The organism is Leekyejoonella antrihumi (assembly GCF_007845645.1).
Lineage (GTDB): Bacteria > Actinomycetota > Actinomycetes > Actinomycetales > Dermatophilaceae > Leekyejoonella > Leekyejoonella antrihumi.
Genome location: NZ_VCQV01000009.1, coordinates 1 through 113,244 on the forward strand (window position 1 = coordinate 1; position 113,244 = coordinate 113,244).

Annotated in this window: 110 protein-coding genes, 1 pseudogene and 1 riboswitch (1 of these 112 only partly in view); of the genes and pseudogenes, 59 read left to right on the forward strand and 52 right to left on the reverse strand. The window is 67.1% G+C overall.

What is annotated here, in order from left to right; genetic code table 11:
• Positions 1-476: 476 nt before the first annotated feature.
• Genes FGL98_RS08365 through FGL98_RS08375 form a run of 3 tightly spaced genes read right to left on the reverse strand, consistent with a single transcriptional unit; the run spans position 477 to position 4,248 of the window.
• Positions 477-1,634: a M20 metallopeptidase family protein gene (locus FGL98_RS08365; protein ID WP_146316311.1), complete on the reverse strand. Its 1,158-nt coding sequence runs from the start codon at positions 1,632-1,634 to the stop codon at positions 477-479.
• Positions 1,631-2,755 carry an amidohydrolase family protein gene (locus FGL98_RS08370; RefSeq protein ID WP_146316312.1) on the reverse strand — a complete coding sequence of 375 codons (1,125 nt, stop codon included), beginning with the start codon at positions 2,753-2,755 and terminating at the stop codon, positions 1,631-1,633. Before FGL98_RS08370 ends, FGL98_RS08365 begins: the two co-directional genes overlap by 4 nt.
• Positions 2,752-4,248 carry an APC family permease gene (locus tag FGL98_RS08375; RefSeq protein ID WP_146316313.1) on the reverse strand — a complete coding sequence of 499 codons (1,497 nt, stop codon included), beginning with the start codon at positions 4,246-4,248 and terminating at the stop codon, positions 2,752-2,754. The genes FGL98_RS08370 and FGL98_RS08375 overlap by 4 nt, the downstream gene beginning before the upstream one ends.
• A gap of 129 nt (positions 4,249-4,377) precedes the next feature.
• Here FGL98_RS08375 and FGL98_RS08380 point away from each other — a divergent pair, with 129 nt between their 5' ends.
• A complete protein-coding gene (locus FGL98_RS08380) occupies positions 4,378-5,760 on the forward strand; it encodes a type I glutamate--ammonia ligase (protein WP_222432069.1) in 1,383 nt (460 codons plus the stop codon).
• Between the two features lie 34 nt (positions 5,761-5,794).
• A complete protein-coding gene (locus tag FGL98_RS08385; RefSeq protein WP_186526055.1) occupies positions 5,795-6,619 on the forward strand; it encodes a MurR/RpiR family transcriptional regulator in 825 nt (274 codons plus the stop codon).
• 225 nt (positions 6,620-6,844) lie between these two features.
• Here FGL98_RS08385 and FGL98_RS08390 read toward each other — a convergent pair whose 3' ends face one another.
• From FGL98_RS08390 to FGL98_RS08400, 3 genes are read right to left on the reverse strand one after another with little or no spacing between them, the layout of a single operon-like run.
• On the reverse strand, positions 6,845-7,459 hold the full coding sequence (locus FGL98_RS08390; protein ID WP_146316315.1) for an NUDIX hydrolase: 615 nt from the start codon (positions 7,457-7,459) through the stop codon (positions 6,845-6,847).
• Between the two features lie 36 nt (positions 7,460-7,495).
• Positions 7,496-8,938, reverse strand: coding sequence for an amidohydrolase family protein (locus tag FGL98_RS08395; RefSeq protein ID WP_146316316.1), 1,443 nt, complete (start codon positions 8,936-8,938; stop codon positions 7,496-7,498).
• A gap of 43 nt (positions 8,939-8,981) precedes the next feature.
• A complete protein-coding gene (locus FGL98_RS08400) occupies positions 8,982-10,757 on the reverse strand; it encodes a DUF429 domain-containing protein (protein ID WP_281289161.1) in 1,776 nt (591 codons plus the stop codon).
• 114 nt (positions 10,758-10,871) lie between these two features.
• Between FGL98_RS08400 and FGL98_RS08405 the strand changes: the two genes are divergently transcribed.
• Complete coding sequence (locus tag FGL98_RS08405; RefSeq protein ID WP_222432070.1) at positions 10,872-12,434, forward strand: class I adenylate-forming enzyme family protein; 1,563 nt, start codon at positions 10,872-10,874, stop codon at positions 12,432-12,434.
• Here the strand turns inward: FGL98_RS08405 and FGL98_RS08410 are convergent.
• Positions 12,423-13,076, reverse strand: a complete 654-nt coding sequence (locus FGL98_RS08410; RefSeq protein WP_246136441.1) for a DUF2231 domain-containing protein — start codon at positions 13,074-13,076, stop codon at positions 12,423-12,425. The genes FGL98_RS08405 and FGL98_RS08410 overlap by 12 nt on opposite strands.
• Before the next feature lie 80 nt (positions 13,077-13,156).
• On the opposite strand from FGL98_RS08410, the gene FGL98_RS08415 reads away from it, so the two are divergent.
• The 8 genes from FGL98_RS08415 (at position 13,157) to FGL98_RS08450 (ending at position 21,516) form a co-directional block, all read left to right on the forward strand.
• Positions 13,157-13,756 (forward strand): nucleotidyltransferase family protein, encoded by a 600-nt coding sequence (locus tag FGL98_RS08415; RefSeq protein ID WP_146316318.1) that lies wholly within the window; start codon positions 13,157-13,159, stop codon positions 13,754-13,756.
• Positions 13,757-13,765: 9 nt separating this feature from the next.
• Positions 13,766-14,677 carry an AAA family ATPase gene (locus tag FGL98_RS08420; RefSeq protein WP_246136442.1) on the forward strand — a complete coding sequence of 304 codons (912 nt, stop codon included), beginning with the start codon at positions 13,766-13,768 and terminating at the stop codon, positions 14,675-14,677.
• 1 nt (position 14,678) lies between these two features.
• A complete protein-coding gene (locus FGL98_RS08425) occupies positions 14,679-15,782 on the forward strand; it encodes a vWA domain-containing protein (protein ID WP_146316319.1) in 1,104 nt (367 codons plus the stop codon).
• Entirely contained in the window at positions 15,775-16,926 is a 1,152-nt protein-coding gene (locus tag FGL98_RS08430) for an XdhC family protein (protein WP_186526056.1), read from the forward strand. Before FGL98_RS08425 ends, FGL98_RS08430 begins: the two co-directional genes overlap by 8 nt.
• A gap of 103 nt (positions 16,927-17,029) precedes the next feature.
• Positions 17,030-17,497, forward strand: coding sequence for a (2Fe-2S)-binding protein (locus tag FGL98_RS08435; RefSeq protein WP_146316320.1), 468 nt, complete (start codon positions 17,030-17,032; stop codon positions 17,495-17,497).
• Positions 17,494-19,947, forward strand: coding sequence for a xanthine dehydrogenase family protein molybdopterin-binding subunit (locus FGL98_RS08440; protein WP_146316321.1), 2,454 nt, complete (start codon positions 17,494-17,496; stop codon positions 19,945-19,947). Before FGL98_RS08435 ends, FGL98_RS08440 begins: the two co-directional genes overlap by 4 nt.
• Positions 19,944-20,801, forward strand: a complete 858-nt coding sequence (locus FGL98_RS08445; protein WP_146316322.1) for an FAD binding domain-containing protein — start codon at positions 19,944-19,946, stop codon at positions 20,799-20,801. Before FGL98_RS08440 ends, FGL98_RS08445 begins: the two co-directional genes overlap by 4 nt.
• A 4-nt stretch (positions 20,802-20,805) precedes the next feature.
• Positions 20,806-21,516: an SRPBCC family protein gene (locus tag FGL98_RS08450; RefSeq protein ID WP_146316323.1), complete on the forward strand. Its 711-nt coding sequence runs from the start codon at positions 20,806-20,808 to the stop codon at positions 21,514-21,516.
• A gap of 1 nt (position 21,517) precedes the next feature.
• Here FGL98_RS08450 and FGL98_RS08455 read toward each other — a convergent pair whose 3' ends face one another.
• Together FGL98_RS08455 and FGL98_RS08460 are read right to left on the reverse strand one after the other, a co-directional pair.
• Positions 21,518-22,675, reverse strand: coding sequence for a L,D-transpeptidase (locus FGL98_RS08455; RefSeq protein WP_146316324.1), 1,158 nt, complete (start codon positions 22,673-22,675; stop codon positions 21,518-21,520).
• A 273-nt stretch (positions 22,676-22,948) separates the two neighbouring features.
• On the reverse strand, positions 22,949-24,766 hold the full coding sequence (locus tag FGL98_RS08460; protein WP_146316325.1) for a flavin-containing monooxygenase: 1,818 nt from the start codon (positions 24,764-24,766) through the stop codon (positions 22,949-22,951).
• Between the two features lie 219 nt (positions 24,767-24,985).
• Between FGL98_RS08460 and FGL98_RS08465 the strand changes: the two genes are divergently transcribed.
• The 7 genes from FGL98_RS08465 to FGL98_RS08490 all read left to right on the forward strand — a co-directional run bounded on the left by FGL98_RS08465 (position 24,986) and on the right by FGL98_RS08490 (position 31,433).
• Positions 24,986-25,903, forward strand: coding sequence for a hypothetical protein (locus tag FGL98_RS08465; RefSeq protein WP_146316326.1), 918 nt, complete (start codon positions 24,986-24,988; stop codon positions 25,901-25,903).
• Positions 25,904-26,131: 228 nt separating this feature from the next.
• A complete protein-coding gene (locus tag FGL98_RS25350; protein WP_186526057.1) occupies positions 26,132-26,284 on the forward strand; it encodes a hypothetical protein in 153 nt (50 codons plus the stop codon).
• A 43-nt stretch (positions 26,285-26,327) separates the two neighbouring features.
• On the forward strand, positions 26,328-26,990 hold the full coding sequence (locus FGL98_RS08470; protein WP_186526058.1) for a TerD family protein: 663 nt from the start codon (positions 26,328-26,330) through the stop codon (positions 26,988-26,990).
• A gap of 125 nt (positions 26,991-27,115) precedes the next feature.
• Complete coding sequence (locus tag FGL98_RS08475; protein ID WP_146316328.1) at positions 27,116-27,418, forward strand: WhiB family transcriptional regulator; 303 nt, start codon at positions 27,116-27,118, stop codon at positions 27,416-27,418.
• Positions 27,419-27,792: 374 nt separating this feature from the next.
• Entirely contained in the window at positions 27,793-28,983 is a 1,191-nt protein-coding gene (xylA, locus tag FGL98_RS08480) for a xylose isomerase (RefSeq protein WP_146316329.1), read from the forward strand.
• A 130-nt stretch (positions 28,984-29,113) separates the two neighbouring features.
• A complete protein-coding gene (locus FGL98_RS08485) occupies positions 29,114-30,982 on the forward strand; it encodes an MFS transporter (RefSeq protein WP_222432071.1) in 1,869 nt (622 codons plus the stop codon).
• Positions 30,957-31,433: a MarR family winged helix-turn-helix transcriptional regulator gene (locus tag FGL98_RS08490; RefSeq protein WP_146316330.1), complete on the forward strand. Its 477-nt coding sequence runs from the start codon at positions 30,957-30,959 to the stop codon at positions 31,431-31,433. The genes FGL98_RS08485 and FGL98_RS08490 overlap by 26 nt, the downstream gene beginning before the upstream one ends.
• A gap of 43 nt (positions 31,434-31,476) precedes the next feature.
• Here FGL98_RS08490 and FGL98_RS08495 read toward each other — a convergent pair whose 3' ends face one another.
• Positions 31,477-32,601 (reverse strand): carbohydrate kinase family protein, encoded by a 1,125-nt coding sequence (locus tag FGL98_RS08495; RefSeq protein ID WP_146316331.1) that lies wholly within the window; start codon positions 32,599-32,601, stop codon positions 31,477-31,479.
• A gap of 132 nt (positions 32,602-32,733) precedes the next feature.
• Here FGL98_RS08495 and FGL98_RS08500 point away from each other — a divergent pair, with 132 nt between their 5' ends.
• The 4 genes from FGL98_RS08500 (at position 32,734) to FGL98_RS08515 (ending at position 37,642) form a co-directional block, all read left to right on the forward strand.
• The gene (locus FGL98_RS08500) at positions 32,734-34,077 is read left to right on the forward strand and encodes a 6-phospho-beta-glucosidase (protein ID WP_146316332.1); all 1,344 of its coding nucleotides are present in this window, start codon (positions 32,734-32,736) and stop codon (positions 34,075-34,077) included.
• A 143-nt stretch (positions 34,078-34,220) separates the two neighbouring features.
• The gene (locus FGL98_RS08505; protein ID WP_146316333.1) at positions 34,221-36,947 is read left to right on the forward strand and encodes a LuxR C-terminal-related transcriptional regulator; all 2,727 of its coding nucleotides are present in this window, start codon (positions 34,221-34,223) and stop codon (positions 36,945-36,947) included.
• 69 nt (positions 36,948-37,016) lie between these two features.
• Positions 37,017-37,217, forward strand: a complete 201-nt coding sequence (locus FGL98_RS08510) for a hypothetical protein (RefSeq protein ID WP_146316334.1) — start codon at positions 37,017-37,019, stop codon at positions 37,215-37,217.
• A gap of 119 nt (positions 37,218-37,336) precedes the next feature.
• Positions 37,337-37,642, forward strand: coding sequence for a hypothetical protein (locus FGL98_RS08515; protein WP_146316335.1), 306 nt, complete (start codon positions 37,337-37,339; stop codon positions 37,640-37,642).
• 13 nt (positions 37,643-37,655) lie between these two features.
• Here the strand turns inward: FGL98_RS08515 and FGL98_RS08520 are convergent, their stop codons facing one another.
• A complete protein-coding gene (locus tag FGL98_RS08520) occupies positions 37,656-39,554 on the reverse strand; it encodes a glycoside hydrolase family 15 protein (RefSeq protein ID WP_146316336.1) in 1,899 nt (632 codons plus the stop codon).
• A gap of 241 nt (positions 39,555-39,795) precedes the next feature.
• Here FGL98_RS08520 and FGL98_RS08525 point away from each other — a divergent pair, with 241 nt between their 5' ends.
• Positions 39,796-41,409 (forward strand): hypothetical protein, encoded by a 1,614-nt coding sequence (locus FGL98_RS08525; protein WP_146316337.1) that lies wholly within the window; start codon positions 39,796-39,798, stop codon positions 41,407-41,409.
• A 16-nt stretch (positions 41,410-41,425) separates the two neighbouring features.
• Here the strand turns inward: FGL98_RS08525 and FGL98_RS08530 are convergent, their stop codons facing one another.
• Positions 41,426-43,018: an ABC transporter permease gene (locus tag FGL98_RS08530; RefSeq protein WP_146316338.1), complete on the reverse strand. Its 1,593-nt coding sequence runs from the start codon at positions 43,016-43,018 to the stop codon at positions 41,426-41,428.
• Positions 43,018-43,923 carry an ABC transporter ATP-binding protein gene (locus FGL98_RS08535; protein WP_146316339.1) on the reverse strand — a complete coding sequence of 302 codons (906 nt, stop codon included), beginning with the start codon at positions 43,921-43,923 and terminating at the stop codon, positions 43,018-43,020. The genes FGL98_RS08530 and FGL98_RS08535 overlap by 1 nt, the downstream gene beginning before the upstream one ends.
• Before the next feature lie 74 nt (positions 43,924-43,997).
• Between FGL98_RS08535 and FGL98_RS08540 the strand changes: the two genes are divergently transcribed.
• The 12 genes from FGL98_RS08540 (at position 43,998) to gcvP (ending at position 54,082) form a co-directional block, all read left to right on the forward strand.
• Positions 43,998-44,510 (forward strand): GbsR/MarR family transcriptional regulator, encoded by a 513-nt coding sequence (locus tag FGL98_RS08540; protein WP_222432072.1) that lies wholly within the window; start codon positions 43,998-44,000, stop codon positions 44,508-44,510.
• 50 nt (positions 44,511-44,560) lie between these two features.
• Complete coding sequence (gene fdhD / locus FGL98_RS08545) at positions 44,561-45,445, forward strand: formate dehydrogenase accessory sulfurtransferase FdhD (RefSeq protein ID WP_342779959.1); 885 nt, start codon at positions 44,561-44,563, stop codon at positions 45,443-45,445.
• A 1-nt stretch (position 45,446) separates the two neighbouring features.
• Positions 45,447-46,046, forward strand: coding sequence for a cardiolipin synthase ClsA (clsA, locus tag FGL98_RS08550; protein WP_146316340.1), 600 nt, complete (start codon positions 45,447-45,449; stop codon positions 46,044-46,046).
• On the forward strand, positions 46,043-46,909 hold the full coding sequence (locus FGL98_RS08555) for a DUF881 domain-containing protein (RefSeq protein ID WP_146316341.1): 867 nt from the start codon (positions 46,043-46,045) through the stop codon (positions 46,907-46,909). The genes clsA and FGL98_RS08555 overlap by 4 nt, the downstream gene beginning before the upstream one ends.
• Positions 46,906-47,238, forward strand: a complete 333-nt coding sequence (locus tag FGL98_RS08560) for a small basic family protein (protein WP_146316342.1) — start codon at positions 46,906-46,908, stop codon at positions 47,236-47,238. Before FGL98_RS08555 ends, FGL98_RS08560 begins: the two co-directional genes overlap by 4 nt.
• A gap of 55 nt (positions 47,239-47,293) precedes the next feature.
• The gene (locus tag FGL98_RS08565) at positions 47,294-48,091 is read left to right on the forward strand and encodes a DUF881 domain-containing protein (protein WP_146316343.1); all 798 of its coding nucleotides are present in this window, start codon (positions 47,294-47,296) and stop codon (positions 48,089-48,091) included.
• Positions 48,092-48,136: 45 nt separating this feature from the next.
• Positions 48,137-48,526, forward strand: coding sequence for a glycine cleavage system protein GcvH (gene gcvH / locus FGL98_RS08570; RefSeq protein ID WP_146316344.1), 390 nt, complete (start codon positions 48,137-48,139; stop codon positions 48,524-48,526).
• 46 nt (positions 48,527-48,572) lie between these two features.
• Positions 48,573-49,040 carry an FHA domain-containing protein gene (locus tag FGL98_RS08575; protein ID WP_146316345.1) on the forward strand — a complete coding sequence of 156 codons (468 nt, stop codon included), beginning with the start codon at positions 48,573-48,575 and terminating at the stop codon, positions 49,038-49,040.
• Between the two features lie 32 nt (positions 49,041-49,072).
• Positions 49,073-49,723: a transcriptional regulator FtsR gene (gene ftsR, locus FGL98_RS08580; protein WP_146316346.1), complete on the forward strand. Its 651-nt coding sequence runs from the start codon at positions 49,073-49,075 to the stop codon at positions 49,721-49,723.
• 9 nt (positions 49,724-49,732) lie between these two features.
• Complete coding sequence (locus FGL98_RS08585; RefSeq protein ID WP_146316347.1) at positions 49,733-50,254, forward strand: bifunctional nuclease family protein; 522 nt, start codon at positions 49,733-49,735, stop codon at positions 50,252-50,254.
• 163 nt (positions 50,255-50,417) lie between these two features.
• The gene (locus tag FGL98_RS08590; protein ID WP_425460991.1) at positions 50,418-51,005 is read left to right on the forward strand and encodes a MerR family transcriptional regulator; all 588 of its coding nucleotides are present in this window, start codon (positions 50,418-50,420) and stop codon (positions 51,003-51,005) included.
• Positions 51,006-51,051: 46 nt separating this feature from the next.
• Positions 51,052-51,139: riboswitch (glycine riboswitch) on the forward strand.
• 72 nt (positions 51,140-51,211) lie between these two features.
• The gene (gcvP, locus tag FGL98_RS08595; protein WP_146316348.1) at positions 51,212-54,082 is read left to right on the forward strand and encodes an aminomethyl-transferring glycine dehydrogenase; all 2,871 of its coding nucleotides are present in this window, start codon (positions 51,212-51,214) and stop codon (positions 54,080-54,082) included.
• A 104-nt stretch (positions 54,083-54,186) separates the two neighbouring features.
• On the opposite strand, the gene FGL98_RS08600 is transcribed toward gcvP, so the two are convergent.
• The 3 genes from FGL98_RS08600 to FGL98_RS08610 form a co-directional block, all read right to left on the reverse strand.
• A complete protein-coding gene (locus FGL98_RS08600; protein ID WP_146316349.1) occupies positions 54,187-55,404 on the reverse strand; it encodes a pyridoxal phosphate-dependent aminotransferase in 1,218 nt (405 codons plus the stop codon).
• An 81-nt stretch (positions 55,405-55,485) separates the two neighbouring features.
• Entirely contained in the window at positions 55,486-58,659 is a 3,174-nt protein-coding gene (locus FGL98_RS08605; RefSeq protein WP_146316350.1) for an AAA family ATPase, read from the reverse strand.
• A complete protein-coding gene (locus FGL98_RS08610; RefSeq protein WP_146316351.1) occupies positions 58,656-59,834 on the reverse strand; it encodes an exonuclease SbcCD subunit D in 1,179 nt (392 codons plus the stop codon). Before FGL98_RS08610 ends, FGL98_RS08605 begins: the two co-directional genes overlap by 4 nt.
• 103 nt (positions 59,835-59,937) lie before the next feature.
• On the opposite strand from FGL98_RS08610, the gene FGL98_RS08615 reads away from it, so the two are divergent.
• Complete coding sequence (locus tag FGL98_RS08615; protein ID WP_146316352.1) at positions 59,938-61,422, forward strand: glutamate-cysteine ligase family protein; 1,485 nt, start codon at positions 59,938-59,940, stop codon at positions 61,420-61,422.
• Positions 61,423-61,427: 5 nt separating this feature from the next.
• On the opposite strand, the gene FGL98_RS08620 is transcribed toward FGL98_RS08615, so the two are convergent.
• Entirely contained in the window at positions 61,428-62,039 is a 612-nt protein-coding gene (locus FGL98_RS08620; RefSeq protein WP_146316353.1) for a histidine phosphatase family protein, read from the reverse strand.
• A 29-nt stretch (positions 62,040-62,068) separates the two neighbouring features.
• Between FGL98_RS08620 and FGL98_RS08625 the strand changes: the two genes are divergently transcribed.
• The 5 genes from FGL98_RS08625 to FGL98_RS08645 all read left to right on the forward strand — a co-directional run bounded on the left by FGL98_RS08625 (position 62,069) and on the right by FGL98_RS08645 (position 65,457).
• Positions 62,069-62,497, forward strand: coding sequence for an OsmC family protein (locus FGL98_RS08625; protein WP_146316354.1), 429 nt, complete (start codon positions 62,069-62,071; stop codon positions 62,495-62,497).
• 13 nt (positions 62,498-62,510) lie between these two features.
• Entirely contained in the window at positions 62,511-63,050 is a 540-nt protein-coding gene (locus FGL98_RS08630; RefSeq protein WP_186526060.1) for a DUF1697 domain-containing protein, read from the forward strand.
• 135 nt (positions 63,051-63,185) lie between these two features.
• Complete coding sequence (locus FGL98_RS08635) at positions 63,186-63,806, forward strand: L-threonylcarbamoyladenylate synthase (protein ID WP_146316356.1); 621 nt, start codon at positions 63,186-63,188, stop codon at positions 63,804-63,806.
• 52 nt (positions 63,807-63,858) lie between these two features.
• Positions 63,859-64,299, forward strand: coding sequence for a YbjQ family protein (locus FGL98_RS08640; RefSeq protein ID WP_146316357.1), 441 nt, complete (start codon positions 63,859-63,861; stop codon positions 64,297-64,299).
• 174 nt (positions 64,300-64,473) lie between these two features.
• Positions 64,474-65,457, forward strand: a complete 984-nt coding sequence (locus FGL98_RS08645) for a quinone oxidoreductase family protein (RefSeq protein WP_146316358.1) — start codon at positions 64,474-64,476, stop codon at positions 65,455-65,457.
• Between the two features lie 39 nt (positions 65,458-65,496).
• Here FGL98_RS08645 and FGL98_RS08650 read toward each other — a convergent pair whose 3' ends face one another.
• The 3 genes from FGL98_RS08650 to FGL98_RS08660 form a co-directional block, all read right to left on the reverse strand.
• Positions 65,497-66,120 carry a phosphatase PAP2 family protein gene (locus FGL98_RS08650; RefSeq protein WP_146316359.1) on the reverse strand — a complete coding sequence of 208 codons (624 nt, stop codon included), beginning with the start codon at positions 66,118-66,120 and terminating at the stop codon, positions 65,497-65,499.
• Between the two features lie 81 nt (positions 66,121-66,201).
• Positions 66,202-67,734 (reverse strand): AMP-binding protein, encoded by a 1,533-nt coding sequence (locus FGL98_RS08655; protein WP_246136444.1) that lies wholly within the window; start codon positions 67,732-67,734, stop codon positions 66,202-66,204.
• A gap of 83 nt (positions 67,735-67,817) precedes the next feature.
• Positions 67,818-68,564 (reverse strand): MBL fold metallo-hydrolase, encoded by a 747-nt coding sequence (locus FGL98_RS08660; protein WP_146316360.1) that lies wholly within the window; start codon positions 68,562-68,564, stop codon positions 67,818-67,820.
• 121 nt (positions 68,565-68,685) lie between these two features.
• Between FGL98_RS08660 and FGL98_RS25790 the strand changes: the two genes are divergently transcribed.
• Together FGL98_RS25790 and FGL98_RS08665 are read left to right on the forward strand one after the other, a co-directional pair.
• Positions 68,686-68,871, forward strand: a complete 186-nt coding sequence (locus FGL98_RS25790) for a hypothetical protein (RefSeq protein WP_222432074.1) — start codon at positions 68,686-68,688, stop codon at positions 68,869-68,871.
• A gap of 65 nt (positions 68,872-68,936) precedes the next feature.
• Positions 68,937-70,100, forward strand: a complete 1,164-nt coding sequence (locus FGL98_RS08665; RefSeq protein ID WP_222432075.1) for a DUF2252 domain-containing protein — start codon at positions 68,937-68,939, stop codon at positions 70,098-70,100.
• A gap of 65 nt (positions 70,101-70,165) precedes the next feature.
• Here FGL98_RS08665 and FGL98_RS08670 read toward each other — a convergent pair whose 3' ends face one another.
• A complete protein-coding gene (locus FGL98_RS08670) occupies positions 70,166-70,903 on the reverse strand; it encodes a transglycosylase family protein (RefSeq protein ID WP_246136445.1) in 738 nt (245 codons plus the stop codon).
• 313 nt (positions 70,904-71,216) lie between these two features.
• On the reverse strand, positions 71,217-72,053 hold the full coding sequence (locus FGL98_RS08675) for an aldo/keto reductase (RefSeq protein WP_146316362.1): 837 nt from the start codon (positions 72,051-72,053) through the stop codon (positions 71,217-71,219).
• Positions 72,054-72,145: 92 nt separating this feature from the next.
• On the opposite strand from FGL98_RS08675, the gene FGL98_RS08680 reads away from it, so the two are divergent.
• Entirely contained in the window at positions 72,146-72,532 is a 387-nt protein-coding gene (locus FGL98_RS08680; RefSeq protein WP_146316363.1) for a VOC family protein, read from the forward strand.
• Positions 72,533-72,632: 100 nt separating this feature from the next.
• On the opposite strand, the gene FGL98_RS08685 is transcribed toward FGL98_RS08680, so the two are convergent.
• From FGL98_RS08685 to FGL98_RS08695, 3 genes are all read right to left on the reverse strand, one after another.
• A complete protein-coding gene (locus tag FGL98_RS08685; RefSeq protein WP_246136446.1) occupies positions 72,633-72,950 on the reverse strand; it encodes a thioredoxin domain-containing protein in 318 nt (105 codons plus the stop codon).
• On the reverse strand, positions 72,947-73,261 hold the full coding sequence (locus FGL98_RS08690; protein WP_146316364.1) for a hypothetical protein: 315 nt from the start codon (positions 73,259-73,261) through the stop codon (positions 72,947-72,949). Before FGL98_RS08690 ends, FGL98_RS08685 begins: the two co-directional genes overlap by 4 nt.
• An 84-nt stretch (positions 73,262-73,345) precedes the next feature.
• Complete coding sequence (locus tag FGL98_RS08695) at positions 73,346-74,221, reverse strand: PIG-L deacetylase family protein (RefSeq protein ID WP_146316365.1); 876 nt, start codon at positions 74,219-74,221, stop codon at positions 73,346-73,348.
• Between the two features lie 70 nt (positions 74,222-74,291).
• On the opposite strand from FGL98_RS08695, the gene FGL98_RS08700 reads away from it, so the two are divergent.
• Positions 74,292-74,909 (forward strand): PadR family transcriptional regulator, encoded by a 618-nt coding sequence (locus tag FGL98_RS08700; RefSeq protein ID WP_186526061.1) that lies wholly within the window; start codon positions 74,292-74,294, stop codon positions 74,907-74,909.
• 27 nt (positions 74,910-74,936) lie between these two features.
• Here FGL98_RS08700 and FGL98_RS08705 read toward each other — a convergent pair whose 3' ends face one another.
• The 5 genes from FGL98_RS08705 to FGL98_RS08725 all read right to left on the reverse strand — a co-directional run bounded on the left by FGL98_RS08705 (position 74,937) and on the right by FGL98_RS08725 (position 80,614).
• A complete protein-coding gene (locus FGL98_RS08705; protein ID WP_146316367.1) occupies positions 74,937-75,425 on the reverse strand; it encodes a hypothetical protein in 489 nt (162 codons plus the stop codon).
• Positions 75,426-76,467: 1,042 nt separating this feature from the next.
• Positions 76,468-77,577 (reverse strand): recombinase XerD, encoded by a 1,110-nt coding sequence (locus tag FGL98_RS08710; protein WP_246136447.1) that lies wholly within the window; start codon positions 77,575-77,577, stop codon positions 76,468-76,470.
• A gap of 385 nt (positions 77,578-77,962) precedes the next feature.
• Positions 77,963-78,298 carry a helix-turn-helix domain-containing protein gene (locus FGL98_RS08715; RefSeq protein ID WP_146316368.1) on the reverse strand — a complete coding sequence of 112 codons (336 nt, stop codon included), beginning with the start codon at positions 78,296-78,298 and terminating at the stop codon, positions 77,963-77,965.
• The gene (locus tag FGL98_RS08720) at positions 78,298-79,392 is read right to left on the reverse strand and encodes a tyrosine-type recombinase/integrase (protein ID WP_146316369.1); all 1,095 of its coding nucleotides are present in this window, start codon (positions 79,390-79,392) and stop codon (positions 78,298-78,300) included. The genes FGL98_RS08715 and FGL98_RS08720 overlap by 1 nt, the downstream gene beginning before the upstream one ends.
• Before the next feature lie 286 nt (positions 79,393-79,678).
• On the reverse strand, positions 79,679-80,614 hold the full coding sequence (locus FGL98_RS08725) for a GNAT family N-acetyltransferase (protein WP_146316370.1): 936 nt from the start codon (positions 80,612-80,614) through the stop codon (positions 79,679-79,681).
• 191 nt (positions 80,615-80,805) lie between these two features.
• On the opposite strand from FGL98_RS08725, the gene FGL98_RS08730 reads away from it, so the two are divergent.
• Positions 80,806-81,147, forward strand: a complete 342-nt coding sequence (locus tag FGL98_RS08730) for a DUF3817 domain-containing protein (RefSeq protein ID WP_246136448.1) — start codon at positions 80,806-80,808, stop codon at positions 81,145-81,147.
• On the opposite strand, the gene FGL98_RS08735 is transcribed toward FGL98_RS08730, so the two are convergent.
• The 7 genes from FGL98_RS08735 to FGL98_RS08765 all read right to left on the reverse strand — a co-directional run bounded on the left by FGL98_RS08735 (position 81,144) and on the right by FGL98_RS08765 (position 86,844).
• A complete protein-coding gene (locus FGL98_RS08735) occupies positions 81,144-81,620 on the reverse strand; it encodes an FBP domain-containing protein (RefSeq protein WP_246136449.1) in 477 nt (158 codons plus the stop codon). The two genes, FGL98_RS08730 and FGL98_RS08735, sit on opposite strands and share 4 nt — an antisense overlap.
• A gap of 186 nt (positions 81,621-81,806) precedes the next feature.
• On the reverse strand, positions 81,807-82,595 hold the full coding sequence (locus FGL98_RS08740) for a 2-phosphosulfolactate phosphatase (RefSeq protein ID WP_146316373.1): 789 nt from the start codon (positions 82,593-82,595) through the stop codon (positions 81,807-81,809).
• Positions 82,592-85,000, reverse strand: a complete 2,409-nt coding sequence (locus FGL98_RS08745) for an ATP-binding cassette domain-containing protein (protein ID WP_146316374.1) — start codon at positions 84,998-85,000, stop codon at positions 82,592-82,594. Before FGL98_RS08745 ends, FGL98_RS08740 begins: the two co-directional genes overlap by 4 nt.
• Before the next feature lie 60 nt (positions 85,001-85,060).
• On the reverse strand, positions 85,061-85,297 hold the full coding sequence (locus FGL98_RS08750; protein ID WP_146316375.1) for a hypothetical protein: 237 nt from the start codon (positions 85,295-85,297) through the stop codon (positions 85,061-85,063).
• 35 nt (positions 85,298-85,332) lie between these two features.
• The gene (locus FGL98_RS08755; RefSeq protein WP_146316376.1) at positions 85,333-85,743 is read right to left on the reverse strand and encodes a VOC family protein; all 411 of its coding nucleotides are present in this window, start codon (positions 85,741-85,743) and stop codon (positions 85,333-85,335) included.
• Between the two features lie 10 nt (positions 85,744-85,753).
• Positions 85,754-86,191: a helix-turn-helix transcriptional regulator gene (locus FGL98_RS08760; RefSeq protein WP_222432076.1), complete on the reverse strand. Its 438-nt coding sequence runs from the start codon at positions 86,189-86,191 to the stop codon at positions 85,754-85,756.
• A 2-nt stretch (positions 86,192-86,193) separates the two neighbouring features.
• Positions 86,194-86,844 (reverse strand): cyclase family protein, encoded by a 651-nt coding sequence (locus tag FGL98_RS08765; RefSeq protein WP_146316378.1) that lies wholly within the window; start codon positions 86,842-86,844, stop codon positions 86,194-86,196.
• A gap of 407 nt (positions 86,845-87,251) precedes the next feature.
• Here FGL98_RS08765 and FGL98_RS08770 point away from each other — a divergent pair, with 407 nt between their 5' ends.
• On the forward strand, positions 87,252-87,887 hold the full coding sequence (locus FGL98_RS08770) for a Type 1 glutamine amidotransferase-like domain-containing protein (RefSeq protein ID WP_186526063.1): 636 nt from the start codon (positions 87,252-87,254) through the stop codon (positions 87,885-87,887).
• 185 nt (positions 87,888-88,072) lie between these two features.
• Positions 88,073-88,222, forward strand: a pseudogene (locus FGL98_RS26260) (GTP-binding protein); the annotation flags it as partial.
• A gap of 13 nt (positions 88,223-88,235) precedes the next feature.
• On the opposite strand, the gene FGL98_RS25355 reads toward FGL98_RS26260, so the two are convergent.
• A complete protein-coding gene (locus tag FGL98_RS25355) occupies positions 88,236-88,439 on the reverse strand; it encodes a hypothetical protein (protein ID WP_222432082.1) in 204 nt (67 codons plus the stop codon).
• A gap of 372 nt (positions 88,440-88,811) precedes the next feature.
• Positions 88,812-89,120: a hypothetical protein gene (locus FGL98_RS08780; protein ID WP_146316381.1), complete on the reverse strand. Its 309-nt coding sequence runs from the start codon at positions 89,118-89,120 to the stop codon at positions 88,812-88,814.
• Positions 89,121-89,289: 169 nt separating this feature from the next.
• Here FGL98_RS08780 and FGL98_RS08785 point away from each other — a divergent pair, with 169 nt between their 5' ends.
• Entirely contained in the window at positions 89,290-89,625 is a 336-nt protein-coding gene (locus FGL98_RS08785; RefSeq protein WP_146316382.1) for a hypothetical protein, read from the forward strand.
• A 166-nt stretch (positions 89,626-89,791) separates the two neighbouring features.
• Here FGL98_RS08785 and FGL98_RS08790 read toward each other — a convergent pair whose 3' ends face one another.
• Positions 89,792-90,202 carry a hypothetical protein gene (locus FGL98_RS08790; protein WP_146316383.1) on the reverse strand — a complete coding sequence of 137 codons (411 nt, stop codon included), beginning with the start codon at positions 90,200-90,202 and terminating at the stop codon, positions 89,792-89,794.
• A gap of 132 nt (positions 90,203-90,334) precedes the next feature.
• On the opposite strand from FGL98_RS08790, the gene FGL98_RS08795 reads away from it, so the two are divergent.
• Positions 90,335-91,354 carry a bile acid:sodium symporter family protein gene (locus FGL98_RS08795; RefSeq protein WP_246136450.1) on the forward strand — a complete coding sequence of 340 codons (1,020 nt, stop codon included), beginning with the start codon at positions 90,335-90,337 and terminating at the stop codon, positions 91,352-91,354.
• Here the strand turns inward: FGL98_RS08795 and FGL98_RS08800 are convergent.
• The gene (locus FGL98_RS08800) at positions 91,325-92,119 is read right to left on the reverse strand and encodes an alpha/beta fold hydrolase (RefSeq protein ID WP_246136451.1); all 795 of its coding nucleotides are present in this window, start codon (positions 92,117-92,119) and stop codon (positions 91,325-91,327) included. The genes FGL98_RS08795 and FGL98_RS08800 overlap by 30 nt on opposite strands.
• A gap of 55 nt (positions 92,120-92,174) precedes the next feature.
• Positions 92,175-92,861 carry a G1 family glutamic endopeptidase gene (locus FGL98_RS08805; RefSeq protein ID WP_222432077.1) on the reverse strand — a complete coding sequence of 229 codons (687 nt, stop codon included), beginning with the start codon at positions 92,859-92,861 and terminating at the stop codon, positions 92,175-92,177.
• A 196-nt stretch (positions 92,862-93,057) separates the two neighbouring features.
• Here FGL98_RS08805 and FGL98_RS08810 point away from each other — a divergent pair, with 196 nt between their 5' ends.
• The 3 genes from FGL98_RS08810 (at position 93,058) to FGL98_RS08820 (ending at position 96,231) form a co-directional block, all read left to right on the forward strand.
• Positions 93,058-94,011, forward strand: a complete 954-nt coding sequence (locus FGL98_RS08810) for a threonine ammonia-lyase (protein ID WP_146316386.1) — start codon at positions 93,058-93,060, stop codon at positions 94,009-94,011.
• 243 nt (positions 94,012-94,254) lie between these two features.
• On the forward strand, positions 94,255-95,358 hold the full coding sequence (locus FGL98_RS08815) for a ScyD/ScyE family protein (protein ID WP_146316387.1): 1,104 nt from the start codon (positions 94,255-94,257) through the stop codon (positions 95,356-95,358).
• A gap of 60 nt (positions 95,359-95,418) precedes the next feature.
• Positions 95,419-96,231: an MBL fold metallo-hydrolase gene (locus tag FGL98_RS08820; RefSeq protein ID WP_146316388.1), complete on the forward strand. Its 813-nt coding sequence runs from the start codon at positions 95,419-95,421 to the stop codon at positions 96,229-96,231.
• Positions 96,232-96,236: 5 nt separating this feature from the next.
• Here the strand turns inward: FGL98_RS08820 and FGL98_RS08825 are convergent, their stop codons facing one another.
• From FGL98_RS08825 to FGL98_RS08835, 3 genes are read right to left on the reverse strand one after another with little or no spacing between them, the layout of a single operon-like run.
• Positions 96,237-97,142: an LLM class F420-dependent oxidoreductase gene (locus tag FGL98_RS08825; protein ID WP_146316389.1), complete on the reverse strand. Its 906-nt coding sequence runs from the start codon at positions 97,140-97,142 to the stop codon at positions 96,237-96,239.
• A gap of 38 nt (positions 97,143-97,180) precedes the next feature.
• Positions 97,181-97,942, reverse strand: coding sequence for an MgtC/SapB family protein (locus tag FGL98_RS08830; protein WP_146316390.1), 762 nt, complete (start codon positions 97,940-97,942; stop codon positions 97,181-97,183).
• A gap of 9 nt (positions 97,943-97,951) precedes the next feature.
• Positions 97,952-99,427, reverse strand: coding sequence for a serine/threonine-protein kinase (locus FGL98_RS08835; protein WP_146316391.1), 1,476 nt, complete (start codon positions 99,425-99,427; stop codon positions 97,952-97,954).
• A gap of 137 nt (positions 99,428-99,564) precedes the next feature.
• Between FGL98_RS08835 and FGL98_RS08840 the strand changes: the two genes are divergently transcribed.
• From FGL98_RS08840 to FGL98_RS08855, 4 genes are all read left to right on the forward strand, one after another.
• Positions 99,565-101,028, forward strand: coding sequence for a M20/M25/M40 family metallo-hydrolase (locus FGL98_RS08840; protein ID WP_146316392.1), 1,464 nt, complete (start codon positions 99,565-99,567; stop codon positions 101,026-101,028).
• Positions 101,025-102,488, forward strand: coding sequence for an MFS transporter (locus FGL98_RS08845; protein WP_246136452.1), 1,464 nt, complete (start codon positions 101,025-101,027; stop codon positions 102,486-102,488). Before FGL98_RS08840 ends, FGL98_RS08845 begins: the two co-directional genes overlap by 4 nt.
• 64 nt (positions 102,489-102,552) lie before the next feature.
• Positions 102,553-103,932 (forward strand): MFS transporter, encoded by a 1,380-nt coding sequence (locus FGL98_RS08850; RefSeq protein ID WP_146316393.1) that lies wholly within the window; start codon positions 102,553-102,555, stop codon positions 103,930-103,932.
• Positions 103,933-104,139: 207 nt separating this feature from the next.
• The gene (locus tag FGL98_RS08855; protein ID WP_146316394.1) at positions 104,140-104,499 is read left to right on the forward strand and encodes an RNA polymerase-binding protein RbpA; all 360 of its coding nucleotides are present in this window, start codon (positions 104,140-104,142) and stop codon (positions 104,497-104,499) included.
• 312 nt (positions 104,500-104,811) lie between these two features.
• On the opposite strand, the gene FGL98_RS08860 is transcribed toward FGL98_RS08855, so the two are convergent.
• The 4 genes from FGL98_RS08860 to lnt all read right to left on the reverse strand — a co-directional run bounded on the left by FGL98_RS08860 (position 104,812) and on the right by lnt (position 107,983).
• Positions 104,812-104,997 carry a hypothetical protein gene (locus FGL98_RS08860; protein WP_146316395.1) on the reverse strand — a complete coding sequence of 62 codons (186 nt, stop codon included), beginning with the start codon at positions 104,995-104,997 and terminating at the stop codon, positions 104,812-104,814.
• 88 nt (positions 104,998-105,085) lie between these two features.
• Entirely contained in the window at positions 105,086-105,601 is a 516-nt protein-coding gene (locus FGL98_RS08865) for an FxsA family protein (protein ID WP_222432078.1), read from the reverse strand.
• Positions 105,602-105,603: 2 nt separating this feature from the next.
• The gene (locus FGL98_RS08870) at positions 105,604-106,404 is read right to left on the reverse strand and encodes a polyprenol monophosphomannose synthase (RefSeq protein ID WP_146316396.1); all 801 of its coding nucleotides are present in this window, start codon (positions 106,402-106,404) and stop codon (positions 105,604-105,606) included.
• Positions 106,391-107,983 carry an apolipoprotein N-acyltransferase gene (gene lnt / locus FGL98_RS08875; protein ID WP_146316433.1) on the reverse strand — a complete coding sequence of 531 codons (1,593 nt, stop codon included), beginning with the start codon at positions 107,981-107,983 and terminating at the stop codon, positions 106,391-106,393. The genes FGL98_RS08870 and lnt overlap by 14 nt, the downstream gene beginning before the upstream one ends.
• Before the next feature lie 357 nt (positions 107,984-108,340).
• On the opposite strand from lnt, the gene FGL98_RS08880 reads away from it, so the two are divergent.
• The gene (locus tag FGL98_RS08880; RefSeq protein ID WP_146316397.1) at positions 108,341-108,859 is read left to right on the forward strand and encodes an aminoacyl-tRNA deacylase; all 519 of its coding nucleotides are present in this window, start codon (positions 108,341-108,343) and stop codon (positions 108,857-108,859) included.
• A gap of 19 nt (positions 108,860-108,878) precedes the next feature.
• On the opposite strand, the gene FGL98_RS08885 is transcribed toward FGL98_RS08880, so the two are convergent.
• The gene (locus FGL98_RS08885) at positions 108,879-109,346 is read right to left on the reverse strand and encodes an Lrp/AsnC family transcriptional regulator (protein ID WP_146316398.1); all 468 of its coding nucleotides are present in this window, start codon (positions 109,344-109,346) and stop codon (positions 108,879-108,881) included.
• A gap of 47 nt (positions 109,347-109,393) precedes the next feature.
• On the opposite strand from FGL98_RS08885, the gene FGL98_RS08890 reads away from it, so the two are divergent.
• Entirely contained in the window at positions 109,394-110,332 is a 939-nt protein-coding gene (locus FGL98_RS08890) for a 5'-3' exonuclease (protein ID WP_146316399.1), read from the forward strand.
• A 13-nt stretch (positions 110,333-110,345) separates the two neighbouring features.
• Here FGL98_RS08890 and FGL98_RS08895 read toward each other — a convergent pair whose 3' ends face one another.
• Positions 110,346-110,915 carry a PH domain-containing protein gene (locus FGL98_RS08895; RefSeq protein ID WP_146316400.1) on the reverse strand — a complete coding sequence of 190 codons (570 nt, stop codon included), beginning with the start codon at positions 110,913-110,915 and terminating at the stop codon, positions 110,346-110,348.
• A 52-nt stretch (positions 110,916-110,967) separates the two neighbouring features.
• Positions 110,968-113,244 carry the 3' portion of a DEAD/DEAH box helicase gene (locus FGL98_RS08900; RefSeq protein ID WP_146316401.1) on the reverse strand. 519 nt of this gene lie beyond the right edge of the window, so the window shows 2,277 of its 2,796 coding nt (coding positions 520-2,796); the start codon falls outside the window, past its right edge — the gene reads right to left on this strand; its stop codon occupies positions 110,968-110,970.

Below are 113,244 nucleotides of genomic sequence, written 5' to 3' on the forward strand. Positions count from 1 at the left end.
GGTCGCCTCGAGCACTTACGCGGGTCCGCCCTCGGGTTCCGAAACCTGACCCACTATGTCGCGCGATCCCTCCTGGAGTCCGGAGGATTCAGACCCCGACTACACCCTCGTTTCTGAAGAGCCGACATAGTGGGTCAAGTTGCGGAGCTCGCGACCCGTCAACCATTGGCGCGCATAGGCATCGAAGTCGGACGCGGTGCGGCGGATCGGGGACAGGGCGCTGTCGCACTGTGACGCACTTCCGTGCAAGATACGTGCAAGAACGAGTGGGAATTCCTGGCCAGTACTGTCCATCGACCAGTCGACGTAACTGATTGTCAGCCTATTACTTTGGGACAAACGTGCTGGTCAGCCAGGTTGCCAAATTTGCCTGGTGCACAGGTTCAAACCCGGTCAGCCCTCCCGCCGTGGGGCCAGGGAGGCATCGAGCACGCGGGGCCACGTCGAGCGGCCCAACGGCTGACTACCCAGATGACCTATTGCGCCCCAACGGGGTTCGTGGCGGCCAAATATCCGGCGAGCAGTGCTTCAGCGACGGTGGCGATGGTGCGGTCGTCGGGGAGGAATCGGGTGTCGTGCAGGCCGTGGTCGCCGCCGGTTCCGACGAACATCATCAGGGCGGGGTGCTGGTGTCCGTAGTAGGAGAAGTCGTCCGCGCCGAATGAGCGGAAGTTGTCGGTGGTGGTGTGGCCCATCGTGGTGAGCCAGCTGGTGGTCGCACTTGCGAGGGTCGGGTCGTTGGCCAGGACGGGTTCGCCTTCGGTGACGGTGAGCTGTCCGGTGCATTCGTGGGCGGTGGCGGTGTGTTGCACGATCTGACGCATGCGCTCGAGGGTGGGTTCCCGGTCGTCGGGTCGCATGAGTCGTAGGGATCCGGCAGCGCTGGCCCGGTCGGGGATGACGTTGTTGGCAGTGCCGGCGTGGATGCATCCGATCATGCAGACGGCGCCGTGTATGGGGTCGACGCTGCGGGGGACGAGTGCCTGTAGGTTGAGCGCGGTCTGGCACAACGCCGCGATGGGATCGTGCACGGTGTGCGGGTATCCGACGTGCCCACCGGACCCAGTGATGGTGACCTGAAACTCGTCGGTGGAGGCGTTGACCACCCCTGGGGTGACGGTGATCGTGCCGGCAGCGACCTGGGGTTGCACGTGCGCAGCTACGACCGCTCGGGTCCCGATCCGGTGCAGGATGCCGGAGGCGACGACGTCCTGTGCGCCGGATGGCGCCCGCTCCTCGCGCGGTTGAAGCAGCACGGCGACGTTGGCGGTCGGCCCCGAAACGGCGTGGATGGCCCTGGCTACGGCGGTCACTGCTGCCAGGTGCACGTCGTGCCCGCAGGCGTGCATGGCGATGCCTGTCGCCGCCCAGGCCACGCCGGTCTGTTCGGTGAGCGGCAGGGCGTCGAGCTCGGCGCGCAGCACCACGCAAGGCCCCTCTCCGAGCCGGGTGAGGCGCCCGGTGTCGGCCACGGTGACCCAGTCTCCTACGCCGATCGCGTCCGCGACCAACTCCGCGGTGGGGTTCTCCTGGCCGGAGATGTGCGGGTCGGCGTGGATAGCGTGCCGCAGCCTGGTCGCCGCGGGCAGTTCCTCGGCGAGGGCGGCGCGCAGCCGTCGCAGGTCGACGCTCATGGCGGGCCGAGCTGGTAGGCACGGCGGGCGTTCCCTCCACAGATGCCGGTGGCGATCCGGGAGGCGTCGTCGCTGGTCCAGTCCCCGGCGGCCACGCCGGAGTCCAGGTACCCGGTCAGGCAGCGGCGAAACACCTCGGTCGCGATCACGTACAACTCAGGCAGGCCGAACGCGTCCGAGGAGAACAGCACTGCGCCGAACGGTGCGAGCTCGAGCAACTCGGCGAGCACCTGGGGCGCGCGTGGCCCGACGTTGTGCAGGGCCAGGCCGACGTCGACAAACACGTGGTCGAAGACCTGCGCGAGGTAACCGGCGTGGCGATGGAACGGGTAGTTGTGCAGCAGCATCACCGGAACACCGGTCGGCCCGAGCGCGCGCAGCAGTGGAGTCAGCAGGAGAGGGTCACACTCGGCGAGGTCCACATCGGCGTCGCCGTACCCGACGTGGAACTGGATCGGCAGGTGCAGGTCCGCGCCGCTCCAGATCAGGAACCGGGTCAGCACAGGATCGGCCACACGGGCGGTCAAGCCATGGTCGACGTCGCGGAGCATCCCAGCGGCGGCATCCCGGACCTGAGCCTCCGTCGGTCGGGCCGGGTCCAGGCGCAGCCCGACCCGGTAGGCGGCGACTGACTTCACTCCGACCGCGTGGGTGCATCGTCGGGTCAGCTCGGCGCGGACCTGGTCGGCGAAATGTGCAGCATCAGTGCCCTGGGCGACCTGTTCGGCGACCTGCTCAAGCCGCACGATCTCCCGTCCGGAACCCCCCGTCAGGTCTGCAAGCTCCACGGGCGACGTCAGTATGTCGGGTTGGAACCCGGTGTCCACCAGGAACTGTCGGGTCGGCAGGGAGCCGATGAGCCGCCTGTTGACCTCCGCCGCGCCCAGGTCCCGGCGCCGGCGGAGGTAGTCATCGGCCGGTGCATGCGAGGGCAGATCGAGCAGTGGCGCACACCACCGCCGCACCGACAGACCCACGTGGGTGTCGAACAAGGTGCCATGCCAGCGGCCGGGTCCGTCCGCCTCGCACAGCAGAGACTCGAATCCGGCCCGGTCGACGTCGGTGCCGATGATCCCGTGACAGTGATGGTCGACCAGTTCGACGCCGTCCAGCAGGCTCATACGTCGGTCGATCGCGGGGCGACGTTCAGTTCGTCGAGATCGGTCATGAAGCCTTCCTCTGCGGCGAGCCGATCGCCGAGCCGAGCGGCGGTGCCTGGCGCAGCGATCACGGCAATGGCGCAGGCGAGCAGCCAGGCGCCGGCGACGATGGGGAACCAGAACGGGGCCGTGTTCGAGGGCGGGTAGGGCAAGACGTTGCGGTAGAGGGTGTAGACCAGCACGACGATCCCGGCGAGCGGGATGACGATCTCCCAGGTGTGCACAGGCATCTTGCGCTGGATGAACAGCAGTCGGATCGCACCGATGGTGGTCAGGATGTACACGACCAGGATGATGAGCGTGCCGATGGTTCCGGACCAGGCGAACGCGTCCTCGGCCTTTGCTCCGAACGCGAATGCGTCGATGATGATGATCAGGCCCATCAGACATACCACGGTCAGGGCTGCCACGCCTGGTGTCCCGACGCGGGTGACGGTCGCCAGTCCCCGCTCGCCGGCGACATCGCGGGAGATAGCGAACATCAGCCGTGACGCGCCGACGACGCAGGCCAGGCAGCAACCGAAAGCGCTGATTGCCGCGCCAAGGGTGATCACGTCGCCGACCCACCCGGCGACGAACGACCGTCCGAGGTCGCCCACCAGCGATGACGAGGCTGCATACGATTTGACGCCCTTGGCGCCGGCGCCGAAGCCCATCACTTCGATCGCGGTGACGATGGTGAAGTACAAGGTGCCAAAGATTGCGGTGCCGAGGATTGCGCGGGGAATGTTCTTGCGGGGCGCGGCCGTCTCCTCGCCGAGGGTGGAAGATGCCTCGAAGCCGGCGAAGGACAAGAAGCCGAACACGATGCCGAGGAACAGCGTGGACGCGTTCGTATCCGGTTCGATGGCGAACACCTTCAGCGTGAACGTCTGCCCGCCTCCAGCCGGGGCATCACCGGTGATCAACCGAACGAGCACGACGGCGCAGACGATCAGGATCAGCACGATGGTGGCGCCCTCGATCGATAGCAGAGTCGTGGTGCCGCGCTTGGCGGGAATGACAGTCAGCACGAGCGAGCCGGCCAAGGCGACCGCAGCCAGCAGGTATGACGCCCAGCCGGGTGGGTGCGGCCAGATCCCGACCGCGCTGAGGAAGTTGGTGCCAAGGATCCCGAAGGCACAGGAGGTGACCACGCCGAAGAATGTGTACGTGCCAAACAGCGCGGTGCCACTAACGGCCCCGGTGCGCGGGCCGAGCGTTGACCCGACGAACGCATACACCGAACCGGCGTGCTGGTAGTACTGGCACAGCCGCACAAACCCGTAGGCGACCAGCAGGATCGCCACGCCCGCGAACAAGAAGGCCAGGGGTACCGCCCGGCCGACGGTGCTGGCCGTGACCTGCGGGTTGATGTTCGCGGCCATGCTCGGCGCCATCAACGCGACGGACAGTCCGACGGCCTGCCAGATGGACAGATTCCGGCGCAGCCGGGGAGGCTTGGATTCGGCCATGGCGCCCTCCTTCGGGCAGATACTCGCAGTATGCCGCGATGGAACCGAAAACAACAGTCCCCACTGCCATGTAACAAGTCATTCAGTCGGGCTATGATGAACCCCGACACACCGCCAGGAGGCCGTCAGGTGGACCCGGAAGATCGTGCTGGGCACGAGGTGGAGGCCAAGCGCGCGGCCGCGATGTTGGCGGACCGCGACATTGTGGGCGTTGCCACCACGTTCGTCGACAACAGCGGGATCACCCGGACGAAGGCGGTCCCGGTCGAGCGGTTGGTTCATGCCGCAGTGTGGGGTATCGGTATGTCACCGGTGTTCGACGCCTTCTTGTCCGATGACTCGATCGTCGCGGGGCGCTTCGCGGGCAGTCCGATAGGTGACCTGCGCTTGTACCCTGATCTATCTCGTCTGACAGTGCTCGCCGGGCAGCCCGGCTGGGCATGGGCGCCGGCCGACCGGTGCCGGCAGGATGGCACTCCGCACCCGCAGGACCAGCGGACCCTGGCTCGCCGCGTCGTGACCCGACTCGCCGAGGCCGGTTACACCGCCCGCATGGCGTTCGAGATCGAGTGGGCGGCCGGAATCAACGAGGCCGGCAGCGACGACTTCATCCCAGCTGTGCATGGACCTGCGTACGGGTTTACCCGGATGGTCGAGGCGTCCGACTACCTGCGGGATCTGGCTCGCGCACTGGCCGAACAGGGGATTCAGGCGGAGCAGATTCACCCGGAATACGCCGCCGGCCAGTTCGAAGTGTCGGTTGCTGCCGAGGACCCCATCGCCGCTGCGGACACCTTCGTGCTGGCCCGGGAGACGATCCGTGCAGTGAGTCTCCGGCACGGAATGCGAGCCTCGTTCTCCCCGAAGACCGTCGCCGGTGGGGTCGGTAATGGCGGGCACGTGCACCTGTCTTTGTGGGCGAGTGGTCGCAACATCTTCGCGGGCGGTGACGCACGGTACGGCATGACTGAGCCCGCAGAGATGTTCAGCGCCGGGATCCTGCACCACCTGCCCGCGCTCCTCGCGGTGGGCACCTCGTCGGCGGCCAGCTACCTGCGGCTGATTCCTCAGCACTGGGCGGGCGCATTCCAGGCGTGGGGCCTGGAGAACCGGGAGACGGCGCTGCGGTTCGTCACCGGCTCCCCGGGCGACCAGTACCGTGCCGCGAACCTGGAGGTCAAGGCATTCGACGAGTCCGCGAACCCGTACCTTGTCGTGGCCGGCCTGCTGAGTGCGGGACTGGACGGGCTTGCCACCGGTCGGGAACTGCCCGACCCGGTCGAGGTCGACCCTGCGCTGCTGCTGCCTGCGGAACGTGTCGCACATGGCATCACCCAGATGCCGGCATCCTTGGGGGCCGTGGCGGACGCGTTCGAGGCCGATGACGTGCTGAACACGGCATTCGGTGACGAGTTGGCCGCGACCATCGTCGAACTGCGGCGTGCCGAGCACGCGATGTTCGTCGATGCCTCCGAGCAGGACATTGCCGCCGCCGTACGCTGGAAGTACTGACACGATCACGCACACCAAAACCGTCGCCGAGCTCATGCGCAGTCGCCGCCACGAGCTGACCACGGCAGAGCTGCGGATCATGCAGGCGATCCTGCGTGACTACCCCGCCGCGGGCCTCCAGTCGGTCGCCGCGTTCGCGGGAGACGCCGGAGTCAGCCCGCCCACGGTCGTCCGGTTCACCGCCAAGCTCGGCTTCCCCACCCATGCCCAATTCCAGGCCCAGCTGCGCGCAGAGGTGTCTGCGCGGTCTGCCGGCCCCGCACAGCTGTATGCGACCACCGACCACACCAAACCCGGGACAACGGTGCTACACCGGTGCGAACAGCAGATCGGCTGCGCTGTGATCGACACGCTGCACACCGCCGACGACGTGGACTTCGCTCGGGCGGTCAACCTCACTGCGGACCCGTCCCGGCCCGTGCTGATCACCGGCGGGCGTGTTTCGGCCGCACTCGCGTTGTATCTGGCCACGTCCCTGCAGATGCTGCGCCCTGGCGTGCGGTACCTCGAGCCTCAGCAGGGTGCGCGGACAGCTGCACTGCTGGACCTCACGCACAAGTACACCGTGGTCACCTTCGACTACCGGCGCTACGAACGCGACACCGTCCGTTTCGGCACGAAGGCCGCGGGGCAAGGTGGCAAGATCGTCCTGTTCACCGACACCTACCTCAGCCCCCTTGCACGTGATGCGAGCGCCGTCGTCGCCACATCCGTCGACGGCCCGGGGCCTTTGGCGTGCCTGACGCCCGCATTCGCCATGATTGACGCACTTCTCGTTGCTGCCTCGGAGCGCGATACGGGCAAGGGGCAGCGCCGACTGACGCAATACGACGACCTGAGCCACGACACCGTGAACTGAGACGAGGCGGCCACTTGTGTTGCTCTCGCGGCGCGGCCACCCACCGCCAATCCGCTTGACGTCCAACCTGCCCCATTCCGTCTGGCGTGATCGCCGCTCCGCGTCGCGCGCAGTTCTGGTGGCGCCCGGTGGGAAACGGTCCTACTCGGCCTGGCGGCCAGAAGGCGTGCCCGACCGGGTGGGGACAGGTCGAGGCGCTGACCGACACCGGCCGGCCGAGGCCGCCTACTTCCAGGCGAATGCCGGCTGTTCGAAGTGCGCCACGCGGGTGTGACGTCCATGCAGGACGACCTCGCGGAACTGGTGCAGGATCGCAGCCGTTGGCGCGTGGATGGACTGGCCGTGGAAGGGCCACTGGAAGACCGGCGTGTCGGACTCGGGGATCGTGATGAAGCGCGGCTCGACGTCGAGCTCCTCCATGGTGACCTCGTGCAGGATTGCAACCTCGGCGGGATTGCACCGCGGTGGCTGCGCGAGAACACCGACCCACACCACGAACGGTGTGATGACGTATCCGGAGCGGCTGGCGAAGTCGTCGAGCCGCCCCACGATCTGGTCGGGGGAGGCCTCGATACCGATCTCTTCGTGCAGCTCACGAAGGGCAGCATGTTCGGCCGTCTCGCCGGAATCGATCCGGCCACCGGGAAGCGCGTACTGGCCGGCATGGGCACGTAATGTGAGGGAGCGTTCCTCGAGCCACACCACCGGGTCGCCTTCCACGACGGCGACGGGCACGCAGACCGCGGCTGCCCGTAGTCCACCCGCCGGCAGCTCGATGTGATCGAACGCCGCGAGCTTCGAGAAGATCTGCGCCTGGAGGCGCTTCGGGTCAATGGTCATGAGTTGTGCTCCTTTCGCCGCTCTTGCTGGTCGCCCTCAGCCGACTGTCTGCACGAACTCCGGGTAGGTGATCGGTGCGATCTGCTCGAGGGAGCGACCGGCCCAGTCTCCCTCGTGCCAATGCCGCCAGACGCGCTCGCCGGCACACTGGACGCCCCGCGCGGCAGCCTGCAGGTCCGCGCCGAGCACCACTCCATCGGTGACGACCGGTCTGCCGTCCACCAGCACGTCGGACAGATCGGCGGGCTGGGCGTAGTAGACGATATTGCGGATCGGGTCGCGCAGCGGCGCCATGCCGAAGGAGTCTGTGCGCCAAAAGAGCAGGTCTGCCTTCGCGCCGGGTGCGATGCGTCCCAGATCGTCACGACCGAGCAACCGCGCGGCATTGATGGTGGCCGCGTCAAAAACCCGCCGTGCCGTGGACGTGTCGGCCCTGCGGGAGGTGATCTTTCCCGCGATGGCGGTCCAGCGCAGTGACTCGATCATCGACTGTGGTGCCGTGTCCGTGCCGATGCACACGTTGACCCCGGCTGCCACATAGTCCGGGAATGACTCCATCAGAATCCCCCTGCGCGCGAAGCACCAGGCGTTGTAGGACACGGAGGTGTTCGAGGAGGCGAGCAGCTGCAGGTCGTCACCGGCGAAGTTGACCCAGCTGTTGCCTGTGATGAAGATCGCATGTCCCAGCAGCGTGTCCGGGCCGAGGAAGTCGATGTCTCCGAGCCACTCGATGGGCGTGCGCCCATGTCGGCGCGTCATCTCGTTGAACTCCCACACCCCCTGGGCCGCGTGCAGCGAGACCGGCACTGCCAGCTCCCGGGCAGCGACCTTGCTCTCTCGCAGCAGGTCCGCGGTGCAGGTGTCAACCTGCGCAGGTCCGAGAAAGCCCTGCACTCGCCCGTCCGAGCGCGACCGCTGCGTCTGGACGAAGCCCACTGCGGACTCGAGGCCCTTGCGTCCGGCGTTCTCGTCCCACTCGTAGTCCACTCGCTTGCCGTCCGGGGTGAACCATCGGCCCGAGCGGTATGACGGTGCGACATAGCCCCGCAGGCCCATGGCGTCGATGGCGTCGGCCGCATACTCCGCCGCATCGCCCAGGTGCATTACCGTGGTGGTGCCGGACCGGGCGAGCTCAATCAGGGAGTAGTCGACGCACGCGCGCATACCGGTCACATCGAGGCCCGCATCCTCGGCCGGCAGGATCTCGATGAGCCCAGTCAGCCAGAACTGCCGTGGGCCGTAGTCCTCCTGAACCGACTTGTCGACGGGGGAGGAGTGCAGATGTGAGTGAGTGTCGATGAAGCCAGGGGTGATGACCCGGTCGGGAAGGTCCCGACGAAGGTCGACGGGTCCGTCATACGACGTGCCCACATGGATGATCCGGTCGTCTGCAACGACCACGCACCCGTCACGCAGGATGCGATGCTCCCCGTCTTGAAACCCGACGATGTAGGGGGCGCTGAACAATGTCGTTGTCATGGCAATCGATTCCCTTCGGCAGCGGATCGTACAGACACCAATTTCAGCCTTGCGCAGTCATCTTCGCGAGACGTGCGCGTAGCCGGTCGGTGCGGTGTGCATTGCCGTGCAGTCCGATGTAGTGGTCGCGGTTCACGATCAGCAGAGCGTCGTCCAGCCGTCGGACCGCACCGGTCGGACTGCGGTAGGCCATGCGTCGAGCGATGTCCGCGGTGTCGACGGGCCGGATCACCTCCGCCAGCTCGGACAGCGAGGCGATGCCCAGCTCAAGCACAAGCCCCGCCATCCAGGCGTAGTGGTCCGGCCGTGACCAGCTCGCGTCGGCATACTGCCCGGCGAGAAACGCGGCGAGCTCCCGCGGACTGATCCGCGGGTCGTTGTCGCCGCCACTGACCTCAATGTCGGGGGCACCGCCCTGCAGCCGCTCGCGGATGGTCGAGAACTCCCGGTCGGCGAGTTCGAGCAGCCCGGCGGCAAGCGTGAATCGGCGATCGAGATCGGAGCGGTGCTCCTCGGGGACGGTTCCCTTGTAACGGATGTCGTGCTCGAACTCCGCCCACGCGTGCTGCAGCACGGTCCGCACCTGCACCTGGACCTGTCGCGCGCCGACCGCCGGGTGCGTCGCCCGGTCCTCCTTGGCCAACCGGATCTGCAGGTGCCGGCTGACATAGCCGAAGTGGCCTTCCCGGGCGGTCTCCTGACCCATGTCGCGGTCGCTGATCACGACCGCATCCGCATCCAAGAGCTCGACCACGGCTGCCACGTCGCTGTGCACGTAGGTGATGACCCGCAACCCGATGACGTCGCCGATCTCGGCCAGGGGATCGGCATAGAGCGCGTTGCCCTCCGCGGTCCGTCCCGCCTTCTCTGCGAACGAGGCGACGCTCTTGGCGCGCCCCGTCACACTCAGGTAGTTGAGGCCGGCATCGTCCAGCACCCGGGTCACGAACTCGACCGCCTCCTCGGCGGCGAGCACGATCTGAGGATGCTGCTCGGCATACTCCTGGGTCGCCTGACGGACCACGTCGACGTGCCGCGTGATCCGCGGGCGACGCGGCGATGGCTCCAGGTCCCCGGGAAGCGTCGGCGTGACGATGTAGCCGGTCGTGAAGTCGCCATACATCGTCATAGCGTCGGGGAGACGCTCCCGGAGCAGGGCGACATACGCGCACACGACGGCATCGACCTGATCCTCCGCCTGCCGCAGCTCGGATTTGCGAGTCGCACGCTCGACGGCCCCGACCAGTGCTCGCCACCCGTCGTGGGAGACGAGCTGGAGCGCGGGAGCCGCGGACGCGAGTGAGTCGAGCAGCCGCATCAGCGCGAGCAGCTCACCGCGCAGCTGGTCGACCGTCCGGCCCTGCTTGTTCTTGTACTTCAGGGTCCTACCGAGCCGGAAGAGTGCGATCGTGGCGGGGTGGGGATAGACCTCGATCGCCCGCCGCGACGACCTCGACCCCGGATCCATGTCGAGCCGGAGCCTCGCGCAGATCCGCGCGCCTCGGGTGGGCTCACCCAAGGTCGGGTTCGAGGTGTTCGACGGATGGGCACCGGCGTCAAACCGAGCGAAGTCGCGGTTCAGCTGCTTCTCGGCGGGTCGGCTGCCCTTCTCGTTCCTGACGATCAGCGGGGCATCAATGCCGACGAGGCATCCTCCCGGGAGGTATGGCGACAGCGCGGCCACCACCTCGGCGTCGGTCTGCACCGCCGACAGATGCTGCAGCGTACCCAGATCGTCCAGGACGGCCACGCCGGTCGGGCTATTGTTCCCCCATGCGAGGTCGAGGCCGGCGAAGTGCATACCTGCAGCATGCCGCATCCCGGCCGGTCCTTCACGAGACCCGCTCAGAGGCGGGTCTGCTGAGGTGCCCGATATCGACGTGCGACCGCGAGGTTGCGACGCACTGGAATGACCCGAGGAAGAGGCGCACGAATGTCCGAGCCGACGACCCTGACCGCGCTGTTGCGCACCCGTGCACAAGGCCCTGAGCGACCGTTCCTGCTGACCGCCGACGGGCCGGTGACGTATGCCGATCTCGACGCCATGAGCGACCGGTTCGCCACCGCGCTGCATCACCTCGGGCTCCGCAAGGGTGACCGGATCGGCGTCGCAGCACCCAACGGGATCCCGTGGCTGGTGACCTGGTTCGCCGCGTCGAAGATCGGCTGCATCCTCGTCACCCTCAACGTGGTCTACCGCGAGCAGGAGTTTCGGCACATGCTTCGGCAATCCGGTGCGCGGGCCGTGGTGTGCGTCAATGAGTTCGGCGGGTTCGAGTTCGAGCCGTTCCTCGACAGGCTCCTCCCGCAGACGCCTTCGGTGGAGCACGCCATCTTCATCGGCAGGCCCGGCACCGAGGGACGCCTCCGCTTTGAGGAGCTGCTACAGACACCAGCGGATCCGGCGGTGCTGCGACAGACCGCAGAACCTGACGATGCATCGGTCATTCTCTACACGTCCGGCACGACCGGTGAGCCCAAGGGCGCGGTGCTGACCCATGCCAGCATCCTGGCATCCGCCCGTGGCCAGGTCGATCGGCTGGCGCAGGCCGCCGACGACGTGACGATCGGTCATATGCCGCTGACCCATGTCGGTGGGATGACCTGCACGATCGCGAGCACCCTGGAAGCCGGGGGACGGGTCTCTCTCGTTCCGTCATTCAACCCGAAGCAGTCACTGGAGCTGATCGCACGTGACCGCATCACAATCATGGTCGGAGTGCCGACGATGTTCGGGATGATCCTGTCTCTGCTGGAGGCCAACCAGGTCGACACGTCATCGGTCCGAGTCTGCGTGATCGGTGGCTCCAACGTCGAACCCACGATGGCGCAACACCTGAAGCGCGCGTTTCCGGGCGCCCGACTGGCGAACCTCTACGGCCTCTCGGAGTGCTCCGGCGCGAGTGTCATCTCCCGAGCGGAAGACGGCCTGCAGACCATCACGGACACCATCGGGGCGCCCCTCGCGGGCGTCGAGGCCAGGATCGTCGACGGGTCCGGCCAACCGTTGCCACCGGACACAATCGGTGAGCTGCAGATCAGGGGCGACGCTGTCGCACAGGGCTACTGGGACCTACCCGAGACGACGGCACGCACGTTCTCGACGGAGGGTTGGCTGTCGACGGGTGATGTCGCCGTGCTCACCGAGGACGGTCACGTCTCGCTGCGTGGACGGCTCAAGGAGATGTATGTCCGTGGCGGGTACAACGTCTACCCGGCCGAGATAGAGAACCTTCTTGCAGTTCACCCCAGTGTCGCCATGAGTGCCATCGTCGGTGTTCCCGACGCCAAGTGGGGCGAGACCGGCCATGCGTTCGTCGTGGCCCGCGAGGGCGCCGTAGTCGACGTCGAAGCGCTCCGCGAACTGTGCGAGACCCAGCTTGCGGAGTACAAGGTGCCCGACGGTTTCACCGTGGTCGACTCGCTGCCCCTCACACCGGCCGGCAAGATCCGCAAGGTCGAGCTACGCGACCGCGCAGTCGAGTCACCGCACTGATGGGCGCGCGACCAGCGGGCCCACCCCGTCCTGCTCGTAGGCAGCGTCGCGAGAACCGACCTTACGCGCGCCCGTGAGGTGTCCGCCCAGGTAGCCCGCCGCGCTTGCCGCGCAGCTGCCGGCCATCCCGTACGCCACGCCGGTCTGGTGAAGTCCGCGATGTCGGGCTATCCAGGATCCGGCGAACAGCGCGACCGCCGCACCGTTGAGCAGGGCGTGCGCGGTGCCCACTCTGGACTCCGGCCGCGCGAGCTGATGCCATTCGGCCCAGCCGGTCCAGGCCGTGGGTCCGGCTGTGAGGAGGCCGAGACCGAGCAGTCGGGTTGCGGCCGGTCGCGCACTGGGGCCGCCGCACAGGTCCAGCGTCACCGCTGAGGTCCAGAAACCGATCGGCAGGTCGGTCAGCAGGGGATGCACGGCGTGGCCGATGGTTTCCCCGAGGAGTATGCGGTCCAGCGGCGGCCGCGCGAAGGGTGCGGTGACGCGGCGCAGCAAGGGCGCGATCTTGTCGAGGGCCGCGGCACGTTCGACCAACCGCGCCGGTGAACCACCGAGTGGTGTGCTGCCGACCGTGGTCGGCTCGCTGTCCTGGAGGCGGGTGGAGAGCCGGTGCTCACGCCGGCTGGGGGTGTCTGTGGTCATGCCTCTGTCGTACTCCTCTCTTCGCGGTCCGGCCAGGGGGTTTCCTGACAGATCGGTCATCGAGGTGATTGAGTGAGCAGATGATCAGGCATGATGCGGTCGCGCAACACACCGTCGTCGGTGTGCTCCTGGCCGCCGGTGCGGGGCGACGGATGGGCGGGCCGAAGGCGCTGCTGCGCGATCGGGACGGCACGTCGTGGTTGGTCCGCTCACTTCACGCTCTCCAAGACGGCGGCTGCGACGACGTGCTTGTCGTCTTGGGCTGCCGGCACGAGTCCGCGGCAGCGCTGCTCGATGGCGAGTCGGCGACGGTGATCGTGTCGAACGACTGGGCCGAAGGGATGGGTGCGTCATTGCGGTGCGGTCTTCTCCGGGCGACGCAGACCGCGGCGCAGCTGGCACTCGTGTCGCTGGTCGACCTGCCGGACGTCGGACCGGCGGTCGTGCGGCGGGTGCTCGGATCGACGTCCGGCGGTGCCGGGTCACTCTCGCGAGCCGCCTACCAGGGCGTGCCGGGCCATCCGGTGGCCCTGGGCCGTGCCCACTGGGCGGGTGTGCTCGGTGCTGCAGTCGGTGATCGTGGTGCGCGCGACTACCTGGCACAGAACGAGGTCGACCTGGTCGAGTGCGGTGATCTCGCACGCGGTGTGGACATCGATCATCGGCGAAACCTCTCCTAGGCGACCCAGATGAGCAATGATCGGAGTATGGAGCGGTCGTTCGACTCGGCGAAAGAGCTGGCAGAGCTACTCGCCGAGACGGGCTACCTGATGGATGACGCCCTCGCGACGATCGGGTTCCTCGCGCTCCGTCTCGGACGCCCGCTGCTGCTCGAGGGTGAACCAGGCACCGGTAAGACCACCCTGGCGGAGGCCCTCGCCGAGGGTCTGGACATCCCGCTGATCCGGCTGCAGTGCTACGAGGGGATCGACGCGTCGCAGGCGCTCTATGACTGGGACTTCCCTCGTCAGATCCTGCACCTGAGAGCTGTCGAGACCGCCCACAACACGGGTGCGGGTGCCGATGAGGCCACTGACGTGGAGAAGTCCCTCTTCGATGAGCGGTTCCTGATCGCCCGGCCGGTACTGCGCGCGCTCCGCGAGAGTCCGGCAGTGCTCCTGGTCGACGAGATCGACCGAGCAGACGACGAGTTCGAGGCCTTCCTGCTCGAGGTGCTCTCGACCTACCAGGTCACCATCCCCGAGCTCGGCACCATCTGTGCATCGCCGCCGCCGATCGTGGTGCTGACGTCCAACCGCACGCGCGAGCTGCACGACGCGTTGAAGCGACGCTGTCTCTATCACTGGATCGACCATCCGGGGCTGGAGCGTGAGCTCGCCATCGTGCACAGTCGGGCACCCGAGGTTGCCAAGATCCTGGCCGAGCAGGTGGTCTCGCTGATCCAGCAACTGCGAAACGAGGCAGACCTCCTCAAGCCACCAGGCGTTTCGGAGACACTCGATTGGGCCCGGGCGCTCCAGACGCTCGGCACGACAGAGCTCGACGTGGAGACCGCCGCCGCGACGCTGGGCGCCGCCATCAAGTACCGCGAGGACGCGGATCGCGTGCGCGCAAGTCTGGACCGGATGCTGGCGGGTTGACGTGCGGACCGCACCGGACGTGCTCCTGCTCGGCTTCGCCCGAGCGCTGCAGGCTGCCGGCGTGCACGTCACACCCGACCGAGAACGTGGATACCTCGATGCTGTGGCGGTTGTCGGCATCGACGACGGGCGGGCCACCTACTGGGCCGGCCGATCGACCCTGTGCTCGTCACCCGACGACCTGGAACGCTACGACCAGGTCTTTACGGCGTGGTTCTCACGGCACGGTATCGACGTTCGAAAGTCGCGACCGCAGACGATGCAACGCTCGACCTCGGTCGACCTGCTCACCGGCGGCGCCACAGAGGGTGACGAGCAGCGAGACGTCGAGGTCATCCGGAAGGTCGCCAGTGCCACGGAGGTGCTACGTCACCGCGACATCGGGACCATGACACCGGCCGAAAGGGCGTTGATGGCACAGCTCTTCGGCTCACTTCGTCGGCCGGCACCACGTCGCCGGTCTGCACGACACGTCCGAGCACCCCACGGTGCGGTGGACGCGCACCGCACCATGCGTGGCCAGCTCGAGCGACTGGGCGAGCCGGGCGCGATCCAGTGGCGGCGGCGGGACACGAGACCACGGCGCATCGTGCTGCTCATCGACGTCTCCGGATCCATGAGCGGGTATGCCGAGTCGCTACTGCGCCTGGCTCATCACTGGGTGCGTGGTGGCCGGCCCATCGAGACCTTCACGATGGGCACCCGCCTCACCCGCATTACCCGTGCACTGCAGCAGCACGACCCGGACCGGGCGCTGGTCGCGGCCGGCGACGTCGTCCCCGACTGGTCGGGCGGCACCCGGCTGGGAGCCTCCGTCAAGGTCTTCCTCGACCGCTGGGGGCGGCGCGGGATGGCTCGCGGCGCGGTCGTCGTCGTATTCAGCGACGGCTGGGAGCGAGCCGGCGTGGACGTCCTCGACGAGCAGATGCGAAGACTCAGCGCCATGGCGCACCGGGTCGTGTGGGTCAACCCGCACGCCGGCAAGACCGGATACGAGCCGGTGCAGCAAGGAATCCTGGCCGTGCTTCCACACTGCGACGCCCTGGTTGCCGGTCATTCGTTGCAGACCTTCGATGAACTGGCAGAGGTGATTGGCCGTGCGTGAGGTTCTTGACGACCTGATGCGGTGGTGGAACGTCGGTGCCGAGGTCGGCATGGGCACCGTCGTTGCGACGTGGCGGTCGTCCCCACGCCAACCAGGCGCCTCGATGCTCGTCGGCCCCGAAGGGGAGGCTGTCGGGTCGGTGTCCGGTGGCTGCGTGGAAGGAGCCGTCTACGAACTGGCCGGCGAGGTCGTCTCGACGGGCACGCCTGTGCTGCAGCGATATGGCATCAGCGACGAGGATGCCTTTGCGGTAGGCCTGACCTGCGGCGGGATCATGGATGTCTACATCGAGAAGGTCTCGAAAGAAACCTTCCCGCAGCTCGGAGACGTCGCGAAAGACATCGCGGCCGAGCGGCCGGTCGCTGTTGCGACGGTGATCGCGCACCCCGATCCGGATCGCGTCGGTCGCCGCATTGTCGTGCACACGGACCACCACGAGGGCAGCATCGGGAGTCAGCGTGCGGACGGCGCCGTCGTCGACGACGTCCAGGGACTGCTTGCGGCCGGGCACAGCGAGACACTGACCTACGGGCCTGACGGAGAGCGACGCGGCGAAGGTATGCGGGTGTTCGCCTCGGTGCATGCACCGGCTCCCCGGATGCTCGTCTTCGGCGCCATCGACTTCGCCGCGGCCTGCGCTCAGGTGGGCAAGTTCCTCGGCTACAACGTGACGGTCTGTGACGCTCGGCCGGTGTTTGCGACCGCTACCCGGTTCCCGGAGGCGGACGAGGTGATCGTCCAGTGGCCGCATCGTTACCTTGCCGCGGAGGCGGACGCGGGCCGGATCGATGAGCGGACCGTCATCTGTGTGCTGACGCACGACCCGAAGTTCGACGTGCCGCTGCTCCAGGTGGCACTGCGGCTACCCGGCGTCGCGTACATCGGCGCGATGGGCGCTCGGCGCACCCACCACGACCGCCTGGCGCGGCTGCGGGAAGAGGGCATGACCGAGGTGGAGCTGGGTCGGCTCTGCAGTCCGATTGGTCTGGATCTCGGCGCTCGAACCCCGCAAGAGACGGCGGTCAGCATCGCCGCGGAGATCATCGCCCTGAAGTGGGGCGGCCGTGGGCAGCGGCTCAGTAACACCGATGGGCCGATGCATCACTCCGACCGGATGCCGTCGGAGCCCGACCCGGGACCGTAGACCTACCGAGCGCCCTGGGGCGGCAACGGATTTCGAAGATCCCTTGCCTTCCGACGCAGAACCCACCACGATCAATGAATCACACCCGACATAGGAGTCAATGATGACCCGAATCAGTGTCCAGGTTGACGGTGACCACTACACCGATGAGGTGGAGCCGCGAACCCTGCTTGTCCACTATCTGCGCGAACGGATCGGCAAGACCGGCACCGTCGTCGGCTGTGATACGAGCAACTGTGGCGCGTGCACCGTGCTTCTCGACGGCAAGAGCGTGAAGTCGTGCAACATGCTTGCCGTGCAGGCGGATGGGCATGAGGTCACCACCGTGGAGGGTCTGGCCATCGACGGCACGCTGCACCCGATGCAGCAGGCCTTCCATGACAAGCACGCGTTGCAGTGCGGCTACTGCACACCCGGCATGATCATGGCGTCGATCGATCTGCTGAACGACAACCCGCATCCGTCCGAGGACGAGATTCGTGTGGGGCTGGAGGGCAACCTGTGCAGGTGCACCGGCTATCAGAACATCGTCAAGGCCGTGCAGCAGGCGGCAGGAAGTGAGCAGTCATGACCGCCACCGATGAGCGACCTGCCGAGCAAGCGCACGAGATCGGGACGTCTCGCACCCGTAAGGAGGACCAGCACCTGATCACCGGGCACAGCACGTGGGTCGACAACATGGTCCTGCCCGGCATGGTGCACCTGGCCATATTGCGAAGCCCGATGGCACACGCGAAGATCACGTCCATCGACGCGAGCGGCGCTCGCAAGTATCCCGGCGTCGTCGCCGCATTCACCGGCGCGGACTTCGCCGACACGCAGGGGAATCTGCCATGTGCCTGGCCGGTCACGCCGGACATGGTCAACCCCGGCGCCCCGAGTCTCGCCGTCGAGCAGGTCAACTTCGCCGGCGACGCGGTCGCGGTGGTCGCGGCTCGCACCAAGGCTGAGGCGGTCGACGCACTGGAGTCGATCGAGGTCGAGTACGACCCGCTGCCACCGGTGCTGGATCTTGAGGCCGCGCTGGCCGACGGTTCAACCCTGGTGCACCCGAACACCACATCCAACAAGTGCTACACCTGGGTGTTCGACTCCGCGGATGCCGGTAGTGGCGCGTCGATGGACGACGCGCGCCGAGACGCGGAGGTGACCGTCACCCGCCGGTTCATCCAGCAGCGGCTCAGCCCGTCCTACATGGAGCCGCGATCGACCCTCGTGCAGCCCGTCGACCAGGGTGTGACGATCTGGTCTTCTACCCAGATCCCACACATTCTGCGGACCATGCTGGCTCTCACGCTCGGTATCCCCGAGCACAAAGTGCGCGCCATCGCTCCCGACGTCGGTGGCGGCTTCGGCGGCAAGATCACGATCACGCCGGAGGAGGTCATCACGACGCTGGTCGCACGTCGGCTCGGCAAACCGGCGAAGTACACCGAGACGCGGTCCGAGACGCTGGAGGCCGCACACCACGGTCGCGCCCAGATCCAGGACATCACGATCACCGCCAAGCAGGACGGCACGGTCACCGGCCTGGACGTGCACCTCACCGCCGACCTGGGCGCCTACCTACGCCTGATCACTCCGGGCATTCCCCTGCTCGGCGCGTTCATGTATCCCGGCATCTACAAGTTCCCGGCCTATCACCTGTCGTGCGACGGCGTCTTCACCACCAAGGTCCCGACGGACGCCTACCGAGGCGCAGGTCGTCCCGAGGCGACGTTCGCCATCGAGCGAATCATGGACGAGCTCGCCGCCGAGCTCAAGATGGATCCGCTGGCGCTGCGCCGCAAGAACTGGATCGCCCACGAGGAGTTCCCGTTCACCACGGTCGCCGGCCTGACCTATGACACCGGCAACTACGAGGCCGCCACCGACAAGGCGGTCGAGCTCGTCGGCTGGGAGGACCTGCGGGCCGAGCAGGCCAGGCGGCGCGAGGCGAAGGACCCGGTGCAGCTCGGGCTGGGAGTGTCGACGTTCACCGAGATGTGCGGCATTGCGCCGTCTCGAGTGCTCGGCTCGCTGAGCTTCGGCTCCGGCGGTTGGGAGAATGCCTCGATCCGTATGCTGCCCACGGGCAAGGTCGAGGTCGTCACCGGGATCAGCCCGCACGGTCAGGGTCATGAGACCGGCTTCAGCCAGATCGTTGCCGATCGGTTGGGCATCCCGTTCGACGACATCGAGATCATCCACGGCGACACGCAGTCCTCTCCGAAGGGCTTGGACACCTACGGGTCGCGATCGCTGTCCGTTGGTGGAATCGCCGTCGTGAAGGCTGTGGACAAGGTCATAGAGAAGGCCCGTCGCGTTGCGGCACACATGCTGGAGGCGAGTCAGGACGATCTGGAGTTCGAGGCCGGTTCGTTCTCTGTCAAGGGCGCGCCGGGTTCGTCGGTGTCCCTGCCCGAGATCGCGTTCGCCGTGTTCGTCGCGCACGACCTGCCCGACGGGATGGAACCGAGCCTCAACTCCGAGGCCACCTACGACCCGGTCAACTTCTCCTTCCCGCACGGCACACACCTGTGCGCGACCGAGGTGGACACCGAGACCGGGCGGGTCAAGATTCTCAAGTATGCATGCGTGGATGACGTCGGTACGCCGATCAACCCATTGCTCATCGACGGGCAGGTGCACGGCGGCCTGGCACAAGGGATCGCTCAAGCACTCTACGAGGAGGCCGTCTACGACGATGCGGGCAACCTGGTCACCGGCACCTTCGTGGACTACACGCTGCCGGCCGCTCCCGACCTGCCGAACTTCCTGACCGATCGCACGGTCACCCCGTCGACCGACAACCCGCTCGGTGTGAAGGGCGTCGGAGAGGCGGGCACCATCGCATCAACCCCTGCGGTCGTCAACGCGATCGTCGATGCGCTGCGGCCGCTCGGTATCAACAATATTCAGATGCCCTGCACCCCGGAGCGCGTGTGGCGAGCGATTCAGAGCTCGGGCGCGAATGATCAGGGGTCGGCGGCGGCATCCACGCAAGAGCACTTCGACAGCACGGAAGGAGATGCGCAATGATCCCGGCCCCGTTCGACTACCTGGCACCAGAGTCCGTCGAGGAGGTCCTCGCGGCGCTGGCCGAGTCCGGTGATGATGCCAAGGTACTGGCCGGCGGCCAGAGCCTGCTCCCGGTGCTGCGACTCCGCCTGAATGCCCCCGAGAAGATCATCGACATCGGGCGCATCCCGGCCCTGCGCGAGATTCACGAGGACGGCGAGTACCTCGCCATCGGCGCCATGGCCACGCACGACGACGTGCTGCACAACGCCCTGGTCACCGAGCACGCCCTGCTGCTGCACAAGACACTGGTCGAGGTGGCAGACCCGCAGATCCGACACCGCGGGACGGTGGGCGGCGCACTGGTCCACGCCGACCCGGCCGGCGACCTCGGGGCCGCCGCGCTCGCGCTCGACGCAGAGTTGGTCATCGCCGGCCCCGGCGGCGCGACTCGCACCGTGGCAGCGAAGGACTTCTTCGTCGACATCTTCGAGACGGCGGTCCAGGACGGCGAGCTGCTCACCCAGATCCGGATCCCCAAGCACACCGGGTGGAGAGCCCACTACGAGAAGTTCGTCCGTGTGGCACACCAGTGGGCCATCGTCGCGGTCGCCGCAACCGTCCGCATGGACGGCGGCACGATCTCGGAGGCAAGGGTTGCGCTGACCAACATGGGCAGCACCCCGGTTCGCGCCGCGTCGGTCGAGCGGGCTCTGGTGGGCAAGCCGGCCACCGACGACGGGGTGCGCGAGGCGGCCACCCTCGCGGCCGAAGGCACCAGCCCACCGTCGGACCTGAACGGTGACGCCGCCTACCGCAAGCACCTGGCCGGTGTGCTGACCCGTCGCGCAGTGCTCGCGGCAGCCGGGGAGTGAGATCGTGCAACTGGAACACGAGTTCACGGTTCCTGCCCCGATCGGCACGACCTGGGACACCTTCATGGACCTGCAGGGCGTCGCCGAGTGCTTCCCCGGTGCAACGGTCACCAGGGTCGACGGCGACTCGTTCGACGGCTCGTGCAAGGTGAAGCTGGGCCCGATAGCCCTCGTCTACAACGGCACCGGGACCTTCGTCGAACGTGATGAGGTCGCGCACCGCGCAGTCATCGAGGCGAAGGGCAAGGACAAGCGTGGCAACGGGACCGCCGGGGCCACCGCCACGATCGAGCTGTCGGCCCAGGGCGACAGTACGACGGTTCGGGTCGTGACGGACCTGAAGGTGACGGGCAAGCCGGCCCAGTTCGGCCGAGGGGTCATGCAGGATGTCTCGGACAAGCTGCTCGGCCAGTTCGTGGCCTGTCTCGAGCAGCGGCTCGGGCCCGGCTCAACGGCGGCTGCCGCCGCGACTGCCCCCTCGAGTGACACCCCCGGCGCGCCCGAGCAACCGTCGGCCGGCCCGGACACGCCTGCCCCCGGGCCGGCGCAGGGGAGTGGATCGGGACGAGGCCAGGCGTCGGCTTCCGACACCCTCGATCTGGGCAGCGCGGTGCTGCCCAGCATCGCCAAAAGCTACGCGCCGTATGCCGTGGCCGGGGTCGTCGGTCTGCTCATTGGTCTGCTGCTCGGACGCCGTCGCAGATCGGTCGGCTAGATCAGTGGACCGCGGACATCGCGGTCCACTGCTTCCAGCTCAGCGCCCAGTCGTAGAGCTGGGTGCGGCTGTCGGACAGCTTGGTGCGGGTGCCGGTCACCTCCACCGGGTCACCGTAGATCGCCGTCGCAAAGTAGGCCTTCGCGTTGGCGGTGGACAGGTTGATGCAACCGTGTGAGACGTTCGCCTTGCCCTGGAACTGCACGGTCTCGGGGTTGGCGTGGATGAACTCGCCGTTGTCGTTGATCCGGACCGCCCAGTGCTCCATCAGGCTGTAGTGGAACAGCTCGGACTTCATCCTGATGTTCTGGTACTTGTCGGTGACAATGTTGATGCCCGACCGAGTGTTGCGGTTGAGCTGGCTGTCGAGGCCGTATGACGCCGGATACGTCACGACCTTCGCCCCGTTACGGTAGATCACGATGGCGTGGGTCTTGGCGTTCGCCTCCACGATCTGTGACCTACCGATGTTGAACGTCCAGTCGAGATTCTGGGCACCCGTTGTGCCGTTGCCCCAGTCGAGATCGGCGAGCGGCAGGGCCACGCGCACCTCGCTGTTGGCCGGCCAGTAGACCTTCGTCCGGAAGTGGGCGGTGGAGTTCGGGGCGTTGTCCGGCAGCCAGGCCCACGTGCCCTGGGCCGGCTTCCACGCGCCCGTGGAACCGTCGGGGCGAATCATCACCTTCAGATGGTTTTGTACGCCGGCCTCGTTGATGACCTTCGCGCCGAAGTTGACGATGATCGGCGCCGCCACCCCCACCACTCTGCCGGCGCCGATGTTCGCCGTCGCACGCACCATCTGCGCCGCGGGGGTCGACGTGGTCACACCCTTGATGGACGGGCCCGAGTCGGGGACGGCAATCCAGCTCCAGGCGGTGCCCGCGGGGATCGGATCGGTCGAGACCCACGAGGTGTGGCCACGGGACATCGACCCGGGCACCGCCGCACCGGAACCGTCGGTGACGGTGATCTTGCTCAGACTGCCCTTGTCGACCGAGAGCGTGACCGGTTGCCCGAACGGCACCTGACCGCCCTGGGCGCCGGCCGCGCTCATGACCGGGGTCGCGGCAGTGCTGGTGGCGGCATCGGGCAGGAGCTTGGTCGGGCCGATCGCCTGGTTCTGCCGCGTGGAGCAGCCGGCAACCATGCCGAGCGCCACCACCGAAGCCGTGCATACTCCTGCAACGCGTGTCCCGCGACGAATAGACAAATCCCCGCCTCTTTCCTCATCGTCTCGCGGTCCCCCAGCCGCCAAGCGCACAACGTCGCCAGAACTGGTGCAGAGCCTCACTGTGTCCGCGCCATCATGCTAAGCGCTGAACGTCACGAAACCGCATCACGGCACGCTGAGGTGTCGAAGGATCCCCATCGCGGCCAACCGTGCCACCGGTGGGCTTCCGCAGCACTCCTCGCACAGCCAGGCGCCCAGCCCTCAGCTCAGGTGGTGGACCTCCTGCAGCCCGTAGACGGGGGTCGGGATGCCTTCGTAGCGCGCCTTGAGCTGCAGTCCGAGGTAGAGCGAGTAGTGGCGGGACTGGTGCAGGTTGCCACCGTGGAACCAGAGCGCCTCCGCCTTCGTCGGCTTCCACATGTCGCGCTGCTCGCCCTCCCACGGGCCGGGATCCTTCGCCGTGGCCGACCCAAGACCCCAGACCTTGCCCACCCGGTCGGCGGTCTCCTGGTCGATGAGGTCGGCCACCCAGCCGTTCATCGACCCGTAGCCGGTGGCGTAGACAACCAGGTCCGCCGCCAGCTCGGTGCCGTCCTCGAGCACGACCGTGTGCTCGGTGAGGTGGTCGACCTGGCCGTGTTCCAGCCGGATCTTGCCATCGGCCACCAAGTCCGCGGCTCCGACATCGATGTAGTAGCCCGATCCGCGGCGCAGATACTTCATGAACAGACCCGACCCGTCCTCGCCCCAGTCGTGCCAGAACCCTGCCTTTTCGAGCCGGTCGTAGAAGTCCTTGTCGCGCTCGGCCATGCGCTGATAGAGCGGGATCTGGAATTCGTGCATGATCCGGTAGGGGAGTGAGGCAAAGATCATGTCGGCCTTGTCGGTCGTGACGCCGGACTTCACCGCTCGCTCGGAATAGAGGTCTCCGAGCCCGATATCCATCAAGGTGGCGGACTTGACGATGTGCGTCGAGGAGCGTTGCACCATGGTCACGTCCGCACCGTTCTCCCACAGCGCCCCGCAGATGTCGTGCGCCGAGTTGTTGGAGCCGACGACCACGACCTTCTTCCCGGCGTAGGCCTCGGGGCCGGGGTGCCGGCTGGAGTGCTGCTGCTCGCCGGTGAACACGTCCATCCCGGGGAAGGAAGGCAGGTTGGGTTTCCCGGACATACCGGTGGCGAAGACCAGCTGCTTGGGTCGCAGCTCGATCCGCTCGCCCGCGCGGTCGACCTGCACGCTCCAGGTCTTGGTCTCCTGATCGAACGACGCCGAGACGACAGACGACCTCGACCAGTAGGGGACTTCCATCACTCGCGTGTACATCTCCAGCCAGTCCGCGATCTTGTCCTTCGGCGCGAAGACGGGCCAGTTCTTCGGGAACGGCAGGTAGGGCAGGTGGTCGTACCAGACCGGGTCATGCAGACACAGCGATTTGTATCGGCCGCGCCACTGGTCACCGGGGCGGTCGTGATTGTCCAGCACGAGTGCCGGCACCTGCAGCTGCCGTAGTCTGGCACCGAGGGCGATGCCGCCCTGACCACCGCCGATCACCACCACATACGGCTGTCGGGTGACACCGAGCTCCCGCTCTTCCCGCTCGCGCTCCTCCTTCCACGACAGGCGTCCGGGGTGCAACGTGTGACTGACGCCCCGTGGCCGGTCCTCGCCCTGCGGCTCCTCGAACCCCTTCAGCTCGCGCAGGCTGGTCAGCAGGGTCCACGCGCCCTCGTCCGTCAGGCGCAAGTGACCTTTGGCCCGTCCCACCGCGGTCTCGAAGGCGATCCAGGCCTCGATGACCCCGCCGGCCTCGGTTGGCGTCTCGGTCGTGCAGAATCCGCTCGGGTCGGTCGAGCTCAAACAGCTCTCGAGCAGGTCGGCGACCCCTGCCGGCCCCTCGACGGTCTTGATGTTCCAGGTGAAGGCGACCAGGTCACGCCAAAAGCTGTCGGTGGCGAACATCCCGGCCGCCCGCGGCACATCACGCGCCGAGAGTGCTGATTCGAACTCGTGCAGCCACCGATCCACCCGCTCACCGGGGGTAGCGGTGCCACTGCCTGCATCGATGGTCTGAGTCATGTGCGCGCTCCTTCGTCGTGGGTGACCTACAGCACATCACCTGGGCACCCCGAGCGGAAGCGTTGCATGACGCGGATGCACGACGGACGCAATACCTGCATCGGCGCGGGCCGGCATTGCTGCTCGGCTGCTTCGAGAACGGAACCGGCGTTGCCGGGGTTTTGTAGACGATCCGCGATCGGGCAGTCTGGTGAGGCACGGATCGCGGATACTGGCGGCATGCAGGATTTTGGTAGGAGTGCCGGGGCGGCCGACGGGCGCCGATGGCTCGCGGCTCTGCCGGCGGAGTTGGAGGGGCAACGGGACCTGTTGGCCCGACTGCTCGACTTCTGTCTGGCGACACCGCTGACGAGCTCGTTGTCCGTGGGTTGTTCGCTGGGTCGCGGTGCGGCAGACACACTATCCGACGTCGATGCCGCACTGGGCGTGGACGCCGCCCGGGGCGAGCCCGGCGCGGACCGGGTGATGAGGGTGGAAGACGCCGTGGTGGCGGCCTGCGGCGAGCGTGGCCCGCTGGTGGGAGTGCTGCGCGAGCAGGTGGGTCCACCAGAGCGGGTGATCCGGCGGGTATTCGCTCAGTTTCGTGACGGCATCCAGCTCGATCTGGCGATCATGGCCGAAACCGAGGTGCGTCGTGGTAGAGCCGCCCCGGACTTCGTGTCGTTGTACCGCAGCGACCGGCCGGGTCAGGTCAACAATGCTGCGGGCAGCCCCACGGTCGCTCAGTTTCCGCCGGCGGACATCGTTGGTACCGGTCAGATCTATGAGTGGGCGTTTCTGGGGTGGTGTGCCTTGGCCGACATGCGCAAGTACCTGCACCGTGGGTCCTTGTGGGAGGCCCTCCAGCGCTTACACCAGGCTCGAGACCGCGTGTGGGCGCTGTGGGCGGCTGCTCATGACGCGCTGTACCCCTGGCACGGGCTCTCGCAAGTACTCGACCAAGATCCGCCGATCCTCCCGCCGGGTATCGAAGCCACGGTCGCTCGCCTCGACCATGAGGACCTCCACCGCGCTGCCCGAGCCATGGCCACGGTCCTTGCGCAGGTCAGCGAGGTCGCCGCTCGAAAACATGACGCGGCTCTTCCCCGTGGCATGGCCGACTACGTCATCGCCACACTGCAACCTCCGATCGAGTGAGATCCCGCCCCGCGAGCCGATCGCCGGCTGGGAGTGCGCCTGTCATCGCGCGGCGACCCGGCAGGATGGTCGGCATGACGACACAGCCCGGGGCACGCTGTCGACGGAGACCCGTCGAAGGGGTCGGGCCGTGAGGCGGCACACTCTGAGATATGGGGGCGATCGAAGGAAGCAAGGGAACGACGACGCTGGACATGTCGCTCGGGCTGCGGTGCTCCGGGCGAGCCAATGAACCCGACCTACGTGAGGCTCCTGTCCTTCCTGTCCGGCTACGTCTCGCTGGCCCGCCGAGCGCTGACCCATGGCTGCTGCTCAACGGGACTACCGAGAGCTCCGCGCAGCAACCTGCCCGCAGTGGCAGCGGACCGCATCGATCTGTGATGGGCTCAAGTCTGACGAATGTCGCACGTCGGAAGGAAGACCCATGGGACTGTTCAGCAAGAAGACGCAGCCGCCCGCGCGGCAGCCGTCCGTGCTGCCCGCACCGCAGGGACCATCGACACCACCGACTCCCGGACGGATCAACCTCACGAAGGGCGGCAGCGTCAACCTCACCAAGACGGCAACGTTGACCGCAACCTGTTCCTGGCCGACCGCGACGGACTACGACGTCTTCGCCCTCGTTGAATATGCCGATGGGCACGTCGAGACGGTCTCCATGTTCGGGACCAACAAGAACAAGCATTTCAATCAGCAGACCGAGGACAGCGCCATCCGCCACCTCGGCGATGTGCAACGGGGCGACGGTTCGATGGGGACCGAGACGATCGAGATCCGTCTCAATGACCAGATCACTCATGTCGTTCCCGTCGTCTACTCCGCCCAGTCCAACGGGTCCGGCAGCTTCCGTCAGTACGGCGTCACCATGGCGATCGACAATGGCGCGGGTGAACAGGTCATCATCTCCGGCACGGAGGCGAGCAGGGACAAGCACGTCTACAGCTGCGTTCCTGGTGTCATCCGCAATGGCGCGCAGGTCACCATCGAAGCGCTGGAGCTGTATTCAAAGCGGGGGTCGGAGAAGCGACCAGTGGTCAGCGCAGGACGGGTCACGATGGACCACGGACCACGCAACGCCTACAAGTAGGCGACCTTGCACGCCAACGCCTGCTTGTCGCCTGGGGACGGAATGTCTTCCCTCCGGCGTATTTACAATCTATCTTGTAAATATGAGAGCTCCGATGGAGCACGCCCCAAGGGATCGGAGGAGCAATGACCGTCGTCCAAGCTCGTCGGCAGCAACGATGGGATCTGCGCTCGCCGGCAGACTGGCAGGAGCAGGCTGCCTGCCGTCACGAGAACCCCGAGCTGTTCTTTCCCATCAGTTCATCCGGCCCGGCAGAGGATCAGACAGCGCACGCGAAGTCGATCTGTGCACAGTGCCCCGTGCGCGAGATCTGCCTTCAGGTGGCGCTCGGCTATGCGGAGGACGAGGGAATCTGGGGTGGTATGACGGCGCAGGAGCGTCGCGAACTGCTCCGGGAACGGGCCCACCATGCATCGTTCCGCGCTTGACACCGCCCGCGTCGGGGCACAGCCCGTCCGACCGGGCAAGGGAGGGTGGGCCCGGCCGGACGGGGGCAGTGGGGGTCATGCACCTCCGGATGCTATGGACCTCCCTTCACACTAATCGGCCCCAGTGCTCTCAGCGCCATGGACAGCCGAGATCGACGAGTTGTTCCAGATGGCCGTCATGATTTGCAACAACCCTGTCGGGCAAGGAAGTTGAGTATTCCAGCAGTTCGTGACTGGTCCGCGTCGGCTGCCGGTCGAGCGACGGTTGCCGCACCTGGGCGCCTTTGCGAGGTCGATCCAGTGCCCGGTAGCACGTGTCCCGCGCCGGGCCGAACGTGTCCCGCGCATACTTGAGAACCTAGGAAAGGAACCACATGCCTACCCCGACCTCTGCCGACAAGTTCTCCTTCGGTCTGTGGACCATGGGCTGGACCGCCCGTGACCAGTTCGGCCTGGCCACCCGGCCCGCGCTGGATCCCGTCGAGTCCATCCGCAAGCTGAAGGATCTCGGCGCCTGGGGCTTCACCTTCCATGACAACGACGTCGTCCCGTTCGGTGCGTCGGCCGCCGACCGGGACAAGATCCTCGGTCAACTGACGGATGTCGTGGACGAGACCGGCCTGGTCGTCGAGATGGTCACGACCGACACCTTCAGTCAGCCGGTGTTCAAGGATGGCGCCTTCACCTCAAACGATCGCGGTGTCCGGCGGTATGGCCTGCGCAAGGTCCTGGAGAATGTCGACCTGGCAGGCGAGCTCGGCGCACGAATCTTCGTCATGTGGGGCGGACGAGAGGGCACCGAATACGACTCCTCGAAGGACCTGCACGCAGCGCTCGATCGCTACGCCGAAGGAATCGACACCGTCGCCTCCTACATCAAGTCGAAGGGCTACGCCCTCAAGATTGCTCTGGAGCCGAAGCCGAATGAGCCTCGCGGCAACATCTTTCTGCCGAGCATCGGCCATGCCATTGCCTTCATCAGCCGCCTCGAGCACGGTGACATCGTCGGGGTGAATCCGGAGACCGGTCACGAGCAGATGGCCACTCTCAACTACACCCATGGACTGGCCGAGGCGATCTGGTGCGAAAAGCTCTTCCACATCGATCTCAATGGTCAGCACGGACCGATGTACGACCAGGATCTGGTGTTCGGGCATGGTGATCTGATCAGCGCCTTCTTCACTGTCGACCTGCTGGAGAACGGCTTCCCGGGCAAGCCCGGGGCGTATGAGGGTGCGCGCCACTTCGACTACAAGCCGTCGCGCACCGAACATGTGCAGGGACAGTGGGACTCGGCCGCCGCGAACATGGAGATGTACCTCATGCTGAAGGAGCGGGCCGTAGCGTTCCGGGCCGATCCAGCGGTGCAGGAGGCGCTGGAGGTCGCCGGGGTAACGGGCCTCAGCGTACCGACAATGGCCGCAGGGGAGACCATCGAGCAGCTGCTCGCCGATCGCACGGCATACGAGGACTTCGACGTCGACCGGGCGGGTGAGCGCAACTACGGGTTCGTGCAGCTGCACCAGCTCGCACTGCGCCATCTCATGGGTTTCGCCGTCGGCTAGGCGTCCGTCTCGGCGCGCCGACTGGTGGACGGCGGATGGGTCTGTGTTGGCAATCTTCCTCGAGCAGTCGTACGTTTAGTTAGTCGATGTGAACTAACTGGATTTGACCCGTCTCTCGAAGGAAGCCCGCGTGCCGAGCAAGAACGCCGCGTCTGAACGCGCCGCCCTACGACAAGAGCGTGCGGCGCGCGATACCGCAAGCCCGCGCTACAAGTGGATCGTCCTGTCCAACACGACACTCGGCGTGCTCATGGCCACGATCAACATGTCGATCCTGCTGATCGCGCTGCCAGACATCTTCCGCGGGCTGGGCGTCAACCCGCTCGAGCCCGGCAATACGAGCCTTCTCCTCTGGCTGATCATGGGCTACATGGTCGTGACCGCCGTGCTGGTCGTCAGCTTCGGTCGCCTGGGGGACATGTATGGCCGGGTGCGGATGTACAACGCCGGATTCCTCATCTTCACGATCTTCTCCGTCCTCCTCACGGTCACCTGGATGCACGGCACGGCCGGTGCACTCTGGCTGGTGCTGATGCGCATCGCTCAAGGTGTCGGCGGAGCCATGCTGATGGCCAACTCGAACGCGATCATCACCGACGCATTTCCCGTCAACCAGCGCGGACTCGGCCTGGGCCTCAACCAGGTGGCGGGCATCGGTGGCTCCTTCATCGGCCTGGTGGTCGGCGGACTTCTGGCCCCGGTCGAATGGCACCTGGTCTTCCTGGTGTCGGTGCCGATCGGTGCCTTCGGCACGGTATGGGCCTATCTCAAGCTGCACGACACCGGGATCCGGCGGCATGCCGAGATGGACTGGTGGGGCAACATCAGCTTTGCCGTCGGGCTGATCTCCGTTCTCGTCGGCATCACCTACGGCATCCAGCCGTATGCCGGTCACACCATGGGCTGGACCAACCCCTGGGTGCTCGCCGCCCTCATCGGCGGAGCGCTCATCCTGGTGGTGTTCTGCGTCATCGAGACGCGGGTCGACGAACCCATGTTTCACCTGGACCTCTTCAAGATCCGGGCATTCACGGCGGGCAATCTCGCCAGCCTGCTGGGCGCGCTCGGCAGAGGCGGTCTGATGTTCATCCTGATCATCTGGCTGCAGGGCATCTGGCTGCCGCAGCACGGCTACACCTTCCAGTCCACGCCACTGTGGGCCGGCATCTACATGCTTCCGCTGACAATCGGCTTCCTGGTTGCCGGGCCCGTCTCGGGCTGGCTGTCCGACCGGTTCGGCGCTCGCACGTTTGCCACGGTTGGAATGCTGGTCGCGGCCGGCAGCTTCGTGTGGTTGCTCGCCCTGCCGGTGGACTTCAGTTACTGGCTGTTCGCGCTGGCGCTGTTGGTCAACGGCCTGGGCATGGGCTTGTTCGCCGCACCGAACCGCGCCGGCATCATGAACAGCCTGCCGCCGCACCAGCGCGGCGTCGGCGCGGGGATGAGCACGACCTTCCAGAACTCTGCCATGGTGCTGTCCATCGGGATATTCTTTTCCTTGATGATCACCGGACTGGCGAGTTCCTTGCCGCACACCCTGACAACCGGACTTGCGGCACAGGGGGTGCCGGCGGCGGACGTCCACCGCATCGCCGGGCTGCCACCGGTGGGCGTCCTGTTCGCCTCGCTACTCGGGTACAACCCGGTCCAGACCCTGCTCGGACCGCACGTGCTCAGTCAACTTCCTGCGGCAAACGCCCACTACCTCACGGGGCGGAGCTTCTTCCCGTCGCTGATCTCCGGCCCGTTCTCGCACGGACTGACGATCGCCTTCGCCTTCGCCATCGCGGCCTGCGTGATTGCCGCCCTGGCCTCGGCGATGCGCGGCGGCAAGTATGTGCACATGGAGCCCGCCGGCCACTCGGCCGTAGACGGGGGGACCCCGGACGTGAGCCTCGAGGTCGTCGCGCCCGAGCACGACAGCTCCGGGAGCACGCTCCTGGCCGGGCACACCAAAGAACGGGGTGGGCGGCATGGCGGCGGCCAACGACATCGATGACCTGGCGGGTGGGTTGCGCACGGCGGTCAACCGGTTGTCCTACCACCTACGCACCCCCGCAACCGAGCATGGCCTCACCCCATCGAGGCTGAGCGTCCTTGTCGCACTTGACAAGCGGGGCCCTCGACGGCCGAGTGAGCTGGCGTCCGTCATCGGCATCACCGCGGCGAGCATGTCGCGGCTGACCGAGGCGTTGGTGGAGGGCCGTTGGGTGGAGCGAGCCCCGGATCCCGAGGACCGGCGAGCGTGCCATCTCATCCTGACCGAGTTCGGCAGGACCGCGCTTGACGATCTGCGGACCGAGGGGACCTCGCGGCTGTCACAGGACCTCGGCACACTCAGCGCGGACGATCGGGCGGCGTTGAGCCGCGCACTACCGATTCTCGTGACGCTGGCAGATCTGCGACTGGAGGCCGCGATCGAGGCCAAAACCAGGGAGTCGGTCACCTGAGGGATCGACAGGTCCCGGTTCGACGCGGCGCGACCTCCGCCGCCTAGGAGGGTTGGCCCTCTCCCACGTCAGCGCGTCGTGCGATCGTTGCTGCCGCACGGTGCACCGCGCCCTGCGGCACGGTCGGGACGATGTCCTCCAGGAAGCGGTAGCGTCGACGGACGGCCACATCGTATGACGTGCTGCCGGCCCCGTCGCGAATGCCATGCCACCACTGGGCGATATCGCCCCAACCGGGCGCTGCGAGCGAGCCGCCGAACTGCTGCACTGCCAGTGAGGAGCAAAGCGTCGCGAAGGCAATGCGATCCGGCAGTCTCCAGTGTGCGAGGGTGCCCAGCACCAGCGCTGCCCCGAATACGTCGCCGCTACCCGTCGCGTCGAGCGCGGGCACTCGCAGAGCCGGCACATTGACTTCCTCACCGGTCGTGCTGTCGAGCGCCAACGCACCCTGTGCGCCGTTCGTGACGACGGCCAGCGGGACTCGGTCGGCGATCGCGTAGAGGGCGTCCTGCGGCGTGACCGTGCGGGTATACGCCATGGCCTCAGCCGCATTCGGCGTGAACGCATAGCATCGGTCGAGCTGTCCAAGAACCTGCTGCGGCCAGGTTCCGGAGGAGTCCCACCCCAGGTCGGCGAAGATCAAGGACCCCGCCGAGCTGGCACTTCGCAGCCAGTCCTGCCCCTCGGGTTGTCGCACCTCATCGCTGCCGAGATCCGCGATGACCGCCCGCGCGGGAGGCGGCGCGACCACGGGTTGCTCGCCATAGCCCGCCGGCAGATGCGCGTGAGTGATCATGGAGCGGTCGCCGCCGACCGCGTAGGAAACCGTCACGGGCGAGTGCCACCCGCAGTAGCGACGGGCGCTCTGTAGATCAACGTGCTCCTGCTCGGCGAGTGTCTCCCAACAGAACTCGCCGTAGCTGTCCTCCGCGAACGCCGCCGCGAGCGACGTGCGAAGTCCCAACCGACTTGTGGCCACGGCCAGGTTCGCGATCCCGCCGGGGCACGACCCCATGCCGGCAGCCCTGACCTCAGTGCCGTCGTGCGGTGGCTGGTCGAGGCCGGTGAAGATGATGTCGAGGAAGACGGTGCCCCACAGCGCGACATCGAATGCGGGCCCGCCCGGCTCACGGCCGTCGGCCAATGGGTCGTAGTCCCCGGTGGTCACTGCCTACCCCCTTGCCTGGCTCCGTCAACGATCAGCGCAGTTCTTGCGGCGATCTGCTCGCCCGCCTGCAAGACTTGCCCGTGTGGTGCTCGGGCGACTACTTCATCATGACAGCGAAGGACGGTGGGTGGGATGCAGCTGACCATATTGGGCGGCGGGGGATTCCGCGTACCACTGGTCTACGGTGCGCTCCAGTCCGACCATTGCGACCTTCGGGTTGACCGGGTGGTTCTGCACGACGTCGATCCGGAGCGACTGAGCGCTGTCGAGCGGGTACTGGCCCAGATGCGCGACACTGCCGGCGGTCCTGCGGTGCGGTCCGGCACCCACCTGGACGATGCGCTCGGCGGCGCGGACTTCGTCTTCTCCGCCATGCGGATCGGCGGCCTGGCCGGCCGAACTGCCGATGAGCGGGTGGCGCTCGACCTCGGTCTGCTGGGTCAGGAGACGACCGGTCCGGGCGGTGTCGCCTACGGTCTGCGCACCGTGCCGGCCGCCGTCCACGTCGCCGAGCGAGTGCGCGCGGTCGCGCCCGGGGCATGGGTCATCAACTTCACCAACCCTGCGGGCATGATCACCGAGGCAATGCAGTCCGTGCTGGACTCCCGCGTCATCGGCATCTGTGACACGCCGGTCGGCCTCGGTCGACGGGCGGCACGGGCGTTGGACCTCGACCCCACCCGCGCCACCTTCGACTACGCCGGAATCAACCACCTCGGCTGGTTGCGTTCGCTTCCGATCGATGGAGCGGATGCGCTGCCGAGGCTCCTCGAGGATCCGCAGCGCCTGTCCACGATCGAGGAGGGCAGGCTGTTCGGCGTTGAGTGGCTGCACGACCTGGGCATGATTCCGGGAGAGTACCTCTACTATTACTACTTCACCCGCGACGCGATCTCATCGATCAAGGGGGGACCCCAGACGCGGGGTGAGCTGCTGCTCGACCAGCAGTCGACCTTCTACCAGGAGGTGTGTCACCATCCCGACGCCGCACTGGCGACCTGGCGCGCTGCCCGGCAGGCGCGCGACGCGACCTATATGAAGGAGAGCCGCAGCGAGGGCGAGGAACGCGACGCCGCCGACGTCGCGGGTGGAGGATACGAGGCGGTTGCGCTCGCTCTCATGACTGCCCTCGCTCGAGACGAGCCGACTCACCAGATCCTGAATGTGCGCAACGGCTCGACCCTCCCGGGCCTTCCTCCGGACGCCGTGGTCGAGGTGCCCTGCGTCGTCGACTCCTCAGGTGCGACGCCGACGCGCATCGCGCAGCTCACCGGCCATCCGGCGGGACTCGTGCAGCAGGTCAAGGCGGTGGAGCAGCTCACCATTCGTGCGGCGCTGGAAGGTTCAGAACGGCTCGCCCGCATGGCTCTGGCCCTGCATCCTCTTGTCGACTCGGTGACGGTGGCGCGGATCCTGCTGCAGGGATACCGAGAGCGAATACCCTCGCTCGACGAAGTCTTCCACTCGAACGGTTGACGCAAGGACATCGTGCACGCACACGCTCCCGCAGATCTCCTCAAGCCCGGGACGCCACGGACGAACGAGGCCTACCATTAATCCTGAACTGCACGGAGTCGGGGATTATTCGGGCCGGCGAGATCGCGGGCCGGAGGCGGGAGATGCGCGACAGCACCGGTCCTCTCCACGACTGGCCATTTCAGTCGCGGTCGGAAGAGCTCGCGGTCCTGCTGGCCGAGATCGATGCGGGCGTCGAGCATCCGGAGGACCCTTCGGGGGTCGTGATCGTCTCACCCGCAGGGATGGGCAAGAGCCGTCTCCTTCGTGAGGCGATGCACTGGGCCCGGCAGCGCGGGGTGCCGACCATGCTGGCCATCGCCACCCGGTCCGCCGGCGTCACGCCGTATGCAGCGCTGGCTCACCTTGTCCCGCACGTGCCCGTCGAGCGACATCAGGACCTGACCTCGTGGTACCGGGCTGTCGGCGAGTCGTTGAGGACGGCCGACCGACCCCGTCCGGTGATCGCTCTTGACGACGCGCATCTGCTGGATGTCGGCAGCGCCGCACTCATCCTGCACCTCGCGCTCACCGGAGCCGCCACTGTCTTCGTCACCGTCCGAAGAGGGGAGGTCCCGCCCGATCCGGTGACTACCCTCTGGAAGGACGGACTCGCCGTGCGAGTCGATCTGCAGCCGTTCTCGGTGCGCGAGGTCGAGGCGTTCATCGACTCGGCGTTTGCGGAGGAGGTGGGGGACCGCACGAAACGACGACTGGCGCGCGTGAGCGGCGGGAACCTCCTGTTTGCCAAGGAACTGGTCCTCGGAGCGGCCGAGAGTGGGTCACTCCGCTGCATCGACGGGATGTGGATGTGGGACGGCGAGGTGACGCTGGCACCCCGGCTGGTCGACGCGGTGAGCCAACGACTGCAGGGGCTCGACGGCCCGGCGCGCGAGGCCCTCGGACTGGTCGCTCTCGGCGAGCCGCTGGCGGCCCGACTTGCCGAACAGGTCGTCACTGCCAACAGCCTGTCAGCACTGGAGCGTGCCGGGCTCATCCGCGTGTCAGCGGAAGACACCGACGCGGTGTTCCGTCTCGGGCACCCGTTGTACGGCGAGGTCGTCCTCGGGCAGTTGGGCTACCTCGCGCAACGTCGGCTCCGACGATGTCTGGTGGACGTCCTCGAGCCAGAGGTCCGGCAAGCCGGTGGCGGTGACACCGTGCGGGTCGCCACCTGGCGTCTGGAACTGGGCGGCCCGGTCTCGGCGGACCTGCTGCTCGATGCAGCACGTCGGGCCAACCAGACCTTCGAGCATCGGGTCGCCCAGCGTTTGGCGGCGGCCGCCCTGGATCACGATGCGGGCCCCGGCGCAGCGATCGAGCTGGCCATTGCCTACAACGGGCAGAACGAGTTCGAGAAGGCGAATGCCACCCTCGCCGCGGCCGAGGACGAGATCCTCGGCGTCGGCCACGCCGAGCTCCACGAGCGCTACCTGGTGACCAGGCATCATGCGCTTGCGTTGGGTCTTGCCCGGCGGGCGGACGCACTGGCCATGGTCGATCGGTTCGCCACACACCACACCGGGACGACCATCGACGCCGATCATGCCACCCATGCCAGGTTGCTGTCCGCGGCCTACCGCGGCAGCCTCTATCTTGATGAGGGGCGCCTCGTCGAGACGATCGAGGCAACCCGCCCCGTGCTTGAGGACCCGGTAGGTGCAGGGCCGGTGCCGTCCTTGGTAGCACTCGAAGTCGCCGGGGAGGCCATGGCCTACCTCGGCTGGACCCGCTCGGCGGGTGCGCTGCACGTCAGGCTCAAGGCGCTCGGCCGGACAGAGCTGCCGGAGGTTCGACGAGGAGCCTTCTCGGCCGTTCTCCAAGAAGCGCTGTGCCTGACCTGCGAGGGAAGGGTGGCCCGGGCAGTCGAGCTCGTTTCAGCTCTTCGCGAGCAGACGATCGATGCGGCAGACCCAAGTGTGCGTGCGCTGGTGGCCCTGGTTCTTGGTGGCACCCTGCTCCAGCAGGGTCGGCCGCAGAGCGCGCATCGCGAGCTGCTCCAGGCCAACAGCGCCTTCCGGCAGGCTGACATCGGCGGGGGCGTGTCCTGGACGATGAGCATGATCGCCCAGGCACGTGCACTGACCGGTCGGATGGACTCGGCCCGCGCGGCGCTCCAGGAGGCCCGTGCTCGAGCGCCTCGTGAGCCGAGCACGCGAAGCCGGGCCGACGACGTCATCGCCGAGTCCCTCATTGCCCTGATGGCCGGAGACAGTGTGGCTGCGGAGCGCTGCCTCCTCGCCGGAGCCGGCGAGCTGAGCGAACTGGCCATCCCACGAGCCCGGCTGCTGCACCTCGCGGCCCAGGTCGGGGGCTCACCTGCCCGGCTGCTGCGGCCGCTGCAAGAGATCGCCTCAAACATGGAGAGCGACCTCCCGCACGTCCTCGCCGAGCACACGGCCGCCCTCGTGAACCGGGATGGCCGCGCACTGATGGAGTCCGCAGCGCAGTTCTCACGACGGGGCATGTGGCTGCAAGCCGCAGAATCCGCGGCCCAGGGCTCGCGCGCCTTCGCGAGCGCGGGGGCGACCACCGCGGCCACCAAGGCCGCCGGCCGCAGTCACGCGCTGGCCAGCCGCTGCGAGGGCGCGCGGACGCCGGCCATGAGCCTCCAGATGAGCACCCCTCACCTCAGCAGAAGGGAGCTCGAGGTTGCCCGTCTCGCAGGACAGGGTCTGTCCAACGCCGAGATCGCGGCACATCTTGTGCTGTCAGTGCGAACCGTCGAGTCACACCTCTACCAGTCGTTTGCGAAGCTCGGCGTAACCCACCGCGACCAGTTGGGCGCTGCCATCGACGGTGCGGACCTCAGCCGGGGCGGCCGAGTGTGAAACGCCTCTGACAACTTCAGTGGCCGGTTACTGGGGACTGCCGCCCGCTGGGAGCCGTACGTTGGTCGCATGAACATGGCGAGTCTGCTCGACCAGCTGCCGCCCGGGCTGGCGGTGGCCCTGAGGCTCCGCAATGCTGGGTATCCGGATGCCGTGATCGCCACCGCCCTCGGCATACCCGGCGAAAGCGTGGCCAGCACCCTCGAGGTGGCCGACGCGAAGCTGAGCAACCTGGTCTCTCAGACGCACTCCCCATCCTCGAGTCGCTAGCACGCGGGACCGGCCATCGGGTTCATCTCGAAGATCAGTACTCGATCACTGAGGTCCTTCCCCGGGCCGATCCCTACGCTCGTCAACTGTAGGAACTGGCGCATGGGAGGGCCGTTGAGATGACTGCAGTGCCGCGGTGGATGGGGCATCGACCGCTGGACCTGGCCGAACTGGCAGACCTGGCCGCACGGGGCCAGCGTCCCGGTCCTCTCATCCAGGGCGCGCTCGGAGGGCCCGCGCGTCTGCACGTCAGTGAACGTGCCGTCACGGGCGAAGGATCAGTGGGCACCTGTGCCACCGGTGGTGCGCGGACAGGTCATCGGACCGCCGCACCGCCGGTGGCAGACAGTGCGTGTTCCGCCCTGCGCCGCCGACGGCTCTCGGATGCCCTGCTGCGTCTGGTGGGGGCTCGCCGACTTGCGTGAGACACCGTGGACATCAAGGGCCAGTTGGTGTGTCCAACGAAATGACGTGCATCACCGCATTGATGAGTGCCAGGTGAGTGAACGCCTGCGGGAAGTTGCCCAGATGCCGACCGGAGCGACTGTCGATCTCCTCGGCGTACAGCTCCAGTGGTCCAGCCAGCGAGAGCAGCTTGGCGCACAGGGCCCGCGCTCGATCCAGCTCGCCGATCTCGCACAGCGCCGAGACCAGCCAGAACGAGCAGATCGTGAACGATCCCTCCGCGCCGCGGAACCCGTCGTCCGTCTCCTCGGTGCGATAGCGCAGCACGAGCCCATCCTGCGTCAGCTCGTCGGCGATCGCGAGCACGGTCGCACGAATACGCGGGTCGTCGTTCGGCAGGAATCGCACGAGCGGGGCGAGCAGCAAGGACGCATCCAAGGCCGTGGACCCGTAGTACTGCGTGAGGGCGCCGTCCTCGCGCAGGCCGTTGGCGAGGATGTCGTCGCGGATCTCGTCGGCGGCCAACTGCCAGCGTTCCGCCTCCGCCGCCTCGCCGATCATCTCTGCGAGCCGAGCACCGCGGTCGACCGCGACCCAGCACATGATCTTCGAGGACGTGAAATGCTTGGCCGCACCGCGAACCTCCCAGATCCCCGCATCCGGCTCGCGCCAGTGCTTCAGAGCGGCTTCGACCTGCTTGCCGAGGATGGGCCAGATGCGGCTGTCGACATGGTCGGCAGTCTTCGAGTGCAGGTAGACCGAGTCCAGCAGGGCTCCCCAGACATCGTGCTGCACCTGGGAGTGTGCGGCGTTGCCGATGCGCACCGGGCGGGAGCCGGCATACCCGCTCAGGTGCTCCAGGACGTACTCCTCCAGGTCGGGGCGACCATCGATGCCATACATGATCTGCAGGTCGTCCGCTCCCTCGGCCACGTCGGCGATGAAGGAGAAGAAGTCGACGGCCTCCCAGTCGAAGCCCAACGAGTACAGGCCCCACAGCGCGAAGGTTGCGTCCCGGATCCAGGCGTAGCGGTAGTCGTAGTTGCGGCTGCCGCCGATCGTTTCGGGCAACGAGGTGGTGGACGCCGCCGCGATCGCGCCGGTCGGCGCATACGTCAGCCCCTTGAGCGTGAGTGCGCTTCGCTGCAGGTAGCTGCGCCACGGATGGTCCGGGAACTTGCCGCGGGCCAGCCAGTGCTGCCAGTGGTGCGCCGTCCAGACCAGCCGTTTGTAGGCGTCGTCGAAGGTAGTTGGGGCCTCGTTGTTCTCGCCCCAGGACAACGCGATGAACCTCAGGTCACCCTCCTTCAGGAGGGTCCGCGCGGCCGCCCGGCCACCCTCGAAGCCCAGTCGAAGGTCCGTTGTGAGCTTGACGGTCAGATCGCTGCCCGTCGCCGACGCCACCGCCTCGTGGTAGACCTTGTCCGTGTAGGACCAGGTGACAGGTTTACGGCCGTAGTCGAGGACCGGCTCGCACTCCGTGACCACCTGCACCTCACCCGACACGCAGCGGACCGTGCGCAACAGGATGTGCTCGGCGTCGTAGTCCGTCGGTATCCGTCGCAAGGTCCGGTCGAGCTCTTGCTCATGGCGCCATGGACCGATGACCAGAAGGTCTCGAACGACGATCCACCCCGTCGGTGTTCCCCAACTGGTCTCCAGCACCATGGTGCCCGGCAGATAGCGTCGTGCTACCGGCACGACGGCGTCGGACGGCGCCAGGCTGAACTGCCCGGCGTGCCGACCGATGAGCGAGCCGAACACGCTGCCGGAGTCCATTCGGGGCAGACACATCCAGTCGACATCGCCGCTCGGCGAGACCAGCGCCGTTACCTCGCCATCCGAGAGGAAGCCGTAGTCGCCTATCGGAACGCTCCGTGGCGCCGCGAGATTCGCATGCCGAAACCCATCGGGATCTGTCGTGACGTTCATCGAGTCAGCGTCCCACCAGGCGCAACAACGGACAAGGGCCACACCGGCCACAGGGACGTCCAGGCACGCTGGGCGGGCCGACACCCAAGCGGGTCAGACGATTCAACGGCTGCAAAATCCCAAATGAGGCTCCAAGTATGGTAATGCCACGTACGATCGCTGTTAAGCAGATCCCTACTACGACGCCACACCAAGTTCACGTCGTTGGAGGGTTTCAAGCCACGACCTCTGGGAGGCGATCATGACTTGGTCCTCCATGCGCGGACGGCCGCGCGATCTACCAGTTGACCACTCGCCACTGCGAGGTGCGCGGGTGGACGCGCGCGCCCGCGTCGCCTGGCTGGTGCGCGTCAGTCGGATGGCGTCACCGATCGGTGGCACCGGCACCGAATTCAGCAGACGTCTCACGAGCGCGGGCTTTCCCGTGGGAGCTTCCGCTCTGAGTCGCCGCGAGCACGGCCAGGAGGAGATCTCCGGCGCCATGCTGACGGCATACGAGCAGGTGCTGGAGCTGCCGAGCGGCCAGTTGCGCGGGGTATGCGAGGCACTGCGCCGCCTTGGCGCCGTGGACACTGTCGAGCACCCAGAGCTCGTCGACCGGTCAAGTCTCTCCCTTCAGCTGAGCCGACTTGAGCAGCGAATCTCTGCGCACGAGGCATCGGCCGCCGACTGGCTGCAGCTGTCCTACATGCTGGTCCAGCCGGGGGGAGTGGTGCTGCCTCCATCGGTGCTGGCGTGCTGGGTGCGCCAACTGCTGGTTGAGATGCTGCGCTCGATCGGAACCGCCTACGTCGGACGATATGAGGCATTGGCGCGCCTGATGAGTGACCCGGTCACGCGGCGCCCGGTGACGACCGCCGTGCTGGACACCGTCGAGACCCCCGGTTCCGGGTGCCTGCTCGACGCCCTGAGCGTGCTCGGCGAGACCAACGACCCCGAGACGCTGGACCTCCTGGTCGACCTCTTTGTGCACCGCCGTCACCGGGTGCGGCTCGGCGCGGCTCGCGCCCTACTGCAGCCAGTGGTCCTCGGATCGCTCACCGTCGATCAGATCAACCGCATCCAGCACGCAGTACTCACCGTTGCCAGGGAGGACCCGGACGACGGGGGACAGCCCGCCTTCATACTCGCGCAGCGCATCTCACTGCAGATGACCAGGATGGTGGTCGCACTGCTCGGCAGCAACCCCGGAGATCGACCGCACGGCGCGCACATTCAGGATCCGGCGCAGCTGCAGCGATACCTGCAGGCGGCGGCGATGCACTCGGGGGTGCACGGCGACCAGATGCTCGAACGCCTCGTTCGGGAGGCACTGACCGAGGACTTCCTCGAGCGCCAGCACCACTCCTCACTGATGCTCATGGCCAGCCCGTACCGGGTATCTCTGGCGGACACCGCCCTAGACGTCGTCACGACCACGGCGGACCCCGTTGCTCGGGACGCCGCCGGACAGCTGCTGTCCTACCTCGCCGGCCCCGAGCAGCATGCGCGACTCCTGGAGGTCCTGGAGCGCCCAGAGCTCGAGCTGCAGCAGATCGCGCTGCATGCGTTGGCCCACGCCGGTGGCGTCCCGTGCGAGGTTGACCTGCTCGAGCGTCTGGGCCAGCCTGCGCTGCGTTGGGCAGCGACGTATGCCGCCGGGATGTCGGCCCATCCGAGCCTTCGCACCGCCCACCTGGACGACGCGGTCGCCGAGAGCGCGAAGTGGTGGCGCACGATCGGCCCGGCCGTCCTCGATGCGCCACGCACGACGTTGAACGAGCGGTGCGTGAGCCAGTTCTCCACTCAGGCGCCGGAGCCGATCCGGGGCCGCACCGTGGCAGAGCAGGACGGTCGCGAGAAGGCGGCCGTCTGAGTCATCGCTGCACGGCTCAGCCCGAAATGTCCCGCCGACGGTATGCCACCGCAGCGGCCGCAAGTCCGACGCCCGCAAGTGCAGCGCAGGCCGACAGCACGGTCCACGCGACCTGGCTTCCGGGCAGATCCGTCAGGTGGCTGAAGGGCGAGAGTCCCATGACGGCACCGGGAAGCCTTAACAGAGGACCCAACCAGGCGAGCGCCACGCACCCGACAAGAAGTGCCCACGGGACCGGCGCAAGCCGCGCGGACAGGCCCAGGCACCCTGCACCGGCAGCGATGACCACCCACATGGCCGGCACCTGTGCCAGGCAGGCGCCGATCAGACCGATCAGCTGATCCAACGGGCCTCCAGCCGCTGTGTAGCCGAGTCCGAGTCCCAGCCCCAGCGCGACCATCAGGAGGACCGCTCCAAGGAGTGCCCAGCCAACGTGCGCGGCAAGCATGGCCCGTCGGTTCACCGGCGTTGACAGCAGAAGCTCCGCTCGGCCAGTCGACTCCTCAGTGGACAGGCGGGCGATAACTGCGACCCCCTGTGCCAGCGCAACAACGGCGATCGTGGGGATCACGGCCGCGAAGTAGGTATCGACCAGGGCGCCACGCCCACCCATACGCTGAAGAAGCGTGAGCGCCGAGGGGGTGTCCCGCAACGTCTCGAGCAAGCCGCTCGCGATCGATCCGGTGGCGAAACCCGTGATGAGCAGTCCACCGGCCCACCAGGTCAGTGGCGCCCACTGCAGTCGAGCCGCCAAGGGAGCGATGCCGTTGAGGGCGCGGCTTGCCCTCGGGCGCCCCGCGCGAGCGGGATACATGCCGGCACCGAGATCCCGTCGGGACTCGAGCAGCGCTGCGGCAAGGACCAGCACGATGGTTGCGGCAATCGACAAAGCGGCGGGGCCGACGCGGTCGCCGGCGAAGGGCCGTAGCCGTTCGGCCCAACCGATGGGCGACAACCAGCTGCACCAGTGTAGCGGAGTGGATGAATCACCAACTGCACGAGCGATATACGACAGGCCCAGCACTGAGCCGGCCAGTGCTCGAGCTGTTCGTGCGCGCTCGGCCAGTTGAGCAGCCACCCCTCCGACACCTGCGAACACGAGGGCGGTGAGAGTGAATCCTGCTCCGAGTGTGAGGGATCCCCCCACGGGCAGGCCCAGGACGATCAGACCGATCGCAGCGAGCACACCCACCGCGAGGCCGCCGACAGCGCAGGTGAGCAGAGCGGAGGCGAGGACCGCATGCCGACCCAAGGGTTGCGAGCGGATCAGTTCGGTCCGCCCGGTCTCCTCGTCGGCGCGGGTGTGCCGAATCACGAGAAGCATCGCCATGAGGCCGACGCAGGTCGCGACGAACCCACCCACGCGCCACGCGGTGAAGCCGCCCGCGGTGGACAGATCGAATACCGGACCATAAAGGGCGCGCATCGCTGCGTTCGACGCGGATGCCGTGGTCAGGCGTGCTCGATCCGCGGCGGTGGGATAGAGGGAGCTATACAAGCCGGCGTTCGCCACCGTTTCGAGCACCAGGAGGAGGACAACGATCGGCAGGACCACGCGATCGCGACGCAGCGCTGCACGAAGCAGGACCCCGATGCCGGTGCGTCCCATCAGGAATGCCCATCGACGGGCTCGTGGTGGTAATGCGACAGGAAGATCTCCTCCAGACTCGGGGGCGTGCTGGTCAGTGCGGTGACACCCAGGGCCGTGAGGCGTTCCAACACCTCGCCGAGGTGCGCGGCATCCACCTGCGCACTGAACCGACGCCCGTCGACTGTTCCGCCCTGGACGCCGGGCACGGCGAGCAGGCTGTCAGGCACGTCCTGCTGCACGGTCGCCATCACCCGACTGCCGGTGAGGTGGCGCAGGTGCTCCAGCGAGCCGGTCTCCACGACCCGGCCGGCGCGAATGATGGAGACGCTGTCACACAGCTGTTCCACCTCGGACATGATGTGACTGGACAGCAGGACGGTGCGGCCTTGCGACGCAGCCTCCATGACGCATTCCTGAAAGATCCTCTCCATCAAAGGATCAAGACCGCTCGTCGGCTCGTCCAGGAGCAGTAGCTCCACATCGGCCGCCAACGCGGCGACGAGGACGACCTTCTGGCGATTCCCCTTCGAATAGGTGCCCGCCTTCTTTCGTGGATCCAGTTCGAACCGGTCAAGCAGCTCGGCTCGCCGGGCCTCATTCAGGCCCCCGCGCAGTCGTCCCAACAGATCGATCACCTCGCCACCGCTCAGGCCCGGCCACAGGTCCACATCGCCGGGAACGTAGGCCAGTCGACGGTGCAGACTCGCTGCGTCGCGCCACGGATCCCCATCGAGGACGCGGGCCATGCCGGCATCTGCGCGCACGGTGCCCAGCAGTACCCGCAGAGTGGTCGACTTGCCGGCGCCGTTCGGACCGAGGAAACCATGCACCTCACCAAGCTCCACCGACAGGTCGAGCGCGTCGAGTGCCCGAATGGCACCGAAGCTCTTGGTGAGCCCATCGGTCCAGATCGCTTTGCTCATACCGACCACGGTACGCGCATTTCATAAATACGTGAATCTTTAAAACTGCATGAAATCCGTGACATGATGCCGGTATGCCACGCCGCAAGACCGAAATCGATGGACTCATGCCAGAACAGGCTCGACGCAGGTTCATCGAGCGCATGGGGGAGGAGCTGACGGGTGCGGGTCTGCCGAGGATGGCGGCCCGGATGTTCTCCGCCATCGTCGCCAGCGAGGCCGGGACGCTCACTGCGGCCGACCTGTGTGCACAGCTGCAAGCCAGTCCGGCCGCCATCTCCGGTGCAGCGCGGTATCTAGAACAGGTCGACATGGTGCGCCGCAGCAGGCCGCTCGGCGCGCGGCGCGACGAGTTCACGACGGTGGACGATATCTGGTACGAGGCGCTACTCAGCCGTGGGAACGTGCTCGAACGCTGGCAGTCCGTGATGCATCGCGGCGCAGTCGAGCTCGGGCCGCAGACCGATGCGGGTGCGCGCCTCGACCGCATGGCCGACTTCTTCACGTTCATGCAGGTCGAGCTCACCGCGCTGATGGAGCGGTGGCACGCCCATGAGGCAGCGCAGGACGACACCCGCAGGTCCTGACGGTCCGACCGTCCGACCTGGGCGCCTGCTGCGACACTGGAGGGCATGACGTGGAGAACAGCGCAGGCGGATCGGCCCGTGCCGATCCGATCCGAGCGTGCATGCTGATGGGACGCATCACCACACCGCGCCGGGTTGTCCGGGTCGATCTGGACACCGGCGTAAGCGAGCGCACCGATACCGTCGCGGTCGAGGAGCCCCTCGAGATCCGCGTCGGCGGCACGGCCGTCACCGTCACGATGCGCACCCCCGGTAACGACATCGAGCTGGTGCACGGGTTCCTTGCCGGCGAAGGCATCGTGCATGATCGAGAAGACGTCAGGCTTGCGCGTTACTGCGCCGACACAGAGGCCCTGAACGTCGTCGACGTCACCTTGAGCAGTCCCGGCGAGAGCATCCCCGTCAGCGCGCAACGCAGCCTGGTGATGCACGGCGGCTGCGGGCTGTGCGGAAAGACGAGCATCGACGCGGTCGCCGCGGCGAGGCCCGGGTCGAATCTGCAGGACGCGGAAGTCCCGATGGTGGCCGCGGAGGCCATCGCCGGCCTGCCGACCCGGTTGCGTGAGCGGCAGCTCGTCTTCGAGCGGACCGGTGGAGTCCACGCAGCGGGCCTGTTCACGACGGAGGGGCAGGCACTGGTTGTGCGCGAGGACATTGGACGACACAACGCCGTCGACAAGGTTGTCGGCTGGGCGCTGATGAACGGCCGATCCTGCAAGGACCTGGTGTTGACTGTGTCCTCGCGGGCCTCCTTCGAAATCGTGCAGAAGGCCGCGATGGCCGGCGTGCCCGTTCTCGCGTGCGTCTCCGCCCCGTCGAGCCTCGCGATCGAGGCCGCCGACGAGCTGGGCGTGACCCTGGTCGCCTTCACCCGTGGCAGAACGTTGTCGATCTGTAGTCACCCGGCGCGGGTGCAGATGCCAACCTCCGCCTAGCATGCAGGACGTGGAGGACGAACCGGCGCTGAGCACCCGCGTCTGGACGGTGCCGAACCTGCTGTCGATGCTGCGGCTCATCGCCGTCCCGATCTTTCTGTGGCTTCTCCTCGAGCATCACGACCTCTGGGCCTTCGCCGTCCTTGCCGTGTCGGGTGTCACCGACTACCTGGACGGCAAGATCGCGCGCCACTACGGGCTGGTCACCAGACTCGGTCAGCTACTGGATCCGGCCGCCGACCGGCTCTACATCCTGTCGACGCTGCTCGGCCTGGCGTCTCGCAGCATCATCCCGTGGTGGCTCGTCGCGCTCCTGCTTGCCCGTGAGGTGTTCGTCGCGGCGTTTGCCCTTCCACTGCGGCGCCACCGACTGCCGATACCCCCAGTGCATTTCATCGGCAAGCTCGCGACGTTCTGCCTCATCTACGCGTTCCCGCTGATTCTGCTGGGGCAACAGGATGGCCCGGTCGGCAGCGTCGCACTTCCGCTCGGCTGGTCGTTCGCCTGGTGGGGCCTTGGGCTCTACTGGGTCGCGGGCATCATGTATGCCCGGCAGATTCTCGGGATGGTCCGCCAACGTCGCACGGGTGCCGCGCTGTGAGCGCACCGTCAACCGCACGCGACCCGGCCGCATCGATGTCGCTGATCACCGAGCTGATGACGCATCCGCTCGACCCGGCCTACGAGGCCGCCGCCGCGCGTCGTGAGCGGGAGGACCGGCCCCGGTCCACCGGCCTACGCTCGCCGATGCTGCTCATCGTCTGCCTTCTGGTCGGTGTAGGTCTGGCAACGTCGGCCCTGACCCTGCGCCTGCCGCTCGGCCTGGCGAAGAAGCAGCACGACCAGTTGGTGAGCAGTGTCCAGGCCCGCCAGGACACCATCGACTCCGACACCAGCGCCATCAACGAGCTGCAGCGGCAGATCACCGCCTACCAGAACCAGGCGTTGAAGCACGTGCACCGCAGCGACCAGTCCACGCAGTTGTCCCGCCTGGCCGTGCTGACCGGCGCCGTGGCAGTGAAGGGGCCCGGGCTGAATCTGAGCATCGATGACGCCAAGGGGGCCGACACCGACGCCCAGGGCAACCCCCGCACCGACAGCAGTAGTGACGGGCGCGTGACGTCGTCCGACATGCAGATCATCGTGAACGGGTTGTGGCAGTCCGGCGCCGAGGCGATGGCGATCAACGGACAGCGACTCACAGCCGAGACCGCCATCCGGTTCGCAGGGGAGGCGATTCTGGTCAACTTTCGGCCACTGAGCCCGCCATATACGATCACGGCGGTCGGTGCAGGCAATGAGATGGAGAGGAAGTTCAAGGCCGGCACCGGCGGTGTGTACCTGGGCGGCCTCGTGGGCAGCTACGGCATCCGAAGCACCATGAGCACGAGCAAGTCCGTCAACGTTCCCGCCGGCCCAGCACCATTGCTGGCCTACGCCAAGGTCTCCAAGGAGAAGAAGTGATACCTGCTCTCGGGCTGGTGGCCGGCCTGATCCTCGGCCTCCTGCTGCACCCCGACGTGCCCCTGTGGCTGCAGCCCTACCTGCCGATCGCCGTCGTCGCAGCCCTGGACGCCGTATTCGGTGCCGTCCGTGCCGTGCTGGACGGCATCTTCAACGACCGGGTCTTCGTCATCTCGTTCCTGTCGAACGTCGTGGTGGCAGCGCTGATCGTGTTCCTCGGCGACCAGCTCGGTGTCGGCTCGCAGCTGTCGACGGGGGTCGTCGTCGTCCTGGGGCTGCGCATCTTCAGCAACATGGCCGCCATCCGTCGTCACCTCTTCCACGCATGATCGCCCCACAAAGTCCTCACTCGTCCCTCGCTCGGTACTTCGCGGGGGCCCCGACATGATCGCCCCACAAAGTTCTCAAGAAGGCGAGGAGCCACCGGTTCGGCCCGCGGAGGGCACCTCGGCAGAGCCCGGTCGATCCGGGTGGGCCCGGCTGCTCCGGATGGGCCGGCCACGAGCGACCCGAGCAAACGTTTTTGCCACGCTGCTCGCGCTGGCGCTCGGATTTGCCATGGTCACCCAGGTCCACGAGAACCTGGCCTCCGGCCTGGAGAACCTCAGCCAGGGAGACCTGATCGCCCTGCTCGACGGGGTGAACCAGCAGTCCCTCCACCTGGACCAGGAGAAGGCCAAGCTCACCCGCACGCGAGCCTCGCTGCAGACTTCAACCGGTGACAAGGCGGCCCTGTCTGCGGCGCAGGAGCGCAAGGACGTGCTGGGCATCCTGGCCGGCACGCTGCCGGCGCAGGGCCCCGGGATCGCCCTGACGATCAACGACCCGAAAGCCGTCGTGCAGGCGGCCAACGTTCTCGACGCGGTGGAGGAGCTGCGGGATGCGGGCGCGGAAGCGATCCAGATCGCCGGAGTGCGCGTCGTGGCCGACACCTGGTTCGGGGTCAATGGCGACAATGCCCTCGTTGTCGACGGGCAGGTGGTGCAGTCGCCATACATCATTCTGGCCATCGGCAGCTCGCACACCATGTCGACGGCCATGGAGATTCCGGGCGGTGTCGTCGACAGTCTCAAACAACTTGGCGCACACCCGAGCGTGGCGTCCTTGAAGACCGTTAACATCGACGCATTGCGGGCACCCACGGTGCCTCGTTACGCTCAGTCAGACGGCTCGACACCGTAGGCCAGGTCTGGCTGGATACTAGTAACTCACCGACGAAGGAGATCCATGAGCGAGCTCGAGTACCCGGCCAACCTGCGCTACACCGAGGACCATGAGTGGGTCGGTGACCAGGGCAGTGGTGTGGTGCGCATCGGGATCACGGCATTCGCCCAAGACGCGCTCGGCGACGTGGTCTACGTGAGCCTGCCCGCAGTCGGCGACATGCTGTCTGCCGGCGACTCCTGCGGTGAGGTCGAGTCGACCAAGTCGGTCAGCGACCTCTATGCCCCCCTGGCAGGTGAGGTGACGGCAGTCAACGAGCAGTTGGACAGCACTCCCGAGCTGGTCAACTCCGACTGCTACGGCCAGGGGTGGATGTACGAGCTGAGGGTTGCCGACGCGTCTGCGTTGGAAGCCCTGAAAGACGTTGAAACATATAAGTCCTCGCTCAACTGAGCGAATCGGCAGGCGACTTTCGCCTCAATCCCCTAGTGTGGTGAAAATGACTGATCACGGGCAGCCCGGCAACCAGCCGGACTACGCCGCGGGTGACGCGACAACAGCGCGCATACCTGCCTTCGATGCACCAGCAGCTCCCGAGCGGGTCACCGCGAGCGAGGTCAGGCTCTCAAGCGCTGACCAGGCAACGGTTGATGCGCTGCGTCCCGGGACCGCATTGCTCATTGTGTTGCGTGGCCCCAACGCCGGCGCCCGGTTCCTCCTCGACGACGAGGAGGTGAGCAGTGGACGCCATCCAGAGAGTGACATTTTCCTGGATGACGTGACGGTCTCGCGGCGGCACGCCGTGTTCCGTCGGACCAACGCAAGCTATGACGTGCAGGACGTCGGCTCCCTCAACGGCACCTACGTGAACGGCACCCTGACCGACTCCGCGTCCCTGCGGACGGGTGACGAGGTCATGGTCGGCAAGTTCCGGCTGGTCTACTACGGCGCGCCCGGCACGTCGTGACCGCGGTGGAGCGTGGACGCACCATCGGCGTGGTGCTCTCGCAGCTCCAGGAGGAGTTTCCGGACCTCACCATCTCCAAGGTGCGGTTTCTTGACGCGCAGGGGCTGGTGTCCCCGGGCCGCACCCCGTCGGGATACCGGCGCTACTCCGCGCGCGACGTGGAGCGGCTGCGCTTCGTCCTGGCCTGTCAGCGGGACCGGTTCTGGCCCCTGAAGGTGATCCGCGAGGCACTCGACGCCTACGACCGGGGCCTGGAACCGCCCGCTGAGGCGCCCGGCGCCCGCCCGAAGGCACCTGCCGCGGCCGACGACCCGGACCTGCCCAGCACCGCCGACATCGATCGGCCGGCCCGGGCGCTGCGACTGACCGCGGTCGAGCTCGCCGATGCCGCCGGGGTCGAGCGGCCGGTCATTGCCGACCTGGACTCCTTCGGCCTCATCCACACCGGTGGCGACGGCTACTACGACGGCCAAGACCTGCAGGTCGCCCGCGCGGCCGGTGTCCTGATGACCTACGGCCTTCAGGCACGTCATCTTCGCCCGTTTCGGCTGGCGGCCGACCGCGAGATCGGCCTGCTCGACCAGCTCTCCTCCGCCCCCGGGACGGCCGCTCGCGCGGACGTTCTGCGCCAGTGCCTCGCCCTTCACCTTGCGCTGGTGCGCGCCGGCGCCAGGTCGGGGTAGCGTGGAGGGGTGAAGGAAGTCGAGGTGATGGGCGTTCGCGTCGAGATGCCCACCAACAAGCCCATCGTGTTGCTGCGCGAACGAGGCGGCGAGCGGTATGTGCCCATCTGGATCGGCGCACCCGAGGCGACCGCCATCGCCTACGCCCAGCAGGAGATTGCCCCGCCGAGGCCCATGACCCATGACCTGCTGGTCAACGTGATCACCGGGCTCGGGCACACCCTGTCCAGTGTGGTGATCACCAAGATGGAGGAGAACATCTTCTACGCCGAGCTGGTGATGGACGGTGAGCAGCGGATCAGCTCCCGTTCATCCGATGCGATCGCGATCGCGCTGCGGGCCCACGTGTCCATCTACGTGGATGACCAGGTGCTCGACGCGGTCGGTGTCGCGGTTCCGGTCGAGGAGGAGGACGAGGTCGAGCGTTTCCGGGAGTTTTTGGACCACGTGTCGGCCGATGACTTCGTGATCGACCCCGATGATCCCGACTCGGCGCCCGGGAACCCAGCTGCCGGCCCCGGTCAACCATGAACGTAAACTTTACAGTTATCGTGCGATCCGCGGCCGCGACACGCCGGGCGAACTGGCCTGTGGTCGTTGACGACGGGTGCCCGCCCGCATACCTTTCAGAGTGCGGCAGAATTTCCTGCCGCCCGTCACACACGGGCCGTCGGCCCAGGTCTTGGAGGTAGCCGTGGTCACCACCGGTGAGGCGCAACCGAAGCGCTCGAGTGCCCCGGCGCCCCTGCAGGAAGCGCTCTTTGTCACCGAGCTGCCCCAGGCGATGACCGATGCCGTCGGCTATCGCGGTCCGGCTGCCTGTCGCGCCGCCGGCGTCACGTACCGACAGCTCGACTACTGGGCTCGCACCGGCCTGCTCGAGCCGTCCGTGCGCAACCCCTCCGGTTCGGGGCATCAGCGGCTCTACAGCTTCCGCGACATCCTGGTGCTCAAGGTGGTCAAGCGGCTGCTGGACACCGGCGTCTCCCTGCAGCAGATTCGCGTCGCGGTCGGCGCGCTGCGCGACCACGGTGTGACCGAGCTCGCTGGAATCACCTTGATGTCCGATGGCGCTAGCGTCTACGAGTGCACCTCCGATGACCAGGTCATCGATCTGATGCGGGGCGGCCAGGGGGTGTTCGGTATCGCGTTGGGGTCCGTCTGGCGTGAGGTCGAGGGCTCACTCAGCGAGCTGCCGAGCGAGCGCGCGGAGAGCGACACACCCGCGGCCCATCCGGGCGATGAGCTGCGAGCCATGCGGGAGCGTCGCAACGCCGGTTGACACCGTGCCGATGCACTCTGCGGGAATGCTAGATTTGTGGGGCTAGCGATGCCGAGTGGGAGAGTTCCCACGGTGGAACGCCGAAGGGGCAATTCTCCCCAGAACCTCTCAGGCGCCCGGACCACTTGGATGAGGCAACTCTGAAAGCGCGCAGGTGCGCCGACAGAGGGGGAGACGCACTGTCGTCCCGCGCCCAAGGAAGTGACATGACGCAGGTTTCGTCGCCCGATTTCGTCCGCCGCCACATCGGTCCCACCGATGCCGACGTGACCACCATGCTCAAGGCCGTCGGCCAGCCGAGCACCGCCGCGCTGGTCGAGCGCGCCCTCCCCGCGGGGATTCGCGCCGCCGCCGAGCTCGATCTGAAGGCGGCCCCCTCGGAGCCCGCCGTGATCGACGAGCTGGCCGCCAAGGCCGCCCGCAACCAGGTCCTCACCTCGATGATCGGGCTGGGCTACTACGGCACGCACACCCCGCCGGTCGTGCGGCGCAACATCCTGGAGAACCCGGCGTGGTACACCGCCTACACCCCGTACCAGCCGGAGATCTCCCAGGGGCGACTCGAGGCACTGCTCAACTTCCAGACGATGGTCAGCGACCTGACCGGGCTGCCGACCGCCGGTGCGTCGTTGCTCGACGAGGCCACCGCGGTTGCCGAGGCGATGACCTTGATGCGTCGCAGCAGCAAGGCACCCGCCGACGCGGTGCTCCTGGTCGACCATCAGGTGATGCCCCAGTCGATCGCCGTCACGCAGACGCGGGCGCTGCCGCTCGGCCTCGAGGTCGTCGTCGCGGATCTGCGTGCGGCGCTGGACGAGTCCGCGCTGACCGAGGCGACCGGTGGCCGGCCCATCTTCGGTGTCGTCGTGCAGTACCCGGGCGCCGACGGAGGCATCAGCGACTGGTCCAGGCTCACCACCGCCGCGCACGACGAGGGCGCCCTGGTCACGGTCGCCGCCGATCTGCTGGCACTGACCCTGCTGACGCCCCCGGCCGAGTGGGGCGCCGACGTTGCGGTCGGCACCACCCAACGGTTCGGGGTGCCGATGGGGTTCGGCGGCCCGCACGCCGGCTACATGAGTGTGCGCAAGGGACTGGAACGAACCCTTCCGGGGCGCCTGGTCGGAGTGAGCGTCGACGCCGACGGCGCGCCGGCCTACCGCCTTGCACTGCAGACCCGTGAGCAGCACATCCGCCGCGAGAAGGCCACCTCCAACATCTGCACCGCGCAGGTTCTGCTGGCCGTGATGGCCTCGATGTATGCCGTGTGGCACGGCCCGCGAGGCCTGTCCGGGATCGCGCACGAGGTGCACGGCAAGGCCTCCGGGCTGGCGCGCGCGCTCCAAGATGCCGGGGTCACGTTGGCCACCGAGGCGTTCTTCGACACGGTCAAGGCGGTTGTGCCCGGTCAGGCGGACGCGGTCGTGGCGGCGGCCCTAGACCGCGGCGTGAACATCTGGCGCGTCGACGCGAACCACGTGTCGGTCAGCGTCGATGAGACCACGACCGGTGCGCAGCTGGACCTGGTCGCGTCGGCGTTCGGAGCCGGCCCGGTCATCGCGACCGACGGAGAGCCGAGCTGGCCCGAGGACCTGCACCGGACGAGCGCCTTCTTGACCCACCCCGTCTTCAACAGCCATCACAGCGAGACGGCCATGCTGCGCTACCTGCGCACCCTGGCCGACCGGGACTATGCGCTGGACCGCGGCATGATCCCGCTCGGCTCGTGCACGATGAAGCTGAACGCGACCACCGAGATGGAGGCCGTCACCTGGCCCGAGTTCGCCAACCTGCACCCGTTCGCCCCTGCCGACCAGACCGAGGGCATCCGCGAGGTGATCGCCGACCTCGAGCAGTGGTTGTGTGCGATCACCGGATATGACTCGGTCTCCCTGCAGCCGAACGCCGGCTCCCAGGGCGAGCTGGCCGGGCTGCTGGCCATCCACGCCTACCACCAGGCCAATGGAGAGTCGGACCGCAACGTCTGTCTGATCCCCGCCTCGGCCCATGGCACGAACGCCGCCAGTGCGGTGATGGCGGGCATGAAGGTCGTGGTGGTCAAGACCGCCCCGAGCGGCGAGATCGACCTGGATGATCTGCGCGCCAAGGTCACCCAGCACAACACGACGCTCGCGGCGATCATGGTGACCTACCCATCGACGCACGGCGTCTTCGAGGACACGATCAGCGAGCTGTGCGATCTCGTGCACCACGCCGGTGGGCAGGTCTACCTCGACGGCGCCAACCTCAACGCGCTGGTCGGTATGGCGCAGCCGGGCCAGTTCGGCGGGGATGTGTCCCACCTGAACCTGCACAAGACGTTCTGCATCCCGCACGGCGGTGGCGGTCCGGGCGTCGGACCCATCGGGGTGCGCAGCCACCTGGCTCCCTACCTGCCGAACCACCCGTTCTCTGCGGAAGCCGGTCCCGACACCGGCGTCGGCCCGATCAGTGCCGCACCCTTCGGGTCCGCCTCCATCCTGCCGATCTCCTGGGCCTACGTGCGCCTCATGGGCGGTGCCGGCCTGACCCGCGCCACCGAGACCGCGATCCTTTCGGCGAACTACCTGGCAACCCGGCTGGACGAGCACTACCCGGTGCTGTACTCCGGTGAGGACGGTCTGGTTGCGCACGAGTGCATCATCGATCTGCGGGACCTGACCAAGGTGTCCGGCGTGACGGTGGACGATGTCGCCAAACGGCTGATCGACTACGGCTTCCACGCACCGACCATGTCGTTCCCGGTCGCCGGCACGTTCATGATCGAGCCGACCGAGTCCGAGAGCCTGGAGGAGCTGGACCGTTTCTGCGACGCGATGATCGCCATCCGCGGGGAGATCCAGGAGGTCATCGACGGAGGCGTCGACGTCGCGGACAGTGTGCTGCGCGGCGCGCCGCACACGGCATACTCGCTGGTCGGGCAGTGGGACCACCCGTACACCCGCGAGCAGGCGGCCTATCCGGTCGGTGTCGACCCGCTGCGCAAGTACTGGTCACCGGTGCGCCGCGTCGACGGTGCGAAGGGCGACCGGAACCTGATCTGCTCCTGCCCGCCGCCGGAGGCGTTCGAGAGCTGACCCGCCGGCCGGCGCCTCCTCGAGTTGTGCACTTTGGCTCCAAAGGCGCAGGTATACCTGCGCCTTTGGAGCCAAAGTGCATTATCGGAGGGAGTTGGTCGGGGTTAGTCACGCAGGGTGGCGAGGTAGTCGCCGATCCGGCCGAGAGCCTCGGTGAGATCGTCGACGCAGGGGAGGGTCACCAGGCGGAAGTGGTCGGATGCGTCCCAGTTGAACCCGGTGCCGTGCGTGACGAGGATTCGAGTCTCCCGCAGCAGGTCGAGCACGAACTCCTGGTCGTCCTCGATCTTGTACACCTCCGGGTTCAACCGCGGGAAGCAGTAGAGCGCGCCGCGCGGCTTCACGCAGGACACCCCGGGTATCGCGTTCAGCATCGAGTGCGCGAGATCCCGCTGCTCGAGGAGCCGGCCGCCGGGCAGAACCAGCTCATTGATCGACTGGTGACCGCCGAGCGCCGTCTGAATCGCGTGCTGCGCCGGAACGTTCGCACACATGCGCATGTTCGACAGCAGGGTAAGACCCTCGAGGAAGTCGGTGGCGCGATATCGCGGGCCGGTCGCCACGACCCAGCCGCTGCGGAATCCGGCAACCCGGTAGGCCTTCGACAGCCCGCTGAACGTGAGGCAGAACACGTCATCACCGGCGTACGAGGCGGTGTGGAGGTGAGTTGCGTCCTCGTAGAGGATCTTCTCGTAGATCTCGTCGGACATCAGGACCAGATCATGCTTGCGGGCAATGTCGGCGATGGCGCTCAGCGTCTCCGGAGAGTAGACGGCACCCGTCGGGTTGTTGGGGTTGATCACCACGATCGCCCGGGTGCGGTCCGAGATCTTCGACTCGAGGTCGCTCAGGTCCGGATTCCACTCATTGAGCTCGTCGCACCGATAGTGCACCGGAATCCCGCCGGACAACGAGACCGACGCGGTCCACAGCGGGTAGTCGGGTGCCGGTACGAGGATCTCGTCGCCGTTGTCGAGGAAGGCCTGGAGCACCAGCGAGATCATCTCGCTGACGCCGTTACCGATGTAGACGTCGTCGACCTTCACGTGGTCCAGACCATCGCCCTGGTAGTAGTGCGCCACTGCCGTGCGTGCGGAGAAGATCCCGCGCGAGTCGCTGTACCCCTGGGCGTGCGGGAGGTGATGCACCATGTCCTGCAGGATCGCCTCGGGCGCCTCGAACCCGAACGGGGCGGGATTACCGATGTTGAGCTTCAGGATGCGGTGGCCCTCGGCCTCCATCCGCTCGGCCTCGACGAGGATCGGTCCCCGCACGTCATACCGGACGTTCGCCAACTTGTGGGACTGCTTGATCGGACGCACGTCCCTAAGAGTGACACATCCCGGCGCGATCACGCGGTATGGCCGGCCGGGCAGCACCGGGTGTCACCCGTGGCGATCCGGTCACGCCACCTGGTCCATCGGGCTGACCACGTCGATGGTCGATCCCTGCGCGGTCTTGTGGACCAAGATCTGAGCGGGTATGCGGTCCTGCAGCTCCCGCACGTGACTCACGATGCCCACGGCACGGCCACCGGCGCGTAGCGCGTCGAGCACCTCCATCACCTGCTCCAGGCTCTCCTCGTCGAGTGACCCGAAACCCTCGTCGACGAACAGGGTCTGCAGCTCACGCCCTCCGGCGTCGTGCAGAACCGCGTCCCCCAGACCCAGCGCCAGCGCGAGCGACGCCATGAAGGACTCACCGCCGGAGAGGGTCGCCGTGTCGCGCGACTTGCCGGTCCAGGCATCGCGCACGCGCAGACCAAGACCGCTCCTCATGCCGCCGCGCGCCAGGTCGTCGGTGTGTTCCAGTCGATAGCGCCCGCCCGTCATGACGTGCAGCTTCTCGTTGGCCAGGGCCGTCACCGCCTCGAGCCGCGCCGCCAACACATACGAGGTCAGCCTCATCCGCAGCAGGTTGTCTCCTGCGCCGATGACCGAATCCGTCAGGGGGTCAAGAACTTCCAGCTCGCGCCGGTCCGACGCGCTGTCCCGCAGGGTGGCGTTGACGCGGGTATGCAGATTTTCCAGACTTCGGTGCGCACGTTCCGCCGCCGCGGCCCGCCCTTGCAGCTGCCGGGCCAGGTGCTTCGCCTGCGTCACGGCTTCCGCGAGTGCCGCCAGGTCCGGTGTCGGCCGGGCGGCAGCGGCCTGCGCGTCGGGCATCTCGAGCACACCTCGCGCTTTCGCGTGCGCCTCCTGCTCGACGTCCAGCGCGGACTGCAGGACCTCCCGCTCCGCGGGCGCCAGCTCTGCGTCACCGGCCTGGCTCAAGGTGTCGAACCCCTGCCGCGCCAGAGCGGACGACAGCTCGTCCTCGGCCCTCTTCAGCTCGCGTTCGGCCGCGTCCAGCGTCAGGCCGGCGGCGGCCAGGGCCTCGACGGCCCGTTGATGGATCTCGTGTGTTTCCAGCCGTGCCCGCGCCTGAGCGACGAGCGCCTCTGCGCAGCCTTCGAGGCCGGTCGGCAGTCGTTCGGCATCCGGATCGTTCGGGCACGCACAGCACCTCGAGTGCTCGCCGAGCACCGCGCTCAGCCGGTCCTGCGACTCCGCGAGGTCGTCGGATGTCGTGCTGGCCGCCGCCTGCGCCGCCGCGCTCGCGTCTCGCGCCGCCCGGACCAGGTCCTCGGTGTCGGCGAGCGCGCCCTTCCGCGCGACCTGCTCGCTCCGGATCCGGTCGACGTCGGCCTGTGCCTGCTGCCCCTCTCGCAGCTCGACCCGGGCTCGACGCATGCGCTGCTCCAGCAGTTCGGGCAGTGCTGCGTCATCGGCGTCGTGCATCGGGACCTCATCGGGCTCCCGCGCCGCGTCGCCGAGGGCGTGCAGCGCGCTGCCCCGCACGGCCAGGGCAGCCTCTTGATGCGCCGTGGCTCGCGCGATCTCCTGACGATGCTCGGTCAGCGCGTCCGCGGCGTCTCGGGCCGCAGTCTCGGCCGTGGCAATGTCCTCCGCCGTCACGGAGTCCGCCGAGGGCTGCGCGGGATGTGGGTGGTCGGTCGATCCGCACACTGCGCAGGGGGCGCCCTCCGCCAGCTGGGCACCCAGCTCGGCAGCGATCCCGCTCAGCCGATGGGTTCGAAGGGTGATCACCCGCTGCTCCAGCGTCGCGTAGTGCGAAGCCGCAATCCGTGCGGCGTCCGTCGCTGCCTCTCGGAGCGTCAGCCAGCGATCGCCGTCAGCAACGGCCTGCGCCGCAGTCTCAACGAGCTCGAGGGCCCGCTGTGCTCGCGGTGTCGTTGCCGCGCAGGAGACTCGCTGCTCTAGCGTGCTCGCCACCTCGGCGATCTCCGCAACCAGGGCGTCGCGCCGTTCGACGCACGCCGTCAGCTGTGCCTGCGCACCGGCCGCATTCCGCCGGTGGGTCGCCAGACGTTGAGCGAGCAGCTCGACCCGGTCGGCGAGCGAACCCGCGGCCTGCAGGGCTCGCTCACCGAGCCGCAGACGGTCGAGCAGATCATCGATGACGGGTCGGCTGACGGCGTCGCCCAGGCCGTCGACGCCGACCCCCGGAAGGTGCTCAGCTGCCGTCTCCACCGCCCTTCGCACCGCGGTGGCGGCGGTGTCCACGGCACGTTGACGGCGTTCGCCCGCCGCGCGGTGCGGTGCGATGAGCTCGGCCCTGCGAGCAGCATCGAGCCGCTCGACTCGGGCGCGCCGGTCGTCGGCAGCGTCGGCAAACGCGGCCACGACGCCCGCGGCCTCCTGCGTCTGAGCCTGCAGCCGGGCCGTGGTGATCCCCGCGGCCTGCGCACCATGTGCCTGATCAACTGCCTGCGATGCCGCATCGGACTCGGCCATCGCCTGCGTCACCTGCACGTTCAGCGTCCGGACTGCCTCCTCGACCAGCGCGGGCAGCTCACCGGCCGGCGCCTCCAGCCAGACGTCGTGTCCGAGGTCGACCTCTATCTCGGACATCGCCTCCTCGGCTCGCGCGAGGTGACTGCGCAGCTGCCCCTGGGAGTCGTCGACGGCCGCGCGCAGCACCTTGCGCCGGTCGATCAGATACGCCTCGGCGTCACTGAACCGGCTGATGTCGAAGAGCCGGCGCAGCACCTCGCTGCGCTCCTCGGGCCGAGCCCGCAGAAAGTGCGCGAACTCGCCCTGCGGGAGCAGCACCACCTGGGCGAACTGGTCGATCTGCATGCCCAACAGGTCGGTGATCAGTGCGCCGACCTCATCGAGGCGGGTGCCCAGTACGTGCCAGCGTCCATCTCGGCGTTCCTCCAGCAGGACCTTCGCCTGCCGCGTGGTCGTGCCGGTGCCCCGCTTCTTGGCTGCGGTGTGCTCGGGTGAGCGCTCGATGCGCAGCCGGCGGCCGGAGACGGTGAACTCCAGGACCACCTCCGGGCGCACACCGGGGGATGCGTGGTCGCTGACCAGAGTCTCCCGTTGACCGGTGCGCGCACCGGGAATCCGCCCGTAGAGGGCAAAGCAGATGGCATCCAGGATGCTGGTCTTGCCCGCACCGGTCGCGCCATGGATCAGATGCAGCCCATGCGCGCTCAACGCGTCGAAGTCGACCACTTCCTGGCCGGCATACGGGCCGAATGCCTGCAGGCTCAACCGATGGACTCTCATGCGGCACCTTCCTGCTCGGCGCCTGCCCGGGCGCCACCCTCGTCGTCCTGGCCGGCCCGCCCCACCCGAGATCCCTCGAGCGCGCCGCGCAGCGCGCCGCGCTCGTCGTCCGTGGCCGGGTGACCACCTCGCACATGGTCCAGGAAGTCACAGCACAGCTCGATGTCGGACTTGTCCTTGACGCGAGCCGTGTAGCTGCTGCCGGTCAGATCCACGACCTGCTGCTCGAACTCGAGTTGCAGGGTGTGCGGGAACCGTCGACGCACTCGCTCCATCGCGCCCAGCGGCCGCACCGCGTCGGTGAGGGTCACCTGGCACCAGGCGTCTTCGGCGTCCTTCAGCGTGACGTCCGCAAGGAGATCGTCCAGGGTGCCACGCAGGCGCGCGAGGTGCCGACGCACGGGCGCGGCGATCGTCTCGCACCGCACCTTGCCACCATCGACCGTCAGGAGCACCGAACTCTTCTGATGGCCGGTTTCGCTGAAGGACATGGCAACCGGTGACCCGCTGTAGCGAATGCCGGGGTCGACCTCCTGCGGCCCGTGCAGATGCCCGAGGGCCGCGTAGTCCACCCCCGCGAAGACCTCGGTGGGCACCGCGGCAACCCCGCCGACGCTGATGTCTCGTTCGGACTCCGACGTCGTCGCGCCGGTGACAAACGCGTGCGCCACCACCACGGTGGGCACGCCGCGGTCGCGGGCGTCGGCGCGAACCCGCCCCATGGCGGCGCGCAGCACCGAGGCGTGCGTCGCTTCGTCGGCACCCAGCGCCTCGGCGGACAGCGCAGGCTCGAGATACGGCAGCGGATAGATCACCGCGTCACCCAGATCCACTGGGACGCCGATGGCGGCCAGGTCCGTGCGGATGTGCAGTCCCGCCTTCGCCAGCACCCGCGCACCGAAGCCGAGGCGGACGGCCGAGTCGTGGTTGCCGCTGGAGAGCACGACCGTCGCGCCGGCGTCCATCAGTCGGGTCAGCGCGTCGTCCAGCAGCGCCACCGTGTCCGGTGCGGGCAGCGCACGGTCGTAGATGTCACCCGAGACCAAAACCGCGTCGATCCCCTCGGCCTGGACCACCTCGACGAGGTGGTCCAGGTAGGCGGCCTGCGCATCGAGCAGCCCGACGCCGTGAAAGCCCCGGCCCAGGTGCCAGTCCGATGTATGAATCATCCGCATACGAGCAACACTAGAAGGAAGCACCGACAAGGTCTGTGAGCCGAAACGGCGTGCCGCGACATGGTTGATCCGTAAGGTGGGCAGTGGAAGAAGGAGACATGCCATGGGCGAAGACGTTGTCGGTACGTCGTATACCCGCGAGCAGCGGCAGCGCTACCGCGAAAAGGTTCGCCAGGACCTCGATGTCTTCGAGCGCATGCTCAATACGCACAGCTTCGAGTTCGACCGGCAGCTGACGGGTATGGAGATCGAGCTGAACCTGGTCGACGACCACATGCAGCCGACGATGAGCAATGCGGCCGTACTCGAGCGGATCGCGGACTCGGACTACCAGACCGAGCTCGGGCAGTACAACATCGAGCTCAACGTGAGCCCTCGCACGATGCCCGGTGACTCCGCGATCGCGCTCGAGAAGGATCTGCGGACCAGCCTGAACCGTGCCGAGAAGCTCGCGAACGAGGCCGGCGCACACATGGTGCAGATCGGCATCTTGCCGACGTTGCTGCCCGAGCACTTCACCACGGAGTGGATGAGCGCCAATGACCGCTACGCCGCGCTCAACGAGGCGATCTTCACCGCCCGCGGCGAGGACCTCTTCATCGACGTCGAAGGGCAGACGGGGGAGCGGCTGGCGATGTATGCCGACTCGATCGCCCCCGAGTCCGCGTGCACCTCGGTGCAGCTGCACCTGCAGGTGCAGCCGACGATGTTCGCCAGCCACTGGAACGCCGCGCAGGCCGTCAGCGGCATCCAGCTTGCGGTCGGCGCCAACTCGCCCTACTTCTTCGGCAAGCAGCTGTGGCACGAGAACCGCATCGAGATCTTCCAACAGGCGACCGACACCCGGTCGATCGAGCTGAAGAACCAGGGCGTTCGGCCCCGAGTGTGGTTCGGCGAACGCTGGATCACCTCGATCTTCGACCTGTTCGAGGAGAACGTGCGCTACTTCCCGGCGCTGCTGCCGGTGACCACTGACGAGGACCCGGTCGCGCTCTTCGAGGCCGGCCAGGCACCCCGCCTGTCCGAGCTGCGGCTGCACAACGGCACGGTCTACCGGTGGAACCGCCCGATCTACGACATCGTGGACGGCCGACCGCATCTGCGGGTGGAGAACCGAGTGCTGCCCGCCGGCCCGACCATCGTGGACACCATGGCCAACTCGGCGTTCTACTACGGCGTGGTGCGCATGCTGGCCGAGGACGACCGGCCGGTCTGGACCCGCATGAGCTTCGCCGCGGCAGAGTCCAACTTCACATCCTGCGCTCGCCGAGGCATCGATGCGTCGGTCTACTGGCCCGGGTTCGGCGAGGTCTCCGCCGACGAACTGGTGCTGCGTCACCTGCTTCCGCTGGCGCACGAGGGTCTGCGTCGCTGGGGCGTCGCGGAGGATGTCTGCGACCGGTACCTCGGCACGCTCGAGGAACGCTGCCGCAGCGGCGTGAACGGTGCGTCGTGGCAGATCGCCTGCGTGAACACGCTGGAGGCGCGCGGGATGGATCGGCGGGCAGCCCTCAGCGGGATGCTCGAGCGCTACCTGGAAGGCATGCACTCGAACGAGCCGGTGCACACCTGGGAGCTGCCGAAGTAGCCGGCTCAGTCCTCTCGGGTCTGCCGGTTCCAGACGTTGATGCACGGCTTGCCGTGGTAGTAGCTGAGCAGTGAGATCGCGCCCGCATCCATCATCACCTGGGCCCCGAATCGCGTCTCCTGCCGAAGGAACACCGAGGCGAGGATCCGCAGCGAGTGTCCGTGCGCCACCAGCGCCACGTGCCCCTTCTCGAGCAGCGGGGTAGCGCGTGCGACCACATGGCTGACGCGGGCGGCAACGTCCTCGACGGTCTCACCCGGCGTCTTCCCGGGCACCACGCCGTCGGTGAAGATCTCCCACTCGTGGCCGAGATCCGCGCGGATCTGGTTGGTGCTGAGGCCCTCGTAGCCGCCGTAGTCCCATTCCCGCAGGTCATCGTCGATTTGGACGTCGGACAGCCCGGCCAGCTCGGCCGTGCGCCGGGCACGCTGCAATGGCGAGCTGAATGCCGCGACGATGTTCATACCCGCGATCAGGTCGCCCGCCCGCCGTGCGCAGGCCTCACCCTCGGGCAGCAGCGGCAGGTCCGTCGTGCCCGTATGAAGTCCGGTGCGGGACCACTCGGTCTCCCCGTGCCGGATGAGGACGAGGCTGTTGCGGTGCTGGTTGAGGCTCACGGGGGACACGGTAGTGGCAGTCTTGGGCCATGACGACACAGGACTCCTACCGTGAGATCAACCTCATACGCGACAGCGCCGGAAAGTTCACCGCGACCAACGTCCGGGGTGGCACTCTTTCGTTCGGCAGCGGCGACGACGACCAGTTCACCCCGGTCGAGCTGCTGCTCACCGCGATCGCGGGCTGCTCGGCGATCGACACCGACATCATCACCGCGCGTCGGGCCGAACCGGACACCTTCACGGTGGCCGCCGGCGGTGACAAGATCCGCGACGACCAGGGCAATCACATGGGGCCGATCGAGGTGGTCTTCACTGTCCGGTTCCCCGAGGGGGAGGCCGGCGACAAGGCGCGCAAGGTGCTGCCGGATGCCGTGCGCCAGTCGCACGAACGCCTGTGCACGGTCAGTCGCACGGTCCTTCTGCCGACGGACGTCTCGATGCGGCTCGCGGACTGAGGTGCCCGCATACGTGGCCTTCCTTCGAGCCGTCAACGTGCGCCCTCGTTGGGTCAAGATGTCGCGGCTGCGCGAGGTGCTCGTCGAGGACGGGTTCCAGGATGTGGAGACCTACATCCAGAGCGGCAACGTCAAGGTGTCGTCATCGATGCGCAGCGTCGTCCGGGTGCGCACCCGGCTGGAGGAGGTGATCGAGGCCGAGTTCGGATTCCCCGTCCCGTGCATCGTGCGCACCCCAGCGCGCCTCCGCGAGATTGCCGAGTATGCCGAGACGCTCACCTCGCCCTTGGATCCGAGCGAGATCACAGAGACCGAGCGCCGGTACGTGACGATGACCGCAGAATCGCTCACGCCCGAACAGCTGGCCTTCTGCAACGAGTGGCGCCGCCCCGGAGAGCGCCTGCACGGCGACGTCGGTGAGATCTACTGGTGGCTGGGGATGCCCACCCATCAGGCCAAGATGAGCAACGCTCGCCTCGAGCGGCTCGGCGTGGTGGCAACCACCCGCGACATCAAGGTGGTTCGAGAGCTGGCGGCCCGCTGGGGTGCATAGAGGTCACCGCACGAAGTTCTCCGCCCGTCCCTCGTCCCCCGCTGGCCGAAGCCGGCGTGCCAGCGGAGGCACCACCGATACTTCGCGAGGACCCGAGACGCCGAGTTCAGTCACTTCGGGCGCTACGGTGTGGCCATGGCCAGGTACGTCGACGTGCACCCCAAGGACCCCCAGTCGCGCCGCATCGCGCAAGTGGTGGACCTGCTCCGCGACGGCGGGCTGATCGCCTACCCGACCGACTCGTGCTTCGCGCTCGGCTGCATGCTGGGCAACGCCGAGGGCAAGGACCGCATCGTGCGCATCCGGCACCTGAACGACAAGCACCACTTCACCCTCGTATGCCGCGACTTCGCTCAGCTCGGCCAGCTGGTCCAGATCGACAACAGCGTGTTCCGCGCGATCAAGGCGGCAACCCCGGGGCAGTACACCTTCATCCTGCCCGCCACCTCCGAGGTGCCGCGGCGGCTGATGCAGCCCAAGAAGCGCACGGTCGGCGTGCGGATCGTCGATCACCCGGTGGTCCGCGTGCTGCTGGAGCAGCTGGGGGAGCCGCTGCTGTCGAGCACGCTGTTGCTTCCCGACCACGACGAGCCGCTGACCGACGGGTGGCAGATCAAGGACGAGCTCGACCATCAGGTCGATGCCGTGATCGACTCGGGTGAGTGCGGACTCGAGCCCACAACCGTCATCGACTTCTCCGGCGGCGTCCCAGAGATCGTGCGTGTCGGCGCGGGCGATCCGACTCCGTTCGAGTAGATCCGGAGCGTTGCCGCCGGATCGAAGGTGTCGTCTGCATAGGCTGTGCCCCATGATCATCGTGACCACACCTGACATCCCCGGTTTCCGGATCCTCGGCACCTACGGTGAGGTCTTCGGCCTGACCGTGCGGTCTCGCAACATCGGCTCCAACATCGGTGCCGGCTTCAAGGCCATGGCCGGCGGCGAGATGAAGGGCATCACCCACCTGCTCACCGAGTGCCGCCAGGAGGCGCTGCACCGGCTGGCGACCGAGGCACAGAACCGCGGCGCCAACGGCGTTGCCGCCTTCCGATTCGAGACCACGGAGTATGGCGGCACCGGCATCGAGGTGTGCGCCTACGGCACCGCCGTGGCAATCGAACCGCTCCAGCAGGGCGGACCGGGAGCGCCGGGCGGGCCAGGAGCGCAGCAGGTCCAGCAGCCGTATTCTCCCGGAAGTGGGCGGGACCCTCAGGGCCAGCAGCTCCCGGGACAGCCTTCGCAGCAGTGACGCGGCGGGTGTTGGGCGAAAGTCTCGCCATCGCGTGAGATTCGCCCAACACCCGACTACCCGTCCCGGCGCTGTTGGCGAAAAGTGACGCTATTGCGCGGGTTTTGCCCAACACCGATGCGCCCCGGGACGGTGACCATCCTCGTTCCGACGCCGGGCTCGTAGACTGCACGCATGAGTCGAGCACTGTTTGTCACTGCCCCTGGAGACCGTTCCGTGCTCGAGGTGCGAGACCGCGATCTCGACGCGCCCTCGGCCGCAGAGGTGCAGGTGCGCGTGGGCGCCGTCGGCGTCAACTTCATCGATGTCTACAAGCGACAGGGCGTCTATCCGCAGCAGACCCCGTTCGTGCTCGGCGAAGAGGGTGCAGGCACTGTCGAAGCCGTCGGCGCCGACGTCGACGGGTTCGCCGAGGGCGACCGTGTCGCGTGGGGTCAGGCGTCGGGCAGCGCAGCGGAGGTCGTCAATGTGCCCGCCGCAGCGGTCGTTCCGGTGCCCGACGGACTGGACCTCGAGCTGGCTGCCGCCGCGATGCTGCAGGGCATGACGGCGCACTACCTGATGCGGTCCACCTGGCCGGTCCAGAAGGGCCAGATCGCGCTCGTGCATGCCGCCGCTGGGGGAGTGGGGCAGCTGCTGGTTCAGCTGATCACCGCACAGGGGGCGGAGGTTGTCGCAACGGCCGGAAGTGACGAAAAGCTCCAGACGGCACGAGCCCTCGGGGCCACGCACCTCATCAACTACCGCGAGTTCGAGGGGCGGACGGACGACCTCGCGCAGGAGGTACGTCGGGTGGCCGGCCGTGGCGTCGACGTCGCCTACGACGGTGTCGGCAAGACGACCTTCGACGCGTCGCTGAAGTCGCTGCGCCCCCGAGGAATGCTGGTGCTCTTCGGCGGTGCGAGCGGCCAGGTGCCGCCGTTCGACCTGCAGGACCTCAACAAGCACGGTTCGCTCTTCGTCACCCGCCCGACTCTGGGCTCCTACCTCTTGGACCGTGATGAGCTCACCTGGCGGGCCGGTGAGATCCTCGGCGCGCTGCGTGACGGGACGCTGAAGGTCCAGATCAGTGGTTCCTACCCGCTGGAGCAGGCGGCGCGAGCCTACGAGGCGCTCGAGGGGCGGGCGACGACGGGCAAGCTGATCCTCGTGCCTTGACGAGGTTGGCCCAGCCGATCGATGACCTGAGGTCGCGGGTCAGGCAGCCAGCAGCAGCGGTCGCAGGGGACCCCGCCGCAACCAGCCGACGAGTCCGACCAGGAGGCGCCGGAGGATGAGGCTGACCGGGATGACGACCACGATCGCGACGATGAAGGCGGCGACGACGTCGTGCGGATAGTGCGCCCCGACGTAGACCCGGCTGACTCCTTCGAGGATCGCGAGGAGCAGCGTGAGCATTCCCAGCTTGCGGTTCACGATCAGCAGCGCAATCGCGGTCGCGACAGCAAACGTGGTGTGCCCGCTGGGCATTGCGTAGTCGGTCGGCGCAGGGCACGATTCGATGATGAAGGCATGCGGCATTGAGCGGCACGGCCGCAGCTCTGCAATCTGCGACTTGATGATCTCGGTGACCAGGAACGCGACCAGCACCGCGATCGGGGCGACCAGCGCCGCCGTCATGGTGGCCGTGTCCTTGCGCCGGGAGATCCACCAGCCGACCAGCAGCAGGATGATGAACACGCCGATGCTGTAGGTGGTCCAGTCCTCGGCGGCACGGTTCAGCCACTGGGTGTGGCGGGCAAAGTTGGTGACGTCGGTGAAGATCGAGCCGTCGATGTGCGAACCGTTGTAGGCAGGCAGGTGTAGTGCCTCGTGTTGCATCGCTGCGAGAGCCTCTCATTCATGGTGTGCTGAAGGACGAGGCAACCAGCCCCGCCTGAGCGGATCCTGAGGAGCCCCTGATCAGTGGACCTGCCGGTCGTGGCCGGCCCAGTAGGGCTCCCGTAGCTTGAACTTCTGCAGCTTGCCGGTCGCCGTGCGCGGCAGCTCGTCGACGAACTCGACCCGTTTGGGGCATTTATACCCCGCCAGGTGCGCGCGGCAGTGCGCGATGAGGTCTTCCGCCGTGACCTGGTCGTCGGCGCGGACGACCAGCCCGGTCACCAGCTCGCCCCACTTCTCATCGGGTATGCCGATGACGGCGACCTCGCGCACGGCGTCGTGCGACATCAGGGCGTCCTCGACCTCGATCGAGGAGACGTTCTCGCCACCGGAGATGATCACGTCCTTCTTGCGGTCGGAGATCACGAGATAGCCGTCGTCGTCGACGTAACCACCGTCGCCCGTATGGAACCAGTTTCCTTCCTGCGCTCGGGCGGTCTCCTCGGGCTGTTGCCAGTATCCGTGCAGGTTGTGGTTGGAGGCCGTGATGACCTCGCCGGACCGATCGGCCTCGACGCGCACGCCGAGCGCCGGGGCGCCGGCACGCATCAGGCGATGTGCCTGCTCGATGCTGGGAAGCCCATCCCACTCTGCTCGAAGGCGATTGACCGTCATCAGCGGCGCCGTCTCGGTGAGCCCGTAGATCTGGATGAACTCCCAGCCCAGCTCGTCCATGACGCGCTGGATGGTGCGTGAGGGTGGGGGCGCTCCGGCCACGATGATGCGGACCTTGTCACGGCCGGGGATCTCGCCGTCCCACTTCGCGGCTGCATCGAGCGCCGCGTTCACCACGGCGGGGGCGGCGCACATGACGGTGACTCCGTGCCGCTCGACGCGGCGCAGGATCTCGGTGCCGTCGACCTGACGCAGGACGATGTGCTGCCCGCCCAGCCCGGTCACGGCATACGGCATGCCCCAGCCGTTCGCGTGGAACATCGGCAGGGTGTGCAGATAGACGTCCCGGTCGCTGAGACCGGAGTGCAGGCCGAACACCGTGGCATTCAGCCACAGGCTGCGATGCGTCAGCTGCACGCCCTTGGGCCGGGCCGTGGTCCCCGAGGTGTAGTTGATCGTCGCGGTCGCGCCCTCATCGGGATCGTCCCAGGGCCGCGGTTCGGTGTCGGGTAGGTAGAGATCGTCGTCATCACCCAGGAGGAACTTGTGCGGCGCATCCACCTTGGCCAGCACGTCCTTCAGGGACGGATCGGCATACACGACCTCGGCCCCGGACTGCCGAATGATGTAGTCCACCTCGGGCTGCGCCAGCCGGAAGTTGACCGGCACCAGGATGCGGCCCCAGGCGCTGACGCCGAAGAACGAGGTGAGCAGTCGCGCCGAGTTGTGCGAGATCACGGCCACCCGGCCACCGGCCGGCACGCCCAGCCGGTCCAGCCGGGCCGCCTGCGCGCGAGCGTTCGCGGCCAGCCGGCGGTAGGTCAGCGCGCCGATGCTCGGCGCGGGCTGGTCCGGCTCGTCGACGACACCGATGCGGTCCGGATAGACCTGCTCGGCACGATCGAGAAAGTCGCGAACAGTGAGCGGGTAGTACACCATGCACCTCCAGGGGTCCTCGTCTGACTTCGATTACATCGGACAACGGCCCGCTTGTCAGCCGTATGCCGTGCGATCCCGCCGCGTCACGGCCGGTGCCCAGACGCGGCATGTGCGCGAGCGCGGTCCACGGCGTCTCGAACCGGCCCGCGATGCACTGCTCCGTGACCTGGCACGACGCAGTCCGCGTCAAGGCCCTCCAGCGCGTCCAGCGCACTCAGTGTTCGATGCTCGTCGTGGTTGAAGAAACGCGGCAGCAGCTGAGGCCCCACGTGCCGGCTCAACGGATGCCCGGTGACCAGGGCGTCCCCGGTGATCACCACGCCCACGGACGGCAGCTGGTATGCCGTGTGGCCGGAGGTGTGTCCCGGCGTGGCCACCGGCACGGGGCGGCCGGGCACGTCGAGCGGACCATCGGTGTCGAAGGCCTGCGCGGCGGGTGCGGGCGCATCGTGCATCGCACCGGCGCGCACGATCCGGCTGGTCCACGCGATCATCCCGGGTCGCCAGAGGTTGGCAGTCAGGCGCAGCGGCGTGAGCTGCTCCAGGTAGTCGCGTCGGGCATGCGCCACCTCCGTCGAGCCGAGCAGCAGGGGAGCGCCGACGCGCTCGTGCAACCGGATCGCCGCGCCGAGGTGGTCGATGTGGGCGTGCGTGATCAGGATCGCGCGCACGTCCTCCAGGCGACGGTGGAGGGAGTGTACGGCGGCTTCGACAGCGTCGAGGTCTCCGGGGTAGCCGCTGTCCACCAGGGTCAGCTCGCTCCGGTCTCGCCACAGCACGAAGTTGACGTCGGTGCCGGCGAAGCTGAAGACGTCGTCGGCAACCTGCATACGCTGCACGCTAGGGCATCGTGCCGCGACGCCACAACGACCGTGGGATGGTTGTGCCGGTCAGGCATCGGCAGGGCCGTGAAAGAGGCCGTTCACCACGTACGACGAAGGAGGTCGCCAGATGTCCGACGAACCGGGTCCGACGCATCTCAACGTCCTGGCATCGGCACCGAGTCACCCGTACGCGTCACTGCGCCGCGTGTCCGAGTCACGGGAGGCCCGGTATGACACGGGGCGGCGCCTGCGCTTGAGCGTGCCTCGCGAGTCGCTGGGGGACTGGCAGCCCGCAGGGACCCCGGTGGCCTGATCGACCGGATCAACCGGTCTCACCAGGGGCGGCTGACCTGGCTCATCCCCACCCGGGTCGAGCGCATGGCGACGTCGCCCTACGGATTCCTGCGGGGGACCGCCGTGGTCATGGCTGCGGACCTGGCCGGTCTGCCGCGGACCGGGATACAGCCCATCATCTGCGGGGACGCGCACTTCGGGAACTTCGGGTTCTATGCGTCACCCGAACGCGACCTGGTCCTCGACCTGAACGACTTCGACGAGGCACACCCCGGGGGCTGGGAGTGGGACTTGCGCCGCCTGGCTGCGAGCGTGTGGGTCGCGGGTCGAAGCAATGGTGCGACCGAGCAGACCTGCGGCGACGCGGTGGCCGCGTGCGCCAGGGGCTACCAGCAGCCGGTCCGCTGGCTGGCGACGCAACCGCTGCTGACCAGGTCGTATGAGCGGCTCGATCTCGACCGGCTCGAGACCACCGCCGCCGATCCGTCGCTGCGCGCCCAGCTTCGGCGCGCCGCACAGCGTGCCCGGCAACGCACCAGTGACCGGGCGCTGCCACGGTTCACTCGGTCGGAGGGAGGTCAGCGGCGGATCGTCGAGGAGCCGCCGCTGATCACCAGGCTCAGCGACAGGGACGAGGCGCGTCTCGCGTGCGGCCTCGACGACTACCTGATGACGCTGACGCCGCACTGGCGACGACTGCTCGGCGGTTACACCCTCGTGGACGTCGCCCACAAGGTCGTCGGCGTAGGCAGTGTCGGGCTACGCGCCTACGTCGCCCTGCTCGAGGGCAGCAGCGCCTCGGACGTGATCTTCCTGCAGCTCAAACAGGCCCGCCGCTCGGTGCTCGGTGAGTACATTCACGGCGCAACCGCGGTCCATGACAACCAGGGCCAGCGCGTGGTCGAGTACCAGCAGGCGCTGCAGACCGTCAGTGACCCGTTGCTCGGCTGGACGCAGATCTCCGGTCGGCAGTACTACGTGCGACAGCTACGCGATATGAAGGGGTCCGTGCCGCTTGACGCCCTCGGCGCCTCCGCGATGGCGGACTACGCGGGCATCTGCGGTCAGCTCCTTGCCAAGGGGCATGCCCGCTCGAGCGGTGCGTCGCTCATCGCCGGATACATCGGCCGGTCCGACGCCCTGGAGCGGGCCATGAGCCGTTTTGCGAACCGCTATGCCGATCAGGTCGAGTCCGATCATCGGACCTTTGTCGACGCCGTGGCCCGGGGTGCGGTGACCGGCGCCTGAGACACGCATGAAGGAGGTCCTGGAGCAAGCTGCTCCAGGACCTCCTTCTACTGCGTGCTAGCGGATCAGGCAGGCAGGTGCAGGGTCTGGCCGACGAGGATCAGGTTGGGGTTGCTGACCTTGTTCACGTTGGCCATCCACAGCTGCTTCCAGTTGGAGATGCCGTGGCTCTTCGCAAGCTTCGAGAGCGTGTCACCGGACTTGACGGTGATGGTCTTGCTGCTCTGCGGGGTCTGCGCGAGGTGACGCGGCGCCTGCTGCACGGCCGGACGCTGCTCGGAACGCGACGTCGACTGCTGCGAGTGGCGCGGCGTGTAGGAGCGCTGCGTGTTGTGGTGCTCGGTGGTGGTGTGCTTGGTGTACGACTTCTGCTGCACCGGCTGCTGCGGGGCGGGGTTGTAGCTGCCCGAGCCGCCACCGTTGCCTGCGGTCAGGCCGGCCTTCACGGAGCACACCGGCCAGGCGCCGGGGCCCTGGGAGGCGAGCACGCGCTGCGCAACGGCGATCTGCTGGGCGGGGCTGGCCTGGTTCGGCATGCCGGAGCCACCGAAGGCGTGCCAGGTCTGCAGGGTGAACTGCAGGCCACCGTAGAAACCGTTGCCGGTGTTGATGCTCCAGTTGCCACCGGACTCGCACTGCGCGACACGGTCCCACACGCCACCGCTGGCGGCGTGTGCGGTGCCGGCGGCACCCATGGTCAGTCCTGCGACAGCAGCGGTGCTGGTAGCAAGCAGGGCGGCCTTACGGGTGCGGCTGTTGATTCGGTTGAGCAAGGGGATGTCCTCTCGTCGGATCCTCGGCACGACAGCACCCCGCATTCGCGAGGAGCACACAGTTGCCCGGTGATGTGGGTCACTTGCTTGTCGTGGATCCCCCGCGGCATGAGGGCGCGGGGGTGGTGAACTCGAGCTGACGTTCAGCGGCTCACCTGCACTCGAGCAGTCCTGGTTTATGCCCGAGCGCGACGGCGTTGTCATGGGTATAAGCGCAGCCCGAGACCCAAACGTTACGAGATTTCGCAGATTGTGACGTGTCTCACACGTAATGGGGGCTCACCTAGCCACATGCCACCCGCCGGACACCTCCGCCACAGGAGCACCGTCTCCGCCCGCGGAGCTACATCTCCTCGTGCACATCCGGGTCGCCTCCGAAGAGCCGTCCGTCTGCGCGGCCCAGCCCGGTGATGGCTGCTACCTCGTCGGAGGTGAGCTCGAAGCCGAAGACATCCAGGTTTTGACGCTGCCGCTCCGGGGTAGCCGACTTGGGGATCGGCAGGGAGCCGATCTGGACGTGCCAGCGCAGGATCACCTGGGCGGGGGACACCCCGTGCCGCCGCGCCGCTGTGGCCACCGGTGGCTCGTCGAACGGCGCCTGCCGCTTGCCCAGCGGGCTCCACGCCTGCGTCTGCACTCCCCGCGACGCGTTGGCCTCGCGCATCTGCACCTGTGGAAAATAGGGGTGCAGCTCGATCTGGTTGATCGTCGGCATCACCCCGCTCTCGTCCGCGACCCGGTCGAGGTGCTCCACGGTGAAGTTGCACACTCCGATGGTGCGAACCAACCCCTGCGCCTGCAGGTCCACGAGGGCGTTCCAGGCCTGCGCATACTTGTCCTGGCTCGGGTTGGGCCAGTGGATCAGATGCAGATCCAGATACTCCAGGCCCAGCCGTTCCAGCGACTCATGCGTCGAGCGGATCGCGTCGTCGTAGGCGTGATCGCGGCCGGGGATCTTGCTGGCCACCTGGATCTCGTGGCGCGGTATGCCGGATCGCCGGATGGCCTCGCCGACTTCCTCCTCGTTCTCGTAGTTCACCGCAGTGTCGAGCAGTCGGTAGCCGTTCTCAATGGCTGCGGTGATCGCCTCCACTCCGTCCGCACCCCTGAGCGGGTAGGTGCCGAATCCGACAGCAGGCAGGGTCGACCTGTCGCTGAGGGTCAGTGTTGTAGCTGCCATGTTTCCAACTTAGAAGATCGAGCGCGCTCGTCGGCGTGTCCGTGCTGCCGAACTTCCCTCGCCGACGCATGGGCGTTGCTAGCGTCGTGATCATGATCACTTCAGTGCACACGCTGGTCTACTCCGAAGACCCGGAAGCGACCCGCGCGTTCCTACGAGACGTCGTCGGCTGGAACTACACGAGGGATGAGAAGTCGGCGCCCGACTGGCTGATCTTCAAGAGCGGAGCATCCGAGGTCGGGGTGCATCCGAGGATGGGTGGGGAAGGGGCCGCCCGCTGGGAGCAGCCCGTGCACCACGAGTTGTCGCTGATGTGTGATGACATCGAGGTGACTGTCGCTGAGCTGCGCGACAGGGGAGCGGAGTTCAGCGGTGAGATCACGGACATGGGATTTGGTCGAGGCCTGTCGATGCGGCTACCGGGCGCCGGCACGATCCTGGTCTACCAACCACAGCATGCGGTGGCCTACAACCTGTGAGCCACGCAGTCTCCTTTGTCGAACTGCATCTGTCAGGCGAACTTGCGCAGAAGAGACTCACACATGGCGAAGGCGGCAGCCGGATTGGGGTGGGTGCGCCTCAGCCCGCGGCAACCCGTTGGAGCTCTTGGCGCAGGTCCGACAGTGTCGGGACACCTCGCAGTCCGTCTGGGGTGGAGTACAACCGGCAGGCCAGCGCGACGACGGCGTCGGGCTGCGCGAACGGGTCGGAGCCGTTGAGCAGGATCGTCGGGGAGCCCACAAAGCCGCGCTGCCGGGCCTGGTCAGGGGTGGCGATGACCGTGCGGGTGACGGTGGCCAGCACGCGGGCGTCTGCCACAGCGGTCGTGATCAGTGCAGCAGCATCAGTCTCATTCGGGCAGTCCGGCACGACCAGCAGCTCGATCTCTATGGTCACGGGAGGTACCTGCCGAGCCACCGGAGCTTGCCGCCGATGAACCGGTTCTGATGCCAGCCCCGACGCACCACGCCGGCGCGGAGACTACGAAACCGACTTCGGGCCAGAACCGCCGGGCCTCGCTTCCCGCCGTCCTCGATCTCCCACGCCTGCTTGTGCACGAAGTGCGCGCAGCGCAGGCACAGGTGCACCTCCGGGTGGTTGCCGAGGTGGACCATTCGGTCGGGGGCATCGACGGTGCCACAGCACCAGCACTGGATACGCCCGTCACCGGGCGGATCGATGAGGTCGACAACGGGCTCAGTGCTCATGCTTTCCAGTGTGCGCGGTCTCCCGAACTCTGAGAAGGCCGGGCGCGAAACCGTCGTCAGGTTTCGGTAGCGGCCGGCGGCCGTTTACCGGACCGCGGGTGTGACGGACACTAGGGCGCAGGACCAACGTCCTTCGAGATGCACCCAGTAGCAACCCGATCGGGTGTGATGGTGGCCCATCGACTCCGGGTCTCTGGCGCCATGGGGCGAAGCCTGCGTCCGACCGGTTGGTGCGACCATGTGCTCGGCGGCGAGGAAGGCTCGGCGCAGTTCTTCGGGCAGTGCCTCGTACGGCGAGGTCTGCGAGCGGTGCAGGGCGATCGCCTGCGCCCGTCGCTCGTAGTGCGAGCTCGTGTCGATGCGCATCGTGATGGTCTCGTCCGGGGTGCCCAGCTCTCCGAGCGCGAGATAGGGGGAGTGCGGGTCGCGACCGGCGAGCAGCTGAGCCCACTCGCGCATCAGGCGGCGGGGCAGGCAGTGCAGCCACGTGGGTATGCCGAGGTCCTGGCCCACCCGCTCTGCGGCATCGCGCACGCGCAGGTGATCGCGGTGACCGTCACGGCCGTCGAGCGTCACGAGCGCGTCGGGCCGGAAGCCGAGCACGACCTGGGACAGTCTGCGCACCAGCTCGCGAAGGGGCACACCGGTGACCGAGTCGGACGGGGCAGCGCCCGTCATACCCGAGTCGACCAGGTCGAGCAGGTGAATCTCGCTCACCCCGAGCAGGTCTGCAGCTTCACGCAGTTCAGCCTCGCGTAGCGCGGCCAGGCCTCCGGGCGGGACTGTGACGCCCTCGCGCACCTCTCCGGCCTCGCCCCGACTTGCGCAGCACACGGCGGTGGTGACGCCAGCTGCCGCGAGGTGGAGCAGGAGCGAGCCGGTGCCGAATGTCTCGTCGTCGGGGTGCGCCACGACGACGAGCACTCGAGCCGAACGATCTTGGGGCAAGGTATCGATCATGACTGCATCCCTCGTGCTGCCGCAGGGCCATATACTGCATGTTGCAGTATATGAGGAAAGGATACTGACCGTGCCACAAACTCGCAACGCCTACCCGTTGCTGGGATTGCTCAACCTGCGCAGCTGGTCGACCTATGAGCTGGCACAGCAGGTGCAGCGCAGCCTGCACTGGTTCTGGCCGACCGCCGAGCGACGCCTCTACGACGAACCCAAGCTGCTGGTCGAACTCGGGCTCGCGGAGGCAACCGAGGAGTTCACCGGCAGACGGGCGCGACGGGAGTACCGCATCACCCGCGCCGGCCGGCGCGCGCTTCGGCTGTGGATCAATGAGCCGTCGGCACCACGCACCTGCGAGTTCGAGGCACTGGCAAAGGTTTTCTTCGCAGACGCCGGAAGCATCCACCAACTGGAGAGCGTCATCGACGGAATCGCTGCCGAGTCGATCGACCGAATCAAGCAACTGGGGGAGATGCTCGAAGCGGAGGCCCCGTTCCCCAAACGCGCGCATGTGTCCGTCCTCGCCATGCAGCTCCAGCTCGAGCAGGAGGAGGGCGTGCTGCACTGGAGCCAGTGGGCCCGCACGCAGATCAAGCAGTGGCGCTCGACAAAAGACCCGGGTGACTGGCCGACGGAGGCCCTGCGCGCCGAGCTCGCCGCCCGGGCGCACCCTCGCGCGCCAGGGGAGTAGGGGACTGACCCTCGCCCACTGCGACGGTCAGCGAGCTGCAACCCGAATGATGTGATCACCGCTGGACCTGCCGCCATCCGAGGTGACAGTGGTCGTGAGGTCATAGAAGCCACTGGTTGCCGTCGACGGAATGGTGACCGTCGAGACCGGACCAGCACCGGCAGTGTCCGACGTGTGGATCGGCGTCGCCGCCGCCCGACCGCCGGGCGCGCCGCCGTTGGCCGCCTTCAATGCGGCGACATCCCGGTAGCCGACCGACAACGAGACGCCCAGTACGACCGACGCAGGCGAGTGGCCCGCACTTACGGGGTAGGACGTACGAATCCAGTGCATCTTGAACGTCTCACCCGGATGCCGCACGGCCGAGATGTCTGCTGCCGTGCAACAGCTGAACTGAACAGACTCGCCCGAGGATGCCCCGGCCGGCGTTGCATCATTCCCCGCCGAACAGCCAGCCGTGACGGCGGCCAAGACGGTCGTCGCGGCCACGAACGCAAACCCCCGGTGAGACATCATCGAACCCCTCCGTCGACCAACCGTCAGCTGTGCTCAGCCTAGACGGGCTCATCAGATTTTGAGGGTGTAACGCTGTTCGGCGCGTCGAGCCGGACCGCTGGTGCCGTCGATGCGGGCGCGACGGTGTGCCGCGCGCAGGCGAAGCTGTCCCGCGGCGGCCGGCGGTGGGCGCCGGAAGCGATCGTGTCAGCACGGATCGCCATCTACCTGCCGGCCGGGCTGCGCGAAATCCAGCTCTTCCGAAACCCGTACAGACGCAACTAATGGTTGCACATGAAGAAGTCTTTCCCACAGCCTGGAACGCAACCAATCCTTGCACACGGATGAGATGTAAACCGGAACCACCGAACGCGAGACTTACATCGAAGCAGCACCTGAGATCCTCTTCGAGGTAGTCAACAGCCCCGGCCAGGTCACGAAGTTGTGGCCGGATGAAGCCCAGGTAAGGACCGCATCGCGGCCGCCGCCGAACTGCGCGACGAGTTCACCGCCATCCGTGCAACTGCGGCACACAGGGTGCGACCTACGTGATGAGGCTGGAGTCGCGGGAGCGAATGGCAGCTCGGCCGCCCGGCGATCAAGGCGTTCAACAACATCTTCGCCAAGAGCCTTCTTGAGAACGGCGTGCCGGCGGGGACGACCCGGGTGAATTGCTCTCCCGGTCGCACGCGATCCGCTGGACGTCAGAACGGCGATCCTTCGCCTCGTTGACCATCTCGGTTTCGACCCTGTCGACAGTGGCGGACCAGGCGAATCGTGGCGACAACAGCCAGGAACGCCTGCTTACTGCCAAGATCTTTGCGTTGATTCTCTCCGGCTCGCTCTCACCGAGGCCGATCACAGTCGGATCGCCGAATTTCGCGTCGAAGAGGAGGCTCGCACCGAGCGGTCCGTCGCAGCCCAGAACCGGGGGATCGAGTCGATCATCCATCTGGTGCGATAGTGATTGGCTTACTACCGGCACCGCTGCGTATCAGTGATGGTCGTATCTGGTTGAAATCACGAGGTTCTGCGACGTAGCTGGGCTTCGGTGTAGGGGGTGTCAGTGTGGAATCTTGGCGCTGATGTACCGGCTCCAGGGTGCGGCCTCGGCGTCTGCGTGTCTCTGTGCCGCCTGGTGGGTGTAGCCGAGCGCGTCAGCAACCACGGGTGGCGGCACCTCGACGACCAGATCGGTCAGGGCCCGGTTTCGAGCGCCACGCAGGTTGATGCCGAGATCACGGAGTCTGCTCATGATGCTTGCTGGATGCAGGTGAGTTCCCGCACGGCGGCCTGGAAACAGCCACGGGCTCGTCGTGGTGGTGGTTCGCAGATTCGATCGGTGGGCGAGGTGCTGACGTAGGAGCCCGTCGAAGGGTTCCAGCACGGGCACGGGATGCTGACCGAGAAGGATGGTCATGTGTGCCTCGTCGGCTTCGATGGTTGAAGTGGGCAGCGCGGCGATCTTGACCAGTGGCTGGGCGTAGAGCAGCAGCAGCGCGCCGGCGACCCGGTAGGAGAGCATTTCACGGTCGTCGGCAAGAAGCTCCCGCAGCCAGGCGAGGCGTTGCTCCTGAGTCAGGCACGGGCTGTGCCGGGTGGGCCTGGCGTGGATCTCCAGTGTCGTGTTGATACGGGTCTTGTGGGCGAACACGATGAATGCTCGAATCAGCCACCGTGTCGTGGGGCCGCCGGCGAGCCAGGCGGTCAGGTCCTGCTGGGTGCAGGTCCCAGCGGTGCGTCCGTGCACCTCCTTCAACCAGGTGAGGAAGTCGATGGCTTGGGTGATCTCTTGCTTGGCATTATGGACAGGCCCACGCAGTGTGGAGGCAGAGGCGTCCATTCGTCGAATGTTGCGTAGGTGATGCCAGGTAGCGAATTTCGTTATTGGGCGCTTGATTTCGTCCGAGAGTCCGGACGTCTTGGTGGTGATCCATTGTTCGAAGTGGGCGAGGTAGGGGTCCCGGGTCGGTAGGAGGCCGGTCTGGACGAGGATGGCTCGCAGGTGGTCGACCTCCCGGCCACCGTCGTATGCGTCCAACCCGGCGTGAGTGATCGGGGTGGCACCGGTGGCCAGGGACGAGAGCAGGCGTTGGACCTTGGGGGAGCGCTTCCAGGTCAGGATGCTCTCCGGGCGCTGTGCGGAGCACAGTGCATCGATCAGGATCTTCATTGGTACGGGGTCGATGGTGTGATCGCTCAGCAGGAGGGAGACCAGATCGTCGCGTAGGCAGCAGCGGGCACAGGTGCCTTGTCGGTAGAACGCCCCTTCGTGATGGCACCTGGGGCAGTGGAAGTTGGTCGGGATGCCGGCGCAGTCCCCGCAGGTCGGGCCGTCGGGGAAGTCGGGCAGCCCTGGTAATAGGCGGTCTTGACCGCAGCCGGGGCAGATCCCGTAGGTATGGGTGGCGAGGGTGTAGCACGGCCCGCAGATGCGCCCTTCGGGCCACGTCGTCCGCGCCCGAGGGGTTCCATGCCCACAGCGGGAGCAGGTAATCGAGCCGTCGGCCCGAGGGCGACCACGAACCGTGTTGTGAGTGGTCAGCCCATCGGGACGCTCACCGGGCATCATCGGTGACGCGGGCGCGACGGGGTCGGGCTGCCTTGTCCAGGCCGATCACGTTATTCGGCTCCGTCCCCGTCCTGCGGGCCCGGACGTCAGCCGCGGTGACGGTGATCAGGTCGTGGGGTCCGCAGTCGAAGATGTCACAGATCGCCGCGATGACCTTCAGGTTGACTCGCTCGGGCTGCTGGTTGACCAGGCGGTATACCTGCGGCCGGGACAAGGTGATCCCGCGCTCGGCCAGCAAGGGGATCAGCTCGGTGGTGTTGTGCAGTCCGCGGGCGGCCATCAGCTCCGCAAGCCTCCATGTGTAGTCCACTTCACGTCTCATCAGCCTGGTTCTCCTTCCAGTGCAGCCTGGGTGGTCCGCTGAAGCGCGGCCCTCAATGTCGCGTTGCGGAAGTCGGAGCTGACGAACTCGTATATGCCTGTCGTCGACGCGTATTCGTGGCCCATCTGGTCTTGCACGAAAGTCGGATCCCATCCGTCCTCGATCAGGTGCGTGGCATACGAGCGGCGCAGCGAGTGCAGGTCCAGCCCGTCCGGGAAGCCCAGGTCAACGATGTAGCGCCGCAACCGGCGGATCAGCGTCGGCTCGCCGACCAGGCCGCCTCGCTCGCTGGGGAACAGGTCGAGGGTGCCTGGCTCGCCGCGGCCGTTGGCGACCCAGTCCTGGATGACGCCGGGCGTCCAGGAGAAGACCGTCAGCACACTGCGCGGTTTGTGCGGGGAGCCGCGCCTCGCCTTGCCGTACCGCACCTTGCACACCCCGAAGGCGCCGAACTGTCGAGCATGCGGGTTGGTCGCGAAGTCCACGGTCTGTAGATGGCGCAGCTCGTTGAACCGCAGCCCGTAGGAATAGGCGACCTTGAGCATGGTGGCGTCCCGGTAGGCCTGCTGCCAGCCCTTACGGCCAGAGGAGGCGACTCGGGCGACCTCGTCATCGGCATGGTCGAACAGGGTCTGCAACTCCTGCTTGCTGTACGGACGGCGACGGGGACGGCCCTCGTTGTCCTGCACATGAGCGGCGGTGTTCCACTCGAAGAACACTTGCGCCGGGTGCGTCCCGAACTGTCGCTCGCACACCCGATCCCAGCCATAGTCCGGGTTGGCGACATACGAGGTGAAGGCACGCAGCGCCGCCTGCTGGCCACGCAGCGTGGCATGACTCAGATGCTTGACCGAGCGCAGGTCGCCGAAATACTCCTCGACGTGCACCGGTGTCCAGTTCCACGGGAACTCGCCGGTGTGGTCGATGAACCGGTGCACGTACCTCGTGCGCTGGTCGATCGTGGCGAACTGCAGATTCCGGCACAGCTGCTGATTACGCCACCCAGCGAGCATCTCCTCGACGATCTGCTGCTCCGGATGCAGCAACGGGACCGCACCAACCAGACGGACCCGACCAGCCTCATCAACCGCCACCCGCAGCCTCCTCAGAAGCGTCTCACCCGATGAACTAATGATTCATCCGACGCATCATCTTGGCAAACATGCTGGTCAGCGTGTCGCGACATCCACGCGCATCCGGGCCACGACGTCAACTCAAGTCCACGCCAACGACACGTCGACGCAGGCATATCTGCAGGTCACAGGCCTACGCAACCACGAATCCAGACGAATCGTCTCGAACCAGAGGATGATTCATCAGATGAAATACGCAGAGGTTTACTTGACATAATGTAGATTATCGGCGATTCAGGGAACTGGGCTACGAGGGCTCGAAACCGGCGTTCCAATGCGGAGGCATCCCGCACTGCGGTTGAGTCGAAGGCGCCACGTACCAGGTGGCCGTGGACATCGGCCTGAACCCAACACTCTTGTATACAGCGCCCGCTGCCTCGGAGCCGAACGAGACCTTCACCCGTTCGGCACCACGTGCCGTGAGGCGCTCGACTCCTTCGCGCAGCATCGTTCCGGCGAGACCTTTACGTTGAAACTCGTCCTCGACCCGGACCGGCTCGACAAGCCCCACCTTCGTCGTGGGGTCGAACCAGTACAGCGAGTAGCCGACGATCCGTCCGTCCACGGCCTCGACAGCCAGGTCCAGCGCCGGGTCATAGAGCGAACATTCGTCCAGGCGCTGCGCCACCCCGTCACCGTTGCGATCGCGCATGGGATGCGGAGCGTCCGGCCGCTGGCTGCGATCGACGACCACGAAGCCCTCAGGGGGCGCCGTCCGGGGCGGCCTGTCGGCCGCTTCCATCCAGGCGGTGCTGTCGTGCTCGCCGGTAGCAAAACCGGCCTGCTGTGCCAGCGCGGAGCAGACTTGATCGTCATCGCGCACCGGTATCTCGAACCCGCCGGACGAATGCTTCGCAGCTTGCCCGACGGCCCGGCGCCACACCCGCTCGAGCTCGGGGCCGCGGGCTCCCGGAACGACCACCGGGTCGCATTGCCAGGGGCCCTCGCCCCAGCTCGTCAGCAGGATGCCGGCAACGGGCCCCTGGTCGTCGACCCAGAAGATCTTCTCGACCTCGTCAGACCGTCGCGGCCTCCGCGACCACCACTGCACGTCGGCGGCTTCCCAGAGGCCGGCTGTCGGGTCGGCTCGACGTGCGCGTTGCAGAAGTTCCGTCGCCAACACCTGTGTCTGATGCCCCGTTGCGCTGATCTCCCGCACTGAACCGTCGCGCCTCTCGTCCATGGTTGTACCCAATCACGCCAGGGATGCAGCCCTCCACTGAATTTACCTGGCCCGGCCCCCGTCAGCCCAGGATTCGGCGCACGGACGGCGTCCGGGTTATGGTGCTCCTGTGTCTACGACATTTTGTCGTAGACACAGGAGCACCGATCGCCCACGACCGCGACGACGCGAACCCAACAGGACTGGTCAAAGTGAAACTCGATCCCCGCAACGTATTCCGCACCATCGCGTTTGCCGAGGCGGTGTCCTGGGCGTGCCTGCTGATCGCCATGTACATCAAGTACGGGCCGGCCGACAACCCGACTGGCGTGAAGATCTTCGGGATGATCCACGGGATCCTCTTCCTCAGCTACCTGGCCACCGTGCTGTTCGTCCGTGATCGATTCCGGTGGAGCGCCAAGACACTCGTGCTGGCCGCCTTATCCGCCATCCCACCCTTTTGCACAGCCGTCTTCGAGGTCCTCGCCGACCGACGGGGACTGCTGACCGAGTCCCCCACGCCATCGCCGGAATACGCATCAGTCGACCGCTAGTCCCGCATCAGCTGGCGGATGAATCGCGTTGAGCGATCACGCAGCTCGGCGACTCGCAGGTTGATCCAGAACTGACGCTCCGCATCGTCCGTACTGTTCATCTCGGTGATCTTCGGGGCTCGGCGCGCATTGGCGGAGCATCGAAAGTCCGAGCAGATCACCGTGCCGATGGTGTTCCCCTGCCGACCCGACGCACCGGCCCGGGGTGCGACGTAGAAGGTCGCGGAGTCGCCTTCGTGGACATCCTGGCACCAGGCGCAGAGGATGCGGCGCCGGGACGTCGACTCGGGCTTGCGAAGCAGCACGCACACGAGCTCGTCGTCGATCTCCATGGCAACGTAGGCGAGCAGCGGCCGCCGCGCATCAGGCCAGCCGAAGTAATCGAGACTCGACCAGTCCGGAGCGGACAGGTCGGGAAGCTCTGCCCGCTTCGTCTGACCGCGGGTGGCGTTGATGAAGGAGTCACGAATCATGTTTTCCGACAGTGGTATCACAGCGTTCCAATCAGGTTGAGGTACAGCTCGCAGACCCGAACGCGCGTCTCGTCGACGTCGATGACCGTTCAGGTGGCGCAGCGGGCAGGAGGGCATGCGTAGCCCGCGAAGTCGGCCCAACGGGCCGCCCCACATTCCGCGATGCCCTGATGCATGCGCTGCTCCTCACCTGACAGGTTGACCATCCGATACTACGACGAATGCGCCATCGACGAGCACCGGGACCGTTTGTGATGCGTTCAGCTCGGCCGCGACATCCACGTCGGACCTGAACCCACGGGCGCAGAGCTCGCGGCCCCCAGCACAGTCCCTCAGCCACTCCCGCAGTCTCCCCCGGCCCGATTCGAAGAGCCCAACAGCGGCCAGGGCCTCGGGACTCATGCGATCGCCGTGGCCACCGGAAACCAGGGCGGAGAGGATCGCGCCGGCGCCCAGCTGGTCCTCGAGCGCCGGACGTAGCGAGCCGTCACCTCCCCATCGCTCCCCCGCGGCAATGAGCGCGACCGAGCGATCACGGCCGAGCTGAGGCGCCAGCCAGTGCGCCACGGCATCGGCGTTCCGCAGACTGCCGATGACCACGCGGGCACCGTCGTGCTGCAGCACGACGGCGATCGTTGAGCCGTTTGGCGACGGAAGCACCAGGCGATCAGGCATGGGGGCAAGGGACAGCAGACCCGACGGCGACAACGATGGCGTCCTCGCACCACCCGCAACCACCGACTCGAGCCGGCCGACAGCAAGCACCGCGCCGTGCTCGTCAGCGAACGCCTGCGCTCTGCCGTCGTGCCAGCGGAAGGGATAGACCCGTGTCCCGCGCTCGACCGCAATGCACACGGTCGTGGAGAAGCTCAGGACATCCACCACCACGGCCACCTCGGCCCGGACTGCTTGTGCGCCGATGGGGCCCCAATCGAGACGCAGCTGGTAGTCGCCCTGCCCGAATGGATCGGTCACCGGCCGACCCTGGTGCTCATGTGGACGTAGTCCGCCAGGTGCTGCCCCGTCAGGGTCGACCGGTCGGCTACCAGATCGGCTGGGGTTCCTTCGAAAACGACTCGGCCGCCCTCATGCCCGGCGCCAGGACCGAGGTCGATGATCCAGTCCGCACGTGCCATGACCGCCTGGTGGTGTTCGATCACGATCACTGACTTGCCAGTGTCCACCAACCGATCCAACAGGCCGAGCAACTGATCGATATCCGCGAGGTGCAGTCCGGCCGTTGGTTCGTCGAGCACGTAGATGCCACCCTTGTCGCCCAGATGCGCGGCGAGCTTGAGCCGCTGACGCTCACCGCCGGACAGGGTGGTCAGCGGCTGACCTACGGTGAGATATCCCAGTCCGACGTCCACCAGCCGCACGAGAACCCTGTGCGCTGCAGGCAGGTTGCCCTCCCCCTCGGCGAAGAACGCCGCCGCCTCGTCCACCGACATCGTGAGCACGTCGGCGATGTTTCGTCCGCCGAAGGTGTACTCGAGAACAGCGGCCTGATACCGCCTGCCCTCGCACTCCTGGCAGGTGCTGGCGACACCTGCCATCATGCCCAGATCGGTGTAGATCACCCCGGCGCCATTGCATCCTGGGCATGCGCCTTCCGAATTTGCACTGAACAGAGCCGGCTTGACACCATTCTCGTTGGCAAACGCCTTTCGGATCGCATCCAGTAGGCCGGTGTATGTCGCGGGGTTGCTGCGTCGGGAGCCGCGAATCGGAGTCTGATCGACCAAGACCACACCATCCCGTCCGGCGACGGATTGCTCGATCAGTGAGCTCTTGCCGGAGCCCGCAACCCCAGTCACCACGACCAGCAGCCCGAGTGGGATGTCGACGTCGACATCCTGCAGATTGTGCGCATTCGCGTTGCGGATCTCGATCGTGCCGGTCGGGTCGCGCACCGCATCCTTGAGCTGCGCACGGTCGTCGAGGTGTCGACCCGTGACGGTGTCGCTGGCGCGCAGCCCGTCGATGCTGCCTTCAAAACAGATGCTGCCGCCATGCACCCCGGCGCCAGGGCCGAGGTCGACGACATGATCGGCAATCGCCATCACCTCCGGCTTGTGCTCGACCACAAGCACCGTGTTGCCCTTGTCGCGCAGCCGGATCAATAGCTCGTTCATCCGTTGAATATCGTGTGGATGCAGGCCGATCGTGGGCTCATCGAAGATATAGGTGACGTCGGTGAGGGAGGAGCCGAGATGACCGATCATCTTCACCCGTTGTGCCTCGCCGCCCGACAGCGTGCCCGAGCCCCGATTGAGCGATAGATAACCCAGCCCGATCTTCACGAATGAGTCGAGCGTCTCCCCCAGCGACTTCAACAACGGCAGAAAGGCCGGCTCGTCAAGGTCACGCACCCAGTCCGCCAGATCACTGATCTGCATCGCACACGCGTCGGCGATGCTCACGCCGTTGATCTTTGCAGAGCGCGCCTCCGCCGTGAGCCGGGTCCCCTGACACTCCGGGCAGCTGCCGAAGGTGATCGCCCGGTCGACGAACGCTCTGATGTGCGGCTGCATCGCCTCCCGGTCCTTCGAGAGCATCGACTTCTGGATCTTGGGGATCAACCCTTCATAGGTCAGGTTGATGCCGTCGACCTTGATCTTGGTCGGCTTCTTGTAGAGCAGGTCGCTCAGCTCACGCTTGGTGAACGTGCGGATCGGCTTGTCCGGGTCGAAGTAGCCACAGCCCTTGAAGATTCGCCCGTACCAGCCGTCCATGCTGTAGCCCGGAACGGTCAGCGCACCGTCATTGAGCGACAGGTTGTCGTCATAGAGCGCGGTCAGGTCGAAGTCGGACACTGACCCGCGGCCCTCGCACCGTGGACACATCCCGCCGGTGACGCTGAAGCTGCGCCGCTCCTTCACCTGCTGCCCTGCGCGCGTTGTCGTGACGGCGCCCGCACCGCTGATGGACGCGACATTGAACGAGAAGGCCTGAGGCGAGCCGATGTGCGGCTGCGCCAGCCGGCTGAACAGGATCCGCAGCATCGCCCCGGTGTCGGTGGCGGTGCCGACCGTGGAGCGAGGGTCCGAGCCCATCCGTTGCTGATCGACGACGATCGCAGTCGTGAGCCCGTCGAGCAGGTCCACCTCCGGCCGGGACAGCGTCGGCATGAACCCCTGCAGGAAGGCGCTGTAGGTCTCGTTGATCAGCCGCTGGGACTCGGCAGCGATCGTGCCGAACACCAGCGAGCTCTTGCCCGACCCGGAGACCCCCGTGAACACGGTGAGCCGACGCTTCGGGAGCTCGAGCCGAATGTCCTTGAGATTGTTCTCACGCGCGCCACGCACACGGATCAGGTCGTGACCATCGGCCGCATGCGGATCGGGGGCTTGTCCACTCTTCGCGGCGGCCTTCGTCATGTGCGCTCCAGGTAGTCGGCGGACTCGGTTGTCGCAGTCTTTCAGTCGTCGGGCAGTCTTTCAGTCGTCGGGCAGCGACGCGAAGTCGCGCTTGACCGAGCGGTACCACCCCATCCCGGCCAGGGGATTCTTCCACCGGCCCTGCATCGACTTCAGCGCATTCCGATGTGTCTCGTCGCCGCTTGCGACCATATCCTTCAGATGTTGGTCCTGCGCCTTGATGACATCGTTGGCACTCTTTCCCTGCAGCCTCAGATCGCAGGGGCCACCGAGCTGTTCACACGTCATCGTCTTCATCTCATATCACTTCCTGTCGTCGTGTCGTCGTAATTTCAGTCCACCTGCCGAATGCGGATCAGGTTGCCGGCCGGATCACGGAAGGCACAGTCGCGCATGCCGTATGGCTGGTCGGTCGGCTCCTGCACGACCTCCGCGTCGCTGGCCTGCACCTTCTCGAACGTTCCGTCAAGATCCTTAGTTGCCAGGAGGATCCAGCCAAACGTGCCCTTGGCCATCATCTCCATGATCATTCGACGCTCGTCGTCCGTGATGCCGGGATCCATGGCGGGCGGTGCCAGCAGGATGGACATGTCGGGCTGGCCTACGGGCCCGACGGTGATCCAGCGCATCTTGTCCCTGCCGACGTCGCTTCGGACCTCGAATCCGAGGATGTCCCGGTAGAAGATCAACGATGCGTCGGGGTCGTCATGGGGAAGGGCGGTCGTGTGAATGGTGATGTCCATGACCGTCACGCTAGTCGTGCCGCAGGACCGGCGCTTCTTGATTCCTGATCGGTCTGGTGACCTGCTTCTCCACGCATGGCGGCACGCCGTCCGGCGCCTGTGCCGCCTCGCGCCGATAGGAGCTGGGCGGCATACCGACCAGCTCGGTGAAGCGGGTGCTGAAGGTGCCCAAGGATGAGGACCCGACGGCGAAGCACACCTCGGTCACGCTCAGCTCGCCGCGGCGGAGCAGCGCCATCGCCCGCTCGATACGCCGGGTCATCAGGTAGGCGTAGGGCGACTCACCATAGGCGGCCCGGAACTGTCGACTCAGGTGCCCTGCCGACAGGTGCACTCCCCTGGCGAGCTCCTCGACATCCAGCGGCTGCGCGTATTCCCGGTCGATCCGGTCTCGGACTCGCCGCAGCCGCGCAAGATCGGCGAGGCGCTGAGAGGAGGACGATCCCATGGTCACGGGACAGCAGCGAACGCGCGCACTGAGAAGGTCGCCAGGCCACGGATGGCCGGCGGTACGGCGGTGAACGATGCACCTGTTCTCGGCAGGCGATGCAGCTCGCAGAGGTGTTCGACGACCGGGATTTGCGCGGCAAGCAGAGTGGTGTGTGCGGGCCGTTCTCCACCTGTCGTGTCGTCGATGTTGACCGAATCGATCCCGACAAGAACAGCCCCGCCGTCGACCAGGGCGGCGGCACCGGGCCCGGTCAAATGCGGGTGGACACTGTCGCCGTACCGGGCAGTGCCCCAATGACCATCCCAGCCCGTGCGCAGCAGGACCGCAGCGCCGCGCACGGCCGTTGTGTCGAGGTCGTCCGGTCCGATCGGACCGGTCCCGACGTCCAGCACCACCGCTGGAAGGTTCGCGCAGCGTTCTAAGGGCAACGCGGACAGATCGTGCCCGTCGCGGTAGCGGTGAGCGGGCGTGTCCAGGTACGTACCGGTGTTGCCGACCATGTCGATGCGGCCGATCGCGAACTCGGTCCCTTCCGCATACACGGTCGTTGACTGCTCGAAGCTGAGATGATCTTCGATCATCGGCCCAGGTAGGCCGGGGTAGGTGATCATCCCATCTTCGATCACGTGGCTGAGGTCGACGAGGCGCATGTCCAGATCATTCCGCACTCTGTCTGCTGGGCTCCGGTCGGGCAAGGCACTAAACAGTCGACCAGACCTTGCACCTCGAGACCTCGCCTGACTCCGGCCGTCGAGATCGCAATTTTGGACTCTACCCGTCAACGAGATCGCAATTCTCTGCCCTTCCACCCTGTTTTAAGGCGAAGAACTGCGATCTCGACGACACGCGCGCCAGTCGCGGCCGCCGCGACGGGGTCTCAGCTGCGGTCCACGGTTCCGCCGACCAGAACCGCGGGAGGCAGTGGCGGCCGTCATGCCATCAGCCATCCGTTTCTCGCAAACCAGTGGCGTTAACCACGCGGCAAGAAGACCTCCGTCCGATCGAGCCAGCCAAACGGCCGGGTCGTCCTCGGGCAATCTGGGGCATGATTGGGTGCGTGCGGCTTTACCTGTCCTCCTACCAGTTGGGGAACCATCCGGAGTTGTTCTCCGCACTCGTGCGCGGAGAGAGACGCGGCTGGGTCGTGATGAACGCGCTGGACGGTCTCGACAATGCCCGCCGCATCGCGGACACGCAAACACAGATCGACAATCTTGCATCGATCGGCCTCATCGCCGAGAATCTCGACCTGCGCGATCTCACCCCCTCTGAGATCCGGGACGTATTCGGGCAGCCCGACTTCGTCTGGGTCAGGGGCGGCAACGTGTTCACCCTGCGCATGGCGATGGCGCGCTCGGGTCTCGATGACGTCATTGTCGAAGGGCTCGCCACTGATGACTTCGTGTACGCCGGATTCAGTGCCGGTCCGTGCGTTTTGGCGCCCAGCCTGGCCGGGTTGGAACTGTGCGATTCCCCCAGCGACTGCCGCGCCGTGTACGGCGACGTCCGCTTCGACGGCCTGGCAGTTCTCGATCGGCCGGTGGTGCCCCACCTCTGTTCCCCTGCCCATCCGGAGACCGAGATCCTGGCTACCGTCGCGGCACGTTACGAAACCGAGCGGCGCCCGTTCTGGGCTCTGCGGGATGGACAGGCACTCATCGTCGACGGATCAACTTCACGCATTCGAAGCTGATCACGCACCTCTCGGGCAGGTCCGCAGACCGACATCCACGGCTAAAGCCTTGTAAATGAGTCGCATTCTCCGCGAACCATCTCTACGCCCGAGACTTCCTGCGTCGTTTCCGATCTGTGAGGTTGACATGCGAGCAACAACTTCCGCCCTCACTGCACCTCAGCGACTCCTGGATCGGAAGACGATTGCGCACACTCAACGTGGGAGTGCTGGCACATGTTGATGCCGGCAAGACCAGCCTGACCGAACGACTCCTTTTCGCCACCGGCACGCTTGAGCACCTCGGAAGTGTCGATACGGGGACCACTCGCACCGGCAGCATGGACCTCGAGCGCGCCCTCACCACCTTCACGGCTCCGCCCGAGAGAGTCGGTGGTCGTCCTGTCCACCGTCACCGCGCAAGGGAGCCGCAACGCGGCCGTTCGAGCAGTGCCCCTTGACGACGCGTCGGTCATCGAGCGACTGGCCGCCCATGACGACGACCTTCTCGAACGTTGGGCAGCCGGGTCGCCGGCGCCGCGCTCGCAGCTCGAGCGGGCGTTCCAGCACCACGTTGCAGCTCGCCTCATCACCCCAATCCTCGCCGGATCAGCCGTGACCGCCGTGACCGGAGCCGGAGTGGCCGATCTACTGCGGACCATGACCGGCATCCGAGCACCGGTCGCATCAGCGGATGGCCCAGCGTCTGGCAGTGTCTTCAAGGTCGATCGGGACGGACAGGGACGCCACGTGTTCATCCGGATGCAACGTGGTCGACTGCACGTACGTGACCGGCTCGACCTGGGCGAGCGCCCACCGGAGAGGGTGACCGACCTACGCGTCTGTAAGGACGGGACGCTCGTTTCGACGCGATGGGTTGCCGCGGGTGAGATCGCGCGAGTCGACGGCCTGGCCTCAGCTCGCATCGGCGACCGTTTCGGGGCCTCACGAGGATGCTCCGCCTTTCGCGTTCCCGCCGCCCACTGCCGAATCGATGATCAGCACTGCGGAACGCGTCGAGGTGAACTCTTCACCGCGTTGTCCGAGCTGGCGGATGAGGATCCGCTCATCCGGCTCCGCATCGAGGCGGGCACCGGTGACATCGCAGTCAGCCTCTACGGCGAGGTGCAGAAAGAGGTCATGGCCGCGCTGCTGCTGGATCGGTACGCAATTGCGGCCACCTTCAGTGAGGCTCGCTCTGTTTGCGTCGAGCGGATCACCGGCGTCGGCGCTTCGGTCGAGCGCATCCAGCAAAGAGACAACCCCTACCTGGTGACCGTCGGACTTCGCGTCGAACCGGCACCCGTGGGAACGGGCATCGAGTCCGGCTCGATGTCGAGCTCGGCTCCATGCTCCCGCGTTCTTCACCGCCACGCAGGAGGCCGCCCGGCATACCCTGCAGCACGGTCCTCACGGGTGGGCGGTGCCGGACGCGGTGATCACGGTCACCGAGTGCGGCTACTGGGCACGGCAAGGTCATGCTCACCAGAAATTCAACAAGGCGTCTTCGACTGTCGCCGGGGACTTTCGGTGCCTCACCTCTGTCGTCCTCATGGCGGCGGTCCACGAGGCCGGCACCGAGGTCTGCGCACCCGTGCACCGGTTCGAGCTGGACGTGCCGAGCGAGTGGGGGCCGCGAGTCCTGTCCGCGCTCGGCAAACATCAGGGTGTACCACTGCTCACAACCGCTCATGGGAAGTACACGCGAGACGAGGGACACCTGCCGGCGGAGTCCCTCGGGGCGTTGTCCGGCGGCTAGCCGACCTCACCCACGGTGAGGGCGTCATGACGACCCGGCCCGACCAGTACGCACCGGTCCATGGTGCACCGCGTCTGGGCGTTGGGCGCGATCCGGACCCGTGCCACCGTCAGACGTGGTTCCGTGACGTCAAACGTTGAGTGACGCGTGACTGCCTCGCAAAGGTTCACAGCAGGTCGTCGGGTGCGAAGACCTGCACCCGTTGCCGGGTTGCCAGGTGGATCGGCCACTGCGGCTGCTGGTCTTCGAAGGCCGAAGCCAACGCGCGCGCCCAGCGACGATCGGTGTCCGTCATCCTTGCCGTTCCAGGGCGCGAAAGCAGCATCGGGATGGAAGCGACTCCCAGCTCGTCGCGCGCCCGCACAATGAAGGTCGACACCTCGGCAAGGGTGTCATCATCGGGGTCCATCGGTATGTCGTCGATCGGCACCACCACCGGTGCTACTCGCTGATCGTGCTCGACGAAGATCAACCAGAGGGAACGCTTCTCGAAGTCCTCCTCTCCCATCAGACCCACCCAGTGCTCCCGGAGCTCGGTGTCGTTGGTAATCAGTCTTCCTGGTGTAAAAGTTGTCATGCCTCGAGCATGACCGAGATTGACCACCGTCCTCGAAGTTATCCACAGGGTCCGCAGTCCAAACGATCCCGGTATGTAGGACGGCACTGGCCCGTACGTGACCCCAAGACGAGCCTCTGTCACAGTCGTGTCGTGCCGAACAAGTTGCGGATCGATGGCTTCATCATCGCCATCCTGGCCACCGTCGCGTGCGCGACGGTGCTCCCGGCGAGTGCCGGCTTCGCGCCCACCCTCGAATGGATCGTGCATCTCGCGATCGGTCTGCTCTTCTTCCTCTACGGCGCGCGGATGCACCCCCGTGAGGCGCTGGACGGGCTCAAGCACTGGCGGTTGCACGTGACGATCCTGTCGTTCACCTTCGTGATCTTTCCCGTGGTCGGCATTGCGCTGCGCGTGCTCGAGCCGCACCTGCTCACTCCCACCCTCTACACGGGGGTGCTCTACCTGACGCTGGTGCCGTCGACCGTGCAGTCCTCGATCGCCTTCACCTCGATCGCCAGGGGCAACGTCGCCGGGTCGATCGTGAGCGCGTCGGCGTCCAACCTGCTGGGGGTGGTCCTGACGCCCGGCCTCGTCCTGCTGATGGCCTCGGCCGGCCTCATGGGCTCGAGCGGATCGATCCAGATCAGCACCAGTCAGATCGGCGACATCTTCGTGCAGCTACTGCTGCCTTTCATCCTCGGCCAGCTGGCACGCCCACTGGTCGGCCGGTTCGTGACCGAGCACGCGAAACGGCTCAAGATCGTTGATCGGGGGTCCATCCTGCTGGTGGTGTATTCCGCGTTCAGCACCGGAATGCGTCAGGGCATCTGGCACTCCGTAACCGCGTGGCAGATCCTGCTGTTGATCGGCCTGGCCATCGCCATCGTCGCCTTCATGCTCTGGCTGACCAGCTGGGTTTCTCACCGCTTCTCGTTCGACCGCGGCGACCTGATCGCCGTACAGTTCTGCGGGACCAAGAAGAGCCTTGCCAGCGGCCTTCCCATGGCAGCAGTCCTATTCGCCGGTCAGCCGGTCGGTCTGATCGTCCTGCCGTTGATGATCTTCCACCAGGTCCAGCTGATGATGTGCTCGTGGCTGGCGGCCCGGTATTCGCGGGAGTCACTTCGCGAGCCCCCTACGTCAAGGGTTCAAGAACTGGATCACGGATGAGTTGACCTCATCCTTGAACTCGTCGAAGAATCCATGCCGGCCACCGGCCCTGATCCTCACGGTCGCATGCGGCACCCGGTCGGCGATGACCTGCGCGTTCTCCACCGGCGCCATCTGGTCGGCATCTCCGTGCAGGATCAAGGTTGGTGAGCTGATCGACGGCAAGAGGTCGTACGCGTCGTGCCGAGCGCTCACGCGGAGGTGCAGCCGGGCGGCAAGTGCCGTCATACCCGGGTCGCCGAGCAGGTTGGACGTCAGGTCGCCCGTGAACCAGGCCGGCGTGTACATCAAGTCGAGGAGCGCATCCCGCCGCCGGCGTGCATCGGGGTCGGCAAGGTTCTGGCGCACACGATTGCTGCGCTCCAGCGCGTGCACACCACCGGGCGTCGTGCACGCCAGGACCAGGCCCCCGACACGCTCGGGGTGCTGCGCAGCGAGCACCTGCGCGACACGTCCACCCATCGAGGTGCCATAGACATGGGCACGCCGAATACCCAGCTCGTCCAGCAGCGCGACCGCATCCTCTGCGAACAGCCCGGTGGACCAACCGGCGTCCATGGACTCGGGGGCAGTGGTCTCCCCCGTGCCGCGATAGTCGAACGTCACGGTGCGAAAGACCTGCCCCAGATCCTCGCGTATGCCGTCCCACCAGTGGTGCGAGTTGGCCTGGCCTTGCAGAAGCAGCAGCCACGGACCATCCTCGACGCCGGCCACCTGATGGGCGATCACCGCATCGTCAGGACGAATCACAGAGCCGCTGTTCACGACGGCAAGCCTGCCACGGCGGGCGGCGGGAGGCGAACCCACCACCCGCCGTGGGTTATTCGTGCAGGTAGTAGATGCTGAAGCTCGTGCCACCGGACAGTCCGCTGGTGTGGTCTTCATACCCCGAGCTGTTGGACGCGTCCATGGCGATCGGGCCGTAGCTGCCCACAGGGCTGCCGTTGATCTTGGCGTCGGTGAAGCTGACGGTCCCGAAGCGCGGGTAGGCACCGGTCGGCGACTCGATGATGAACTCCGCGCTGGCGTTCGCCGCGTTCAATGACTTCCTGGTGGTCTTGCTCCAACCTTGGGTCAGGTCACTGAGCTTCAGCGTGTAACGGGTGCCGCTGCGGGTCACGGGGGCCGTGATCGTGTCCCCCGCTCGGACCGAATTGCCGTAATGGACGGGGTTTGCGGGGAACATCTCGTACCACGCCTGGTCAACGGGGCTGCCGGACGAGCAGTCCGTGGCCACCCCGGTCTGCTCGACGGACGAGCTGCCGTAGCCGTCGATGCCGACCCATGTAGCCATGAGGTCGTTCGAGGAGTTGCAGGTGACTGACGGCTCCACCCACGACGTGGAGGTGCTGGTGAAGCCCGAACCCTGTGCGGCCATGCCGGACCAGTTGCCGCCATTGATGTTGTAGCCGGTTCCGCGAGTCAGTGCGGTGCTGCCGGCGGGCCGGCGAAGTGGCGTGCCGACATGCGTGCTCCTTGGTGGCAGTGCCGGTGGTCGATCTGACACCCGGCGGCGGAAACGTACGACCGTACTGAGGGTCGGAACGGTTTCCTGACCGCGCCCAGACCAAGGTTGGGCACGGTTTTACCCGTCCGATTCCTCCCACATACCAAACCGTCAGGGTTCTCTCGGACAACCACACCCCGGGTGCGACACGACTATCCTGCGAAGTGGCCAACAGCTCCGCACAAGGTGGTCCCCGATGCCGCACAGCCTCCCCATGCCCGACCTGGACTCGATCCGTGCCGCGCAGGTGCGTATCAAGGACTACGTGCAACGCACCCGGGCGATCCGCAGTGCCGCGTTGAGCAGCCGATCCGGCGCCGACGTCCATCTCAAGCTGGAGATCGAGCAGCCAACCGGCAGCTTCAAGGTGCGAGGTGCCTGCAACGCCATGCGGGCGATGTTCGAGGCCGGTCGGGTCGAGGGGGTCACCACGGCTTCGACCGGCAATCACGCTCGTGCCGTGACCTACCTGGGTGATCGATTCGGGCTGCCCGTGCGAGCCTTCCTGGCCGACAGCGTCGCCGGCTCCAGGGTGCAGGCCCTGGAGGAGCTGGGTGCCACGGTGGATCGCAGCTCCAGTGATCAGACGGCGGCGATCATCGCCGCCGTCGAGTATGCCGAGGCGCACGGGTACGGGTTCATCCCGCCCTTCGACCACCCGGACGTCATCAGCGGCCAGGGCACCATCGGGCTAGAGCTGTGCGACGATCTGCAGTCCCTGGACGCGGTGATCGTGCAGGTCTCGGGAGGAGGGCTGATCGACGGGATCGCACTCGCCGTCAAGGCAATGAGCCCTTCCACGCGGATTATCGGAGTCTGCGCCGACGCCGCTCCGGCCATGAAGGAGTCGCTTGCGGCCGGCCACCCCGTTGGGGTCCCAGAGCTGCCGACGATCGCAGCGTCGCTGATGGGTGATCTCGGACCGGACAATCAATACACGTTCCCCATCGCGCAGCAGGTGATCGACGAGATGGTCGCGGTCAGCGATGAGTGCATTCGTCAGGCCACCGACACCATCGCGGACGATGAAGGCCTGGTGGTCGAGCCTGCCGCGGCCGCCGGAGCCGCCTACCTTCGAGCAAGCGGCGACCGTTTCGCCGGTGCCCGGGTTGCGCTGATCCTGACCGGCAACACCGTCGACTCCGACTGACCCCACTCCCGTGGCATCGCGGGCATTTTCGTTGACACCACCGCGCGTTGGAAGAATGGACCCCAACCCTCGCATCCAGTGCACACTGAACGTGTAGCCCGCGCACCGTCACCCGTGGGCCGCAGCATCGAGGTGGCCGGTCCACCTGTCGCGGGAGCGGTTGTCCGCGCCCGATTCTCGGGGCCTTATACGCACTTGGGCCAGACACCGCAGTCGGTGTCTGCCGCACGCAGGAGCATAACCATGAAGAAGAAGCTCACCGCCACCTTCACCGGCACCGCAATGGCCGCCTCCCTGGCAATGACCACTCCGGCGCTGGCGCATCCGCGGCCACAGCCGCACGCACCGCAGCTGACCACCGTCGCGAGCGGGCTCATCAGCCCGTTGTCCCTCGCGGTCGGATCTGGGGGCACCCTCTACACCACCCAGAACTTTGCCGGGCAGCTCGACCGAGTCAGCCCGCATGGCAAGGTCACCCCGCTCTACACCTCAACCGACGGGTCAGAGGTAGGCGGCGTGTCTGTGCATGGCCGAACCGTCACCTTCACGCTCACCGGACCCAAGACCCTTGTCCTCCAGCGTGATCAGCGCGGTCACATCCGGACACTCGCCGACGTGGGAGCCTACGAGGCCAAGTACAACCCGGATCGGCGGGTCCACTACGGCATCTCGAACCTCTCCAAGTCCTGCGCCGCACAGTTCCCTGAGGAGGTACCCGCGTCCTACACCGGCCTCGTCGACTCGCACCCCTATGCCACGACCGAGTCTCGCGGCACCACCTATGTGGCAGATGCCGCCGGCAACACTGTCCTGAGCATCGACCGGCGCGGTCACGTGCGCACGGTCGCGGTCCTGCCGGCGCAGCCGGCCGTCGTCACGGCCGCGGCGGCGGCGGCAAGCGGCCTGCCAGCGTGCACAGTCGGCAAGACCTATCGCTTTGAACCGGTTCCCACGGACGTCGAGGTCGGGCCGGACGGGTGGCTGTACGTCAGCACCCTGCCCGGTGGCCCCGAGGACGCGAGCCTCGGTGCGCGTGGTGCCGTCTACAAGGTCAACCCCCACACCGGCAAGACGCATCGGGTCGCCACCGGGTTCCTCGGCGCAACCAACCTCGCAGTCACTCGGCATGGAGACATCTACGTGACCGAGCTGTTCGGCGACCGGATCTCGTTGATCAAGCGCGGATCTCACAAGGCGGTCACCTGGGTCAACACCACGATGCCTGCCGCAGTCGAGGCCACATCGCGTGACATCTACGCAACCACAGGCGTGCTCATCGGGATGGACCCGGGCAGCGCACCGGGCGGGATGATCGTCAAGGCAAGGGTCAACACCTCCCGCTGGTAACCGGATTGGTTTCCTGATTGGCTGACCTGACCAAGGTCCCCCTGTGAGGAGAGCGAGACGATGCTGATCTGTGCCACCTGCGCCGTGGAGTATGCCGAACCCGTGCCCGAGGTCTGCCCCATCTGCGCCGACGAACGGCAGTACGTCCCGCTCGACGGCCAGCATTGGACCTCCCTCGACGAGCTCGCCTCGAACGGCGAGGAACTCACCGTCCACGATCTCGAACCCGGCATGCTGGGCATTCGCAGCAGGCCGAGCGTGGGCATCGGGCAGCAGTGCATCGTCGTGACCACTTCACAGGGGTCCCTGGTCTGGGACCCGACGGGCTACGTCGACGACGCGACGGCGCAACGGGTGCGCGATCTCGGTCCCGTGCTCGCGATCGCGGCCAGCCACCCGCACATGTTCGGCGTCCAGGTCGAGTGGTCCCGTCGACTCGGAAACGCTCCGGTGCTCGTCGCGGAGGCCGACCACGGATGGCTTGGCCGGGACGACGAGGCCATCCAGACCTGGTCGGGCACCCGGGAGATAGCCGGCGGGCTCATCCTGCACCAGGTCGGCGGGCACTTCGCGGGCAGCGCGTGTGTGCTCTGGAAGGACGGTGCGGACGGGGACGGTGTCCTGCTCACGGGCGACACGATCTTTCCCAACCCGGATCACCGGTCGGTCGGCTTCCTGCGCAGCTATCCGAACAAGATCCCGTTGTCGGGCGCGGTGGTCCAGCGGATCGCCGGCCGGCTGGAGGCGCTGAGCTTCGATCGCATCTATGGCAACTTCAACAACGTCATCGACCACGACGGGCGGCAGGTCGTGCGGGCGTCAGCCGACAGGCACACGGCCTGGGTCCGGGGCGACCACGACGATCTGACCTGACGTGGTCAGAGAGGTTCTACCTGCCGGACGACCTCTGCCACCAGCGGGTACGCCTCATCATCGGTGTCGTTGCCCATCCCGAAAATCGTTGCTGTCGTGCCGATCTCGGCAAGCCGGCCGAGCCGGTCGACTACCTGGTCCACGGACTCCGTTGTCTCACCAGAGGGTGTCTTCGATCCCGGACTGGCTGACAGGGCGACCCGAGTGAGCACCGTCCGGTCGATCTCGGCATAGTCGCGCCCGACCTCGTCGCAGTGCCGCGCGAGCACGTCATACTTCGCCTTGACGGCCTGTGGTCCCATGTCGAAGATGTTGCACGCATCGGCATACTTCGCAACCAGTCTCAGGGTCTTGCGCTCTCCCCCGCCGCCGATCAGGATCGGCGGGTGCGGGCGCTGGATCGCCTGTGGCGCGTTGAGCGGTCGCTGCAGGTGGTAGTGCTTCCCTTCGTATGCCGTGTCGTCGCCGGACCACATCTGCTGGGCGATCTGCAGTGTCTCCTCGAGTCGCTCGAACCGCTCTGTCACCTCGGGATACCTCACCCCGAGACCGTTGTGCTCCTCCTCGTTCCAAGCGGCACCGATGCCGAGCCACGCACGTCCTCCCGACAGCACGTCGAGCGTCGTGACCGTCTTCACCAGGAGCCCCGGGTGCCGATAGGTCACCCCGGTCACCAGAGTGCCCAGCGTGATCCTGGAGGTTTGGCCCGCCGCGAACGCCAGCGCGGTGTAGGCCTCCAGCATGTCCAGCTCCGGTGGTCCGATCATCTTGATCTGGAAGAAGTGGTCCATCACCCAGAGGCTGGACATCCCTGCCGTCTCGGCGTTCTTGGCGATCCGCCCGAAGGTTGGCCCGATCCGGGATGTGTCGTCGGACCAGCTGAAGAACGAGACCTGCAGACCGATGCGCATGCGTGCATCGTGGCACAGCCGTATGCGTCGCCGCCGTCCTACTCGTCGACATCCTCTGGGCTCACCGTCGACACGTGCAGGATCCCGTCCATCTCGCTCAAGGACGTCATGAGCAGCTCGAGGTCACCGCGTCCGCCCAGCTGCACCTTCACCTCGACCGAGGGCCCCTCGGGCGCGACTACTCGACGGCTCGGCGAGGTCTTGCGGCCCGGGCGGTGGTGCGTGGTGCTCATTCCGGCGACGACGAAGCCGGACTGGGTGACCACGGACAGCACCTCCCGCAGGAGACCGCGGCCGTCGAGGTAGTGCACCCGCAGGGCCGGCCACGGGCTGATCACCCGACGCGCAATGAGGTTGGCGGCCGGTGGCAGAAGCAGGATGGCCAGGAAGTATCCGATGGTGCTTGCCACGGCGAGGATCTCCAGACCCGCCCCTGCGGCTGCACCCACAGCGGCCGTCAGCCAGATGCTTGCCGCCGTGGTGAGCCCTCGCACCGATCCCCGTCGGACGAAGATGATGCCGCCACCGATGAACCCGAGGCCGGTCACGATCTGGGCAGCAACACGGGACGGATCGAGGACCACACGGGGGCCGAGCACGTCGGTGAAGCCGTACTTGCTCACGAGCATGAAGAGCGCAGAGGCGAACCCGACGACGGTGTAGGTCCGCACCCCGGCGGCCCGCTGCTTGAGCTCCCGCTCGAGGCCGATGACCGCGGACAGGCCGAAGGCGATCGCGAGCTCACCGATCTGTGTCCACCCCTGCCCGACGGGCTCATCGAACGCGGCGTGGATGATCATGGGTCAAACTTAGGGCAGCACACTGCGCCAGGTAGTCGTCGACTCCCGCGTGACGTGCCCGGCGTCGTTGGTGATTGTGATGGTGCGCCGTGTCAGGTCGTAGGTCGTGCCGTTGTGCTCGATCACCCATCCGTCGCCGGTCGGAGCGGGATCATCGATCTCGATTCCCGCATCGTGGGGGTTCGTGACGACATAGCCGCGGTAGTAGTAGCGACCGTTCGCCGTCTGACAGACGACGGTCTGGAACGTCGCGGACGCGGCGACTGTCATCGCGGGGTCATCGGCATTGCAGCGTGCGCGGGGGTCCGCCCACCCCTGCCAGTCGTACCCGTCCCCCGGGCCAATGGTCGCGGCAGTGGACGCCGGTGCCGCGCCGGACGACCCGGCGGATGACGCGGATGTGCGAACCGATGTCGCCGAGCCGCCGACTGTCGGTGATGTGGTCGCGGCCGGCTCGCCGCTGTCGGCGGCCGTGACGCCGGTCGTCTGTCCTGCCGCCGACGCCTGCGAACCACCATTGCCGAGGATCAGCCACAGCGCGACAGCGGCCGCAGCGACGATCACAGCCGCGGCGGCCAGCCACCACATTCGGTTGGAGCGCGGCGCAACCGGCACGGGCACCGGCGATGGTGGTCGAGGGGTGCCGGTCGACGCCGACCCGTGCAACGCCTCTTCGGCGGCCCGAGCGAGCGCACCCGCGGTGGTGAAGCGGTGGTCCGGCGACTTCCCCAGTCCGCGTTGCAGCACCTGATCGAACGCGGCGGGTGCGCCGAAGGGCTGCACCGACGGGGGTGGTGAGTAGAGGTGCGCTTGGATCTGGGCGGCGACGTCGCCGCCGGCGAAGGGCTTGCTGCCGGTGAGGCACTCGAAGAGGACGCAGGCCAACGAGTAGACATCGGACCGCGCGGTGGCCGGATCGCTGCCAAATCGTTCGGGTGCCATGTAGGACAGAGATCCCATCGCTCCGCCATCCTCGGTCATGCGGCTGTCCGCGCTGCGGCTCGCAATTCCGAAGTCGGCGAGGTAGGCGAACCCGCTCGGCATCACCAGGATGTTCGCCGGCTTGATGTCGCGGTGCACCAGGCCATCGGCGTGTGCGGCATCGAGGGCGGCAGCGACCTGCGCGGCGATGCGCACGGCATACTCCGGGTTGAGTGCGCCACCGGATCGCAGAACCGACAGCAGATCCCGGCCCTTCACCAGGCGCATGTCGATGTAGAGGACTCCGTCGATCTCACCGAAGTCGTGGATCGGGATGATGTGCGGCTCCTGAAGTCGCGCGGCGGTGCGGGCTTCCTGCCGGAAACGCTCCTGGTAGGCGGGATCCGAGGCGAGGTCCGCGGGCAGCAGCTTGAGCGCGACGGTGCGGTCCTTGCGGGTGTCATACGCGGTGTAGATCACGCCCATGCCACCGCGCCCGAGCAACGACTGGAGCCGGTAGGGACCAAAGCGCGTGCCTACCCGCTCTGTGCCGCTATCGCTCATCGTCACACCTCAGGATCGTCGTCATGGCCCCGGACAGACTATCCGGGGACGATCTAGCACGTACCTATGCGCTCAGGTCGACGACAGGGAGCTCAACATCTGACCGGGACGCGGTCGGCGGGCATACGCTGCCGACCATGGTGAAATTCCCCAAGACCGCCGCGACCGTTGCTGCAGTGGGTGCGGGGCTCCTCGGCGCCGCCGGTGCGACGGCGACATACCGACCGCAGCGCCGGCCCGGCGCCCCGGCGGGGCACCCAGCGGGCTTCGAGGCCCTGCGCGAGTCGGTCGTCGGCAAGCTGCAAGCGGCTGTCCGGTGCCCGACCGTGTCGTACCCGGAGGAAGAACGAATCGACATCGCGCCGTTCGACGAGCTGCACGCGCTGCTGCGCGAGCAGTTCCCCCGTCTGCATGCCGGGCTGGGGCTCACGCGGGTGGGTCGGCACGGTCTGCTCTTCCACTGGAAGGGCCGCGGTCCCGGCGACCCGGTCGTGCTGATGGCCCACCAGGACGTCGTCCCGATCGACAAGGATGCCGCCTGGGCGCACCCGGCGTTCGGCGCCGAGGTGGCAGACGGAATGCTCTGGGGGCGCGGGACTCTCGACGACAAGGGCTGCCTCATCACCACGTGTGAGGCTGTGGAGCGGCTCCTGCAGAAGGGATTCGTGCCGGCGCGAGACGTCTACCTGTCGTTCGGCGCCAACGAGGAGGTCGGTGGAGACTGCGCGACGCTGGCCGCCGCGGAGCTGGAGCGGCGCGGTGTGCACCCCTGGTTCGTGCTCGATGAGGGCGGAGCGCTCGCCGGCGGCGCCTTCCCCGGCGTGGCTGCGCCGATCGCGGTGATCGGAGTCGCCGAGAAGGGCACCACCAATCTCGAGCTGCGCACGCACGGGCCTGGCGGACACGCCTCCACACCCGCGCGAAACGACACCACGGCGCGACTCGCCCGCGCGATCCTGCGCCTGGAGGACAACCCGTTTCCCCCGCGGATACCGGTGGCCACGGTCGAGATGGTCGACCGGCTCGGGCGACACGCGGCGTTGCCGGTCCGCGCCGCGTTCGCGCTGACCCGCCGCCTGCCGGGTGTGCTGAGCGTGGCCTTCGACCGCCTCGGGCCGGAGACCGCCGGGATGACCCGCACCACGCTGGCCGTCACCCAGCTGTTCGGGGCACCGGGACCCAACGTCATACCCAGCACCGCCTCCGCGGTCGTGAACCTGCGGGTGATGATCGGTGAGACCGTCCAGGACTGCATCGACCGCATCCGCAAGGTCATCGCCGACGACAGCGTCGAGATCAACGTCCTCATGCGCACCGAGCCGAGCGCGCTGTCACCATCCAGTGGTCCCGCCTGGGACCACCTGGTCTCGAGCATCGCCGACGTGTTCCCGGAAGCCATCCCCTCCCCCTACCTCATGATGGGCGGCACGGACTCCCGCTTCCTCACCCACCTGTGCCCGAACGTCTACCGGTTCGCACCCTTTCGAATGTCCAAGGCCCAGCGTGAGAGCATCCACAGCTACGACGAGCGCATCGGCGTGGACGCCGTCGCCGAGGGCGTGCTCTGGTACCAACACCTGATCGAGGGCCTACCCGGGTGAGCACCATCGTCGGACCGCCCCTGATGACGCTGCGTCGCGTCGTCGGACTGCTGGTCTGCGTGGAGCTGGTCAGTGGTGTCCTGCAGGGCTACTACACGCCGATCTACAGCGACATCGCGCATCACCTGTCCATCCACGACGCGGACGTCAACTGGTTCGAGGCCGCCCAGCTGGTGGTCAGCGCGATCGCCGTGCCGGTGCTGGCACGGATGGGTGATCTCATCGGCCACCGGAAGGTGCTGCTGATCACCTCTGCGCTCACCGCGCTCGCATCCTGGGCGGTGGCCTTCGCGCCATCCTTCTCGAGCTTCCTGGTCGCCTGGGCCCTGCAGGGGTTCTACGTGGTGTGGCTGCCCATGGAGGTGTCGATCATCCACAGTCGCACCGCCCGCTCGGGTGCACAGTCGCGCCTCACCCGGCGGGCCACGGCAACCCTCGTGGCGGCCTTGGAAACGGGTGTGATCGTGGGCGCCCTCGTCTCGGGCGCCATCGTCGGCCCCGTAGGCATCACGTTCGTCCTGATGATTCCCGCCGTCGCGGTGACCGGCTGCTTCGCCGTGGTCTGGTTCGGCATCCGCGACACCGCCCGCACCTCGGCGGGTCGCCTCGACCTGCGCGGGGTGTCCATGGTTGTAGTGGTCCTCGCGCTGGTCATGGCCGGCCTGATCTTCATCCGTCTGCACGGCGCCGGGAGCGTGCTCGCCTGGCTGCTGATCCTGGCCGGCCTGCTCATGCTGGTGCCCTTCGGGCGGATGGAGGCGGCCACCGAGGAGCCACTGATCGACGTGCGGCTGCTGCGCGATGCGCGGCAGTGGCCGGTCCAGCTGACCTCGTTCCTCTTCGGAATGTCCGTCCTCGGGGCGCAGATCCCGCTGTCGACGTTTGCGCGCACCGACCCGACCGTCACCGGATACGGTCTCGGTGCCTCAGCAAGCTTCGTGTCGGTGCTCGTGGGCGCCTACGTCATCACCATGCTGGTCGGCGCCCTCTGCCTGCCGTACGCAGCACGGCGCCTGGGCCCGCGAGGCGCCCTGATCGCGGCGTGCACCCTGGTGGCCCTCGGATACGGCATGTGGATCGTCATGCACAACGGTCTGGCCGCTGCCGTCACGAACATGTGCGTGATCGGGGCCGGCTCCGGTGCGCTCGTCGCCGCGCTCCCGGCGGCGGCCGCCTCCGCTGCACCCGCCGGCCGCACGGGTTTCGTCACCGGGATGACCAACACCACCAAGACCATCGGCGGGGCGATCGCCTCCGCGGTCTTTGCGATCGCGCTCGCCACGACCGGGTCTCTGGACACGGACACGGCCCACGCGCCGCTGTCAGGCTACCTGTGGATCTGGTCGGTCTGCGCCGGGACCGCACTGCTGGCCGCCGTCGCACTGCTCCTGGTGCCGCGCGGGTCATTCGCGGACCCCGCAGAGGTGATCGGGACGACCGTTTCGCGGGTCAGCGGATGAGCGCGCCGCGCCAGCCGACCCCACAAACCCCGCGCCCCACCCCGTGCTGTGGCAGGGTGCAGCCGTGACCGAAGTCGGCAGCCGGCCCGGGCGAGCCTCCACGCCGGACCAGCAGCACCTGCAGCAGAAGTGGTACTGGTACGACTGGGCCTGCGCGTCGTACGTCACCGTGACGGCAACGGTGCTCTTCGCGCCCTACCTGACGTCGATCGCCAACAAGGCGGCGTGCCCGACCCAGGCGACCGACACGACCTGCCGCACCAACCTGCACCTGCTCGGCATCGCGGTCGCCCCGGGATCGCTCGTCCCCTACACCCTGACGATCTCGACGATCATCTCCGCGCTGCTGATCATCCTGGCCGGTTCCTTCGTCGACCGATCCACCAGACCCATTCGCTATCTCGGCGGCTTCTGCTACGTCGGTGCCGCCGCTGCGGGCCTGATGTGCCTGATCGCCGGCTCCGACTGGCAGTTCGGGGTCGTCCTCGCGGTCATCGCCAACCTATGTCTGGCGGCGTCACTGGTCGTCTACAACGCGATCATGTGCCGCATCACCCCTCCCGACGACCGGGACCGGATCTCGAGCAAGGGGTGGTCCTACGGCTATCTCGGTGGTGGGATCCTGCTCGCCGCGAACCTGGTGCTTCTCAGCACCCACACCTCGATGGGCCTGGACACCGGGCAGGCCGTGCGGATCAGCTTTGCCGTGTCCGGTGCCTGGTGGGCGCTGTTCGCGCTCATCCCGCTGCGCGGCCTACGCCACCTGCACAATGAGCCGATGCCGCGCGAGGGGCCGGCCGCCGCCAGCAGCATCAGGCAGCTGCGGGAGACCTTCCGCGAGCTGCGCCGCTACCCGCAGACCATGCGCTTCCTGCTGTCCTACCTCTTCTACAACGACGGCATTCAGACAGTGATTGCCAGCGCCAGCCTCTACGGCGTGCAGCAGCTGAAGCTCAGCGACAACCAGATGGTCATCACGATCCTGCTGGTCCAGTTCGTCGCCTTCGGCGGCGCGCTCGCGTTCGGCCGGATGGCGGGGAAGTACGGTGCCAAGCGGCTCGTCCTGGCCAGCCTCTTCCTGTGGACCGCAGTCGTCATCGTGGCGTTCTTCATCCCGGAGCGCCAGTTCGCACTGTGGCTCGTGCTCGCGGTGTGCATCGGCACGGTGCTCGGCGGCAGCCAGTCGCTCAGCCGCTCTCTCTACAGCCATCTGGTGCCCCACGGGCGTGAGTCGGAGTTCTTCAGCCTCTACCAGGCGATGGAGCGCGGCACCAGCTGGCTGGGCACCTTCATCTTCGGCCTGGTCTACCAGCTGTTCCACGACTACCGGCTCTCCATAGTGGCGCTGATCATCTTCTTCGGCGTGGGTGGCGCGCTGCTGCGCACCGTGCGCGTGCGTGACGGCATCGAGGCCGCCGGCAACACACCCCCGCGGGTCGTCTGACCAGCCGAACCCAGGAGGTTCCCAGCCGATGTCAGGTAAGTCACAGGCGCAGATCGCAACCTTCTGCGATGCTCGGACGTCCTACCTGGTGTAGGACGCGCGGCGGCGCCATCCGAGGGAACATCTCGACTGGCCCCGACGTTGCAGCACATAGATCGCTGTGGCAGAAAACCGGAATGCCGTGGCTGGCGGAATGGGGATGAACTGATGGCAGAACGTTCGTTGCGAGGAACCAACCTCGGCACGTTGTCGCTGGAGACCGAAGAGGGTATTGCCTTCAGTGAGCGACAGATCGTGCGCTACAAGTGCCCGAACGGGCACATCAGCGAGCTCCCGTTCTCGGTCGAGGCCGATATACCTGGACTGTGGGAGTGCCGCTGTGGCGCGGAGGCGCTTCTGGTCGACGGCCCGGAGCCGGAGCGCAAGCCCGTCAAACCGCAGCGCACCCACTGGGACATGCTGCTGGAGCGCCGCTCGATCCCGGAGCTGGAGGAACTGCTCGAGGAGCGGCTCACGCTGCTGCGCAAGTCCCGCGGGGAGAAGCCGCGGCGTAAGCGCACCGCCTGACCCTCCCCAAGCCAAACGCCGACAACCGGCCCGACCACCGTGCGGTGATCGGGCCGGTTGTTGCGCTCTCATCGACATCGAACCTGTCCGCCCTTTCGTCGACATGGGCCGGCCCGGTGCTGGCCGGGTGCCTCCTCACCCTGAAGCCAAGGTCAGGGTCATCCCGGATATGCCAACACGTGGATTCCTGACATCCTCGGTGCATGATGTCGACCAGGCTCGACGTGGCGGGCGCGCTGCGGGACCGGCCGGTCGGTGCGGGGTTCGCGCTGGCGGGTGGTTCGTCCGACTGTGCTAGGCCGCGATCAGTGGCTACTGGGGTGTGGGCGGCACCCTGTTGCTGGACACCGTTGGCGGTTCCACGGGCTGGTGCTGACTGGTGTCGGTCTGCTCGTGCAGGTGGGTGTCGTCACCGCATCCGCCACAGCCGATCAGCACGCCTTGGCGTGGCACGCCTACCTGTGGGACCCCTGGTTCCTCCTTTCGGGGAATTCTCACGCTGGTCGCCCTCCACAGCGTGCGACGCCGAGAGGTGCGCCGCGCTCAGGTCGGATCAGGCGGGCGCGAGAACAATTGATCCGCGGACCTACGGAGTGTCGTCCTCATCGTCGTCGACGATCTCCCCTTCGATGACCTGATCATCGCCGCGCCGCGGACCCGTCGACCGCCACCCCATCGGCCCCATCGACCCCGACGGCCCCGCGACGGTGGCCCACATCCGCCGGGTGACCGCGAACTGCAGCAACAGGCGGGTCAACGGCCGGGTGAACGGCGCCACGAGGATGAGCCCGACCACATCCGTGACGAAGCCCGGGATCATCAAGAATGCTCCACCGACGAGCAGCAACGCCGTGTCGGTTAGCTCGCGAGCCGGCATCCGACCGGTCTGCAGCGCATCCTGCAGCTGCGTCCAGGTCGAGCTCCACTGCCGCCGGACCAGCCACCCGCCCGCGACCGAGAAGACGATCAGCAGTAGCAGCGTCCACCATCCGATGAGGTGTGCGACCAGCACGATGACGACGATCTCGACAACGGGCACCAGGAGCAGACCCACCAGCAGCAGCCTCGCCCACAGCGGGCGCGGGCGCGGCTCCACGGGCACGGTCACGAGGATCGGCCCCCAGCGCGGCCCGCGAGGCTGCGCAGCTGACCCCACCTGTGCTGGATACCCCACCCGGAGATCTTGGTGAGCGACTCCAGCATGATGTCGCGACTCATCTTGGAGTCGCCGATCTCCCGCTCGACGAAGGTGATCGGCACCTCGACGATGGACAGGCCGGCCCGCAGCGTCTGCCAGGTCAGGTCCACCTGGAAGCAGTATCCCTGCGACGCGATTCCCTGAAGGCCGATGGTGCGCACCGTGCTCGCCCGGTAGACCCGGTAGCCGGCGGTCGCGTCCCCCACCGGCATACCCAGTAGCGCCCGCGTGTAGAGGTTGGCACCGCGGCTGAGCAGCTCTCGCTGCAGAGGCCAGTTGACCACCTTGCCGCCGGGCACCCATCGGGAGCCGATCACCAGGTCGGCGTCCGCGGCGGCGGCCAGCATGTCCGGCAGCACCTCCGGCGGGTGTGACCCGTCCGCGTCGATCTCGACCAGGGCGTCGTAGCCGTGCTCAAGGCCCCACGCAAAACCGGCGAGGTAGGCTTTGCCGAGGCCTTCCTTGTCCTCCCGATGCATCACCCGCACGCGCGAGTCCGCCGCCGCCAGCTCGTCGGCGATCTTGCCGGTGCCGTCCGGCGAGTTGTCGTCGAGCACCATGATGTCGGCGTCGGGCACGCTCGAGCGCAGCCGCTGCACGATCAGCGGCAGATTCTCGTGCTCGTTGTAGGTCGGCACGAGCACCAGGACGTGCTCGAGCGGGCGACGATCCGGCGCCGTCGCGGGCCGGGGACTAGACGACTTCATGGACTTCCTTCTTGCGACGACTGAGGTGACGTGTTTCCCCGATCCGAGTTCCCCCATACGCCAGCAGCAGGAGGACCAGCGCCGCAGCCGAACCGACAATTTCAGGCAGCCGGCCGAGCCGGTCCGCCAGCGTCATCGAGGAGCGCAGCGGGAGGGCCCCGGACAGCACCTTCGCGGTGAACAGTCGAGACTTGTCATGCACCGTACCGTCCGGGGTGATCAGGCCGCTGACCCCGACGGTGGAAATGTGCACGACCGACCGGCCCGTCTCGATGGCGCGGATGCGGGAGATGGCCAGCTGCTGCTCGGACTCTGCGGTGTAGCCGAAGGTCGCGTTGTTGGTCTGGACGACCAGCAGCTGGGCGCCCTTGGCAACGGCCGCATGAACCAGCGAGTCGTAGGCCACCTCGAAGCAGATCACCGGGCCCACCTTGACCGGGCCGAGGTTCTTCGTCGGAATGGTGAACAGCCCCGTCTTGTGCCCCGCGGCGAAGTCGGCCCTGACGAGGTCGACCTTCTTGCTGAAGAAGCGGAAGAACGAACGGTAGGGAATGTACTCGGCAAAGGGGACCGGGTGCTGCTTGATGTAGGTGGCCACGATGCCCTTGCCCGGCTCGTAGAGCAGCGAAGCGTTGGACACATCCGGCGACGGCTGCTGCAGGACCGCTCCCACGATCAGCGGGGCCTTGACGCGATTGACCGCCTGGATGATCTCGGTGGCCGCATCGGGGTTGCGAGTTGGGTCGATGTCGGAGGAGTTCTCCGGCCACACCACCAGGTCGGGCTGCGGGATCTCGCCCGCCCGCACCATCTTGATGGCGACATCGGTCTCTCGGACGTGGTCGTCCAGCACGGCCCGACGCTGCGCGTTGAACTCAAGACCGGCCGTCGGCACATCGCCCTGGATCCCCACGACATTCATCTTCGGGCCACCGGTCGGGGTGGGCACCACCCCGGACAACGGAACGAGCACCACGACGGCCGCAGCCGGCGCGAGCCGACGCATCATGCCACTGGGTGTGCCCCGGCGAAGCCGGTCGAGGCTGACCGCCAGCCCCCCGCCGGCCAGTGCCACGGCGAAGGAGAGGCCGGGTGCGCCCGCGATCGACGCGAGGTGGGCCAGGGGCGTGCCGGCCTGCGACCAGGCGAGCCTGGCCCAAGGAAAGCCGCCGAACGGCATACTCCCACGCACCGCCTCCTGCAGCAGCCAGAGCAGGGCAATCGCGAAGGGCCGCACGTGCGGGCCGTCGGCCGGCGACAGCCAGTGCGGCAGGCGCTCGATTCGGCGCGCCGACTGCACGAAGCTGCAGGCCGCACCCATCAGCGCCATGTAGAGCGCCTCGGTCACCGACAGCGCGATCCACGGGAAGGAGCCGACATAGGTGCCTGCCCACTTCAGGACCGGAAGGAAGTAGGCGAGACCACACACCAGCCCGAGCAGGAACCCCGTGCGGGCCCGCGCGCCTCGGGTGGCGAGGGCAAGAAGGGCAACGCCGACGATGGCCAGGGGCCACACGTTGAGGTCGGGGAACGACAACCAGAGGCACAACCCGGCACAGACGGCGAGAGCCAGGCGCATGATCACGGCCCCAGCCTAGGTGACGGACCTGCCCGAGGCCGGATGGCGTACAGATGGGCCCAGCTCGTCGTTGGGGCCAAGTGCCTCCGCGCTCACGCAAACACCAGTTTTCTACTAGACGAGAGGGCCCATCCGCAGCCTCGTTGGCCGACTATTTGCACGTCGACGCAGGTCCGAACATACCGAGCCCAAATCTCCTGTCAACCGGCCTCTGACCTGCGCAAACGTGCGTTTGTGCAGGTCAGGGCGGGTCTGTTTGAGTCTAAAGTCTTGGCCAAGAGTTCATCTGCGCGGCGTGTTGTGCTCGACACGCCGGGGCGCCCGATGGGCGTGGCCCGACCCTGGCACGATGAGCTCATGTCCCCCGCTCGGTCGCGACACCATCGCGCCGCCTCCGGAAGCACCCCGGCAACGGTGGCCCTGACGAGCGCCGGGGTCGACTTCGTCGAGCGTCCATACCCGCACGAGGGCGGGGTGACCGCCTACGGCGACGAAGCCGCGGACGCCCTCGACGAGCCCGCCGACCACATCTTCAAGACCCTGGTGACCGCCGAGGCGCTCGGGCCCAGGCCGCGATTGATCGTCGCGGTGGTTCCGGTGCCGCGTCGCCTCGACCTGAAGGCGCTGGCCCATCGGGTGGGTGTCAAGAAACTCGTCATGGCGCAGCAGGCAGCTGCCGAGCGCGCGACCGGATATCTCGTCGGCGCTATCAGTCCGTTCGGTCAGAAGCAGCAGCTGCCGATCGTCCTGGACGACCGCGCGCTTGCGCTGCCCCACCTCCTGGTCAGCGGTGGTCGGCGTGGACTGGATCTCCAGCTATCTCCCACCGACCTCATCGAGCTCACCGGCGCCACCACCGGCCCGATCTCGCGCTAGCGGGTAGCCGACCTACGACTCACCCGTCCTCGGCGGGTGCCTCGTCGCCGGCGAGCGGCGAGCGATCCTCCCAGGGGGTGCTCAGCACCACAGTGGTGCGTGTGGTCACGTTGGCCGCCGACCGGATCTGGGCCAGCAGCTCTTCCAGCTCCAACGGGCTGGCGACCCTGACCTTGAGCACGTAGTTCTCGTCACCCGCCACCGAGAAGCAGGAGTCGAGCGCCGTGATGTGACGCAGCCGGTCCGGAATGTCGTCGGGAGCGGCTGGGTCGACGGGGATCACCGAGATCAGCGCCGCGAGCGGGATTCCCGCGGCGTCGTGGTTCAGCACGGCACGGTAGCCGGTGATGATTCCCCGCTCCTCGAGGCGACGGACCCGCTGGTGCACGGCCGAGGTGGACAGGCCGCTCGCCTTGCCCAGATCGGTGAAGCTGAGGCGTCCGTCTCTGCTGAGCAGCTGAACGATCCGCCGGTCGAGTTCTTCCACACCTGAACTCTAGGGCAGGCACGGTGCGCACCTCTACACTCGAGCGCATGTCTGGCACCCCTCAAAAACTTCTGCTGCTCGACTCCGCGAGCCTGTACTTCCGTGCGTTCTACGGCGTACCGGACCGACGACAGCATCCGGCCGATCCACCGACCAACGCCATCCGCGGCTTCGCCGACATGATCGCGACCCTGGTGAGTGACCACGCACCCACGGACCTCGTCGCCTGCTGGGACAACGACTGGCGGCCGGCATTCCGGGTCGAGGCCCTGCCCACCTACAAGGCTCATCGGGTGCTCGACGGCACCGCCGGCCAGGAGGACTCCCCCGAGCTGCTGACACCCCAGGTGCCCGAGATCGTCGAGCTGCTGGAGGCAGTCGGCATCACCCGGCTGGGAATCGACGAGTGCGAGGCGGACGACGTCATCGGCACTCTGGTCACTCGCTATCGGGACACTGCCGCGATCGATGTGGTCACCGGCGACCGTGACCTCTTCCAGCTCGTCGACGACGAGCACAGCATCCGGGTCCTCTACACCGCCAAGGGAGGGGTGCGCGACCCGGACGTGGTCAACGAGTCCTACCTGCAGGCGAGGTACGGCATCTCCGGTGGCCGGGCGTATGCGGATATGGCTGTGCTGCGCGGGGATCCGAGCGACGGGCTTCCAGGCGTGCCCGGGATCGGTGAGAAGACCGCGGCGACGTTGATCAACCGCTATGGCGACCTCGGTGGCCTGCGCAGGGCCGTCGACGAGGGCGATCCGCAGGTGAAAGGGGCGCAGCGCACCAGGCTGGAGGCCGCGTCCGCCTACCTCGACGCTGCACCGCGAGTCGTCGACGTCGTCCGCGACGCGCCCGTGCCGGAAGACCTGCAGACCGCGCTTCCGTCGCGGGTGGCAGACCCAGACCGGCTCGGGGCCCTGGCCGCACGCCTACCCATCCGGTCACCGCTCGCACGGCTGCTGAATGTGCTCGGGCTCGACTGAGCTCACCCTGCTACTACTGGAACCGCATGTCCCGGTGAGGTCCCCGTGGCTCGCCCGGTGGGAACGTCCGGTCGTCATCGGCCGCGTCGTCGTGCGCAAACAGCAGCTCGTTGAGGCGTACCTGGACCTGCTCCACGTGTGGCACATCGTCCAGCGTGAGGCCGGCCTGCTCCGACGCATCCGCGATCACCAGCGTGCCGCAACCAAGGACCCGATCCATGAGGCCCTTCTCGTAGGACACGTCGTTGATCCGGAAGAGCGGGATGTCCCGGCCGGACTTGGTCATGATCCCGTAACGGGTGATCAGCCTTCGGTTGGTGATCACGTACAGCGTTGTGCGCCAACGCAGGATCGGCGCGAGCACCCAGACGATCACGACCAGCAGCGCCAGCACCCAGATCACGATGAGCGCCCACTTGTGGGTGCCGCCGCCCAGGGAGTCCGGCAGCAGCCAGGTGATCACCGCGGCAACGACGACCGTCGCGATGAGCACCAGCACGGGCAGCAGGATGCGCTTGAGGTGAGTATGCAGCTCGAGCTCGACGTGCTCGCCGGCAGCGAGATGCTTCGCGGAGAAGGCCATGGCGGTCATCCTGCCACGGCCGGTGGACTGTGCTGCGCAACCGCGAGTCCCATCAATCGAGCCGGTCGGCCGAGACGACTCCCCGCATGATTCCGTCGATCGCCTTGCGTGCCGACGTGCGCAACACCGCCTCCGGAGCAGCGTCGGAGACCTGACCGAGCAGGTCCACCAGCTGTTTGCACCGTCGCACGAAGTCTCCGGCGGACAGGGCACTGTCTCGCAGCACGAGCTCGAGCCGCGCACCGCTCGCCCAGCGGTGCGCCGCCCAGGCCATGCCGGCATCCGGCACGCCCAGCGGTGTCAGCCGATGCCCTCGCTGCCGATGCTCGAGGTCGCCGAACATCTCCTGCATGCGCGCGAACGCGTCGCTCACCCAGTCATTGGGCATCCGCACCTCGGCGCCCTCCGCCTCGCGGCGCGGTTCATAGATCAGCGTGCTGACAACGGCCGCGAGCGACGCCGGGTCGAGTCGGGACCACACCCCCTCCCGTAGGCACTCGGCCACCAGGAGGTCCTTCTCGGAGTAGATGCGCTGGAGCAGACCACCCTGCTCCGTCACGGACTGCCCGTCCGGTGACAGGTAGCCCAGCTCCGACAGCAGGTCGCAGACCCGGTCGAACGTGCGCGCCACCGTGTGAGTGCGACCGTCCACCTGCCGCTGCAGTCCGTCCGTCTCCTTACGCAGCCGCCACCAGCGCTCGGCCCAGCGCGCGTGCTGCTCGCGGTGCGGGCAGTCGTTGCACGGATGGGACTTCAGCCGGCGACGGAGCACCGCGATCGTGTCCTGAGTCGCTGCATCCTCGACGGGATCCTCCCGCGCAGCCTTCGGTGGCGCGTCCTTCGGGGCCTTGGCACGCAGCGTCGCCGCAAGGTCCTTGCGGGCCCGAGGATTCCTGCCGTTGAACGACTTCGGCACCTCCATCCGCATCAGCGGCAGGACCGGTTCATGCACGTCGGTCTCCGTCAACCGCCGCACCTGAGCACCCACCGTGAGCAGCAACGGCGTCGGTCCCTCATGCCGCCCGCCCTTGTTCGTCGCGATGACCACGGCAAGCCCGGCGCGGCGGCCACTCTGTAGGCGGATCACGTCCCCCGTGCTCAACTCACCCAGCGACACTGCGGCAGCGGCGTTCCTGCTTGCCGCTCGACGCTTGCCGACGGCCTTCTCCAGGTCACTGATCTCCCGCCGCATGGCGGCGTACTCGGCGAAATCACCCACGTCACAACGCATGGCCTCCGCGTAACCCTCGAGCCCCTCCTCATTGCGGTGGATCGCGCGCGCCACCCCTACCACGGCGCGATCTGCCTGGAACTGCGCGAACGACGCCTCCAGCACGGTCCGGGCCTTCGCCCGTCCGACCTGGGCCACCAGGTTGACCGCCATGTTGGACGTCGGCACGAAGCTCGATCGCAGCGGATAGGTCCGCGTCGAGGCAAGCCCCGCAACGGAGTACGGGTCCTGGCCGCGGGTGTGCAGCACCACCGCATGTCCCTCAAAGTCGATGCCGCGCCGTCCGGCACGCCCGGTCAGCTGGGTGAACTCGGCAGGCGTGATGTCGGCGTGCGCCTCACCGTTGAACTTGACCAGGCGTTCCAGCACCACGGTGCGTGCGGGCATGTTGATGCCCAGCGCCAGCGTCTCGGTGGCGAACACCGCCTTGATCTCGCCGGCGGTGAACAGCTCCTCGACGATCTCTCGGAAGGTCGGGAGCATGCCCGCGTGGTGCGCCGCGAACCCGCGGCTGAGTCCCTCCACGAAGTCCCAGTAGCCGAGCACCGTGAGGTCCTCGTCGGGAAGCGACGACACCCGTTCCTCGACCAGCCGCCGGATCCGAGCTCCAGCCTGCTCCGGGATCAGGCGCGTCCCCCACGCAAGCAGCTGGCCCACGGCCGACTCACACCCGACCCGACTGAAGATGAAGGTGATTGCCGGCAGCAGGCCATCTCGATCGAGTGCGTCGATGACCTCCGCACGACTCGGACCCCTGCTGGGCCGACCCGGCCGCACCGGCCCGTGCGGCCGGCGACCGCGCTCACGACCGTGACGGCCCCGTGGCGCTCCCGCGTCCTCGCGTCGGCCGTGCCGGTCCGTGGATGCCTCGACCTGCGCGATGCGCTGCACCAGCTTGGGGTTCACCGTCAGCTGCGTTCGATCACGGTCGCTCTCGACGAAGAGGTCGAAGAGCCCGGGCCCGACCATCATGTGCTGCCACAACGGGACCGGCCGGTGCTCCTCGACGATCACCTCGGTGTCCCCGCGCACGGTGGCCAGCCACTCACCGAACTCTTCGGCATTGCTGACGGTCGCGGACAGCGAGATGACCTGCAC

What these genes read in the sequence shown, in the direction of transcription:
- FGL98_RS08615 (WP_146316352.1), top strand. Translation starts at nt 59,938, where the DNA reads ATGGGCGAAGACGTTGTCGGTACGTCGTATACCCGCGAGCAGCGGCAG.
- FGL98_RS08625 (WP_146316354.1), top strand. Translation starts at nt 62,069, where the DNA reads ATGACGACACAGGACTCCTACCGTGAGATCAACCTCATACGCGACAGC.
- FGL98_RS08575 (WP_146316345.1), top strand. Translation starts at nt 48,573, where the DNA reads ATGACTGATCACGGGCAGCCCGGCAACCAGCCGGACTACGCCGCGGGT.
- FGL98_RS08895 (WP_146316400.1), bottom strand. Translation starts at nt 110,915, where the DNA reads ATGGCCTTCTCCGCGAAGCATCTCGCTGCCGGCGAGCACGTCGAGCTC.
- FGL98_RS08825 (WP_146316389.1), bottom strand. Translation starts at nt 97,142, where the DNA reads ATGCGCATCGGTCTGCAGGTCTCGTTCTTCAGCTGGTCCGACGACACA.
- FGL98_RS08705 (WP_146316367.1), bottom strand. Translation starts at nt 75,425, where the DNA reads ATGATGTCTCACCGGGGGTTTGCGTTCGTGGCCGCGACGACCGTCTTG.
- lnt (WP_146316433.1), bottom strand. Translation starts at nt 107,983, where the DNA reads ATGCGCCTGGCTCTCGCCGTCTGTGCCGGGTTGTGCCTCTGGTTGTCG.
- FGL98_RS08440 (WP_146316321.1), top strand. Translation starts at nt 17,494, where the DNA reads ATGACCGCCACCGATGAGCGACCTGCCGAGCAAGCGCACGAGATCGGG.
- FGL98_RS08465 (WP_146316326.1), top strand. Translation starts at nt 24,986, where the DNA reads ATGCAGGATTTTGGTAGGAGTGCCGGGGCGGCCGACGGGCGCCGATGG.
- gcvP (WP_146316348.1), top strand. Translation starts at nt 51,212, where the DNA reads ATGACGCAGGTTTCGTCGCCCGATTTCGTCCGCCGCCACATCGGTCCC.
- gcvH (WP_146316344.1), top strand. Translation starts at nt 48,137, where the DNA reads ATGAGCGAGCTCGAGTACCCGGCCAACCTGCGCTACACCGAGGACCAT.
- FGL98_RS08890 (WP_146316399.1), top strand. Translation starts at nt 109,394, where the DNA reads ATGTCTGGCACCCCTCAAAAACTTCTGCTGCTCGACTCCGCGAGCCTG.
- FGL98_RS08410 (WP_246136441.1), bottom strand. Translation starts at nt 13,076, where the DNA reads ATGACCACAGACACCCCCAGCCGGCGTGAGCACCGGCTCTCCACCCGC.
- FGL98_RS08835 (WP_146316391.1), bottom strand. Translation starts at nt 99,427, where the DNA reads ATGAGCGATAGCGGCACAGAGCGGGTAGGCACGCGCTTTGGTCCCTAC.
- FGL98_RS08390 (WP_146316315.1), bottom strand. Translation starts at nt 7,459, where the DNA reads ATGACCATTGACCCGAAGCGCCTCCAGGCGCAGATCTTCTCGAAGCTC.
- FGL98_RS08830 (WP_146316390.1), bottom strand. Translation starts at nt 97,942, where the DNA reads ATGATCATCCACGCCGCGTTCGATGAGCCCGTCGGGCAGGGGTGGACA.
- FGL98_RS08810 (WP_146316386.1), top strand. Translation starts at nt 93,058, where the DNA reads ATGCCGCACAGCCTCCCCATGCCCGACCTGGACTCGATCCGTGCCGCG.
- FGL98_RS08660 (WP_146316360.1), bottom strand. Translation starts at nt 68,564, where the DNA reads ATGCAGGTTGCCGACGACGTCTTCAGCTTCGCCGGCACCGACGTCAAC.
- FGL98_RS08665 (WP_222432075.1), top strand. Translation starts at nt 68,937, where the DNA reads ATGGCGACGTCGCCCTACGGATTCCTGCGGGGGACCGCCGTGGTCATG.
- FGL98_RS08725 (WP_146316370.1), bottom strand. Translation starts at nt 80,614, where the DNA reads ATGGACGAGAGGCGCGACGGTTCAGTGCGGGAGATCAGCGCAACGGGG.
- FGL98_RS08690 (WP_146316364.1), bottom strand. Translation starts at nt 73,261, where the DNA reads ATGAGCACTGAGCCCGTTGTCGACCTCATCGATCCGCCCGGTGACGGG.
- FGL98_RS08375 (WP_146316313.1), bottom strand. Translation starts at nt 4,248, where the DNA reads ATGGCCGAATCCAAGCCTCCCCGGCTGCGCCGGAATCTGTCCATCTGG.
- FGL98_RS08605 (WP_146316350.1), bottom strand. Translation starts at nt 58,659, where the DNA reads ATGAGAGTCCATCGGTTGAGCCTGCAGGCATTCGGCCCGTATGCCGGC.
- FGL98_RS08520 (WP_146316336.1), bottom strand. Translation starts at nt 39,554, where the DNA reads ATGAACGTCACGACAGATCCCGATGGGTTTCGGCATGCGAATCTCGCG.
- FGL98_RS08370 (WP_146316312.1), bottom strand. Translation starts at nt 2,755, where the DNA reads ATGAGCCTGCTGGACGGCGTCGAACTGGTCGACCATCACTGTCACGGG.
- FGL98_RS08870 (WP_146316396.1), bottom strand. Translation starts at nt 106,404, where the DNA reads ATGAAGTCGTCTAGTCCCCGGCCCGCGACGGCGCCGGATCGTCGCCCG.
- FGL98_RS08790 (WP_146316383.1), bottom strand. Translation starts at nt 90,202, where the DNA reads ATGACAACTTTTACACCAGGAAGACTGATTACCAACGACACCGAGCTC.
- FGL98_RS08655 (WP_246136444.1), bottom strand. Translation starts at nt 67,734, where the DNA reads ATGGTGTACTACCCGCTCACTGTTCGCGACTTTCTCGATCGTGCCGAG.
- FGL98_RS08400 (WP_281289161.1), bottom strand. Translation starts at nt 10,757, where the DNA reads ATGCGGCATGCTGCAGGTATGCACTTCGCCGGCCTCGACCTCGCATGG.
- FGL98_RS08750 (WP_146316375.1), bottom strand. Translation starts at nt 85,297, where the DNA reads ATGAAGACGATGACGTGTGAACAGCTCGGTGGCCCCTGCGATCTGAGG.
- FGL98_RS08395 (WP_146316316.1), bottom strand. Translation starts at nt 8,938, where the DNA reads ATGACAACGACATTGTTCAGCGCCCCCTACATCGTCGGGTTTCAAGAC.
- FGL98_RS08490 (WP_146316330.1), top strand. Translation starts at nt 30,957, where the DNA reads ATGGCGGCGGCCAACGACATCGATGACCTGGCGGGTGGGTTGCGCACG.
- FGL98_RS08535 (WP_146316339.1), bottom strand. Translation starts at nt 43,923, where the DNA reads ATGAGCAAAGCGATCTGGACCGATGGGCTCACCAAGAGCTTCGGTGCC.
- FGL98_RS08420 (WP_246136442.1), top strand. Translation starts at nt 13,766, where the DNA reads ATGAGCAATGATCGGAGTATGGAGCGGTCGTTCGACTCGGCGAAAGAG.
- FGL98_RS08880 (WP_146316397.1), top strand. Translation starts at nt 108,341, where the DNA reads ATGTCCCCCGCTCGGTCGCGACACCATCGCGCCGCCTCCGGAAGCACC.
- FGL98_RS25350 (WP_186526057.1), top strand. Translation starts at nt 26,132, where the DNA reads ATGAACCCGACCTACGTGAGGCTCCTGTCCTTCCTGTCCGGCTACGTC.
- FGL98_RS08525 (WP_146316337.1), top strand. Translation starts at nt 39,796, where the DNA reads ATGACTTGGTCCTCCATGCGCGGACGGCCGCGCGATCTACCAGTTGAC.
- FGL98_RS08640 (WP_146316357.1), top strand. Translation starts at nt 63,859, where the DNA reads ATGATCATCGTGACCACACCTGACATCCCCGGTTTCCGGATCCTCGGC.
- FGL98_RS08645 (WP_146316358.1), top strand. Translation starts at nt 64,474, where the DNA reads ATGAGTCGAGCACTGTTTGTCACTGCCCCTGGAGACCGTTCCGTGCTC.
- FGL98_RS08745 (WP_146316374.1), bottom strand. Translation starts at nt 85,000, where the DNA reads ATGACGAAGGCCGCCGCGAAGAGTGGACAAGCCCCCGATCCGCATGCG.
- FGL98_RS08365 (WP_146316311.1), bottom strand. Translation starts at nt 1,634, where the DNA reads ATGAGCGTCGACCTGCGACGGCTGCGCGCCGCCCTCGCCGAGGAACTG.
- FGL98_RS08680 (WP_146316363.1), top strand. Translation starts at nt 72,146, where the DNA reads ATGATCACTTCAGTGCACACGCTGGTCTACTCCGAAGACCCGGAAGCG.
- FGL98_RS08515 (WP_146316335.1), top strand. Translation starts at nt 37,337, where the DNA reads ATGACTGCAGTGCCGCGGTGGATGGGGCATCGACCGCTGGACCTGGCC.
- FGL98_RS08435 (WP_146316320.1), top strand. Translation starts at nt 17,030, where the DNA reads ATGACCCGAATCAGTGTCCAGGTTGACGGTGACCACTACACCGATGAG.
- FGL98_RS08385 (WP_186526055.1), top strand. Translation starts at nt 5,795, where the DNA reads ATGCGCAGTCGCCGCCACGAGCTGACCACGGCAGAGCTGCGGATCATG.
- FGL98_RS08855 (WP_146316394.1), top strand. Translation starts at nt 104,140, where the DNA reads ATGGCAGAACGTTCGTTGCGAGGAACCAACCTCGGCACGTTGTCGCTG.
- FGL98_RS08470 (WP_186526058.1), top strand. Translation starts at nt 26,328, where the DNA reads ATGGGACTGTTCAGCAAGAAGACGCAGCCGCCCGCGCGGCAGCCGTCC.
- FGL98_RS08765 (WP_146316378.1), bottom strand. Translation starts at nt 86,844, where the DNA reads ATGCGCCTCGTCGACCTCAGCCACGTGATCGAAGATGGGATGATCACC.
- FGL98_RS08760 (WP_222432076.1), bottom strand. Translation starts at nt 86,191, where the DNA reads ATGGGATCGTCCTCCTCTCAGCGCCTCGCCGATCTTGCGCGGCTGCGG.
- FGL98_RS08540 (WP_222432072.1), top strand. Translation starts at nt 43,998, where the DNA reads ATGCCACGCCGCAAGACCGAAATCGATGGACTCATGCCAGAACAGGCT.
- FGL98_RS08815 (WP_146316387.1), top strand. Translation starts at nt 94,255, where the DNA reads ATGAAGAAGAAGCTCACCGCCACCTTCACCGGCACCGCAATGGCCGCC.
- FGL98_RS08415 (WP_146316318.1), top strand. Translation starts at nt 13,157, where the DNA reads ATGATCAGGCATGATGCGGTCGCGCAACACACCGTCGTCGGTGTGCTC.
- FGL98_RS08715 (WP_146316368.1), bottom strand. Translation starts at nt 78,298, where the DNA reads ATGAGACGTGAAGTGGACTACACATGGAGGCTTGCGGAGCTGATGGCC.
- FGL98_RS08505 (WP_146316333.1), top strand. Translation starts at nt 34,221, where the DNA reads ATGCGCGACAGCACCGGTCCTCTCCACGACTGGCCATTTCAGTCGCGG.
- FGL98_RS08840 (WP_146316392.1), top strand. Translation starts at nt 99,565, where the DNA reads ATGGTGAAATTCCCCAAGACCGCCGCGACCGTTGCTGCAGTGGGTGCG.
- FGL98_RS08530 (WP_146316338.1), bottom strand. Translation starts at nt 43,018, where the DNA reads ATGGGACGCACCGGCATCGGGGTCCTGCTTCGTGCAGCGCTGCGTCGC.
- FGL98_RS08735 (WP_246136449.1), bottom strand. Translation starts at nt 81,620, where the DNA reads ATGATTCGTGACTCCTTCATCAACGCCACCCGCGGTCAGACGAAGCGG.
- FGL98_RS25790 (WP_222432074.1), top strand. Translation starts at nt 68,686, where the DNA reads ATGTCCGACGAACCGGGTCCGACGCATCTCAACGTCCTGGCATCGGCA.
- FGL98_RS08500 (WP_146316332.1), top strand. Translation starts at nt 32,734, where the DNA reads ATGCAGCTGACCATATTGGGCGGCGGGGGATTCCGCGTACCACTGGTC.
- FGL98_RS08755 (WP_146316376.1), bottom strand. Translation starts at nt 85,743, where the DNA reads ATGGACATCACCATTCACACGACCGCCCTTCCCCATGACGACCCCGAC.
- FGL98_RS08710 (WP_246136447.1), bottom strand. Translation starts at nt 77,577, where the DNA reads ATGAAGATCCTGATCGATGCACTGTGCTCCGCACAGCGCCCGGAGAGC.
- clsA (WP_146316340.1), top strand. Translation starts at nt 45,447, where the DNA reads ATGCAGGACGTGGAGGACGAACCGGCGCTGAGCACCCGCGTCTGGACG.
- FGL98_RS08565 (WP_146316343.1), top strand. Translation starts at nt 47,294, where the DNA reads ATGATCGCCCCACAAAGTTCTCAAGAAGGCGAGGAGCCACCGGTTCGG.
- FGL98_RS08820 (WP_146316388.1), top strand. Translation starts at nt 95,419, where the DNA reads ATGCTGATCTGTGCCACCTGCGCCGTGGAGTATGCCGAACCCGTGCCC.
- FGL98_RS08650 (WP_146316359.1), bottom strand. Translation starts at nt 66,120, where the DNA reads ATGCAACACGAGGCACTACACCTGCCTGCCTACAACGGTTCGCACATC.
- FGL98_RS08475 (WP_146316328.1), top strand. Translation starts at nt 27,116, where the DNA reads ATGACCGTCGTCCAAGCTCGTCGGCAGCAACGATGGGATCTGCGCTCG.
- FGL98_RS08460 (WP_146316325.1), bottom strand. Translation starts at nt 24,766, where the DNA reads ATGACTCAGACCATCGATGCAGGCAGTGGCACCGCTACCCCCGGTGAG.
- FGL98_RS08635 (WP_146316356.1), top strand. Translation starts at nt 63,186, where the DNA reads ATGGCCAGGTACGTCGACGTGCACCCCAAGGACCCCCAGTCGCGCCGC.
- xylA (WP_146316329.1), top strand. Translation starts at nt 27,793, where the DNA reads ATGCCTACCCCGACCTCTGCCGACAAGTTCTCCTTCGGTCTGTGGACC.
- FGL98_RS08510 (WP_146316334.1), top strand. Translation starts at nt 37,017, where the DNA reads ATGAACATGGCGAGTCTGCTCGACCAGCTGCCGCCCGGGCTGGCGGTG.
- FGL98_RS08610 (WP_146316351.1), bottom strand. Translation starts at nt 59,834, where the DNA reads ATGCGGATGATTCATACATCGGACTGGCACCTGGGCCGGGGCTTTCAC.
- FGL98_RS08445 (WP_146316322.1), top strand. Translation starts at nt 19,944, where the DNA reads ATGATCCCGGCCCCGTTCGACTACCTGGCACCAGAGTCCGTCGAGGAG.
- FGL98_RS08695 (WP_146316365.1), bottom strand. Translation starts at nt 74,221, where the DNA reads ATGATCGATACCTTGCCCCAAGATCGTTCGGCTCGAGTGCTCGTCGTC.
- FGL98_RS08675 (WP_146316362.1), bottom strand. Translation starts at nt 72,053, where the DNA reads ATGGCAGCTACAACACTGACCCTCAGCGACAGGTCGACCCTGCCTGCT.
- FGL98_RS08405 (WP_222432070.1), top strand. Translation starts at nt 10,872, where the DNA reads ATGTCCGAGCCGACGACCCTGACCGCGCTGTTGCGCACCCGTGCACAA.